A 110966-nucleotide genomic window follows, 5' to 3' on the forward strand; every position below is an offset into this window, starting at 1 on the left:
ACGAGATCGAGCGCGTGCGTGCCGCCGTCGGTCAGCATGATCTGCGCGGGCTCCGCATGAACGCCGTGCTGCGCGAGCCGCCATGCGAGCTGCTGGCGCAACGCGGGCAGCCCGAGCGGTGTCGCGTAGTCGGTCAGTGCGTCGGGTTCGTCGCGCGACACCGCACGCAGCGCACGTCGCAGGCTCTCGTCCGGCAGCCACGACGACGGCAGCCAGCCGCAACCGGGTTTCACCGAGCCGGGCGCCGCCTCGAGCGCCTGGCGCGACAGCCACAGCGGATCGAGTTCGCGATCGAGGCGCGGGCCGAGTTCGGCGAGCGCGAGCGGCGGCGCGTGGCCCGACACGTAGAAGCCAGAGCCGCGCCGTGCGACGAGCACGCCTTCGCTCGCGAGCCGCTCGTACGCATCGACGACGGTCGATTTCGACACGTGCAGCGCGTCGGCCATCATCCGGATCGACGGCACGCGCGCGCCGGGCATCAGCGCGCGACTCGCGATCCGCGCGCGCAGCGTGTCCATCACGGTTTCCACGCGCGTGCGCGACGGCGCGGGCGGAGCAGGGTCTTGCAGGGAACGGCTCATGGCGGGGGGAACTGTACGGCCGGTTGTCCAGTACAGTTTGTCAGAATTGTATTGGGCTGTAGCTTACGCGCTTTTCGCGGGCGGCGGATCATCGGTCATCCACCTTGTTCCGACCAGGATTTCCCGTGCAAAAGACGACCGACGGATGGCTCAGCGGCCTGCTGGGCGTGATCATCTTCAGTGGCTCGCTGCCCGCGACGCGCATCGCGGTGCAGGGGCTCGACCCGCTGTTCCTCACGTTCGCGCGCGCGACGATCGCCGGCGTGCTCGGCCTGATCCTGCTCGTCGCGCTGAAGCAGAAGCGGCCGACGCGTGTCGAGACCGCGTCGCTCATCGTCGTCGCGCTCGGGGTCGTGGTCGGTTTTCCGCTGCTGACCGCGCTCGCGCTCAAGCACGTGACGTCCGCGCATGCGATCGTGTTCGTCGGGCTGCTGCCGCTCGCGACCGCGCTGTTCGGCGTCTGGCGCGGCGGCGAACGGCCGCGGCTGCCGTTCTGGGTCTTCTCGCTGGTCGGCAGCGGCGCGGTGGCCGCGTTCGCGCTGCGCAACGGCGGTCGAGCGTCGGTGGCGGGCGATGCGCTGATGCTGGCCGCGATCGTCGCGTGCGGGCTCGGCTATGCGGAAGGCGCGCGACTGTCGCGCCAGCTCGGCGGCTGGCAGGTGATCTCGTGGGCGCTCGTGCTGTCGCTGCCGGTGATGCTGCCGCTCACGTGGTTCACGTGGCCCGCGACGTTCGACGGCGTCGACGCCGCCGCGCTGTGGGGGCTCGCATACGTGTCGCTGTTCAGCATGCTGATCGGCTTCGTGTTCTGGTATCGCGGCCTCGCGCTCGGCGGGATCGCGGGCGTCGGCCAGTTGCAGCTGCTGCAGCCGTTCTTCGGTTTCCTGCTCGCGGCCGGGCTGCTGCACGAGACGGTGCCGCCGTCGATGCTCGTCGTGACGGTCGTGGTCGTCGGCTGCGTGGCCGGGGCGAAGTATTTCTCGAAGATGGCGCCGGTGCGGCGCGCGGGCTGATTCACGCGCGGAGCGGTCGCGCGACGACGTGACGGGTGCCGCCCGTGCGCCGTCGCGCGTGCGCCGTTTACCCCATCACCACGTTCGCGAGCCGGAACTGGTACGCGGTCGCGGTCGTGCCGCCACCGCCGCCCGTCATCACGATGTCGGCGCTCTTGATGCCGAGCAGCGACAGTTCGGTGTTGATGTCGGACAGCACGGCCGAATTCATCACCGCGCCCTGTTCGATCTGCGACGCGGTGCCGATCCACAGCGTCGGCTTGAACTCGAACACGGCCTTCTGGCCCGGCACGATCCCCGTCTTGTGCGCGAGCAACCGGTTGTCCTTGAAGACCGACGCGGTGATCGCTCCCTGGCTCAGGTCGTTGCGCAGCTGGATCTCGCGCGACGTCGGGGCGGGGCCGGCGAGCGCGAGCACGTTGCCCGACGTCGAGCGCGACACGTTGAAGACCTGTCCATTGTCCGCGCGCTTTTGCGGCATGTAGTTGCCGTCGGCATCGCTCGCGGAGACGGTCGTCAACAACGGGAACACGAACGGATGGTTGTCGCCGCGCCCGCAGTTGGTGATGACCTTCCACGCGATCGCGAGCTCGTCGAAGTCCGTCGACACGTTCTTCTGGAAGATCACGATCTGGCTGTTGTTGACGTCGTTCGACAGGTTGACGAAGTTGAGATTGATGTCCATGAGTCACCTTGATTCGATTCGGATAACTGATTGAACGGGCGCCGGCCGTGCATCGCCGGCGCACGGACCGTTACGCCATCACCACGTTTTCCAGCCGGAACGTGAACGGCGTCGAGCGCGGGCCGGGGCCGCCGCCGGTCATCACGATGTCGGCGCTCGCGATGCCGAGCAGCGACAGTTCCGTGTTGATGTCGGAGATCACCGCGGAATTCATCAGCGCGCCCTGTTCGATCTGCGACGCGACACCGATCCAGATCGTCGGCTTGAACTGGAACACCGCCTTCTGGCCCGGCGCGACGGAGGTCTTGCGCGCGAGCGCGTTGCCGTCCTTGTAGATCGTCGCGTTGATCGCACCGGCCGGCAGGTCGTTGCGCACCTGCACCTCGGAGCTCGCGCCCGGGTCGCCGCCGAGCTGCAGCACGTCGCCCGAGCTGGAGCGCACGACCTGGAACACCTGGCCGTTCGCCGCGACCTGCTGCGGCATGTAGTTGCCCCAGCTGTCGCTCGCGCTCACGCTCATCGTCATCGGGAACTTGAACGGATGGTTGTCGCCCTGGCCGCAATTGCGGATCACCTTCCACGCGATCGCGAGTTCGTCGAAGTCGGTCGCCACGTTCTTCTGGAAGATCACGACGCTCGAGTTGTTGGCGTCGTTCGAGCGGTTGATCAGGTTCAGTTGGATATCCACGTCGTTGCTCCTTGAGTTTGAAAAAACGGCAGTCGGTCTGCCGCACACCTTTCCCGCCGGCCCGGCCGCGAAGCCGTGCCGTCAAGCCGGTTCAAGCCGTGTCGGGCGGCACTACGCGCGCACGATGTGTTCGAGCGCGAACGCGAACGGCTGCGCGTCGGTGCCGGTGCCGCCGCCCGTCATCACGATGTCGGCCGCGGCTACGCCCGCCAGCGGCAGCATCGTGTTCGCGCTCGACATCACCGCCGCGTGCAGTGCGCGGCTTTCCTGTATCTGCGACGCCACGCCGATCCACAGCGTCGGCGTGAAGCGGAACACCGCCTTCTGCCCGGGCGCGACCGCTTCCTTCACCGCGATCAGCCGGCCCGCGCTGAACGCGTTGACGTTCACGGCGCCGCGCCGCAGCCGATTGACGACTTCGATGTCGCCGCCCGGCGCGTCGGCCGGGTCGGGCACGAGCCGGCCGCGTCCGGTCGGCTGCGCGTCGATCACGAAGCGCACGCCGGCGGGCGCCGTGACGCGCGGCGAGAAGTTGCCGTGCTCGTCGCCGAGCGCGACGTCGATGTCGGTCGAGTAGTCGAACGGATGGAAGCAGTCGTGTCCGCAATAACGGATCACCTTCCACGCGATCGCGAACGTATCCAGATCGGGGATCACGTCGCGCTGGAACAGCACGACCTCGCTGTTGCCGCAGTCGTTCGAGCGGTTCACGAAGCGGAGCTTGATGTTCATGATGCTTGCTCCTCATCCGGCGTGCCGCGTTCGTCGCGCAGCGTGCGGTCGGCCCACTGCGCGAGCGCGGGCGCGACGCCGTTCGCGAGCGACGCGACGTGCAGCGCATGCGCACGCGCCTGCGCCTGCAGGTCGCCGGCGAAGCGCCCGAGCGCCATCGCGGCATCGGCCGGGCCGCGCGTGCGGCCGAGATCGTCGAGGTATTGCGCGGCCGCGTCGGCCATCGCGCCCGCGTGCTGGAGGTGGCTCTGCGTGAAGCGCGTCGCGAGATCCGCGTTCAGGGCCGCCAGCTCCTTGACCGCGGCGGCCGAACTGCCGAGCCCGAACCGTTCGAGCTGGCCGCGCCACAATGCGTCGGTCGCGGCCTGGCATGCATCCGTGTAGCGATGGCCGGCGAGCAGCGCGGTGTGCGCGAACGCGCGCCACGCGGGGCTGGCGGACGTGCCGCCGGTGCCGGTCGTCTGCGCGGCGAGCTTGCCGAACAGCTGGAGCGCGTCGGCGTGCGCGCGTTCCCATTGGGCGATGAACGTGGAGAACATGGCGATTCCTCGTGAAGAAGGGGCGATGACGGCGCGACGGCAGCCGCTACGCGGATTACCGACGCGCGGCGCCGAGGCGCTGCACCATTTGCATCACGGCGGCCATCTGCGGCGCGTCGCGGCGGTAGAAGCCGGGTTGGAGCGGATCGGTGCTCGTATAGCCCCAGAAATCCCAGCAGCCGAGCGGATTGACGGCCGATTTCTCGACCTGCGGATACAGCACGATCAGCCGGTTCGTGTCGGCGATCTCGTTGTAGCCGACGCCGCGAATCATCCGCTCGCCGACGGTCGCGACGTTCTGCACGCAGCCGTGGAACACCACGTGCACCGCGCAGGTCGCGCGTTCGCAATCGGCCGGCACGTACGCGTAGCCCGTATCGCCGAGCGACGCGCGGCGCTGCGGATCGAACGCGCGCTGGTCGAACGCCAGCAGCTTGCCGCCAGCCTGCGCGGCGGGCGCGTTGAGCGGCTTGTCGGGCGTGCCGTAGATCCAGCGTACGATGTCGTGCGCCTGTTGAAAGCCGCAGTTGTCGATATACGGGCTCGCGTTCGCACTGCATGTGTTGTCCTCGGGGCGGTTCGTGATGAACGCATGCCCGGCGTCCTGCGATTGGCGATACTGAAGGTTCGCGGCCGGAACCTGCGCGAGTGTGTAGAAGCGCGCGGTCTGGTCGACGACGCGCGTGAACACCACCGTATCCTTCGCCCCACTGAACACGTAGATGCGTTGGCCGCGCAGGTTGGCCGGATCGTCGATCTCGTCGCGCTGCGCGAACGTGCGCGCGGCGCGCCATGCGTCGGCCGCGGAGGGCGCGGGGCCGATCGGCTGCATGCACAGCGTGGTCGCGGCCACCGCCGGCGGGATCAGCGCGTTCGCGCCCGCGCAATAGAACGGCCCGCCCGCGACGATGCCCGCGCCGATCAGCCGGCTCGAGAACGCGACGTCGAACTGCGCGGCCATGAAGCCGCCGGACGACAGCCCCGACACCGACGTGCGCTGCAGGTCGGCGCCGTATGCGGGCAACGGATCGGCGGGGGCGGCGAGCGCGGCGTGCGGCGCGAGCGCAGCCAGGGCGGCAACGGCAACGGTGGCGGTGACGGCGGCGCAAGCGGCGCCCAGCGCGCGGCGCACTACGTGCGAGCGGGTGGTGCGGGGCAGCGTCGTGCGGCCGGGCGAGCGGGTGACGTTCATGCGGGGCTCCTGTCGTGACGAGTGGTGAATGGCAAGGGTTGTAACGGTACGGATGCAGCAAGACTTCAGCGACGGTTTCAGCTTACGGGCAGCCGACGCGCTGCGAAATGGCGCGAACGACACGCACGACGACCCGTGACGTTCGGCCGGTGCGGCGTCACGGCGCTCACGACAGAAACAGCGCGCGCTCGGCCTGGCGGCGCTTCGTGAGGCCAGCGAGCGGCTTGCCACCGGCCTTGTTCCAGACGAGGAACTGGTCGGCCGCCCGCGCGCTCGCGCCGGCGTTCAGGTAGCGCAGCAAGGTCGACGAGCGCAGCCGTCCGGCGCCGAGGTTGAAGACGAACGACATCAGCGCATCGAACTGCTGCTGCGTGACCGGCACGCGCAACAGCTTGCGCAGGTTCAGCTCGGCGCCGCGCAGGTCATGCCGCAGCAGCGCCTCCGCTTCGGCCGGCGTCAGCGGGCGCGTGAAGCGCTCGTTCGGCAGGATCAGGTGCCCGTAGCCGATCGTCGGCTTGCCGACCGCGTCGAGATAGCGTGCGAGCCGCAGCCCCTCGAACTGCTTGATCAGCGCGATGCCTTGCTCGCCGGTGCGTTCAGGCTGGTTCGCCATCGTCGTTCTCCTTGCTGCCCGGCCGTGCGCGCGGCACCAGGCGATGCGTGTATTCGTCGATCACGCGCATGATCGCTTCGGGCGGCGGCAGCGCCGCGAACTGCATTTCGATGTCGATGTGCTCGGTGTCGCGCTGCCGCGCACTGCCCGGCGCGGCGTCCTTCTTCTCCGAGCGCGGCGCGAACGTCACGTAGAAGCGGCCGCGCTGGTCGTCGTTGCCCGAGATGCCGCCGGCCGGCAGCGCCTCGGTGAAGTCGCCGCGCACGGTCAGGTGCACGACCATCCGGTCGAGCGCGAGCCCGCGCGGCGTGGCGAGCGCGACGAGCGGCACCGGCATCGTGTGCTCCGCGTCGAGTGCGACCGTGACCTCGCGCGGCGCGAGCAGGCCGTCGTCGCGCAGATCGAAGAACTGGTCGAGCACGGCGGTGTACTGGTGCGCGAGCAACTGGTTCGCGGCGGCGGCCGCGTGCTGCATCCCGCGTGCGATCTCGTCGAGCGCGATGCCGCGCGGCGGCGGGCGTTCGTCGTCGGCCGGGGCGCCGGGCGGTGGCGTGGGCGGCGCGGGTGGCGTAGGCGGCGTCGGCGTAGCGGGTGGTGTCGGCGGAGCGGGCGACACAGGCGCAGCGGGCGGCAAGCCGCCGGTCGATGCGCCGGCCGCGGCGGCCGGGGCGTCATTTACGCCCGACGCGGCGCCGGCCGGCCAGCCGGCGGCATCGGGCGTCGCGTGGCGCGCCGGATCGACACCTGCCGCCGCCGGCGCTGCGTCGCCCGTGCCGGCGACCGCGTCCGGGCCCGCGCCGGCGACCGCGCCGCTACGGCCTGCCACCGCCCCGGCCGCCGGCGGGACCGGCCCGTCCGGTTCCTGCCGGGCGGTGCCGCCACCCGGACGCGCATCCGCGTCGTCGTGCCCGCCGCCGCCCGCGCGACGCGACCGTCTGAAGAGCCTGAACATGGCCGGTCCGCGCGCTTACGCGTGCGCCGGCTGCTGGGCGCCCGCATCGGCTCCGGCCGGCGCGGCCGCCTTGCCGCCGGCACCCGACGCATCCCCGACCAGCTTGCCGTCGGTCGGCGTCGCCGGCAGCGGCTTCACGTCCTTCGCGTTGCCTTCGGTGACGACCGGCTTGGTCGCGGCCTCGGTCAGGAAGTCGATCACGCGCATCAGCGCTTCGGGCGGCGACTGGCGCTTCACCTGTGTATGGATCGAGTATTTCGCGCGCGTGTCGGTGCTGCGCGTCTGCTCCGCCTTGTGCGACACGCGCCCGGACACGCTGACGCTGATCGGCCCCCAGCCGAACTTCGCCTGGAATTCGCCGCCGGCTTCGGTCGACGACGACGACTTCTCCGACTGCGTGATCTCCATCTCGAAGTCGATCGTGCCTTCCTCGATCGCGATGATCGGATGGACGATCGCCGCGAGCAGCGGGATGCGCATCGTCTTCTGCACGACGCCTTTCGACACGCCGCTTTCGTCCACCAGCGTCTCGTCGTAGTCGAACTGGACGGCCACGGCCTTGCCTCCCTGGATGCAGACCTGCATCAGGAAATCCGCGTAGCTCTTTGCGGCCTGCGTCTGCGCGCTGATCATCGCCTTTAACGGGCCGGCGATCATTTGGTCCATGGGTAAAGCGTTAATCACCGAGCCAATGAAATTCGCGTCCATGAATAAACTCCTCTTCGTGTTGAAGACAACGGAAATTCGCTGTCGTTATTCACATTAGGAAATTGAAGACGTTTACCAAATATGACGTCCGTCACGTCCGGCGGCCCGGGCCGGCCCGCGGCGGGCATCGATACGCGCGGCGGGGCGCGGCGTGGACGAATTAGGCCATTCGTCACGGAGCGACGGGCCTAGTGCGCGGTGCGTAAAACAGCGGTAAAAAAAACGCCGGGTAGGGAAGCAAAAAATCCTAAACCGAGCATCCCGATTTCGAGGAAACCGCGCAATGAACGTTCTGATGATCGATAGCCCGCCGTTATTCGTCGCGGGCGTGGCGGACGTACTGTGTAAACGCGATGTCGACTGGCATGTGTGGTCGGCCCGCCGTCCCGAGGACGTCTTGCGCTTGCGCGACGCGTTGCTGCCCGGGACGGTCGAGGCGATCACGATCGAATGCGGCGAGCACGCCGCGCGGCCGAGCTGGCCGAGCGTACTGAACGAGACGTTCGCCGGCGCGCCGTGGCTGTGTGTGGTGGCCGCCGTGTGCCGCCGCACGATTGCCGATGCGCTGCTGGCGGGGGCGGCCGGCATCATCGACCGGCACGCGAGCGCGGACGAATTCGCGGATGCGCTCGGCCGCGTCGCGGCCGGCGCGATCTACGTGCCGCCGAACGACGGCGGCGCGACGCAGGCGCCCCCGGGCGGCGTGCCGGCCGGCGACGATCGCGCATTCGAGCGCCTCACGCCGCGCCAGCGCGAGGTGCTGCGGCTGCTGGCCGAAGGAAAGTCGAACAAGCAGATCTGCCGTGTACTGAATGTCGCGGAGGGCACGATCAAGAACCATCTGTACGCGTTGTTCCGCCAGATCGGCGTGAGCAACCGGACGGAGGCGGCGTTGTGGCTCGCGCGCCACGTGCCGTCCGAGCCGGCCGGTTTCACGTTCGCGCCGGCGTGCCATTCGCCCGGTTGATGCGTGAGACGGGCGCACCGATCGGGCCGGCACGCGAGCGTGCCGCGGGCGAAGGCGGGTTTCGCGCTGCGGCGGCAACGGTGCGCCCGCGCCGCGTCGCGCTACTGCCGGGGCGCGTCGGGCGGAAGCGGATCGTCCGCGGCCGACGGCGCGGGGTGGGCCGCGAGCATCGCGCGCGTGAATTCGGCGAGGCGCGCGCGGACGGCCTCGGCGGATGCCGCGCCGTCGAGCGACTGCTGCAGATCGAGCAGGTTGGCCGCCAGTTCGCCCTGCCACTGCGCGCGTTCGCTGGCGGCGCGCGCGCGATTCGCGGCGAGCGCCGCGCCGACGTCGGTCGAGCGGTCGCCCTGCACCAGCGTCTCGAGCGTCTCGACGAGCCTTTGCAGCACGCGATGCACGGCCGTCGCCGAGAAGCCGCCGAGCATCGCGAGCGCCGGCCGCCCGAAGTTGTGCATGCTGCCCTGCGCGAACAGCTGGGCCGGCAGCATCTGGACGATGATCAGGCCGGCGATCACGCCGAGAATCAGCCGCGCGCCATACGATGCGTCGTATTTCGGATCGTAGGTCGAGGCGGCGACGTAGTGGTGCGCCTGGAACAGCGTCGCGAACGACGCGCCGAGCCCCGCGCAGCACAGCAGGAAGGTGGTGTTCCACAGCAGCTGCACGCCGTTGGATTGCAGGAAGCCGCGCTCGATGTTCTCGCCCGACACATGCGGCGACAGGCTCGTCAGCACGACCGCGAGCAGGAAACCGAGCGCCGACCCGGTCAGCAGCCGGATCAGCGGCACCGGGCCGAGCCACGCGAACGGGTGCGCCTGGCGCCGGTGCATGTCGAGCAGCGTGACGGCCTGTGGCGTCGCGGGCGCGACGAGCGTCGCGAGCTTGCGGTGGATCGCCGCGAGCGCGTGCTGCTGCGCGGGCGCCAGCGGCGTGGTGGTCGACGCGCCCGGCGCCGGGTTGGCCGCCGGGTTGGACGAAGCGGCGGCCGCGATCAGCGCCGCGAGCCGCGCGACGAGTTCGGGCTCGATCGGCAGCCCGTGATGGAGCGCATAACGCGCCATCGCCTCGCATTCGTCGCACAGCTGCGCGGCGAGATCGTCCGGCGCGCGTGGCGGCTCCGGCAGCGCCGGCCGCGCGCGCCAGCGCCCGAAGCGGGGGGCGCCCATGTCACGGTGCGCCGTCCGCGTCCGGCACGTCCACGTCGAACGCGTGGATTGCGACGCGTTCGCGTTCCGCGCTCGACAGGTGGCGCACGCACGGCGCTTCGGCGACCCGCTGCCAGTGCGTCTGCGTGCGGTCGACCGCGAACACGACGACTTCCTTGTGGCGGCGGCCGTCGTTGTGCGCGATGTATTGCAGCGAGTCGGGCACGTCGAACGCGTCATCGGTCGGATTCACGCCGTACGACAGCACGAAGTCGAGCACGAGCGCGCCGTCGTCGAGATGCGGCGGCTTGACGTCGTTGCCGGGATACTCGCGCCATTCGAGGAAGTCGAGGCAGATGTCGATGCCGAACGGCGGCGCTTCGCCGAGCCGATTGTCGAAGCTGTCCGACAGGCGCGGGCCCTGATACGGCGACGACGGCGGCGCGTCGGCCGTCGCGCTTTGCGGCGACACGTCGCTCGTCTTCAGCACCTCGACCAGCGTGCCGTCGCCGAGCTGGAACGTGTGGGCGAGCGGCGTCTCGAGCGCATCGACCGAGTCGCCGTAGTCGATCCACGACGTATGCCGCTTCGGCCAGATCGCCGCGCGGCGCGTTCCGTCGTCGTCGCCGTCACCATCGCCCCCTTCGCCGCGCGCGAGCGGCGGCAGGAAATTGGTCGTCGCGAACGTGAAATTCAGCGACACGTACGGCCCGACGAACGCGCCGTCATCGGGCACGTCGGCCGCCGTCTCGTGCTTGACGAGCATCGCGACGGTACCGGGCAGGAACACGATCGGCCCGTACTGATCCACCGGAAAGCGATCGGCGACCGCGCCGATCGCGCGCCGCACGGGATCGAGCTGCAAGTCGACGATCGCATGGAGTTCGTCGACGTCGTTCAGCGCGTCCCAGGGCACGTTCCAGTAGAACTCGGGCGCGGTGACGAACGTGACGCGGCGTGCATCGTCGTCTTTCGCGTCGCGCCGCACGGCTTCGAACGCGCTCGACAGCGCACCGTTCAGGTGATTGAACAAGATCCCCTGCACGCGCGCTGCATACGCATCGAGCGCTTCGTCGGGCGCACGCAGGGGTTTGCAGTCGCATGAATAGCGCACGGAAACGATTCGGACTGGCTGTTTCATGATGGCTTCCTCTTCCTTGATGGTGGCGGCGCGGCGCTTCAGGCCGCACCGCCGCGGCTTCAAACGGACGTGATGTCGGTGATCCAGAACCACGGGTTCGCGTACGGCCCGTCGATGACCTTGGCGACGGTCTGTCCGGGCCCCGGATCGAGCGTGCCGGGCACCCAGGCTTCGTAGTGGATCGGTGAGAAGTACAGGCGGCCGAACACGTAGTCGAACGCGATGCGTGCGCGATTGCCGCCGCGGAACAGCGCATTCGTGCCGGCCGTGTATTCGACGTAGCCGGTCGTTTGCGCGCCGCCGCCGCGACCGTTCGAATTCGCCTTGAACGTGGCCGCATAGCGTTCGTACAGCTTCGCGCGCTCGGTGAGCCCGGCGAAGGGGTCCGTCGCCGTGCCGTAGATGAGGGTCGGCAGGTAGCGCGGCACGTTCTGGTGGATCTGCCGCATCGCGCCGAGCACGTCGCCGCCGATGTGGCGCCCGGGCGTGCCGCGATCGACGACGCGCGCAGACGTGGCGATTTCGGACATCAGCGCCCGCAACTCGGGCGGCGCGTCGAGCCGCGCGAACGGAATCACGTACATCGGCAGTGCGCAGCCGGTCTGCTGCTTGCCCGCGCGTGGCGTATCGCCGGCATTCGCGATCAGGCCCAGTACGAACGTTTCCCAGCGCAGCGACGCGTTGAAGTCGAGTCCAGACATGAGTGGCTCCTTCGCCGGCATCAGGCCGGCTCGCCGAGCGGGAAACCCTTCGCCGCCCAGTTGTTGAAGCAGGCCGTGCGATCGTCGTTCGGCGCGTAGGTCGCGAGCGTGCCGTCGAGCAGGCCGGCGATCGCATGCTCGGTGCGCGCGAAGCGCAGCGCCTCGGACAACGCGATCACGAGCCGTGTGAGATCGGGCTTGAACGGTGCGGGCTTCGATGCGTCCGCCGGCTTGAGTTTCGACAGCGTCCACACGGCCTGATGGAGGTTGCTCGGATTGATCGTCGGCAATGGATCGGTCGCGTAGCCGAGCCAGCCGTACGAACCGTCGCCGCCGAGCGCTGCCGCGCCGGCCGGCGTGCCGCCCGGAAACGGCCGGATGTCGAATACGAAGGTGCCGCCCTGGCTGACGAAGCCGAGCGTGTACAGCGACGCGTCGACGGCGGGGCCGTTCTTCGCGGCTTGCCACGCGAGGTTCAACAACAGCGACACGCGCGGCGCGCCGGTGTCGTCGCCGATCACGACGTCGACGGCTTGCCGCGTCGCGCGCGTGCCGTTCTGGCGGATCGCGTCGCGCAGCGCCGTGAGGTCGTCCTGGTAGTCACGGCCGGTGGTGAGTCGAAGTTGCACGATGTTCGCTCCTGCAGATAACCCGGCGTTGCTCGGCCGTCGAGACGGCGCGCGGGTCGAAGCGAATGCGCTGCCGTGCGGCCACTGTGCGTGGTGCGCGGCGGGCGAACAATGCGGCAGAAGTCATTGGCCGGGGTGTGACCGAACACCCGGGAAGCGGGTGTCGGAGTCGGTCGGCGCAGGTGGCGAAGGGGAGAAGGTTCGAAGGTGCGAAGGGGCGAGGCGACCGCGTGTGGAAGATCGGCGACTTCGGCGGCGTGCTTCATGTGTTGCCGGGCGGCATGAGCGCCGCGCGCCGAAAAGCACAACGGCCAGATTTGCCGGTAGCGGCAAACCTGGCCGTTGGCGTGACTGCCGCCGAACGCGTGTTACTCGAACGTTTCGAGCGCGAGCAGTTCGTCGATCGTCTGCCGGCGGCGGATCAGCCGCGGCGTGCCGCGATCGACGAGCACCTCCGGCGCGAGCGGCCGGCTGTTGTAGTTCGAGGACATCGACGCGCCGTAGGCGCCCGCATCGTGCAGGAACAGCAGGTCACCGATCTGCGGCTGCGCGAGCTTGCGGTGCGTGACCACGCCGCCCGCGTCCTGCGTGAACACGTCGCCGGACTCGCACAGCGGCCCCGCGATCGCGATGTCGACGAGCGGCCGGCCGGCCGGCAGCGCGCCGTCCTGCGTGTGGACGGACACCGCGTGGTAGCTGCCGTACATCGACGGACGCATCAGGTCGTTGAAGCCCGCGTCGATCAGCACGAAGTCGTGCTTCGGACGGCGGTTCACGGCCTGTACTTCGGTGACGAGCGTGCCGGCCTCGGCAACGAGGAAGCGGCCCGGTTCGATCTCGATGCGCACCGCGTGGCCGAGATGCCGTTCGATCCGCTTGCGCGCGGCATCCCACTGGCTGAAGTAGTGACCGACGTCGACGCGCGGCTCGCCGTCGCGATACGGAATCGACAGCCCGCCGCCGGCGGAGATCGCTTCGATGTCGTGGCCGAGCGACGTGACGAGGTCGACCATCGCATCGCACACCTGCGACAGGTGGCCGTAGTCGACGCCCGAGCCGATATGCATGTGGATGCCGACCAGCTTGAGCCCGTACTGGCGCACGATCTCGATCGCGCGCGGCACGTCGTCGATCCAGATCCCGTGCTTGCTCTGCGGGCCACCGGTGTTGGTCTTGTTGCTGTGGCCGTGGCCGAAGCCGGGATTCACGCGCAGCCACACGCGATGGCCGGGAGCATGCTCGCCGACGCGCGCGAGCATGTCGAGCGAGCCGGCGTTCACGGTCACGCCGTGCTTCAGCACGGCCGCGAGCGTCGGACGGTCGATCAGGTCGGCCGTGAACACGACGCCTTCCGGCTCGCCCGCCGGACTGAACCCGGCCGCGAGGCTGCGTTCGATCTCGCCGAGCGACACGGCGTCGACGCACGCGCCTTCCTCGCGCATCAGCTTCAGGATATGCAGGTTCGAGTTCGCCTTCTGCGCATAGCGGATCACGTCGAACTGGCGCAGTTGGGCGATGCGGTCGCGGATGACGTCGGCGTCGTACACCCACAGCGGGGTGCCGTATTGCTGCGCGAGCGTCGCGAGCTGGCGGGAATCGAGGGACATGGCGGATGAATCGGATCGAATGAACGGACAGCTTGAATGATGCGCCTGAATGTCTATACAGTAAAATGCATGTTTGTCGACATTCGATTCATTTTTGATATAGGCGGCCATGCTCACACACCGGCACATCGAGGTCTTCCGCGCGCTGATGGTCACCGGCAGCACGACGCGCGCGGCCGAGATGCTCTATACGTCGCAGCCCACGATCAGCCGCGAGCTCGCGCGGATGGAGCAGGTGGTCGGCTTCGCGCTGTTCGAGCGCTCGCATGGCCGGCTGCGGCCGACGATGGCCGCGCTCACGCTGTTCGACGACGTGCGGCTCGCGTATGTGGGGCTCGAGCGCGTCGCGGCGACGGCCGCGCGGCTGCGCGAGTTTCGCGACGGTCAATTGTCGGTGATCGCGCTGCCGGCGTTTTCGCACGCGATCCTGCCCGGCGCATGCCGGCGCTTTCACGACGCGCATGCGGGCGTCAGCGTGTCGGTCGCGACGCAGGAGTCGCCGGTGCTCGAAGAGTGGCTGACCGCGCAGCGCTACGATGTCGGGCTGACCGAGCACGACGTCGCGCCGGCCGGCACCGTGCTCACGCCGCTGCTCGAAGTCGACGAGGTGTGCGTGCTGCCGGACGGCCATCCGCTGCTCGCGCAGCGCGCGATCGATCTCGCGGATCTCGCCGATCGCCCGTTCGTGAGCCTGTCGCTGAACGACCCGTACCGGATCCTGATCGACGAGGCGTTCGCGCAGCTCGGTGTCGCGCCGCGTTCGGTGGTCGAGACGCCGTCGGCCGTGTCGGTGTGCGCGTTCGTGCGGCAGGGGCTGGGCGCCGCGATCGTCAATCCGCTGACCGCGCTCGATTTCGTCGGGCGCGACCTGCACGTGCGGCCGCTCACGCGCTCGTTTCCCTACCGCGTCAGCGTGATCGTGCCCGAGCACCGGCCGAAGAGCCTGCTCGTCGACGCATTCGCCGAAGCGCTGCGTGGCGAAGCGCAGGCGATTCGCGAGCGGCTCGCCGCGCTGCCCGGCTGACGACGGCCGTATGATGGGCGTTTCGCTGCGCGCAGCCTGCTTCTCTTCGTCATCTTCACGGAAACGGAACCCGTCATGACCGACGCTTCATCTTCCCCCGGACAACCGACGCTCACCGGCGAGCGCATCGCGCTGCGGCCGCTCGAAGCATCCGACCGGCAGGCTTTGCTCGATGCGGCGGCGGACGGCGAGCTGTGGAACCTGAAGGTCACGGTCGTGCCGGGCGAGGAGACGGTCGACGCCTATCTCGACACGGCGCTGCAAGGCCGCGCGGCCGGCACCGTGATGCCGTTCGTGATCGTCGAGCGTGCGTCGGGCCGCGTGATCGGCAGCACGCGTTTCTGGAAGATCGACCGCAAGAACCGCAAGCTCGAGATCGGTCATACGTGGCTGAGCGCATCGGCGCAGCGCACGCGCGCGAATACCGAAGCGAAATGGCTGCTGCTCGCGTATGCGTTCGACACGCTGCACTGTGTGCGCGTGCAGTTCACGACCGACGAGCTGAACGAGAAGTCACGCGCGGCGATTCTGCGGCTCGGTGCGAAGCAGGAAGGGATCGTGCGTCACGAGCGGATCATGCCCGATGGCCGCAAGCGCAATTCGGTGCGCTTCAGCATCATCGACGACGAATGGCCGGAGGTGAGCGAGCGGTTGCGGGCGAAGCTCGCGACCTGACGCGAGGCGGGTGCCGCGTGCGTCGCGCCGCCGCAAAGGAGGCGGCGACGCGACGAGGGGGGAAGCGGCGTGCCGCGCGCGGTGCGCGGCGGGCAGCGCGTTACTGCGCCGATGCGAGGTGATGACGCTGCGCGAGCTTCTGCGCGGCCGCGTAGTGCGCCTGCAGGATCGGCAGCGCCTGGCGCGCGACTTCCTTCAGCTTCGTGTCGCGGCCCGACGCGATTTCGGCCTGGAATGCCGAGATCGTCTTCTGCTGGCCGGCGAGCGCGACCTGCTCGATATACGCCTTGTCGAATTCCGCGCCGCGCAGGGTCTTGATGCTGTCCAGCACGGCCGTGTCGGGATCGTTGGCCGGCACGTCGACGCCGCGCGGGCTGGCCGCGCGCATCGCCTGGATGATCTTCTCATCGTCGGTCGACACGCGTTGCGCGAACGCCTTCACCTGGCTGTCCGACGTGCGCGAATCGGCGATGCGTGCGGCGTCGTGCTGGGTCGACACGGTTTTCGTGCCGTCGTTGATGAAGGCCTGGTCGGCTTCGTGGATGCGCGTCTGCGTGGCGGCGGCCGGTGCGGACGGCGCCGGTTGCGCGGTTTGCGCGGTCGCCGTCACGGCGACGAGAAGCAGGCCAGCGGCAGACAATGCAAGGCGCGAGACTTGGGGGAAGCGGTTCATGGGACCTCCTTACGATCGGGGCTCTGATTAACGGACGGATCGCGTGATCCGCAGCTGTGCGAGAGACCGGGCGCGCCCGGGCCGGGCTCGATCGCCGCTCTGCCGCGGCGGCGTTCGAAGTGTTTCCCGGCCCGACTGATTCTAGGAGAGCGCTCAGGTAGCAGGTGCAACCGCGCTGTGGTTTGTGTAACGGTTGGTAAGACGAAACGATGGATGCGCGCGCGGCCAGGTAGGGCGTACCTGTTACGTGCATCGTGGCGGCAATTTTTGCGTGCGCAGCGTGCATTCGATCGCTGCAATGCGCGCGCATGTCATCGACGTTTCATCGTTTCGCGGGCGGGTTGTTTCGCGATTCGTCGAATCGAGCGCGCGATTCGTACGGCGTCCTCACACGCGATCGAGCAATGCGTCGAGACGCGGCAGCAACGGCGTCGCGCAATGCGCCTGCAGCGCGTCGGGCGCCGTGTAACCCCATGCGACACCTTGGAATGCGATACGCGCGCGGCGCGCCGCTTCGGCATCGCGGATCTCGTCGCCGACATACAGCACGTCGTCGGGCTGCATGCCCGCTTCGCGCACGAGCGCGCGCAGCCGGCGCGCCTTGCCGAACAGCGGAATGCCGCACGCGAACGTGTCGACGCAACGGCTCGCGTGCGGGCCGAGCCGGTCGCGCACGATGTCCTCGGTGTTCGACGTCGCGATCGCGATGCGGATGCCGCGTGCGGCGAGCGCGTCGAAGGTCGCGTCGACGCCGGGGAACAGCTTTACGTGCGCGATGCGCGGCCGCATCAGCCGGCGCATGTCGAGCGTCACACGCGGCACTTTCCACATCGGCACCTCGAGCGCGCGGATGATCTCGCGCGCCGACATGCCGCGCAGCGCGGGGCGCAGCTCGGGCGTCGCGTCGCGAAAGCCGTGCAGGCGCGATGCCTCCGTGAGCGCCGCGAGAAAGCAGTCGAGCGAATCGGCGAGGGTGCCGTCGAAGTCGAACGCGATGAGTCGATAAGGCATGAAGCGATGCCGCGAGTTGATCGAGCCGGTGACGATATCACCGAATCGAGCCGCGTGGCCCGCGCGAGCGGTTGGGTCCGCGGCGAAGCGGGATGGTCGGGCAGCTTCCTTGCATCGGACGGAATGCCGCCCGCGAAACGCGGTGCATGACATAACGGGCATGAAAGCCCGGTATGCTGTCGACGCTATCGTTTCCCCCCGTTTCCTTCGTCCGGACTTCCCTGAAATGAAAATCGCCCGTGCCCGTTCTGCGATGTGGATGCTCGGTGTGTTCGTCGCGCTGACGTCCGCGACGCCCGCGGCCGCCGCCGCGGAGAAGCGCTGCGGATGGCTCGAGAATCCGACGCCGGCCAACTGGTGGCTCGTCGACAAGGACAACAGCTGGACGCTGTCGACCCAGGGCAGCCCGCCGGTGCCGGGCCTCGACGAGATGCCGGACATGTCGACACGCGGCTGGGTCGTCACCAATGCGGGGATGCACGGTTACGGCTGCGCGTGCCTCGACCTGGAAATCGACCCGCGCACCCGCGAGGTGACGCGGATCGTGGCGGCCCGGCCGCTGCCGCTGAAGCGGTGCAAGGCCGATCGGGCGTTGCCGGCGCCTTGAAGAGGCGGGGACGGCGGCGGGATTGGTGCTACGCGTAGTGGTAGCGGCAGGACACGATGCTGATTTGAAGATCGTCCGCTTCGTAGACGAGGCGGTTCGTATCGTCGATGCGGCGGGACCAGAACCCGGACAGATTGGCCTTCAGCGGTTCGGGTTTGCCGATGCCTTCAAACGGTGTCCGTTGGGCTTCGCGAATGAGCTGGTTGATGCGCTTGAGCGTCTTGCGGTCTTGCCCTTGCCAATAAACGCAGTCGTCCCACGCGTCGGAAGTAAAGAGCACGCGGCGTACGCTCATTCATCGTCCCCCGCCAGCTTGTGCTCTTTCGTCTTGCCCTTGCGCAGTTGCGCGATCGAGCGTTCGAGGTGGGCAACGTTGGCCGGTGAGCGGAGCAGATGAACCGTCTCCATCAGGCTGTCATAGTATTCCTGCGACATGATGACCGCGTTCGGCGCATCGCGACGCGTGATGAGCGTCACGTCCGCGTCGTCGACGACCTGGTCGATGACCGTCTTCAGATTGCTGCGGGCATCCGAAAAGTGAATCGTGCGCATGATTCGCCATACTTGTACTTTGAACTGTACAAGTATGGCATGGGCGTCCATTGTACGGAATGTTGTACATGTCGAGGCGGCATCGCTTGTCGCCCACCCCGCACCGCGCTATCGTTGCTGCTCCCCCAGCCGACCGGAGAGCCGACGTGCCCGCAGCCACCCCCGCCCCGCTGAGATTTTCCACCGACAAGCGCGAGCTCGACATCGACGCGATCTTCGATTTCCTGCATCGCGATGCGTACTGGTCGCAGGGCATTCCGCGCGATGTCGTCGAGCGCGCGATCGACGGCTCGCTGTGCTTCGGCGCGTATGTGGGCGACCGGCTCGTCGGATTCGCGCGGCTCGTGACCGACCACGCGACGTTCGCCTACCTGTGCGACGTATTCGTCTTGCCGGCCGAGCGCGGCAACGGCTATGGCCGCGCGCTGATCGACCACGTATTTGCGCAGCCGATGGTGCAGGGCCTGCGCCGCATCATGCTCGTGACGACCGACGCGCACGAACTGTACCGGCCGGTCGGTTTCGGGCCGTCCGCGAATCCCGAACGGCTGATGGAAATCCGCCGCCCCGATATCTACGCGAAACGCTGACGCGCGGCGAGCGCATACAATACGCGCTTTCGTTTTTGCCGAAGGGAAGCAGATCATGACCGAACAGGAAGCCGAACAGCTCGCCACGCATCGTCACTACAAGGGCGGGCTGTATCGCTACATCGGCGTCGCCCGTCATTCCGAAACCGAGGAGTCGGTGGTCGTGTACGAGCATCTGTGGCCGCATGCGCGCGGCTTGTGGGTGCGGCCGGAAGCGATGTTCAACGAGAACCTGCCGGACGGCACGCCGCGTTTTCGCAAGCTGCGCGACTGAACTGAGCACGCCCGCCGATCGCACGACGAGCGGTGCCGGCGCCCGGCCTAGCCGGCGGCGCCCGGCGTGTCGCGCGGCGCGGACTCCCGGTGCATCGCCAGCGCGAAGAAGCGCCGGATTTCGTCCATCAACTCCGCACGCGCCGATGCGAAATCGAAGGCGCGCCGGTTGTCGTGCGCGAAGCGCCGGCGCCACTCGTCCGCCGCATGCCGTGCTTCGCGTGCGCGCAGGTCGTCGAGTTCGGGCGTGCGCAGTGCGTGGTCGGCAATCAGCGTCACGCCGTCGCGGCTGACTTCCAGCAGGCCACCCGCGACGAGCAGCCGGCGGTGCTCGCCGCCCGGTGCGGCAACGAGCGTCACGACGCCGGGCCGCAGCCGCGTGAGCAGCGGCGCGTGATGCGGGTAGATGCCCAGCTCGCCGCTTTCCCCGGGCACGACGACGAAATGTGCGTCGCCCGAATACAGCACGTCTTCCACGCTGAGGATGTCGAGCTTCATCGACGTCGGCATGCGTGCCTCCTTCAGACCGCCGCCGCGCCGGCGACGATCTCGCACAGCTCGGTGGTGATCTGCGCCTGGCGCGTCTTCTGATACAGGTGCCGCAGCTTGCGCAGCACGCGATCGGCGTTCTCCGTCGCGGTCTGCATGCTGAACATCCGCGCGCACTGCTCGCATGCGTAATTCTCGACGACGGCCTGGTAGAGCGTCGCCTCGACGTAGCGCAGCAGCAAGGTATCCACGGCCGGTTTCGGCGCGGGCTCGTACAGATAGTCGGATGTCGCGGTGTCGCCGGGCGGCGTGCCGGTGTCGAGGCCGGTGAGCGGCAGCACCGCGTCGATGCGCGGCGAATACGCGAGCGGGCTCGTCAACCGGTTGTACGCGATGTGCAGTTCGTCCAGTTCGCCGTTGACGAATGCGGTGAGCGGCACGAGCAGCGCGCCGAGCAGCTGCTCGAAGTGCGGCGCGGCGGCGAGGCCGCTCGCGCGGGCGGTGATGGTCGCGCCATGGCGCATCAGCGGCGCAATGCCGCGTGCGCCGATCACGCTGAGTTCGCACGCGACGCCGGCGCGGTTCCAGCGTTCGAGCGCATCCACGCATTCGACCAGCAGCCGCGTATTGAGCGGGCCGCACAGCCCGCGATCGGTGCTGACGACGATCAGGCCGACGCGGCGCACGGGCGTGCGTCTCGCCATCAGCGCGGAGACGTGGCCGGACCGGTCGCGCAGCACGCGCTCGGCCATCTCCCGGATGCGCGCCGCATAGGGCCGGAAATCGCGCGCCCGCCGCTGCGCGACCGCCATCTTGGTGCGGGCCATCATTTCCATCGCCTTCGTGATCTTGCGCGTGGACGAGGTACTGCTGATCTTCGAGCGGATTTCGCGGATGTGCATGTGAGGCGGGGAGGCAGGTCGCCCGGTGTCGCCGGTGCGCTGTGGCGACGCGATGTCGGCCGCGAGGCCGGCAGCGAGGTCGGCGGATATCGCGCCGCGGCCATCGAACTGTCATCGCGCGATTTCATGCTATCGGGATTTCACCTGAAACGATTGACGACGATCAAGCGATCGCTTCCGGTTACGGACCAGAATGGTTTCGCCGATCGTCGCACCGGGCGTTCGATGACCGATTGCCGTCCGCATCGGAAGATCGTTGCGGACGCATCGAAGGGCGCAAACGTCATGCATACGACACGGCCGCGCGCGTGACGTGCGATTCGCCGCGGGTGTAGCGCGGACGATCGTCGCGCAGCCCGCGTACGGCTTTTTCCCTTCATGTTCCCAGTAGCCAGGAATTCGATGAATTCAGTGAATTCGAGCGATACCGATACCGTCCCGCCTTCCGCGACGTCCGCCAGCGCGCCGGCGTTGCCGATCTTCTGGCCGATGGCCGCCGCCGCCGCGATGGTCCGGCTCGGCTCGGCACTCACCGCGCGCAACCTGCGTTTCGTCGCGGAAGAGGAGAAACTGCATTGCGAACCGCATCCGGCGCTGGCGTCGCCGAACCGCGCGCTGCTGGAACTGCGCACGATGACGTTCCGCGATTATTCGGTCGCGCCGGCGCACGGGCTGCCGACGATCGTCGAAGCGCCGTATGCGGGACACCGGGCGATGATCGCCGACTATCAGCCGGGGCAGAGCCTGATGCAGACGCTGCGCGAGCACGGCGTGACGCGCGTGTACCTGACCGACTGGCGCTCGGCGACCGAAGACATGCGGGACCTCGAGATCGACCAGTACCTGGCCGAGCTGAACGTCTGCGTCGACGAACTCGGCGGGCGCGTGAATCTCGTCGGTCTGTGCCAGGGCGGGTGGATGTCCGCGATGTATGCGGCGCGCTTTCCGCACAAGGTCGCGAGCCTCGTGCTCGCGGGCGCGCCGATCGACACGGATGCGGGCGACGGTCCGATCAAGCAGATGGCGCACACCTATCCGACGTCGTTCTACGAGGAACTGGTGACGATGGGCGGCGGCCTGATGCGCGGGCGCTTCATGCTGCGCGGCTGGAAGAACATGCATCCCGACCAGCACTATCTCGCCGAGCACGTCGACCTGTACGAACACCTCGACGATGCGGACTACCTGCGCAAGCGCGAAGCATTCGCGAACTGGTACGAAAGTCCGATCGACCTGCCGGGGCGCTGGTATCTGCAGGCGATCGTGCAGATCTTCAAGGAGAACCGGCTCGCGAAGGGCACGTTCGTCGCGCTCGGGCGGATGCTCGACCTGAAGGCGATCACGTGCCCCGTTTATCTGCTTGCCGGCGCGGCCGACGACATCACGACGCAGGAGCAGGTGTTCGCCGCGCAGGACCTGGTGGGGACGCCCGCCTCGCAGGTGACGCGCCAACTCGTGCCGGGCGGACATATCGGGCTGTTCATGGGATCGCGCACGCTGAAGGACGTGTGGCCGGGCATTGCCCGCTGGATTGCCGCGAAGCGGTAGCGGTTGCAGCGGAGGCCCACCGCGCGGTGGGCATGCGCGGCGGCGCCGCGATGGGTCGATGGGTCGATGGGTCGATGCGTCGGCGCGTCGATACGGCAACGGTGCCGGCGCGCATGCATGCGGCGGGCGAGCGGTCGCGCCGCCGCGGCAGATCAGCCGCCGAGCAGTGCGTCCGCGAGCGCTGTCGGCGCGTGCCCGACCGTGACTTCCGGCGTGCCATGCCACGCCGCCAGCCGTTTCACGGCCTTCGCGACGTCGGCCGCGAGCCCCGTGCCGAACCGCACGCCCGGCTCGACATGCACCGTCTTCAACTCGAACGTGCCGAGCGCGCGATGCGCTTTCGCGTCGACGCGCCCGATCAGTCGGCCGCGATGCAGCACCGGCAGGCAGAAGTAGCCGTAGCGCCGCTTGTGCGCGGGCGTATAGCACTCGATCGTGTAGTCGAACCCGAACAGCGTCGAGGCGCGCCGCCGGTCCCATACCACCGGATCGAACGGCGACAGCAGCGTCGTGACCGTCGAGCGCAGCGTGTCTGCCGCGGCGGCCGGCAGCAGCGCGTCGAGCGAGCGATGCACGTAGGCCGGCTCCTTCCAGTCGGCGACCTCCACCGGGATCAGCTCGCCCGCGTCCGCGAGCCGCTCGAGTTCCGCGCGGTACGAACGGCGCGGCAGCCGGTAGTAATCGGCAACCCAGTCCGCGCGCACGATCCCGAGTGCGCGGCACGTGTAGTCGAGCAGCGCGGGCAGCACCGCGTCGCGCGGCGGCAGGTCGCGCGCATCGTCCCAGTCGGGCAGCACGCGCTCGCGCACGTCGTAGATGCGCTGGAAATTGCGGCGCTCGGACACCATCAGGTGGCCGGTCGTGAACAGCACTTCCAGGTGTTTTTTCTCGGGCTTGCGGTCCCACCATCCGTTGCCTTTCACCCCGTCTTCCCGGATGAAATCGGCGGACCGCACGGGGCCTTCGTCGCGTATGCACGCGAGCAGCCGCTCGATCTCGGCGCGGTTCTGCGCGTGCCAGTCGGCCGCGTATTTCCAGCCCATCCCCGACGGATCGAGCATCTTGTAGCGCATCAGCCCGAATTGCTCGACCGGCAGGAAGCACGCTTCGTGCGACCAGTATTCGAACAGGCGCGCCTCGGCGAGATGCTCGTCGAGCCACTGCGGGGCGAAGTCGCCGAGACGGCTGAACAGCACGAGATACGGACTGCGCGCGACGACATGAATCGTATCGATCTGTAACTGCGCCATTCGGCGGATCGTGTCGAGCACGTCGGCCTTGGTGGCCTTGCGGCGGGGCGGGGTCAGCAGGCCCTGCGCGGCGAGATGCAGCGCGCGGGCGGCGGCGGGCGAAAGCGTGAGCATCGGAGCGGCGGCTGAAGGTGGCGGTCGGGCACCACTTTAGCGCGAAAGCGGCGCACGTGTGCGACGCTTTCGCGCGACACGTCTGACAATGCTTGACAGATGCGCGGCGCGACTTTCCCTATAGTGCAGTCATGGCGCGACGAAATGTGCGCGCAACGATTCGGCTTCCGACGCACATATGTCCATGGCACGCAGGAAGCAGATCCGGGATTCTCAACCCCCAACGAGAGACCCGGAGCCCTGAGCGGACATCCATGCGGCTGTGCACCGGCCCCGTGTGGATGTCCGCTGATTTTTTTGTTGTTTCGCTTTTCCGCCGCCAGCCTTTTCCCGCCAGCCAGCCCGTTCATTGCCGCTTGCCGCGCGCGACCTCGTCGCCGGCGCCGGGCGGCAGCCGCCGCGTGATCGGAATCGATGCGAACGAACACAGCCCGACCACGACGAACGCGGGCCAGAAATCCGACCACACCATCGTCTGATGCCCCTGCAGCCAGTGCGACAGGTGCAGCACGAGGCCGGCGACCGTCACGCCGAGCCCGAGCGACATCTGCTGCACGACACTGCCGAGGCTCGTCGCGCGGCCTGCATCGGCCTGCGAAATATCCGCGTAGATCATCGAATTCAGGCTCGTGAACTGCAGCGCGGGGAAGATCCCGCCGACCAGCACGATCATCCAGATCGCCCAGGTCGCCATGCCCGGATGGAACACGCCGTAGGCGGCGATCGCGAGCCCGGCGAACGCGGCGTTGTAGATCAGCACCGTGCGAAAGCCGAAGCGGCGCAACGTATGGGTGGCCGTCGAGCGGCTCACCGCGCCGCCGAGTGCCGATGCGCAGGTGATCAGCCCGGAGTGGAACGCGCTCATGCCGAGGCCTTCCTGCAGCGCGAGCGGCAGCAGGAACGGCACGGCGCCGAGGCCGATGCGGAACAGCGACCCGCCGACCACGCTCGCGTGGTAAGTCGGGATCTTCAGGAAACTGAGGTCGAGCACGGGGCGCGCCTTGCGGCGCGCGTACGGCACGTAGAGCGCGAGCATCGCCGCGCCGGCCGCGCACATCAGGAGCGCGTTGCCGCGCGACGTGAGCGCGCCGTCGATCAGCGTGAGCCCCATCAGCAGCAGCGCGGCGCCGCTCGCCGACAGCAGGAAGCCGAACCAGTCGAGCGGGCCGGGATCGGCCTCGTGCGTGTTCGCGATGTGCTTGCTCGCGAGGTAGATCCCGTAGATGCCGATCGGCACGTTGATGAAGAAGATCATCCGCCAGTGCAGGTAGGTCGTGATGAAGCCGCCGACGAGCGGCCCGACCGTCGGCCCGAACAGCGCGGGAATCGCGAGGTAGTTCATCGCGCGCACGAGATCGGAGCGCGGCACCGCGCGGAAGATGATGATCCGGCCGACCGGCACCATCATCGCGCCGCCGACGCCCTGCACGAAGCGCGCGAACGTGAGCACGCCGAGGGAATTGGAGGCCGCGCACATCAGCGAGCCGGCGACGAAGATGCCGATCGCGGTGCGGAACACGGAGCGCGCGCTGAAGCGGTCGGCAAGCCATCCGCAGATCGGGATGAAGACGCCGAGGCCGACCACGTAGGCCGTGATCGCAATGTTCAGTGTGACGGGATTGTGCCCGAAGTCCCTCGCCATCGCGGGCAGGGCGGTGACGATGATGTTCGCGTCGACGCTTTCCATGAACAACGCACAGGCAACGATGAGCGGTGCTAGAAAGACGGGCGACATGGGCAGGGCGCGCGGTAAAGACGCCATTATGCCCACAATGTGGTCGTTGCGTCACGCGAGACAACGCTCGTTCCGCATGTTGCAACAGTCGTTCCTGTTAGCGCGCGTGGAAGAAGAGACGACCGCGCTGCCGGTGCGGTCCATGACGTGACACATGACGCGCGCCCCCGGAGGCGGCCGCGAAACTTGCGTGCGATGCGCGTTTCGTGCGACAGTCGGAACTCATCTGCGGATGACAACGACGCGCATCGATCGACGGCCATCGAGACGAGCGCACGCGCGAACGAGACCCCTGCCGAACCATTCATCATCGAAAGGAGGGGACACGTCATGACGTCACGTCGCGCCGCATCGACCGCATCGCATCCTGCCTCGCATCCGTCCGTGCCCGCGCCGCGTCTGCGCTGGGCCGCCGTGCTCGCCGTCGCTTACCTCGCGGTCGCCGGCTGCGCCGCGCAGGCCGACAGTGCGAACCAGGCCGCGATGCAGGCGGCCAGCCAGTCCGCCGCGCCCGCCACGGCGCCGGCTTCCGGCACGCTGCTGCCGCCGCCGAGCCAGCTCTACGGCGACCTGTTCGTCGCGGTGCAGACGGCGCAACTCTATCCCGACCAGAAGACCTTCGTCGACGCGACGCCCAACGCCGATCCGGCGACGATCGTACAGTTGTATCAGCAACAGAAGTCGCAGCCGGGCTTCTCGCTGAAGGCGTTCGTCGACCAGCACTTCACGCCGCCGCCGGAAGGCGGGGTCACGCCGCCCGCGAACCAGACGCTGCGCCAGCACATCGACTGGCTGTGGCCGCAGCTCACGCGCACCAGCACGACGGTGCCGCCGTACAGTTCGCTGATCGCGCTGCCGAAGCCGTATGTGGTGCCGGGCGGCCGCTTCCGCGAAGGCTACTACTGGGATACCTATTTCACGATGCTCGGGCTGCAGGTGTCGGGGCGCGAGGATCTCGTCGACGACATGCTCGACAACTTCGCATACCTGATCGACACGATCGGCCACATCCCGAACGGCAACCGCACGTACTACGCGAGCCGCTCGCAGCCGCCGTTCTTCGCGTACATGGTCACGCTCGCCGCGCAGGCCGAGGGCGACAAGGTCTACCAGAAATACCTGCCGGCGCTGCGCAAGGAGCATGCGTACTGGATGCAGGGCGAAACGACGACGCCGCGCGGGCAGGCCGCGCGCAACGTGGTCGCGATGCCGGACGGTGCGGTGCTGAACCGCTACTGGGACGCGAGCGACACGCCGCGCGACGAGTCGTATCTCGAGGACGTGACGACCGCGAAGGCCGTGCCGGATCGCCCCGCGAACGAGGTGTACCGCGACCTGCGCGCGGGTGCCGAAAGCGGCTGGGACTACAGCTCGCGCTGGTTCGGCGACGGCCGGACGCTCGCGACGATCCGCACGACGGCGATCGTGCCGGTCGACCTGAACAGCCTGATGTTCCATCTCGAGACGACGATCGTGAAAGGCTGCGCGGTCACGCGCGACTTCGCGTGCGTCGCGGATTTCTCCGGACGGGCGGCGCGGCGCGCGGCCGCGATCAACCACTATCTGTGGAACCGTCGCGGCTATTACGGCGACTACGACTGGCAGTTGCGCAAGCCGCGCGACGGCGTGACGGCGGCCGCGCTGTATCCGCTGTTCGCGGGCGTCGCGTGGCCCGAGCGTGCGAAGGCGACCGCGCGCGAGGTGCGCAAGACGCTGCTGCAGCCGGGCGGCCTCGCGACGACGACCGCGAACACGGGCCAGCAATGGGACGCGCCGAACGGCTGGGCGCCGCTGCAGTGGATCGCGATCGACGGGCTGCGCCGCTACGGCGAGCCGGCGCTCGCGAAGGACATCGGCACGCGCTTTCTGACCGACGTGAAGCATGTGTATGCAACCGAAGGCAAGCTCGTCGAGAAGTACGTGGTCGAAGGGGCTGGCGCGGGCGGCGGCGGGGGTGGCGAATATCCGCTGCAGGACGGCTTCGGCTGGACCAACGGCGTCACGCTGAAGCTGCTCGGGCTGTATGGCGAGTGACAGGCCGCGTGCATTGCATGCACGCACCTGAACGAGCACGGGCCGGATCGCCGCGCGCGCGGCAGTCCGGCCCGTTTCGCATGCGCGGATGTCAGAACGTGATCGTCGTGCGCACGCCGACCACCGTTTCGTCGCCGATGCGCGCGCCGGCCGCGTTCGGGTCCGGAATGCCGCCGCCCGGCCGGAAGAAGTGCTGCAGGTCGGCCTGTACCTGCCACCACGGCGCGACCTGGTACTGGTAGGTCGCCTCGATCACCGTTTCCGCGCGCCGCACCGGATAGCCGGGCGTCGTGAACCTGCCGGTGTCGCCGTCGAGCGCACGCGCATGCGAGCCGATCTTCGCGTAGCCGACCGCGATGCCGGCCGTATCGTCGTCGCGGCCCTTGAACGGCGCCTTGAGCGTCACGCCCGCATTCGCCGCGAAATCGACGACGTTGCGATCGCCCGGCGCACCCATCACGCGCGCGAACACGCCGACCGAGCGCGGGCTGTCCGCCGACGGCCGCCATACCATCTGATCCGCGACCGCATAGAAACCGTAGTTACCGCGATGCGTGGCGGGGATCCCGTTGCTGGCCGGATCCGCGAGCGACAGCCCGTCGGTGCCGACGCGCGGATCGTTCGCGTGCTGCGACTGATACCAGAAGCCGAGCTTGTACGTGCCGGGCAGGCCGGCCGGTTGCGGTGCCTTCGGGTCGGCGGGCGGCGCGTTCAGCGCGTACTGGAGTTCGCCGATCACGAACGCGCCGCTGCGCAGGTTGAAGTTGGTGCCGTGCGCGTTCAGCACCTGCGCGTCGCCGTCGCTGCGGCCGGCCGGATTGCCGTCGAACACGCCGACCATCGCGGTCCACGCGTCGGCCGGCTTCACGCGCAGCCGCACGCCGAGCGACGACAGCGGATAGGCAGCGCCGCCGGCCGGCAGGTCGGTCGCCGGCAGCACGGGCCAACCGAACGTCGCGTTCATGAACGTCGCCGCGTACTGGCTGACCATGAATTCCTGGTCGACGCTTTGCTGGCCGATCTTCACGTCGGCCTTGCCGGCGAGGAACGCCTGCTGGTACCAGAGTTCCCACAGCCGCGTGGTCGAATTCGCCTCGATGCCAGTCGCGGTCTGCAGCGTCTGCAAATAACGCTGCGTGAGGTTGGTGCCGTGGATCTGCAACCCGGACACGTTGAACGTGCCGCCCGGCAGGCCGATCGCCTTCTCCGTATCGACGTTGAAGCCGAATTGCGTGAGGCCCTGATAGGCACCGCCGCGCTGCGTGCCGCCCGCGGCGTTGTACAGGTACTCGCTGGTTTCCTGCAGGTTCAGCGTGACGCCGTGATCGCCGAGCACGTCGCGCAGGCCGCCCATGTTGCCGAGCAGGTTCGACCGTTCCCAGAAACCGGTGGGGGCGGGCGCGGCAGCATCGGCGGCCGGTGCGGGGGCGGCGGCAGTGTCGCTGGCTCCGGCGGCCGGTTCGGCCGCGATGGCCGGTGACGACGATTGCGCGAACGCAGGCGCGGCCGCGAGCGACAGCAACAGCGCGGCGAGCGCGTCGAGGCGCGCTGTGCGCGGCGCGGATGCGAAGCGATTTTTCATGCGGGCTCCATGATTCGAGTGATTGGTTTGGCTGAAGCAGTGAAAACGTCAAGCGATGGCGCAGGTGCGGGCGGCGGCGCGCGGGCATGCTGCGCGTTGCGCGCGCGACCCGTTACGGCAGCCAGCCGCCGATCCGCCATACGTGCGTGAAGCCGAGGCGCGATGCGGTCGCACAGAGCAGCGCGACGAGCGCGACGGCGGCCGCCATTGCGCCGGCCAGCACGCAGTCGAGCGGGCGCGGTGCCGCCGGCAGGTGCGCGAGCGCGCTGCCGCGCCAGTTGCCGAACGTGTGGGCGAGCGGTGCAAGGGCCGAAGCGAACGAGCGGTCGGACACGACACGCGCGAGTTGCCTGAGTCTGACCATGAGCGATTGAAACAACATGACGTGCCTCCGTCCGGTCCGGCGCTTGCCGGACGACGTGATCGAGCACGGGTGCATGACGCGACCGGCGCTCGGCGATTGGAACGTAACGGAGCGTGCGACACGGACGATCCGGCGATGCCGGCCCGGGAGGAAGCGCGCTAACCCGACGATGGCGAGCTAGCGGCGAAAGACATGCGCCTGGCTGCTATCTCGCGATGGCTTGGCCGGCCTGGACCGGCATCGAACTGCAACTGGAGCATGCGTCCACGAAGGGACTCCCTTGATGAATTGGGGCGGATTGTAGTCGCGAGTTTTGCTGCGGTGCAAGCAAAAAAGGCGGCGACGCTGCGCATTTCGCACCGCGTGCGCCGCCCCACCGGGGCCGGTCGATGCCCGCTGCGACCGCCCGCCGGCGGCGCGCGGCGACTGTTGCTCGCACGCATCGGCGGCGCATGCGCTCCGCGGCGCTGAAAGGTTGCGGCGCGTCATTTGGGGCGCGAATCTTTCAGTCCGCATGAACCCGAAAAAATATTCCGTCAAGCCTGTTCCAAAGGGTTGACTTCCGTTTCGGCCGGTCCATAGAATCCGCCATCTTCACTCTTGGGGCCGCCGCCTTGGACGCCTGCAGTAGTCGATCTTCGAACGAAGTTTCCGCCTGAGCGACCGACGTCCGCGCCTCATCGAAGCCGCCGTTTGTCCCACAGGCAAACGGTGCGCGCAGCAGTATTTCGCAGTAACCCCCTCGTGCACCCTGATTCGCGCCGGTTAGCGTGATGCGTTTGCGCACGCGCCATCCGGTTTCGCCGCCGCCCGGCGCGCGGCCGCGTTCGCGCATGCGTTTCGCATGCACCCGAATGGCGGCCCGCGCGCCGGGCGGCGGCCAACCGTGTTCTCCGGAACACCGCACAGGAGCCGCCATGAACGACAGTGACAGTTGTCCCTTATGCCCGTTGCACCAACAGACCCTTTTGAACCCGGGTCGCAGGGACATGCCGGCCGACTAGCCTGACACGTCGTTCAGGCCCCGGACTGGCCCCGCACCCACCACGCGGCCGGCATGCATGCCGTTGCCGCCAGGAGCCAGACCATGAACTTCGGCCTTCTGCTGTCGAATCTTCCGCAAGTCACGCGATCGCATCCGCACTACGACGCGATGCCGATGCTCGACGCCCGTCCGCGGGTGTTTTCCCGGTTGTTCAACCGGTTGAAATCGCTGCTTCGCTGAACTGAAACACCGAGCGCGTCTCGGCATGCGCGCGCGGGCCCCGGGCCTGTTACGCGCGCGTATTCCAAGACCACACGCTTGACCGAAAAAAACCAGCCGTACGGAATTCATCATGTCCACGCCATCCAACGTCTCTCCACCGATCGCCGTCGAACGCAGTGCCGTGCTCGACGAAGCCCACCTGGGCGACATCCGCGGCGCGCTCGGCACCATCGCGCATCACGACACCGCCGCGCGCGGCACGTGGTGGGCGCGCCTGCGCACGCTGCTCGCGATCATCGGCCCCGGCCTCATCGTGATGGTCGGCGACAACGACGCGGGCGCCTTCGGCACCTATACGCAGGCCGGCCAGAACTACGGGACGACGCTGCTGTGGACGCTGCTGCTGCTCGTGCCGGTGCTGTACGTGAACCAGGAAATGGTGCTGCGCCTCGGCGCGGTCACGGGCGTCGGCCATGCGCGCCTGATCTTCGAGCGCTTCGGCAAGTTCTGGGGCGCGTTCAGCGTGATCGACCTGTTCCTGCTCAATGCGCTGACGATCGTCACCGAGTTCATCGGCATCACGTTCGTGCTGGCTTTCTTCGGGCTCCCGAAGATCGCGGGCGTGTGCGTGGCGGCCGCGCTGACGATGGCGGCCGTGAGTACCGGCGACTTCAGGCGCTTCGAGCGGTTCGCGATCGTGCTGTGCGTGCTGAGCCTGCTGCTCGTGCCGGTGCTCGTGTCGATCCACCCGCCGGTGGCGCAGATGTCGCGCGACTTCTTCGTGCCGAACTGGCCCGCGCACGCGAAGCTGTCCGACGTGATGCTGCTCGTGATCGGCATCGTCGGCACGACGGTCGCGCCGTGGCAGCTGTTCTTCCAGCAGAGCTACGTGATCGACAGGCGCATCACGCCGCGCTTCATGAAGTACGAGAAGGTCGATCTGTGGATCGGCATCGCGTTCGTGCTGATCGGCGCGGTCGCGATGATCGGCTTCAGCGCGGCGCTGTTCGGCGGCCATCCGGAAGCGGGCAACTTCAGCGACGCGGGCGGCATCATCGCCGGCCTCGAGAAGTATGCGGGCCGCACCAGCGCGACGCTGTTCGCGGTCGCGCTGCTCGACGCGTGCATCATCGGCGCGGCGGCGGTGTCGCTGTCGACCGCGTACGCGATCGGCGACGTGTTCAAGATCCGTCATTCGCTGCATCGCGGCGTGTCCGATGCGAAGGGCTTCTATCTCGTCTACTTCGGGATCGTCGCTGCCGCTGCCGCGCTCGTGCTGATCCCGGGCAGCCCGCTCGGCCTGCTGACCGAAGCGGTGCAGACGCTCGCGGGCGTGCTGCTGCCGAGCGCGACGGTGTTCCTGCTCGTGCTGTGCAACGATCGCCAGGTGCTCGGCCCGTGGGTCAACTCGACGAAGCTCAACATCTTCACGGGCGCGGTGATCTGGGTGCTCGTGCTGCTGTCGATCATCCTGACCGCGTCGGTGATGTATCCGGACATCAGCGGCGAAGCGATCATCGACGTGCTGGTCGGCGGCACCGTGCTCGCGATCACCGGCTATCTCGCGACGGTGCTGATCCGCCGCAACAAGCGCGTCGTCGAGCCGGGCATCGATCGCGCGCTGCGCGCCACCTGGCGCATGCCGCCGCTCGACACGCTCGAACCGCAGAACATGACGGTCGCGACGCGCGTCTGGATGGCCGTGCTGCGCGGCTATCTGGTGATCGCGGTCGGTCTCGTGATCGTCAAGGTCGTGCAGATGACGCTGCTGAAGTAACGCCGTTCGGCGTCATCTCCTGGTGTGCGCACATGCCGGCCCGCGAGGCCGGCATGTGCGTTTACGCGGGCAGAGCGCGCGCGTCAGATCAGCTCGAGCTTCGACGTCAGGTACGTGAGCTGGATCCGGTTCGCGACGCCGAAGCGCTTGCGCAGCTTGCGCAGGTGATAGTCGACATTGTGCGCGCTGGTGTCGAGGCGCCGGCCGATCTCCTTGTCCGACGCGCCTTCCGCGATGCCCAGCAGCAGTTCCTGCTCGAACGGCGTGAGCCCGTTCACGGCGCGTTCGCGCGACGTCGCGATCAGTTGCGGCGACGCGAACTTGTGCACCGACAGCCCGATCGACAGCGCCTGCTCGATCGTCGCCGGCGTGATCCATTCGCGCGTGCGGCGCGGCGCGGTGAAGCTCATGAACGCGTGCAGCCGCGTGCCGGGCACGGCCATCGAATACATGATGCCGCTGCACATGCCGTCGTCCTGCATCGTCTGCAGGAAACCGTCGAGCGCGGCCGGGCTCACGCACGGGCCGCCGTCGCGCGCGCGGTGTTCGCGGCGCAGCTGCTGCAGGTCCCACACGATCGGCATGTTGCACACGCGCGCGTCGAGCGTGCGCGGATCGATGTCGTGATGGTTGTGCCGGACGTAGTCGCCGCGATAGGTGGGCGGCGTGAACGCCTCGTGCAGGTAGAGACTTTCGACACGCTCCCGCGAGAATTCGAGCGCGAAATACGCGAACGTCGAGAAGCCCGTCAGGTGCAGCAGGCTGATGACGATCCGGTTGCGTTCGGCGGTGCTCTGCGCGTGCGCGAGCGTATCGGCGACGCCGAGCTTCGGCGCGTGCGGCTGCGCGATGTCGTCGCGCTTGACGTCGTCGCACCAGACGACCTGCACCGGGCGCGCTCTCGACGCGTCGGCACAGGCGACCGTCCGCCGCGGCGGACGGGGCAAGGTTGGGGCGACCGCTTCTTCTTGCAATGCAATATCGGACATGAGCCATCCCTCGGAATCGACGCGCATCGCGCAGCGGCAGCCGTGTCGTGCACGGTGCCCGCGACGATGCGATCGAGCATCTTTATGATATGCGCCGATCGTCATCCAGACGAAACGCGGGGGCATTGTACAAAAATGCCTGTCTGCGCGTAATATGCCGTAATACTAATTCGGGCGAAAGGTTCATATTCGCACCGGTATAGAGTCGACCAGAAAATCATAAAGAAAAGACCAAATCGTGACGGGGCAGGTTCACATATTGGGAAAGGGTGGGCTCCTCATGACATATGCTGACGACGCGCCACGCGTCGAGTGGTTCTCGCAAGCCGATATCGCGGCCGCTGCCGCTTATTCGAAAGAAATTCATGCAATCGAGCGCGACGTTTTTACCGGCATTCAAATCGCGCCCGGTAAATCCGACCTCGCTTCCGTCGATTTCTCCCAATGCCATGCGCGATTGCGGCAAATCGGTTTCAGCACGCTCGGCTACGGCGCCTACGAGATGATCGGGCGGCGCATCCTGTGCGCGCATCTGCTGCGCGACCTCGCGCCCGCGACGTTCATGCAGCCGTATATCGAGGGCATGCTCTACGAGAGCGACCCGCGTTTCGCGCAGGTGCGCAGCAGCGGCTTCCCGGTCGCGTGGCGGCTCGACGAGATCGAGTCGGCCGCGCAGGGCAGCGGCGACCGCAAGGTGCTCGCGCTGGCCGGCCATCTGCGCGCGCATGCAATGAACAGCGGCGTGATCTTCAGCCTGTCGGCGCCGCGGCTCGACCTGCGCGTTGCCGTGAACGTGACGTCTGAAGCCCACGGCACCGAATGGATCGACGATCGCGTGATCGGCGGCGCGCTGTCGGTGAGCCTTGCCGTGCATCGCGTCGCGCTGCCGTTTCTCGAGGCGCGCATCGCGCGCATGCGCGGCTTCGCGCTCGGCGACGAGCAGCAGCAGGTGCTCGACCGGCTCGTGCACGGGCTGTCCGACCAGGAGATCGCGAGCGCGCTGCGCACGTCGCTGCACAAGGTCGGTCACCATATCCGCTCGCTCGAAAAACTCTTCAACGTGCAGAACCGCGCGCAGCTCGCGTATCTCGCCGCGCGCCGTCTGGAGTCCTGACCCTGTCTCCCCGCGCGGCGCCAGCCGCGCGATGGAAGCGGTTCCGGCGATGCGCGCGCGCAGGCGCCGCCGGGTTTCGTAGTCCGATCCGATCGTCACCGGAAAACGGCTGCGACGCTACGAGGCGCCTCCCTTTTTACGCGGTTGCGCGTCGCTACACTCGTCCCATTCAACGGTCCGCGCTACGCGGGGCATGACGGCCCGCGCCCGCCGGCGACAACGACAGGACGACGGCACGATGGCAGAACCGAAGGCGCTCCCTCGCGACTGGCAGCGGATCTTTTCCGCCGGCCGCAGCGTGTCCGGGCGACGTCTCGGGGCATCGCCGCGCGCCGACCTGTTTCTCGCCGCGTTCATCGTGTCGGTGGTCGCGCTGTTCATCCTGCCGCTGCCGCAAGCCGCGCTCGACGGGATGATCTCGCTGAACCTCGCCGCGAGCGTCGTGCTGCTGACGGTGTCGACCTACGTGCCGTCGGCGGTCAGCTTCTCGTCGTTTCCCGCGCTGCTGCTGTTCACCACGCTGTTCCGGCTCGCGCTGAACATCGCGTCGTGCAAGCTGATCCTGCTGCACGCGAACGCGGGCCACGTGATCGACGCGTTCGGCCGGCTCGTGGTCGGCAACAACGTCGTGGTGGGCGGCGTGGTGTTCCTGGTGATCGCCGTCGTGCAGTTCATCGTGATCGCGAAGGGTTCGGAGCGAGTCGCCGAAGTCGGCGCGCGCTTCTCGCTCGACGCGATGCCGGGCAAGCAGATGAGCATCGACGCGGACCTGCGCGCGGGCATCATCAGCGCCGACGAAGCGCGCGAGCGCCGCGAGAAGCTCGAACAGGAATCGCAGATGCACGGCGCGATGGACGGCGCGATGAAGTTCGTGAAGGGCGATGCGATCGCGGGCCTCGTGATCGCGTTCATCAACATCGTCGCGGGCATCGCGGTCGGCACGCTGATGCACGGGATGAATATCGGCGAGGCGCTGCAGCGCTACGCGATCCTGACGGTCGGCGACGGGATGGCGTCGCAGATCCCGTCGCTGCTGGTGTCGATCGCGGCGGGCATCGTGACGACGCGCGTCGCGACGCGCGACACGCGGCAGCGCCAGCTCGGCGAACAGCTGGGCGAGCAGCTCGGCGCGCATCCGCGCGCGCTGCTGATCGCGGCGCTGGTGCTGGCCGGGTTCCTCGTCGTGCCCGGTTTTCCGAAATGGTCGTTCGCGCTGATCGCGCTCGGCCTCGGCGCGTTCGCCTTCACGCAGCTCAAGCGCAAGACGACCGCGCCGAGCTTCAACCTGATTCACATCGCGGGTCGCATCGGCGCGACCGACGACGGCCAGCCCGCGAAGGTGTCGCATGCGGCAGGCGTCACGTCGCTGATCGCGGTGTCGCTGTCGGATGACCTGCGCACGACGCTGAACCTCGCGCAGCTGCAGACCGCGCTGTCGAGCGCGAAGGCGCGCGTCGACGCGGACATCGGCACGGTGTTTCCACGCATCACGCTGAACGACGACGAAGGGGCGGCGCCCGGCACGTACCGGATCTATCTGCAGGACGTGCTCGCCGCGCAGGGCGCGCTGAAGCCGGGCTGGCTGCTGTGGGACGGCGTCGCGCCGCTGCCGGAGCGCGCGGAGCGCCAGCCGGCCGAGGCCTTCGGCCCGTTCGCGACCGCGCTGTGGATCAAGCCCGACGGCGCGGCGCCGGACGGCAAGTGGCTGACGAGCGAAGGCGCGCTCGCCGCGCACGTCGAGCAGATCGTGCGCCAGCATGCGGACGAGCTGCTCGGCATCCAGGAAACGCAGGCGCTCGTGCACCTGGTGCGCCGCGAGCATCCGGAACTCGTCGGCGAACTGACGCGGCTCGTGCCGCTGCAGCGCGTGACCGAGGTGCTGCGCCGGCTGCTGGCCGAGCAGGTGCCGATCCGCAACCTGCGCGTGATTTTCGAAAGCCTGATCACATGGGCGCCGAACGAGCCGGACGACGTGATCGCGCTGGTCGAGCTGGTGCGCGTCGACCTGCGCCGGATGATCACCGATCGCCATGCGGGCGCGACGCGGCAGCTGCGCGTCGTGCTGTTCGAGCAGAACCTGCAGGAGCGGATCGAGAACGCGGTGATGCGCACGAAGCAGGGCAATTTCCTCGCGCTGTCGAGCGCGATCAAGCAGGACATCGGCGAACAGGTGCGCGCGATCGTGCAGGCCGCGACGGCGGCGCAGCCGGCAGGCGCAGGCGGTCACGGCAACCCGCCGGGCGCCGCGCGGCTCGCGGTGATGGTCGCGCTCGGCGCGCGCCGCTACGTGAAGACGATTTTGCAGCCGGTGCTGCCCGAACTCGCGGTGCTGTCGTACCAGGAGGTCGAGGAGGACGTGCAGCTGCATACGGTCGGCTGGGTGAAGAACCCGCCCGACGACGGCACGCTCGGCGCGGGCGCCGGCGTGCGTGCGCCGGGAGTCGTGCAATGACGAGCTCGACGATCCTCGACCTGACCCGGCAGGCGCTGATGCTGGTGCTGCTGCTGTCGCTGCCGATCGTGCTGATCGCCACCGTCACCGGCCTCGTCGTCGCGATCCTGCAGGCCGTCACGCAGGTGCAGGACGCCAACCTCGGCATCGCGGTGCGGCTGATCGCCGTGATGGTCGCGCTCGTGCTGCTGTCGGGCTGGCTCGGCAGCGAGGTGCTGCGCTTCGCGCAGCAGGCGCTGGAACGCATGTTCGTTTCTTCCACAGGAGTGTTTTGATGCGTCGACGCGTCGCCCCGATCCGGTTTCAACCGCGCCGCCTGCAACGGGCCGCGCTCGCCATGTGCGCGACCGCGCTGCTCGCCGCGTCGCTGTGCGTGACGGTCGCGCAGCCGGCGCGCGCGGCGGACCTGCGCTGGCGCAACAAGCCGTTTACGATCGTCGCGAACGGCAAGAAGATCGGCGACTTCATTCGCGAGCTCGCATCGTCGCAGGGCGTGACGGCCGTGGTCGACCCGAAGGTCGACGGCGTGATCAGCGGCCGCTTCTCGGGCACGCCGCAGCAGACGCTCGACACGATCTGCTCGACCTACGGGCTCACGTGGTACTACGACGGCTCGTTCCTGTACGTCGACCCGGCCGACCAGTCGCAGACGCAGATGATCCCGATCCCGCCGAACGCGGCCGGCGAGATCGGCCGCGCGCTGCAGGCGATGCAGATTCCCGACAAGCGCTACACGCTCGTGATCAACGATCGCGCGAACAGCGTGTACGTGGCCGGCCCGCGTCGTTACGTGGAGCTCGTGCGGCAGGCGGTCGGCTCGGTCGGCGATCCGTCGGCGAACGGCGCGCATGCGGACATCCGCGCGTTCCGGCTCCGGTACGGCTGGGCGTCCGACTTCACGATCAACCGCTCGGGCAAGGAAGTGACGGTGCCGGGCGTCGCGACGATCCTGCGCCGGCTGTTCGGCAAGGGCGGCGGCACGAGCGAACTGCCGTCGAGCACGCCGCTCGGGCAGGCCGCGCGCCAGGTGAAGCTCGGCTCGGGGCTGACGATCGCGGTGCCGCGGCTCGATTTTCCGGACATTGCCGGCGGCCCGCGCCAGGGCGGCTATGGCGGTGCCGACGGCGCTGCCGGCGGCGTCTCGCCGTTCTCGAACGGCGGCGGTGGCGACACGCTGCCGCAGATCGTCGCCGATCCGGCGATCAACGCGGTGATCGTGCGCGACCTGCCGGAGAACATGTACCGCTACCAGGCGCTGATCAACCAGCTCGACGAGCGGCCGCGCATCGTCGAGATCAACGTGACGATCATCGACATCAACGAGGATTCGCTCGACAGTCTCGGGATCGACTGGCGCCTGCACACGACGCACGGCGACGTGCAGATCGGCAACGGCGCGAATCCGCTGAACGGCAACACGCAGTACAACGGCGCCGGCAATCCGCCGCTGACGTTCGGCGTCGGCGCGTCGGAGACGGGGCAGACCGGCACCTTCATGCCGACCGGCATCGCGCTGACCGCGTCGATCGGCGGCTCGCTGCGCAACTACCTGCTCACGCGCGTGAACGCGCTCGCGCAGAAGGGGCAGGCGCAACTGCGCTCGAAGCCGAAGGTGCTCGCGCTCGACAACACCGAGGCCATTCTCGAGAACCTCACGCAGTTCTACGTGCAGGTGCAGGGCTACCAGGATTCGTCGCTGTACAGCGTGACGACCGGCACCAGCATCAAGGTGACGCCGATGATCGTCGACGAGGCGATCCGCAATGCGGCCGCCGTGTCCGGCAACCCGCAGAGCGTGATGATGTCGATCGACATCCAGGACGGCAACATCGTGCCGGGCCAGGCCGTGTCGAACGTGCCGGTGATCCAGCAGCGCAACATCGTCACCAAGACGATGATCGACGAAGGCAAGAGCCTGCTGATCGCGGGCTTCAACGACGACGAGGTGCGGCTGAACAAGAGCGGCGTGCCGTGGCTGTCGGACATCCCGCTGATCGGCAACCTGTTCAAGTACACCGACAAGTCGGGCAACCACATGGAGCGGTTCTACCTGCTGACGCCGCGCGTGGTGACGACCGCGTCGATGTACGCGCCGGACGGCTCGCCGGTGAACCCGGGCGCGGACGGGCCGGCCGGTTCGAACGGCACGTCGATGTATCGCCCGCCGGACAACGACATCGCGGTGCCGCTCACGCCCGCGCCGCTGCCCGGCACCAAGTTCGGCCCGCCCGCGCTGCCGCCGCCGAAGGATTCGGCGGCGCAGCCGGTGGCGACGACCGCAGGAGCGTCCACCCATGTCGACGACCATCATTGACCCGCACGGCGACGGCGCATTGTCCGGCGGCGCGGCGGGCGCCGCGGCCGGGGCGCCCGCGCTCGCGTCGCCGTGGAACCTGTGCTTCCTCAGCGGGCCGATGTACGGCCGCACGATGTCGCTCGCGCGCGGCGCGAACTGGGTCGGCACCGCGGCCGACTGCGAAGTGATCCTGCCCGATCGCGAGATCGGCGCGAAACAGGTATGCCTGCAGGTCGGCGCGCTCGCGGTGACGGTGCAGAACCACGGCGGCGACGGCGGCGCGCCGGTGCTGTTCAACGACGCGCCGCTCGGCGCGGGCCGCCGCTCGATGACGCCGCAGGACGTCGTGACGGTCGGCTCGATCAAGCTCGGCATCGCGCGTCACGCGCAGGCGAGCGTCGCGGTGCCCGACGAGGCCGACACGCCGGACGCCGCGCGCGAGGCCGCGTGGCTCGGCTGGCTCACCGGCGGGCTGCGCCGTCTCGGCAGCCGGCGGCTCGTGATCGCGGTGGTCGCGCTGTGGATCGGCGTGCTGCTCGGCGCGCTCGGTTACGGCTTCGTCGCATGGTCGGGGCGCCTGCCGTGGCAGCACGAGTCGGTGCTCGCGCGCACGCACCGGCTGCAGCAGCTGCTGCACGCGTATCCGGAGCTCGCCGTCGCGCCGCGCGACGACGGCGTGATCGTGTCGGGTTACGTGAGCGATCCGGCCGCGCGGGAACGCGTCGCGCAGATCGTCGCGGGCGTCGACAACGCGGCGCTCGGCAACCTCTACGTGGTAAGCGATCTCGTCGCGACCGCGCAGACGTATTTCAGCGACACGGCGCTGACGGTCACCTATCTCGGCCGCGGCCGGATCGAATTGACGGGGGCGGCCGAGCGCGCGCAGATCGAGCCGCGTATCCGCAACTACATGAAGGACGCGCGTCCGGCGCTCGAGGTGGTCGACCACGTGCGCGACGCCGATGCGGCCGCGCCGCGCACCGCGACGACACTCGGCGGCGTCGCGGGGATTCCGGAGATCACGACGGTGTTCGCGGGCGACGGGGACCAGCGCTACATCGAGACGGCCGACGGCAGCCGCTATTTCGAAGGCGCGCGGCTGAAGGAAGGGCCGACCGTGGTGTCGATCGGCCCCGACGAAGTGGTGTTCGAACGCAATGGCCAGCGCATCACGATGCCGCTCGGCGGTCCGTCCGCGAGCGCGCCCGAGCGGGCATCGGCGCCGCCCGTGCCGCCGCTCGCGAGCGGCGCGGCGGCCGGCGTCGCACAGCCGGTGCCCGGACCGGCGTTGTTGCCGGATGCGCCGGCGGTACCGGCGGTTGCTGCGGCCGGCGCATCGAAGGCGGCGGCGCGTTAGCGCCGCGACAGGACTTGCGCATCGCGCGTCGCGCGGTGCGCGCATTACGCGACACGCCGCGCGCATGCGGCGCGTCACGTCGCCGGTGGGGCATGGGGCCGCCGCCGGAACAGGGAAGCAGTTCAATGACGTACATGCAAAGGAGCGAAACATGAGTACCCCCCCGACTGGTGCCAACAACACGCAACAGGTCCAGCAGCAGGCGGACGACCTGACCAAGACGCAGCTCGAACTGACGAAGATCAACTTCCAGGTCCAGCAGTCGACCGCGACGTTCGAAACCAGCAACGCAGTGACCGCGCAGGAAGGGACGGCGAACGCCCAGGTTGCGCAACACCTGAGTTCCGCCGGCCGCGCATGACGCCGGTCGCCGGCCGTGCCGCGCGACGCCGGATGCCGGGGCCGCCCGTGACGGGCGCCCGGCGGGGCGTGTGCGCGTGGCGGCCGGCCCGTTCCCGGCGCTGCCGGTCAAGGAGGACACGATCATGTCGGTAACAGGCGTAGGCGCGGCACCCCCGGGCGCGGCCGCGCTCGCGGGTGCCGTGCAGCAGGCGGGCACGGCGTCCGATCCGGCGCAGGTGCGCCAGTTCGATGCGTTGATGCAGCCGGGTGCCGCGCCGGCCGCGGCGTCGCCGTCGGCGTCGGGCGTCGCGATGTCGCGCGCGCCGGCCGATGCGGCGCCGGCCGTGCAGATGACGCCCGCGACACCCGCGCAGGCGAACCATTCGTCGCTCGTCGAGCGGTTGCGCACCTACGGCAACGATCTCGACACGCGGTACGCGAACATCGACAAGCACCGCACCGAAATGCTGACGTCGATGGCGGACAACCGCAGCGATCCGCTGATGACGATGGTGAAGGCGATGGATTTCCAGTGGACGGCGACCACCACGATTTCGGAATACCAGTTGAGCCTGTCGGTCGCGCAGGCGGCGAACGGCTTCACGCACACGGTGCTGAAGACCCAGGAGTAGCGAAAGCCGGTGCGTGCGCCTGAACCGGCCGCGCGCCCTGAAGCGGACAAACGATGACGACGATCGATTCGACGCCGCGCCTGCATGCGTGGCGCAGCCGGGCGGCGCGTGCGCTGCTCGCGGGACTGCTCGCGCTGCTGGCGGGCTGCCAGAAGGAGCTTTACTCCGGCCTGTCGGAGCGCGATGCGAACCAGATGGTTGCCGTGCTCGGCGACGCAGGGATCAGCGCGGCGAAGGACAACGACGCGCGCGACACGTCGGATCGCAACGCATGGCAGGTGAGCGTCGCGGACGGCGACATGCAGTCGGCGCTCACCGTGCTGCAGGCGAACGGGCTGCCGAAGCCGAGCTACGCGAGCCTCGGCGAGCTGTTCCAGAAGCAGGGGCTCGTGTCGACGCCGGCCGAGGAGCGCGTGCGCTACCTGTATGGCGTGTCGCAGGACCTGTCGCGCACGCTGCAGGACATCGAGGGCGTGGTAGTCGCGCGCGTGCAGGTCGTGATTCCGGAGAACGATCCGCTTGCGGACAAGATCAAGCCGTCGTCGGCGGCCGTGTACATCCGCTACCGGCCCGGCGTGGACCTGCGCGCGATGGCGCCGATGGTGAAGGATCTCGTCGCGCACAGCATCGAAGGGCTGCAGTACGACAACGTGTCGCTGTTCCTGCAGCCGGCCGCCGCGCGCACGGCGCGCGTGGACGGGATCGGCAGCGCGGTGTCGGACATCCTGCGGCTGCGCTCGCCGCTCGGCTGGCTGGTGTTCGCGCTGATCCTGCTGACCTGCGCGGTGATCGCGCTGTCGGCCGCGCGGCGCGGGATGTTCGGCGCGCGGCTGGCCGGGCTGGTCGGCGGCGCACCGCGCGGCGGCAACGGTGCAGGCGGCGCGTCCGCGCAGTCGGGCGGCAGCCTGCGCACGCCGGACGGCGCGCGCGACGGCGCATGAACGAGCCGCATGTGCTGCCGCCGGGCGTTGCGCCCGATGCCGTGTCGCTGCCGTGGCTGCAATCTCTCGCGGCGCCGCCCGCTGCGCGGCGCGCGGCGTTTCATGCGCTCGTCTGCGAATTCAACCTGCGGCCCGACCGTTATCTGCACGTGACGCGCGTGCCGGCCGACTGGCCCGCGCGTTACCGCTCGCCCGACGCGTTCGGCCCGGCCGGTCGCAAGCTGCTTGCGCGCCGTCTGCTCGATGCGAACGGCGTGGCCGAACATCACGACTTCGACCTCGCGAATCCGTGCGCGCGGCTTGCGCTGCTGCCCGGCGCGGCGCTCGAACAGCTCGCATCGTATGCGGGCTTGCTGCTGCATCGCGGCTGGCTGCGCGATGCGCTGGCCGTGCGCCGCATTCGCGCGGAAGTCGCGGCGAAGCTCGGCGGCGATGCATTGGAGCTCGCGCTCGAGCGCGCGCCGGAATTCGGTGCGCTCTCGGACACGCTCGAGCCGTGGCGCGCCGATCCGGCCGCGCTGCCGGTGGTGATCCGTGCGCGCGGCGGGCGGCTGCTCGCGGATTTCATCGGCGTGGCGGGCGATGCGGTCGCGCGGCGCGCGCGCCTGAAATTCAACCGCGCGATCGACGACGAAGCGCCGTACTGGCTGAACCGCGCGCAGCGCGACCAGTTCGGCGAATTGCTGTTCCTGTTTCTGATTCCCGAGAGGCTTGCGTCATGGGACTGGCTTTTCTGATCACGAGCGACAACCTGCAGCTGCTGTCGGAGCGCAAGGTGCTCAAGGAGCGCGAATACGCGGCGCTGCTCGACGCGTCCGCGGTGATCGCGACCGCGCGCGACGAGGCCGCGCGCATCGTCGCCGATGCGCAGCGCGAATTCGACCGGCGCCAGGCGGCCGGCTACGACGAAGGGATGCGCCGCGCGCAGCGCGAGCATGCGGCGCAGGCCTATACGCAGGCGCTGGCCGCCGCGCGCACGATGGAGTCGATGAAGGATTCGATGGCCGACATCGTCGTGAAGGCCGTGCGCGCGATCGTCGGCGAGATGGCCACGCAGAAGCTGTACGAGGCCGCGCTCGCGCGGATCGCGCCGCTCGTGCGCGACGAGGCGTTCCTGATCGTGCGGGTCGCGCCGGGCCGCGAGGACGAGATGCGCGACGCGCTCGAGCGCGCGTTCGCCGGCCAGTCGAACCGGCAACGGATCCGCATCGTCGAGGATGCGCAGCTCGAACGCCACGCATGCACGGTCGAGACGCCGTCCGGGCGCATCGATGCGAGCCTCGACCTGCAGATCGACGCGCTGCGCCAGGCGATCCGCCGCGACGCGCTGAAGGGCTCGCCGCGATGAACGCGCCGCTCGACGATCCGCAACCGAACGGCCTCGAGAGCGACGACGATGCCGCGTCGTTCGATCGCGGCCGCCTCGTCGGCGATCTCGACGCGGGGCTCGCGTTCTTCTCGCCGGTGTCGGTGCAGGGCCGCGTCAATCACGCGGTCGGGCAGATCCTCAATGCGACGGGCATTCGCGCGCGGCTCGGCGAGATCTGCGAGCTGCGCACGCCGAACCAGCCGACGCTGCTCGCCGAAGTGGTCGGCTTCTCGCGGCAGACCACGCTGCTTACGCCGCTCGGCGACGTGGCCGGGCTGTCGCCGGAGACGAGCGTCGTGCCGTCCGGGCGCGAGCATGTGTTTCCGGTCGGCGAAGCGCTGTTCGGCCGCGTGCTCGACGGGCTCGGCCGGCCGCTCGACGATCGCGGGCCGGTGACGGGCGCCGCGTGGGTGTCGACGCAGCAGGACCCGCCGAACCCGCTCGCGCGCAAGCTGATCGACACGCCGTTTCCGACCGGCGTGCGCGTGATCGACGGCCTGATGACGCTCGGCATCGGCCAGCGCGTCGGCATCTTCGCGCCGTCCGGCGTCGGCAAGAGCACGCTGCTCGGGATGATCGCGCGCGGCGCGCAGGCCGACGTGAACGTGATCGCGCTGGTCGGCGAACGCGGCCGCGAAGTGCGCGAGTTCATCGAGCACAGCCTGTCGCCCGAGGTGCGCGCGCGCTCGATCGTCGTCGTGTCGACGTCCGATCGTCCGGCGATGGAGCGCGTGAAATCCGCGCTGGTCGCGACCGCGATCGCCGAGCACTTCCGCGATGCGGGCAAGCGCGTGCTGCTGCTGGTCGATTCGCTGACGCGTTTCGCTCGCGCGCAGCGCGAGGTCGGCCTCGCGAGCGGCGAGCCGCCGACGCGGCGCAGCTTCCCGCCGTCGACGTTCGCCGTGCTGCCGCGCCTGCTCGAACGCGCGGGGCAGGGCGCGACCGGCTCGATCACCGCGCTGTATACGGTGCTCGTTGAAGGCGATGAGGAATCCGATCCGATCGCCGAGGAAGTGCGCTCGATCCTCGACGGTCACATCGTGCTGTCGCGCAAGATCGCGCTCGCGAACCGCTATCCGGCGATCGACGTGCTCGCGAGCCTGTCGCGCGTGATGCCGCTCGTCGCGAGCCGCGCGCATCAGCAAGCGGCCGCGCGCGTGCGCGAGCTGATCGCGAAGTACCAGGAAATCGAGCTGCTCGTGCAGATCGGCGAGTACCGCGAAGGCAGCGACCGGCTCGGCGATCTCGCGCTGCGTGCGCGCGATGCGATCGGTGCGTTCTGCGCGCAGGCGTCGCACGAGGACGTGCGTTTCGACGCGCTGCTCGCGAAGCTGACGAAACTCGCGAACGACCATGTCTGAAGCCGACGACCGTCTCGTGCTCGCGACGCTCGCCCGCCTGAAGCGCGTGCGCGAGATGCGCAGCCAGATCGCGCGCGTGGCGGCCGCGCGCCAGCAGGGCATCGCTGCGCAGAGCCGGCGCGCGCTCGACGCCGCGCACGCGCAGCTTGCGCAGCAGGTCGCGGCGAAGGCCGCGATCCAGACGCGCCTCGCCGATGACGTGCGCGAGGCGCGCGCGTTGCAGAACGCGGCGGCCGATACGCGCACGTTCGACCGCCATATCGGTGTCGCGCACGCGTCGGTCAGCGAGGCCGCGCACCTGCACCGCGGTCACGAGGCCACGCTCGCCGACCTGCAGCGCGCCGCGCGCAAGGCGAAGGCCGCTGAGGACAAGCTGGACAAGGCCGGCGAGAAGGCCCTGCAGGCGCGCGCGGCGCGGGTCGAGCGCGACGCCGATGAAGTCGCGGATGCGCATGCGGTGCGGCGCTTCGCGACGGCCGGCGTGTGGGCGGGCGACGCGCAGGGGCATGCATCGGGGCAGCCTGACATGGCCGCCGCGTTCGATGCGGAAATGGTGTCGCGACCGGCGGGGGTAGACGCGATGGACGCGACGGACACGGCAAACACGGCAAACACGGCAAACACGCGCGCAGCGGCCGGCAACGCCGATCCGGGCGGCGCAACTGTCCCGGCCGCCACCATCGACGATCCGGCGCCGCCCGCCGCCGCGGAGCGCCGATGCTAGACCACGCCGCGAACTTCAACGACATCGCCGGCACGCTGCGTCCGCTGCTCTACGTGATGCCGCGCCTGCTGCCGATCATGTTCGTCGTGCCGGTGTTCAACGAGCAGATCGTCACGGGCCTCGTGCGCAACGGCATCGCGGTCGTGATCGCCGCGTTCGTCGCGCCGGTGATCGACCCGGCACAGGTCGCCGCGCTGCCGTTCCTGATGTGGTGCCTGCTCGTCGCGAAGGAGGCGGTGATCGGCATGCTGCTCGCGGGTGCGTTCAGCGCGGTGCTGTTCGCGATCCAGGGCGTCGGCTACCTGATCGATTTCCAGACCGGCAGCGGCAGCGCCGCGTTCTTCGATCCGATGGGCGGGCACGAGGGCGGACCGACGTCGGGGTTCCTGAATTTCGTCGCGATCGCGCTGTTCGTCACCGCGGGCGGCCTGCAGGTGCTCGTGCAACTGTTCGCGCAGTCGTACGCGTGGTGGCCGATCGGCTCGCTCGGCCCCGACTTCTCGTCGATGCTGCAGACCTTCGTCGTGCGGCAGACCGACACGATCTTCGAATGGATGGTGAAGCTCGCCGCGCCGGTGATCATCGTGCTGGTGCTGGTCGAGCTCGGCATCGGCCTCGTCGGGCGCGCGGTGCCGCAGCTGAACGTCTTCGTGTTCGCGCAGCCGCTGAAGAGCGCGCTCGCGGTGCTGATGATGGTGCTGTTCCTGCCGGTGGTATACGCGTCGCTGCGCGCGCTGCTGAGCCCCGACAGCGGGCTGATGGCGCTGCTGCGCGCGCTGTTCGCCGCGCACGGCGGCGCGTGACGGCCCCGCCGGACCGGAGCGACGATGGCCGAAAAGAACCAGCAGCCGACCGCGAAGCGCCTGCGCGAGGCGCGCCAGAAAGGCGATGTGCCGAAGAGCGCGGAGACGATCTCGTCCGCGTTCTTCGTCGGCGTGTGCGTCGCGCTCGCGGTCGGGCTCGGCACGTTGTTCGCGCGGCTGCAGGCGCTGTTCCGGCTCGTGTTCGATGCGGCGGGCGCCAGCGATCCTTTCGCGCGGCTCGCGGTGCTGATCGACGGCGCCGCGCGCGACTGGGCGCTGCTGTCCGCGCAGATCGTCGCGGCCGGGCTGCTGGCCGGCCTGCTGGCCGGCTTCGTGCAGGTGGGCGGCGTGATGGCGTGGAGCCGGCTCGTGCCGCAGCTGTCGCGGCTCAATCCCGCCGAGGGGCTGAAGAACATGGTGTCGATGCGCAACCTCGTGAACCTCGCGAAGATGCTGCTGAAGACCGTGCTGCTGGTCGCGACGCTCGGCTGGCTGATCGTCGAGTCGCTCGACCCGGCGGTGCAGTCCGGCTTCACGCGGCCGATGTCGATTCTCGCGCTGATCGTGAAGCTGCTGATGCTGCTGTTCGGCTGGGCCGCGCTGATCTATATCGTGATGGCGCTGATCGACATCGTGCATCAGCGGCGCGAGTTCAATCAGAAGATGAAGATGTCGATCGAGGAAGTGCGGCGCGAGCACAAGGAAGACGAAGGCGACCCGCACATCGAGGCGAAGCGCCGGCAGCTCGCGCGCGAAGCGCAGTTCTCGTCGCTGCCCGACCGGATCGGCTTCGCGTCGGTGGTCGTCTATTCGTCGAGCGTCGCGGTCGCGCTCTATTACGGCGGCGTCGGCACACTGCCATGGGTGCTCGCGCGCGGCGAGGGCGAGGCGGCCGAACGGATCGTACGGCTCGCGCGCGACGCGCTGCGTCCGACGCTTGCGAACGCCGGCCTCGCGCAGGCGCTGTACGAGAGCACGCCAGAAAAGGGCACGATCCAGCAACGGCATTTCCGCGAAGTCGCGCAGTTGCTGAAGTGGGCGACCGGCGCGGCCTGACGTGCTCGAACTGTCGGGGCCGGAACATCGAAAGGCGCGCGGTTCAGCGATGCGTCGTGATGGGGCCCTGTTTCCGCTTCACCGGGCCGGTCGCACGCAGTGCTTGACGCCGGTTTTTTTCCGGGGTCGTCCGAGATTCACCCATGAATTATTGCTGATTTATTTCTTCGTAATATGGCTCGACCGTCAGCCGGACGGCGGGCTGCGAGGTTGCGCCGCCGCTGACGGAACAGGTCAACAGAGGCAGACAAATCAATGTGCGGAATCGACGGCTTTCTGAATAGCGTCGCCTTCGATGAGGAGACAGCGCGCGGCACGCTCGCGCGAATGACGGCGAGCCTCGCGCATCGCGGCCCCGACGGGCAGGGCCTCTGGGTCGACCCGGAAGCCGGTATCGCGCTCGGCCACCGGCGGCTTGCGATCGTCGATCTGTCGGTCCACGGCCGGCAGCCGATGGCATCCGCGTGCGGCCGCTACGTCATGGTCTTCAACGGCGAAATCTATAACCATCGCGAGTTGCGCGCGGAGCTCGGGCGCGCGGGTCGCGCACCGGCGTGGCGCGGCCACTCCGACAGCGAGGTGCTGATCGCGGCGATCGCCGCGTGGGGCGTCGAGGCGGCGCTGCGGCGCACGACCGGCATGTTCGCGTTCGCGCTGTGGAATCGTGCGTCGCGGGTGCTGACGCTCGCGCGCGACCGGATCGGCGAGAAGCCGCTCTACTACGGTCGGATCGGCGACGCACTGGTGTTCGCGTCGGAGCTGAAGGCGCTGCGCGGCTACCCGGGCTTCGACGGCACGATCGATCGCGACGCGCTGTGCCTGTACCTGCGCCAGTCGAGCGTGCCCGCGCCGCATACGATCTATCGCGGCATCAGCAAGCTGCCGCCGGGCACCTTCATCCAGTTCGAGCATGCGCGCGACACGCCGCGCCTGCGCGCGTACTGGACGCTCGAGCAGGCGATCGAAGCCGGCCGCGAGCGGCCATTCGAGGGCAGCGCCGACGAGGCCGTCGATCAGCTCGACACGATCCTGCGCCAGGCCGTCGCGCGGCAGATGGAAGCCGACGTACCGCTCGGCGCGTTCCTGTCGGGCGGCATCGATTCGTCGGCGATCGTCGCGCTGATGCAGGCGCAGTCGGCGAAGCCGGTCGACACGTTCACGATCGGCTTTCACGAGGCCGGCTACGACGAGGCCGGCTATGCGAAGGCGGTCGCGCGCCACCTCGGCACGCGGCATACCGAGCTCTACGTGACGGCCGACCATGCGCTCGGCGTCGTGCCGAAACTGCCGACGATCTATGACGAGCCGTTCTCCGATGCGTCGCAGATTCCGACCTTCCTCGTGTCGGAGCTGACGCGCCGGCACGTGAAGGTGAGCCTGTCCGGCGACGGCGGCGACGAGCTGTTCGGCGGCTATACGCGCTACTTCCTGACGCCGCGCCTGTGGCGCAAGCTGCATCGCGTGCCGGCGGCGGTGCGCGCGCGGATCGCCGCCGCGCTGCATGCGCTGCGTCCCGATCATGCGGACCAGCTCGCGGCGGTCGCGCAGGGCGCATGGAGCGGCGTGGAAGCACGCGACTCGGCGACCCGCATCGGCGACCGGCTGCACAAGCTCGGCCACGTGATGACGGCCGAGAGCCGCATCGCGCTGTACCGGCTGCTGATGTCGTCGGTGCATCATCCGGAGCGCATCGCGCTGGCCGGAAAGGAACCGCCGACCCCGCTCGATACGGTGTCCGCATGGCCCGCGAACCTGAGCTTCGCCGAGCAGGCGATGGCGATCGACACGCTCACGTACCTGCCGACCGACATCCTCGCGAAGGTCGACCGCGCGGCGATGGCGGTGAGCCTCGAGACGCGCATGCCGTTCCTCGATCATCACGTCGTCGAATTCGCATGGCGCGTGCCCGCGTCGGTGCGTTTGCCGGAAGGGCAGTCGAAGGCGCTGCTGCGCCGGCTGCTGGACCGGTACGTGCCGTCGGCGCTGATCGACCGGCCGAAGCAGGGCTTCTGCGCGCCCGTCGATCACTGGCTGCGCGGCGCGCTGCGCGACTGGGCCGACGCGTTGCTGCAGCCGTCGCGGCTGCGTGACGAGGGCTTCTTCGACGCGGCGGCGGTCGACCGGCTGTGGCGCCAGCACCAGTCGGGCCGGATGAACTGGCAGCATCAGCTGTGGACGGTGCTGATGTTCCAGGCGTGGCTGGAGGCGCAGCGCGCTGCGTGAAGCGGGGCGGTGCCGAAGTTTCGCGCACGCTTGGAGGCACAGCGCGCTGCATGAAGCGGGATGACGCGGCGCGGTTCGGAAGTTCCGGGCACGGCTGGAGGCACAGCGCGCCGCATGAAGCAGGGCGACGCGGCACGCCGCGTCATCCGATGCACGTCATGCCGGCGTCGCGTCGACGCTCACTGATCGAGACAGCGCACGCACAGCCGCTTCGCCTGGCTCGCCGGCAAGCCGCGGCACATCATCACGACCGGGCGCGCATGGCACGACGGCGCGTCGGCGGAGGCCGCGGGCGACGCGAGCCTGCGCGCGCGTTCGGGCGGCGTGGTCGCGGCCGCGTCCATGCGCCGTTGTCGCGCGGGCGGCGGCGTATCGCTCACCACCGGAATCGGCTCGACGCCGCCTTCGCGCGCATTGCGCCGCGCGCTCGCGACGACGCGGCTCACGTAGCCGCTCGAGAACCCGGTCGTGAAGTTGCCGCTGTAGTAGCACGACAGCGCCGCGCGCAACGCGGCCTGCGCGGGACGGCCGGTATTCGACGAGCGCGCGAAGCATTCGGTCAGGATCGCGCCGCCCGCCCGCAGGTTGCGGCACGGTTCGAACATCGTCGTGTCGTCGAGGCCGTATTTCGCGAAGTTTCGTTCGTTCACCTGAGCTAGGCCGACACTGTAGCTGAAGCCGCGCGCGGCCAGCTCGCTCGTGGTCGCGCGCGCTTCGTCGAGCGACGCGGGCTGGCGCGTCAGGTGGCCGCCGACCACGCCGATCGCATACGGGTTGAAACCGGATTCGGTGCGCACCAGCGCGGCGAGCGTGTCGGGATCGACGTTCGGCGCGCACGCGCGCGCGAGCTGCGCGAAGCCGGCGGCGCTGCCGGCCGCGTGCGCGCTGCGCGGCTGCAGGCCCGCGCCGGCGAGCGTCAACGCCAGCGCGATCAGCACGGCCGGCGCGATCACTGCGCGCAGGTTCGGCACGACGCTGCGCAACGCGCGCGCGTTCATCCCGCCCCCGATACGCGGTACGACAGCACGAGCCCGTGCACGAGCAGCGACCAGCCGTCGAGCGCGACGAACAGCAGCAGCTTGAACGGCACCGAGATCGTCGTCGGCGAGATCATCTGCATCCCGAGCGCGAGCAGGATGTTTGCGACCAGCAGGTCGACGACGATGAACACGATGTAGATCACGAAGCCGATCTGGAATGCCTTGGTCAGCTCGGCGAGCGTGAAGCTCGGCACCAGCACGAGCAGGTCGTCGTCCTTGATGCCGTCCGCGCGGTTCTTCGGCCAGACCGAGGTTGCCGTGCGCACGAAGAATTCGCGATCGCGCTGCCGCGTGTGCGACACCAGGAAATCCTTGACCGGCGGCAGCGCGGCATCGGCGAGCGCGCCGATATCGGCGGTCGACAGCTGCCCCGACGCGTCGAAGTGGCGTGCCTGCAGCGCGTCGCGGATCGACATCCCGACCGGCGCCATGATGAACAGCGACAGGATCAGCGCGATGCCGTTCAGCACGAGGTTCGGCGGCACCTGCTGGATTCCGAGCGCGGAGCGCAGCAGGCCAAGCACGACCACGAGCTTCGTATAGCTCGTCACCATCAGCGCGGCGAACGGCGCGATGCCGAGCGCGGCGATCACCGCGATCAGCGCGACCGGATTCGGCAGGCTGCCCATCGTTCAGCGCTCGCGCGGCGCGGGCTGCGTCAGCGTGACGACGCGCACGCCGAGCTTCTGGCCGACCGCGATCAGGTGGCCGGTGCCGATCAGCATCCCGTTCGCGACGAGATGGATCACGCTCTGGTTGATGCCTTGCTGCAGCTCGATCACCGCGCCCGGCTGCAGTGCGCCGAGTTCGCCGAGCGGGATCGACGTGGGCGGCAATTCGAAACGCAGGTCGACCGCGAGGCCGTCGAGCGAGCGCGGCGCATCGTCGGGCGGCGCATCGTGCGCGCTCGTGGGCGGGGTTTCGGTGCGGGTCGGTTCCAATGGCATCTCCCTGATTCGTTCGACGGTCAGCCGGTTGCCCGACGGCCGTCCGGTGATCTCCCACGCCGGCGCGGCCGGCACCCGCGCGACGCACAGCAGGTTCTGCTCGTGCGCGCGCCAGCGTTCGATCGCGATGATGTCGCCACCGACGACGTCGGCCAGTTCGGCCATCGTCAGCTCGGTCCGGCCGATCTCGAATACCAGCGGCACCGGCAGGCCCGCATACGCGGCGCGGGTGTCGGGCCGCGCGGCCGCCGGCGTCGGTGTCGCGAAGAACACCGCGAGCGCGTCCGGCGCATCGAACAGCAGCGCGCCGTGGCAGCGCCAGGCGCCGTCGGCGCGACGCAGCTCGAAGCGCAGCGCGGCCGGCGCGGTGCGCCACGCGGGCACGCTCGCCGGCGGCGGCAGCAATTCCACGCGCTGCCGCGTCGCGGCCTGCAACACGGCCGAGAGCGGCGCGGCAAGGTCGGCGAGCAGCGCCGCGCGGATCACGGCCGGCACGGCCGGGTCGGCCGCGTCGCCGAGCCATGCGCTTTCCGCGACCGGATCGATCCACAGCGTGCCGGCGGCCGGGCCGATGACGAAGCGGTAGGCATGCGCGTCGGCGGCCGGTTCGGCATCGGCGCGCCAGCGCACCTCGTACGCGTGTTCGCCGAGCGTGACCGGGACCGCGGCCGTCGCGCCGTACGCATGCGACAGCCCGCGCGCGGCGGCGGCGGACAGGCGCGGCAGCCAGGGCGACGCGTCGAGCGCGACCGCGGCCGGCGGGGGCGGGATGGCGGCCGGGGTGGCGGCGGCGGGCGGAGCCCGATTCGCGGCGTCGCCGGCGTCGGCATTCGTCAGGGACAGCGCAGGCACGGCGGGATCAGGGCGGATTCGGCGTTGGTTCGACGGGTTGTTGTGGCCGGCGGCGCAGGGGGCGCGCGGCTGCTGCGTCGATTGTAGGGACGCCGCCGGCCGCGTGCCGCGCCGGAATCCGTAGTCGTGTCCAGCGCGGGGCCGCGCGGGTGGCGGCGAGCTACGAAGCCTTTTGTCGGGGGGCGTGGCGGGGCGGTGGTGGGTCGGCGCGGTGTCGCGGCGGCGTGGCGTGCGATAGCGCAGCCGCTAATCGACGGCACGCGCGCTTGCATGCGACTGCCGCAAACGCGGCCGCCGCCCGATGGCGGCGGTCGTGTCGCGGCGGGGAAGGCGTGCCCGGCCACGAGACGCTCCGGGTCGCGCGTGCAGCGCCGTGGAGGAGCCTTGTCGGCGCGCCGCGCTGCGGCGGCGCGCGGGTGAGCCGCTACGCGTTACGCGTAGTCGGCGGCCAGCGCCTGCTGGGGTGCGGCGCGCAGGATCGGCGCCACATCGTGGCGTTCGACGTGCGTCATGGCCGCGCCGAACAGCACCAGCCGATAGCCGACCGCATAGATCGGGATGATCCGCAGGTTCTTGTCGTGATCGAGCTGCAGCTTCGAACGGATGCGCGAGATATGGGTGTCGAGCGTGCGCGACGACACGCCGAGCTCGCGGCCCCAGACCGCTTCCTGGATCGCTTGCCGCGGCACGATCTTGTTCATGTTGTCGAGCAGGAATTCGACGACATCGAATTCACGCGGCGTGACGTCGACGACTTTGTTGTCGATTTCGATCGTGCGGCGCACGAAGTTGATTTTTATGTTGTCGATGTACAGGTATTTGCAATCCATGTTGGCCCTCGCATGTCCGTAAAGGAGTGTTTGCGGGTCATGTACCGCAACTTCCGGGCCAGGGACGGGCTGACAGGAATCGACGGGTGGTCGGGGCGGGGTGGGCGGTGCGCCAGCCTTGAATCTAAAAGAATTTTTAACGTGGGGCGTGTGGTGTGCTTCGGAAGGGTCGGAGCAACATTGAAGGATTGTTACGTAGCATCCGGCGGGAACGTTACGGGCGTTACGGACGTTACGGGCGGCGTAACGTGCGGAACGCGCGGTTCGCCCAGCGCGAACGGGGTTTCGGGCGGATGACGAACCCTACATCGAACCCTATCCGGGTTAGCCGTTTTTATAAGTGAATTAATGGTTTGCAGAAGATTTTTGCCGACTTGGAACCCTACATTGGAAGCCGCAGGCTCGGCAATAAAAAACCGGCCGCGCAACGTTCCCGTCACGCGGCCGGCCCGGCGTCTCTTCGTTCCGCTCGTCAAGCCTTCGCCGTATCGCCCGAATCGAACGGCAGCACGTAATGCCGCTTGCCGGTCGCCGCGAAGATCGCGTTGGCGACCGCCGGCCCGACCGGAGCGACACCCGGCTCACCGACGCCCGTCGGCGCCTCGCCCGACGGCACGATATGCACCTCGACCTTCGGCATCTCGGCCATCCGCAGCACGTGATAGCCGTCGAAGTTGCGCTGCTCGACATGGCCGTCCTTCAGCGTGATTGCGCTGTGCAGCGCCGCGCCGAGCCCGAAGCCGATGCCGCCTTCCATCTGCGCGGCGACGATGTCGGGATTGATCGCGATTCCGCAGTCAACCGCGCACACCACGCGCTCGACCTTCACCTTGCCGTCGGCGTCGACCGACACTTCCGCGACCTGCGCGACGTAGCTCTTGAACGCCTCGGCCACCGCGATCCCGCGCCCGCGGCCCTTCGGCAGCGGTTTCGCCGGATCCCAGCCGGCCTTCTGCGCGGCCAGCTCGAGCACCGCGCGCATCCGCGGCTCCTTCGCGAGCAGGTCGCGGCGGAACAGGTACGGATCCTTGCCCGCCGCGTGCGCGGCTTCGTCGATGAACGCCTCGACCGCGTAGGCCGTGTGCGAGCTGCCGACCACGCGCCACCACAGCACGGGCAGGCCGACCTTGGTGGTGGTCAGTTCGACCGACACGTTCGGCACTGCGTACGGCAGGTTCGCCGCACCCTCGACCGACGTCGCGTCGATTCCGTCCTTGACCATGAACGCCTCGAACGGCGTGCCGGCGAGGATCGACTGGCCGACGATCCGGTGGCGCCAGCCGACCAGCCGGCCGTCCGCGGTCAGCCCCGCGTCGAGCTTGTGGAAGTACATCGGGCGATAGAAGCCGCCCTGGATGTCGTCCTCGCGCGTCCACTGCAGCTTGACCGGCTTGCCGTCCGCGCCGAGCGCCTTCGCGATCGACACGGCCTCGACCACGTAGTCCGACCACGCGTTCGCGCGCCGGCCGAAGCTGCCGCCCGCGTACAGCGTGTGGATCTGCACCTGCTCGGGCTTCAGGCCCGCGACCCTGGCGGCGTTGCCCTGGTCGACCGTCTGGAACTGGTCGCCGGCCCAGATCTCGCAGCTGTTGGCGCTCAGCTTGACGACCGCGTCGAGCGGCTCCATCGGCGCGTGCGCGAGATACGGAAATTCGTAGGTCGCGCTGACCTTGCGCGCGGCGCCCGCGATCGCCGCGTCGGCATCGCCGTCCTTGCGGGCCGACGCGCCGGGCTGCGCGGCGAGCTGCCGGTACTCGCGCATGAGCTGGTCCGAGCTGCGCTTTTCGGCGTTGGTTTCGTCCCAGTCGACCTTCAGCGCGTCGCGGCCCTGCTTCGCGGCCCAGAAACCGTTCGCGACGACCGCGACGCCGCCCGGCACCTGCACGACCGACACCACGCCCGGCACGGCCTTCGCGGCCGTCGCGTCGAACGACTTGACCGTCGCGCCGAAGCGCGGCGGGCGCTGCAGCAGCGCGACGCGCATGCCGGGGAAGGTCGTGTCGAGCGTGAAATGCGCGGTGCCGTTCGACTTGGCCGACCCGTCGACGCGCGCAATGCGATGGCCGATCAGCTTGAAGTCGGCCGGCTGCTTCAGCGTGACCTTGTCGGGCACCGGCAGTTTCGACGCGTCGGCGACGAGCGTGCCGTAGGCGGCCGTCTTGCCGCTCTTCGCATGCGTGACGACGCCGTTGGCGGTGGTCAGTTCGCCGGCCGGCACCTTCCAGCGCGCCGCCGCGGCCGACACGAGCATCGCGCGGGCCTTGCCGCCCGCTTCGCGCAATTGCTGCCACGAGTTCGACATGGCCGAGCTGCCGCCCGTGCCCTGCATCGTGCCGAACGCGAGGTTCGCATAGCGCTTCGCATCGGCCGGTGCGCTTTCGACGCGCACGCTCGACCAGTCCGCGTCGAGTTCCTCGGCGACGATCGTCGCGATGCCCGTGTACGCGCCCTGGCCCATTTCGACATGTTTTGCGATGACCGTGACCTTGCCGTCGGGCGTGATGCGCAGGAATGCATTCGGCGCGAAGTCGGCGGCGGCCGCCGTCGCGGCGAGCGCGCGGCGGCCGAGGCCGGCCCATTCGAAGCCGATCGTCAGGCTGACGGCGGCCGCGGCACCCGCGGCCTTCAGGAACGTGCGGCGCGACGGTCGCACCGAGCCGGCGTTGTCGAGTTCGATCGTCATGGTCAGGCTCCCAGCGTCGCGGCCGCGTCGTGGATCGCGGCCCGGATCCGGGCGTAGGTCGCACAGCGGCAGATGTTGCCGTTCATCGCGGCGTCGATGTCCGCGTCGGTCGGCTTCGGGTTCTGTTCGAGCAGGGCGGTTGCCGACATGATCTGGCCGGACTGGCAATAGCCGCACTGCGGCACCTGCAGCTTCACCCAGGCGGCCTGCACGGCCTGCGCGGGTTTGCTCTCGAGGCCTTCGATCGTCGTGATGTGCTTGCCCGCGATGCCGGCGAGCGGCAGCACGCACGAGCGCACGGCCTGGCCTTCGAGATGGACGGTGCACGCGCCGCACTGCGCCATGCCGCAGCCGAACTTCGTGCCGGTCAGCCCCGCGTGCTCGCGGATTGCCCAGAGGACGGGCATCGACGGATCGGCGTCGAGCGTGACACTCTTGCCGTTCAGGACAAACGTGGTGGGCATTTTTTGTCTCCGTGGGGAAAACCCGGCATGCGCCGGATCAGGTGGCAGTGTGCGCGAACGGCCGATTTTTACGTCTACCCAATCCTGCAAATTTATTGAACAATCCTGCAAATCCCCGGCGCGGCGGCGAGCGATTCGCTATGCTCCCGCGATTCAGGGAAATGAGGCGAGGAATCCGTCATGGACATGACCGATATCGCGGCGTCGCGCGAATCCGGGCGGCGCGAACTGGCGTCGCTGATCGGCCGTTTCGCGCCGACGGACGGCTCCCACTCCACGGCCGTGCCGGCGCTGATGCTGCATCGGCATGCGCATCCGGTCGATCTCGGCTGCGGCGTGTCGCGTGCCGCGCTCGTGATCGCCGCGCAGGGCGCGAAGCGCGTGATCGTGGCCGGCCAGGCCTACGAATACGACACGCGCAATTGCCTGATTACGTCGATCGACTTGCCGATCCTCTCGCGCGTCACGCAGGCGTCGCCCGACGCGCCTTACCTGTGCCTGTCGCTCACGCTCGATCTGCAGCGCATCGTCGAACTCGCGGCCGAGATGCGGCTGCCCGAGCCCGATGCGGGCCCGGAAGGCGAGGGCATCGCGCTCGCCGAGTTGACGCCGCCGCTGCTCGATGCCGCGCTGCGGCTGTTGCGGCTGCTCGATACGCCGGCCGACATTCCGGTGATCGCGCCGCTGATCGAAAAGGAACTGCTGTACCGGCTGATGACGAGCGGGCAGGGCACGCGGCTGCGGCACATGGCCGTCGCGAGCAGCCAGACGCACCGGATCGCGCGTGCGATCGAATGGATCCGCGATCACTACGCGGAGCCGATGCGCGTCGACACGCTCGCACAGGCGGTCAACATGAGCGTGTCGTCGCTGCACCATCACTTCAAGCACGTGACCACGCTGAGTCCGCTGCAGTACCAGAAGCAGCTGCGGCTGCACGAGGCGCGGCGTTTGCTGTTGCGGCAGGGCGGCGACGTCGGGTCGGTGGCGGCGACCGTCGGCTATGAAAGCGCGTCGCAGTTCAGCCGCGAATACAGCCGGCTGTTCGGCGCGCCGCCGATGCGCGATGTCGTGCATCTGCGCAAGAAGGAATTGCTCGGCACCTGACGGCAGTGCCGGTCGTGTCGACCGCATCCGGCCTGGCTTCGTCGCGCGATGCGCGGCTCGCCGGAACGGGATGACACGCAATCGATGTGCCATGGCCGCCGCACGCAGGCGCAACGGGACAGCGGAGCGTGCCGCCGCGCCGCGCACGAACTTCTGTTTCAAGCATGCATCCCGGGAACGGGCGAACCGATACGGAAAATGCCGGCAGGATGCGAACCGACGGGCCGAAACGCGCAATGACGCCGCTCCGCCCCGCACATTCTGCATGGATCGCGCGTTTCACGACCATGTTTCGCGCGATGAGATTAGCAGTCGAACTCGATTCGAAAATGTTTCTCGCGCGCAGCGCGTGTTCTCATCCCATCCGTTGGAGCACGATGGTTGCCGGTACTGGATGTCGGTGAATCGAAGGAAAACAGTAAAAATCGATAAAGTGTGTTCAAGGCCGCATGGCGCACCTGCCGTCGTTTTTTCCGATATGCGGCGTGAAAGCCATGTCGGCTTGCGTCGTATTTACCGGTTTTTGCCGCGCGTTCGCATCGCCGGCCGATGCTCGATATCGTCGGTATTTTCACGGATGAATCAATTGCGTTTCGCGGCGGCGGGTGCGCACGTCCGGAACGATAGCGATGTCGGCCGCGCGGGTCCCGCAGAACCGGTTGTCGCGCGTTTCGATTCACGATTTTTTCGCGTACGGGAAGGCTGCCGAACGGGCTGCGGCAGGCGGTTTGCCGGGGCCGAAATGTACATCGGCCGGGATATGCGACGGTGCAGTTCTCAAGTATGAAACATCCGTTCGACACCCCCTTGCGCGAGGCTCCGCGGGCCGCGTTCGTCCGCCTTTTCCGGCATTGCTTCGCGCCATTCGATGATCGGCGCGTGCTGCCGAGCGCTATCGCGATACATTCCTGAAACAAAAAATTCGATTCCCGGCGATATTGCGGGCGCCGCGAACGATACGCGACGCGCAACCATCGGTGGAATCACGCATGGCATGCCGTTTGCGATATTGGACGCACCGGCGAGCGGTCGACCTGATGCAACAAAGATGGGGGGGCGGCCCGTTCGTCAATAAGCAGTCGGGGAAATAGCGATGAAGACCAGAAGCAACAACTTGATGCGCGCATTCCTTGCGCACCCGTGGGGTAGTCGGACAGCTCGGAACAGGACTCGCGATGCAGTGCCAGCTTCGCGGGTTCGTTGCCGGTTTCCCGGTATCCGCGCGTTGCGCGTGCTGGACCGCCTGTCGTTTCTCACGACAACCGGCCGACAGCCGTGCTCCCCTTCATTCAGCTCGTCCGGATGGGCCATGCTGTCCGTGCCGGACAGCTCGACGCCGAATCGTTTCCGCTCGTGCCGACCCGTATCCGCTGCGCCGGGCCGATGCCGGCGGTGGCTGGACTAGCTCGCATACCCGTCGGCCGGATTGCCCGGAAGATCTTTGATCGGTAGCCCAGGGAGAAGCGATGCCGCCTGACTGTAATGCAGGCCCGTTATCGCCGCGATAACGCGCATGTTTTCGATGGCACTGCATTCACGGTAGATAACTGTACTCACGCATTTTCGATCGCTGAAGCGGATGCCATGTGCCGGTATGCCGTGTAAGCAAATTTCGAAAACGACTGATCCCGAATGGCGAATGCCTGTTTCCGGGTGCGTGCGTCGATTCGTTTTCCGATTGATAAATGATCGATAACTCATATCGAGAATAAATATAAAAATTTCGGAAAACTAAAAAAATACGAAACCAGGATTCGGATCGCCGAAAAATTGCGCGGCCATCGGATTCGAGATGAATAAATTCTTTGTAATTAGATAGTGATCCTTATGTTATGGGGATTGCTCAGGGCTGGAAAGTTGAAGGCGTGCAGCTTTCCTCGCTTGTTCCGTCCACGCCGTTATGGAGTCGACCATGAAGAAGCTTCTGATTGCAGTCGCAGTTCTGGCGGTTTCGGGTGCAGCATTCGCCGGCAGCGGCACGGTATCGACCAGCAATTCGTCGAGCGGCGGCTCGACGATTGCCGGGGTTGCCGGATTCGGCCATTTCACCGCGACCGATTCGGGTGCCGCACTCGGCGCAGCAGGTGCCACGGCTGGCGGCGGCAGCAGCGGTTCGATCTCGTACACGAGCCACGTCCAAACGTCGACGGTGGGCGGCTTCGGCTTCGGCGGCGCGCAAGCGGGCGGCAACAGCGGTGCGAATGCCGGCTCGATCGGCTGGACGTATCACCACTGAGCCGCGGCGCGCAGCGTTCGTCATTGGCTGGTGGCACGGACGCCGGGTTTCGTTTCGCGAGGGCGAGCCCGGCGACCTCGCCACCAAACTTTCTCACGGCAAGGAATTGCTATGAAAGCCAAAGTCATTTTAGCGACAGCGCTCACCGTCCTTTCGTCGGCCGTATTGGCCGCCGGTCCGTCCACGACCAACCAGACGCAATCCGTTGCAGCGGGTGTGTCCGGTTCGGTGCTGGTCGGCTCAGGCAGCTATACGAGCAATTCGAATTCGGTCGCGGGCGCAAGCGCAGGAAGTACCGTGACACCCGCTGGTTCCACCGGCACGGCATCGGCCTTCCACAACTCGACTTCGACGGCCAGCGGCTGGGGCTCGAACGGGGGCGCGTTCGCGGCAGGCGGCGGTATCGGTGCCGCAGGTTCGTACGGTGGAAACAGCAGCACGAACGAGAACGCGAATGCGCTGTCGGGAGGGGTGACCGCCACGATCGTCCTCGGCGCGAACCACTACACGGCCAGCGGCGGGAACGACCAGGGTATCGCCAACGCGGGTGCTGCCGGGTTGACGGGCAGCGGTGGGTCGGGCGCGATCGCGGGTTCGAATCACTACAACGCGTCGACCGTGTGGAGTACCGGTCCGGCCGGTTCGCCGTCTGCATCGGGCGGAAGCCAGGGGAGTTCGAGCGCGACCGGGAGCAGTCACTAGTCGGGTGCGGGGGACCAGTTTCCCAGCGACGCTGGTCTCTTTTCCGCACTGTTGTTCAAGTAAGGAGTTGGCATGAAGCAGAACCTGATTGCCGCCGCTCTGATGCTCGCGTCTCTGACGGCATATTGCGCTGACCGCGCTGCCGAGGACGTGCAATCAAATTTGCAGACGTCGAACCCTGCAACCAATCCGTCAGAACAACACACGCTTTCGTCGGGCAGTGCCATCGGCGCACCGGATTCCCTGGCGTGGCCGGGAATGTCGGGCGGTTCGTGGTCCCAGCTGGGTAGCGGCTGGAAGCAGTTCGGGGAAGCGGGCAAAGCTGAAGGCATTCGGGGGAATTAGTGCGGTTGCCTGGGTCGGAGGTCAAACCTCGTCCGGAGAGTGAAATGAACAGCAACAAGATCAGGGCGGCATGTGCCGCAATGTTCGCGATGGCCGCGATCGGTGCCCAGGCGCAGACTGCCGACTCGACTTCAAGTTCGCAGTCCTCGACGTCGTCGACGGCGATCAGCCAGGGCGGCGGCTCGAGCATGAACACGAACGTCACCAGTTCGCGCGGCGGCAACGCCAGCAGTGCCAGCACGAGCGGCGTGCGCGGCAGCGGCAATTCGAGCGTGAACGTGAACGTTACGATGCCATCCAGCACGAGCGGCGGCTCGAACGTGACGCCGCAGAGCGTGAGTTCGCTCCAGTCGGCCGGCTCACCCGGCACCAACCCCTACAACACCCAGGCGTCGGAAAACGTCAACTATTCGGGCACCCAGACGATCAAGACGAACCCGTCGATCCAGGCGCCCGGCCTCACGACCACGCTGTCCGATACCTGCATGGGCTCGGTGAGCGTCGGCGTGTCGTTCCCGGGCTTCGGCGCGACGGGCGGCACGACCCTGGTCGACCAGGCGTGCGTGCGTCGTCTCGATGCGCGGGAATTCCGCGCGATGGGGTTGACCGACGTCGCGCTCGCGCTGCTCTGCCAGAGCGATGCGAACCGGCGCGCGGTGGAAGCGACCGGGCATCTGTGCCCGGGGACGACCACGCCGCTCGCGCGCTCGAATGTGGCGCCGTCCGCCGAAGCGACCGTTGCCGACGACGTGAAGTATCGCGATCCGCTCGTGCGAAACCGCATGGGCCTGCCGCCGCTCGATGCCGCCGCGCCCGTGCTGACGCGCCCGGTGGCGACGACCGCGGTCCAGGCGGCGCCGATTCCGGTTCCGGTGCCCGCGCCGTCGATGGTCGCGCCGGCCGTCAGCGCGGTGCCTGCCGGGACGCAGGCGGCCGCCGTGAAGGCATCAGCGGCTGCCGTCGTGCCTGCCGTCGTCACCGCACCGGTTGCCGCGGCAGCACCGGCGGTGAGTGCTGCGCCTGCCGTTGCACCGGCTGCGATGAGCGCGGTGCCGGGTGCCGCCATCGTTGCCGCGGGGGGCTTCGCGGACAAGGCGCCGGAATCTGCGCCAGCGGTTGCGGACAAGGCGCCGGTACCCGCGCTGGCGGCCGCTGACATGGCGCCGGAACCCGCGTCGACGGTCGCCGACAAGGCACCGGAACCGGCACCGATTGCAACCGACACCGCAGCGCAAGCCCCGGCAGCGCTTGCCGTCGACGCGAAGGTGCCGGACACCGCGCAAGCCGCACCGGCCCCGGCCTACGCTGCAGCGCCCGAGCCCGCGGTCGATGCGAAGGCTGCCGAGCCGGCAACGCAGGCGGCAGCCGAAGCGCCCGCACCGGAGGCCGCGTCGCGCGCCACGGCGGCAGCCGCTGCCGACACGCCAGCCGTCGACGCAAAGGCGACCGGCTTGGTCGAATCCGCCGCCGCGCCCGCGCCGTCCGCCGACATGCCGGCCGCGCCGGATCCAGCCCCGGCCGCGGCCGACCAGCAGGTCGCCCCGGCCGCGCCGGCGATGCCGGCTCCGACCGTCATCTCGACGAGCACATCGTCGTAAGCACGCGGGCGACGCTTCCGCGCGACCGGCAAGCCGGGCCGCACGGGAACGCCGGGATCCGCTGTGCGACGCACGGTGCAAGTTGGACGGGTGTTGATCCCTCCCCGAGGTCAACACCTCTTTTTGCCTGACGAGGGTACGAGGAGGCCTCAATCATGAGGATCTTTTGGGTCGCGCTGCTGCTGGTCGACACACAAGCCGCCGCACAGTCGGTTTTCCAGAACCCCGCGGTCTTTGTCATCCTGAGCGAGCAGACCCTCGCGAACGCCGCGAGCGTCCAGCAGGCGCTGACGACGCTCGGCCGCGCGGACAACACGGCATGCGTGCCGATGATGATGGTCGGCGATCCGCAGATGGTCTACATGATGCCGGAGGAGGGACACGCCCCGTCGTGGCAATCGCCGGTGTACGGCCGCGGCGCGCCGTTCGAAGCGCAGAACGGGCCGACCGCGACCGGCAAGACGGTCGGCGCGATGCAGCACGCGCAGGACATGCAGACACAGCCGTGGAGCGACAGCAGTGCGATCACGCAGAAGATCGCCGGCGAGTCGAACCTGTCCGCGTCGGCGCGGGTCAGCGACTGGCGGCGCAAAGGATTGAACACGATCGAGACGGCGCCCGCGACGCAAGTGACGGTGAACGGCAAGACCTACCGCACGTATCGCGAGGAACTCAACCAGGCCGCGCGGCCCGTCGTCGAACCGCAGATCTACACGCAGCGTGTCGTGTTCTGCCGATGACGAAACTTTCCGGAGCGGACATGCCGGTAGCGCCGCGTGCGAGCAGGGAGGCTCGCCGCGTACCGCTTCGCGCCGCCCGCTCCGTCAGACAACCCTATGCGGCGAGGCCATCATGAACCATTGCTGCCAGATCAGACTGTCAGGCCCGCACGAGGACGAACGGGCCGCATACGCACCGCCGTTCGTTGCGGCCCGGCGTCACCTAACCGTGCTGTCGCGCCCGCTCGTCTATCTGTCGCAGCGTCCCGATGCGGGGCTCGTCGACTGTCTCGCGTCGCGCGGCTGGGAGGTGTGGCGCGCTAAATCCGTTGCGGACGCATTCAATCTCGTGAAGGCGAACCGCCTGCATGCGGGCATCGTCGATTTCGGCGGATTCGCGTCGCCCGACGTCGCGTCGTTCGAGGCGCTGCTGCGCGATCCGCGGATCGGCTGGGTCGCGCTCGCCGACGGCGAGCGGCTGCGCGATGGCACCATCGCGCGCCTGATTCGCCAGTGCTGCTTCGACTACGTGCGCAATGCGACGGCCTACACGACGATCGGATATCTCGTCGGCCATGCGTACGGGATGCTGAAACTGGCGGAAAGCGATCCGGCCGTCGATGCCGCGCCGCCCGACGGCGTGATGATCGGCGCGTGCGCCGCGATGCGCCGCCTGTTCGCGACGATCCGCAAGGTCGCGAACACCGAAGCCACCGTGTTCATCGCCGGCGAATCCGGCACCGGCAAGGAGTTGACCGCATCGGCGATCCACCAGCATTCGTCGCGCGCCGACGCGCCGTTCGTCGCCGTGAATTGCGCGGCGATTCCGTCGACGCTGCTGCAGGCCGAACTGTTCGGTCATGAGCGGGGCGCCTTCACCGGCGCGCATCAGCGCAATATCGGCCGCATCGAGGCCGCGCACGGCGGCACGCTGTTTCTCGACGAAATCGGCGACATGCCGTTCGAGAGCCAGGCGAGCCTGCTGCGGTTCCTGCAGGAGGGCAAGATCGAGCGGCTCGGTGGGCGCGCGTCGATTCCGGTCGACGTGCGGATCGTGTCCGCGACTCACGTCGATCTGGAGTCCGCGATGCAGGCGGGGCGGTTCCGCCCGGACCTGTACTACCGGCTGTGCGTACTGCGCATCGACGAGCCGCCGCTGCGCGCGCGCGGCCGCGACATCATGCTGCTCGCCGATCATGTGTTGCGGCGCTATCGCGGCGAAAGTTCGCACCGGATTCGCGGCTTCATGCCGTGCGCGATCGAGGCGATCCACAACTATGCGTGGCCCGGCAACGTGCGCGAGCTGATCAACCGGATCCGTTTCGCGGTCGTGATGACGAACGGCCCGCTGATCTCGGCCGCCGATCTCGAACTGAACCAGTACACGTCGCACCGGCCGCCGACACTCGCGGAATCGCGCCGTCAGGCCGAGCGGCGCACGATCGAGGAAACGCTGTTGCGGCATCGGCATCAGCATGCCGACGTCGCGGCGGAACTCGGCATCTCGCGCGCGACGCTGTACCGGCTGATGACCGCGCTCGGCCTGCACGGCTGACGCCGGTTGCGGCCGCGCGGCACGCGGCCCGACGTCGCGCGGCCCGCGGCCCGCGGCGTCAGGCCGGCCGTTCGAAGCCCGATTCGACCCAGCGTGCGGCGCTGGCCTTGTTGAGCTTGAACCCGGCGGACACCTTCGCATCGGCCAGCAGTTCGCCGTACGGGTCGAACGCCTTCAGTTGCGCATACGGCTCGAATTCGTCCGGCACGATGTCGAGCGTGACCGACACATCCTGCCCGTCGCCGTCCTGCACCGTCACTTCCTTGTGCAGCATCGCGCGGCGCTGCTGCTCGTGACGCATCAGCACCTCGGTCGCGGTCTTCACCAGCGTGCGGAACGCGTTCGCATCCATCGGCTTCGGGTTCTTCTTGTCGCGACCCATGGTCCACGGGCCGACGAGCGCGGGCTCGGCTTCGCCGTCCTTGATCATCTCGACGGCCCAGCCGTCGTCGTCTTCGTTCTTGATGATGCGGGCCGTCCAGCCGTTGTCGCGCCAGAGGCCGTCTTCGTGGATGGTGGTGTCGTCGGATTGCAGATCGGATTCGGTCATGGAGGAAGCGGGGAGTACGGGCCGCCGGCGAACGGGCGGGGCGCGCGGCCGGCAACGGCGCGCTGCCCTGGCCGGTCGCCCGGAATGGCATGCAAAGGCCGCAATTTTACCCCGCGGGCCGTCGGTGCGGCCCGTGCGACCCGTCACGTTGGCTGTCAGGACGAGGGCGATGCCAGCCAAACGGTCGGGCCGGCGCCAAAAATCAAACTTGTACTACGTTCCCGCGGGCCGCTCTATTCACCGTCCGATATCCCGTCCAAGCGTCGCCTCATAGAATAACGATCGGGATAAAAATATCTCGCTCGTAAATTCAACGCCACGCCGGTCGTACGCGCATTCCGCGCCGCGCGCCCGGTGAACCTTCTGGAACCGCGCATGGGGAAATTCAATATTCGCACCATCTTTGCATACGACTGGCCGTTGACGCTCGCCGGCATGGAGCACATTGCCGGCGACGTGTGCGCAATCGATCTCGTCGGTGTCTGCCGGACGCCGGACGAACTCGTCGCGACCCTCGACACGCTCGATTGCGACATCGCGCTGGTCGATTATTCGGTCCGCGGCGATGCGCAGATGAACGGCTTCGCACTGTGCGAGTGGCTGCGGCGCATGCGTCCGAACGTCGGGATCGTTGCGTTGGTCGGGAACGAGAACCCGGTGATCTTCCGTTCGATTCTCTCGCAAGTCGGCGCGAGCCTCGTGAGCAAGTTCGACGAGGTGGGCCATATCGTCACCGCGATTCACTCGAGCTATAGCGGCGGTCACTATCTGTCGCCGCTTGTGCGCCGCGCGCTCGATGCGTTGGCCGGACACGAGGCGCCGCCGGTGAAGCTTTCGACGCGCGAGATCGAGGTGATTCGCCTTTATCTGGCCGGCATGCCGATCAAGGCGATCGCGCAGCGGCTGAACAAGGGCAAGCAAACGGTCAGCGCGCAGAAGATCAGCGCGATGAAGAAACTCGGCGCGAGCAACGACATCGAGCTGGTTCAGCGAGCGGCCGCGCTGGGGCTCGACGGCGGCAAGGTTGCGGGCTGCCTGGACGGCGCGGAGCAGGCGGGGAGCCGAGAACAGGAATCACGAGCGCTATCTCGGTAGCAGTGACATTCCGGAATCTTTCTTAGGGCCGCGTCGACTGGAATAAGCGTTTGGTCGTCCTTCATATTGGACAGGTGCGACGCGTGATTGGCCAGCGCGTCGGCGCTTCGTCTTGCTGACGTCTGCGAAGGACCGATGCAGGGAATTGACGGGGCGCCGACTTGCATGCCTTCCACGATCGTCGGTCGGGGCGAAAGGAAGCGCGCGCCGATACCGCTCCGGCGCTATGTGCGGCATGGGGTTGCGCGTAAATGAAAGCGATCGGCGGCCGACGCAGACCGGTTCGGGAGACTGGCGACGAGGTTCATCAAGAAGAATGGTCAAGATATAAGAAGGAATGCAGATGAGTGATTCATTTCCAGATGCTCGTCCAGTAGCGGCCGCTCGAACGGCGGAGAGCTGCCCTGAATCCATAGCCCGAGACGGGCCGGCGCCGCGACCCGAACCGCCGCCGATCGTCGTCGGCCGCGTCGAAGGCGTGACGATGTTTGCGAAGAACACGCCGCTCATCTGTCTCAAGCAGATGCCATTGCCCGGTATCGTGATCTTCGTGCATGGGGTGAATTCCGAAGGCGAATGGTTCGAGGCGTCGGAGGAAGGGCTGTGCAAAGGCCTGAATCGCAGGCTCGGGCGTCTGGACGATCAGATGATGTATCACGGTATCGATGCCGGACAGCTGACGCCCGCGAAGTACACGGAGAGTGTGACGCCGGATGGGTTCTTGAACCCTGATTTGCTGGCAGACAATTACATCAAGCCCGATCCGTCGTTCTCACCCGTCATTCATTTCCGCTGGGGCTATCGCGCGACCGCTGCGGAATTGAAGGAGTACGGCGACAAGATCTTCCTGAACGAGAAGGACTATTGGGGCGGCGGGCCGTTCACCAATGGCTGCGCCAGTCTGCCCGATCTTTGGCACGGCGGTCTGGATGATCGAACGATGGGCTGGATGACCGTGCAAGGCATCAATCCGACCAATCGGCCGCTGTACCGCGCGCCGCCTCGAGCGTATGGCGTACTCGCGGCGCTGCGCTTGGCCAGACTGATCGAGTCGATCCGAAGCATGCAGGCCGATGTCCCGATTACCGTCGTATGCCACAGCCAAGGAAATATCGTGGGCCTCACGGCGGCGTTCTTCGGCGACGCATTCCCCGATGTCGAAGATCCGTGGGGGCGCACGGGCCACTGCGTGGCGGACGCCTACGTGCTGGCGAACGCACCGTACAGTCTCGCCAATGCTGACGGCCCGAACAAGTCCGACACCTTCATGGATTCATGGTCGCAACGCTCGACGAAAGACGGCAGCGGCCGGCGTGGACGACAAACCTACGCCGCGCGCACGAAGACATTCGGCCAATTCCTGTCGATCATCAGCGCTCGAAAAGCATACGAACAGCCTGCCGACAAAATCGATGAGGACATGGAAAACGAGCGGGTCTCGCCGACCAGCAAGCGGTCTTATGCGGCGCAAGAGGATCGCGCGAGGCACGGGCTGAATGAATCGACGTATGGCCGCGTCACCGCATATTGCTGTCCGCACGATCAGGTGATTTCGGCGGTGACGGTGCAAGGGATCGGCTGGCGCGGCATCAGCAAGCACGAACTCGACGATATCGGGGCAGCCGGCATCCTGACGCAACGGGTCTTTGCTTCCGGTTTCCCGGTTGGCGTGCAGAAACCGTACCGATACTGGGAAAACGATTGGCGGCATGGCAAACAAGGAACGAAGCCGGGGTTCTGGTATCCGCCGTCGCCGCCGGCCAAATTCAATCTCGTCGGCGCGGTCAAAGGAAATGAGTCGGTTCTGGGCGTGGCAGCGACGCTCGTGACTGCGCCACTCATGTTCGTCGTGACCGGCATCAGTTCGGCATTGAACATGCTCCGCGTGAACGCCGATCCGCCGAAGGGCTGGACAGTGGTGGCGGATGCCCCGGCGCTTGACGAGCCATTCCCGCCGAAGGCCTTGCGATTCGGCAAGTCAGTCGAGACCAAGGACGGCGACGCGATCAGCGACTTCAACGAAGGCAACGATCCGCCGGCTGCTTGGCGCGACGCGAGCAAGACCGATGCCGAAAAGCGAGCCGACGACCCCTACGACCAGTACAAGGCGAAGAACCAGGACAGTGTCGCCCGAGGTACTGCCGCAACCGAAGCCGGGCAGCGTTACGAGGACCGCGCATTGATGCGAATGGAGGCACGTAGGACATTGAACGCGGAGTGGCTAGACCGAGACGGCCACGTGATCGGCGAGGATGGCAAGAGCGCGATTCCGGAAGGCTACAAGGATTGGCGCGACAAGCAGATCGTCGATTGGCTCGATCGCGGTGCGACCAACAGCCCGACGAATCACTCAACGACGATGACCAACCCCGAGCATGCTGAAAAGGCGCTTGCGTATGACGTCGCGGTGGGCTTGTGCTACGTAACGGAGAAGCAACTCAAAGCGTTGCGTATAGAGGCGGATTGGAGGATGGGGGATGGAATCCCCTTGGAAAATCCGAACAAGAAGTACGTCGACTATTTTGCGTCTGGAACTCTCGATAGAACACCTCTCCCCGAATGGGTACACACCGAGAAAAGCGAAGGCAAGATGCCGCTCGCGATCGTGGATGAGCGGGAAGGTCAGCTTTATTTGAAGGTCGGAGGTGCCGTATGAGGGCACTGATTACTACGCGACCACGACGTATCGCCGTTGCCATTTCGGTTTGGTTAATCACCACTGTTCTCATGGCCTCGCTGATGGCTCATGTAGAACAACCCGACCCGGCACATTTGGAAGTAGGGGATTGGATGAAACGATACTTTGTTGTACCTGGACTGGCTGCGCTCACGGTGTTTCTCTTCACTACGGCCACGATGCGCTCCGCACACGCCGCCCCTGTTAGAGAGCCTGCGGCGAATTCAACACCAGCAGCCGAAGATCCGGCGAAGCCATTCACCGCTCAGGTTGTCGGGCTGATGTGGTTGAATCCGTTGCAACGGATGGACTACCCCACCGAATGGCAATTGTTATGGGCGCAAGGGCTTACCAAACCGAACAAGAATGACGACATGGTGCGCACGAAGCCCGAAAAATTTTCGTCACTTCGCTCCATCGGAGCATTGGTTTACGGCAACGAGGGCGAGGAAACGTTCAAGGGCTTCTACGCGAAGTACATTGATAAGTTCATTCTCCTCCTGCGCTCGCGCTACTTTAGCAACTCAGGTTACTTCTACACGGTAAAGCCAGAAAACCAAGGCCATTGGCGCGAACTCGCCGGCATACGCGTCGAAGCTGCCGTTCCGCCCCGACTCGATCCGGCCTTTGCCAAGTCGCGCATGGTCGACCGGATGATGAACTTCTTCGAAATTGGCCCGCCGTCACCCAAGACGCTTTGGAGCCGCGACACGCCTCCCGACGTGCAAATCACCCAAGGCGGCGCAAACGCCGGCTTCACGTCGCTGAACAACGCGCTGGACTACTTGCAGAAAAACCCCGACAAGACCGTATGGGTGATGAACTGGGACGCCCCGAACTTCCCGCCCACGGATGCGCAGATCAACGAGAACCTCGTCGTGCTGTTCCTCGCCGGCCCGAACTTCAACACCGAGCGCGAACCGCTCGCATGGATCGGCAAGGCCGCAACCGGCAACACGCACGATTTTTCGCCGAAGGTCGGCACGACGCGAACGGTGCAGGCATGGAAAGCCACGATCGACGAAGCAGCACGCAACGCCGGTGTCGCGGTCACGGACCTGAATTACATCGTCCACGACGCAGGTGTACCCAGCGACGCAGCGTCGTTACGCGTTGTCTCGCTCGCGCGGACGTTGACGGAAACCCTTCCGGAATACGACCACACGAATCAGACGTTCAACACGGCCGCCCTGCTCGGCGACATGGGAACCGGCAGCGCATTGACCGACGTCGCACTCGCGATCGGCCGGATCAACCACTTCGGCGGTAACGCCTTGGTCGCAGGCACGACCGATCCTGAGCACCCCGTCGCCGTCGTCGTCAGACCACCGTCAAAGCTCACGCCGATCGATCCGGACCAAGACTGGTTCCGCGCACGCGGCGGCAACAACGCGTACCTCCCCTGGTGGGGTCGTCGACACGACACCGACTACGGCATGCAAGGCTATTCGTGGTGACGCAAACTACGCGGCGGCGCAATCGTTGGCGACCGGGTTCGCTCGGCCGCTCCGCCGCGCCACCCGCAATTCGGCACCGGCGATCAGAACGATGGTGAACGGCGAACGGCGAACGGCGTACCCCACACGACACGCATTCGCCGGTTCCGCCACGCTCGCCCCCTCAAGGCGCAAACCGCGTGAACACATAGTCGTGATTCTTCACGCGCGCCTGATGACACGCGAAGCAGGTCTGGTGCTGACCGATATCGGCCGGCACGCCGTTGATGAAGCGCCCGAAGCCCCAGCCGCCCGTCGATGCATAGCGACGCGAATCCTTCACCATCACCTGCACGGTCGTCGCCTGGCCGGGCACCGTCGCGGACGCGAACTCGTCGGACTGCTTGCGCTTGTACGCGAGCTTCACGAGGATCGCGCCGTCCGGAAACGGCAGCGTCGCCTGTTCGAGCGCGCGGATCGCGACCGGGTTGCCGAGCACCACGCGCAATTCGTCGAGCGGTGCCGCTTCCTCGGCCGGCGCGACCATTTCCCACTTCCGGTAGCCGGGCGGGATCGTCACGCCGTAGATCGGCGACGCAGCCGGCTTCGGCTGTTCGGCAAGCGCAGCCGGGCCGCTCACCGACAACGCGCCGGCCAGCAGCACGCCCGCGACGCATGCACGGCGCACGCCGCGCGGCACGACATTAGCGTGTACCCGCATCACAGATGCTCCACTTGCAGGATCGCATCCGCGAACGCCTGCGGCGCTTCCTGCGGCAGGTTGTGGCCGATGCCACCGGTGATCGTCCGGTGCTGGTACTTGCCGGTGAACTTCTTCGCATACGCGGCCGGCTGCGGATGCGGCGCGCCGTTCGCATCACCTTCCATCGTGATCGTCGGCACGGTGATCGCCGGGCCGGCCGCGAGCCGCCGCTCGATGTCGTCGTATTGCGCTTCACCCTGCGCGAGCCCGAGGCGCCAGCGATAGTTGTGGATCACGACGGCTACGTGGTCGGGGTTCTGGAACGACGCGGCGCTGCGCGCGAAGGTCTCGTCGGAGAACTGCCACTTCGGCGACGCGAGCTGCCAGATCAGCTTGTTGAACGCATCACGATTCTCCGCGTAGCCGAGCGCGCCGCGCTCGGTCGTGAAGTAGAACTGATACCACCACTGGAGTTCCGCTTGCGGCGGCAGCGGCTTGCGGTTCGCCTCCTGGCTGCCGATCAGGTAGCCGCTCACCGACACCAGCGCCTTCACGCGCTGCGGCCACAGTGCCGCGATGATGTCGGCCGTGCGCGCACCCCAGTCGTAGCCGCCGAACACCGCGCGGTCGATCTTGAGCGCATCCATCAGCGCGACGATGTCGACGGCCGTCACCGCCTGCTGGCCGTTGCGCACCGTGTCGGCCGAGCGGAACGTCGTCGATCCGTAGCCGCGCAGGTACGGCACGATCACGCGATAGCCGGCCGCCGTGAGCAGCGGTGCAACGTCCGCGTAGCTGTAGATATCGTACGGCCAGCCGTGCAGCAGAAACACGACCGGGCCGTTCTTCGGCCCGAGATCCGCATACCCGACGTTCAGCACGCCCGCGTCGATCTGGTGGATCTTGCCGAGCGACGCCGCGCCGGCCGCGCGCTTCGGCGTCGACGCATCGGGCGCCGACTGCGCGCGCGCCAGCGAGCCGAACCCGAGGTCGGCCAGGCTCAGGCTGGCGAGTGTCGTGCCCAGAATCAGGCGGCGGCGGGTGTTGACGGTATCAGGCATGACGCGTTCTCCATTGTCGATCGGTAAGAAAGGGGCCCGCGGCACGTGCGGGCGATGCGGTATCGCCATTCACGGCGGCGGCGCATCGCACCGCGCCGCCGTGTGAATCGCTTCACCGGTTTTATATCCGAACCGCCCGGACGCTTTGTATCCCAACGTATCTGTGTCCGGGTACGACATACAGCGATTCAAAATCGTGGCGGAAACGGGTGTTCGCGGTCGGCCGCGCGCGACGCGCGCGACACGAGCCGGCATCACTACCGGCCCGCGTTTTCCCGTCGAGCCACGCTTACGCGCGACGCAACGGCCGGAACCCGGCGCGCACTTCGCGGGCGAACAGTTCCGGCTCCTCCCAAGCCGCGAAGTGCCCGCCCTTGTCGACTTCGTTGAAGTAGATCAGGTTGTGATAGCTGCGCTCGGCCCAGCTGCGCGGCGCCTGGTAGATCTCGCCGGGGAACACCGTGATCGCCGCCGGCAGCGAGATGTCCACCGCGTTGAAGTTGTTCGAGTGATCCTCCCAGTAGATCTGCGCGGCCGACGTCGCCGTGTTGGTCAGCCAGTACAACGAAATGTCGTCGAGGATCTCGTCGCGCGGGATCGACCGTTCCGGCACGCCGCCGCTGTAGGTCCACTGCGAGATCTTGTCGTACATCCACGCGGCCTGACCCGACGGCGAATCGGCGAGCGCGTAGCCGACCGTCTGCGGCCGCGTGACCATCATCGCCGAGTAGCCGCAGTTGTCACGATAGAACGTCGCAAGCTTCTCGTACGCAGCCTTCTCCTTCGGCGCCAGCGATGCCGGTGCCGGCGCGTCGGTCTGGAGCAGTGTCGCGATGTCCGGCGGCACCGTCGCCGGCATGTTCACGTGAATCCCGGCCAGGCCCTGCACGCGCTGCATCGCCATCCGGTGCGAGATCACCGAGCCGCAGTCGCCGCCCTGCGACACGAAGCGCGTATAGCCGAGGCGCGCCATCAGCTCGCCCCAGGCACGCGCAATGTGGTCGGAGCCCCAGCCCGTCTTCGCCGGACGCCCCGAGAAACCGAAGCCCGGCAGCGACGGCACGACGACGTGGAACGCATCGTCGGCACTCGCACCGTGCGCGGTCGGGTCGGTCAGCGGGCCGATCGCCTTCAGCAGCTCGAAGATCGAACCGGGCCAGCCGTGCGTCATGATCATCGGCATCGCGTTCGCGTGCCGCGAGCGCACGTGGATGAAGTGAATGTCGAGCCCGTCGATCTCGGTGATGAACATCGGAAAGCCGTTCAGGCGCGCCTCGCCCTTGCGCCAGTCGTATTCGGTGCCCCAGTAACGCAGCAGCGCCTGCATGCGCGCGAGCCGCACGCCCTGCGATTCGTCGGCGACGGTCTCGCGGCCCGGCCAGCGCGTCGCGGCAAGGCGGCGGCGCAGGTCGGCCAGTGCGTCGTCGGGGATATGGGCGGTGAACGGGCGTATGCCGTTGCCGCCGGTGGCCGCACGCAGCGCGGCGGTGGGCAGCATCGCGGATACCCCGGCGGCCACGGAAGTGGCCAGCAGGTGGCGACGCGTCGGGGAAAACGGTGTGGAAGACATCGTTCGGCATCTCCTTTCGTGAAGTGGAAAGTGAACATGCCGCGCGTCGGAGCGCGCCTTCGCTTTCATTCGGGCGCGCGCCGGTCACGCGGCGTTGCCCATTTGAAAGGTCTGATGTATCCGGGATTTGTCTGACTTGTACGGGTTTGTAGCGGAAACGCGGACGTCGCCGTCAGGGCGCGACCCAACGGCCTTCGTAGCCGTCGTCGTTCACGTCGAACACCGCGCGGCGATGGCCGCTGCGCGCGAGTTCGAGCCAGTCGATGCGCGTCACGGTGACGTGGAGCAGGCAGAAGTTCCGGTAGCCGTCGTCGGTGGCCGATGTGCCTGTGGTTGCGCCTGCCGCGACGTGCGCCTCTTCGGGCGACCCGATCGGCGTGCCCGGGCGCAGCGGTGCGCGATACAGCAGCAGCGTATGCGGACGGCTCGATTGCCACACCGCGCGACGTTGCGCTTCGTCGTCGCAGATCGATGCCACGCCTTCCGCGCGAATCTGCACGAGTGAATCGAGATCGTTCGCGACGATGGCGATACGCGCGTCACGGCGCAATTCCGCGACCTTCTCCGAACGCGCATCGGTATGGAACGACAGCAGGCGATCGGCGCGGCTCACTTGCCGCAACACGATGGTGCGCACCTTCGGCGCACCATCGAGGCCGAGCGTCGCGGCCTGCAGCATCGTGAACGGCGAACGCTGCGCGCCGACGCCGGACTCGAGGCAGGACCAAAGGCGGTCGTACGTTTCCGTCAGCGATTCGGAACGGGTGTCGGTGTCGGACATGATGACGCGGCGATCCTGCGCGATTCGATCGCGACAGCTTAACCGTTTCGGCGGCGGGCTTTCCTTGTAGGGCCGCCGCCGCGCGGTTCAGTTGTAGCCGAGGACGGCCGGTGCGGCGTCGCGCGTGTCGGTCGACTCCGCGCCGAAGCGGCCGAGTACGTCGGCCACGTACTGCGGCCCCGCGCTGATCTGCGACGACTTGTGCGCGACGGGACGGATATCGGCCATGCCCGGCGCTTCGTCCATCCATGCGGTGTGGTTGATGATCATGTTCATGTGTGTCTCCTCACGCGGCCAGCGCCGCACCATACGCGCGCACGAGGCGCGCCACGCCTTCCCGGATCGCGTCGACATCGGGCGCGGCGAACGACAGCCGCAGCGATGCCGCGTCGACGTTGTCCGCGAAGAACGCCTTGCCCGGCACGAAGACGACCTTGTTCGCGATCGCCTGTTGCAGCAGCACGTCCGACGACACCGCGCTGATGCGCGCCCACACGAACATCCCGCCTTCGGGACGATGGAACGCGATCGCATCGCCGAGACCGTCGCGCAGCGCGTCGCACATCGCGTCGCACTTGCTCTGGTAGGCCGCCGTGATGCGCGGCAGATGGCGTTCGAGTGCGCCGTCGGCGAGATACTCGGCGGCGGTGGCTTGCGTCCACGGCGTGCTGCACAGGTCGACCGTCTGCTTCGCGATCACGCAGCGCCGCGCGATTTCGGCCGGTGCGATCGTCCAGCCCACGCGCAGCCCCGGCGCGACGATTTTCGACAGGCTCGCGAAATGCACGATCCAGTCGCGCGCGCCTTCGACGTCGTTCGCGAGTGCAAGCATCGACGGCACCGGTTCGCCCGCGAAACGCAGGTCGCCGTAGGGATCGTCCTCGACGATCAGGAAACGGTATTGCACCGCGAGGCGCAGCAACTTCAGCCGGCGTTCGCGCGTGAGCGTCGCGCCGGTCGGGTTCGCGAAGGTCGGGACCGTGTAGAGCAGCTTCGGCTGCGCGATCGCGCCGGACGCGAGTTGCGACGCGAGGCGGTCGACGTCGAGGCCTTCGCCGTCGACGGGGATCGTGACGATGCGCGCCTGTTGCAGACGCATCGCCGACAGCGTCGCCGGGTACGCCGGCTGTTCGGTCAGCACGACGTCGCCGGGGCCGACCATCACGCGCAATAGCAGATCGAGGCCCTGCTGCGAGCCGGTCGTGACGAGCAGTTCGGCGGGCGTGCACGTCACGTTGCGGCGCGCCATCAACGCGATCAGTTGCTGCTTCAGTTCGGCGAGGCCGTCGGTCGGGCCGTATTGCAGGCAGCGGACCGGCTGGGCATATGCGCGTTCGGCGGCGGCGTTCAGGCCGTCGACGTCGAACAGCTCGCTGGCCGGGTAACCGCCGGCGAACGAAATCATCCCCGGCTCGGAGAGGTATTTGAACAGCTCGCGGATCGGCGAACCGGCAGGATTCTGGAATGAAGGCGTGAACGCGTACATGTCGTCGTGAGCTGGATGGCAGCGACGGCCGGGATAGCCGACGGGTGCCGCCCGCCAAGGCGCTTCAGGCGCCAACGGCGGGAATTCGAGCCACGATTGTCGATAGTCATTAACGCTGCGGCAAACGATATCTATGCACTAGGTCTTGCGGTTTGGTCATCAAATGGGCGGCGCTCGCCGTGTTGCTCGGTGGCCCGCATCAACTCCCTTTCCCGCGCTCTCCAGGCAATTCCGAGCGCCCGATCACTTCTCTTCCATTGTCGGCCGTGCCCGTATCCGAGAAGCCGGCGGCTTCAATCACCGATCCCCGAGGCACAAATTGCCATCCGCGATTTTGTATCCCCTGGGATACAAAAATTGATGAAACAGGCACCGATGTAGCCCAATGGCTACAAGATTGCTCAAAGCGATCGATATCGGCAACCGATACCCATATGCATCATGTCCTGCGGTTTGATCATCGATTGAGGGACGTGATGCGGCCGTGCCGCGCGGATAAATAGAGTACGTTCGACGGTTTTCGACCGGTACGTGCTGGCGCTTCACGGCGGTTCGCGGCCGTGGCAGTTGTCACAGGTGACTACAGGTGTGCCGCTACATGCGTTGATGGCCGCACGGAAGCGACGCCGCACCTAGCCCCAAGATGCGCGCGCCCCCGAGGCATCTTCCGTCATCGAGCCCTCGCCGCGAAACTCCCCCATCAGCGGCACACAATATCGACCGCCAGAATCTCATACCCCGGATCGGCGTTCTCGCTCGCCACCTTTTTCGCTTCTTCATACGAAAGAAAGGACATCGCTTCTTCGATCTCCGGTGCCATGCCGATGTCGCCGTCCTCGCCGGTACAGAGGAACTGAAGCCCGGTCTTCACGACATAGATGGTCGTCATGTCTCCCTCCATGGTGTGCATGGGGAACTTCCAGTCTAGCCTCCACGCTCCCTTATTCAACTCCGGCAACGTCGCCCGGCAGCCGCCCCCCGCCCCGCCCCGATTACCTAGGTAATTGACACGTATGGACCTAGGTAATTGGCGTCCCTACGATGTTTTCGACGCGAACCGAACCACACCTACGAAGAGGACACGACCATGACCACCCAGGACGTCGATACCAGCACGCTACGACGCGTGATCGCCGCAGCCTCGATCGGCAATTTCGTCGAGTGGTTCGATTTCGCCGCATACGGCTTTCTCGCCACCATCCTGACGCGCGAATTCTTTCCGAGCGGCGATCCCACGGTCGGTCTCCTGAAGACCTTCGCCGTCTTCGCGGTGGCCTTCGCATTCCGCCCGCTGGGCGGCCTGGTCTTCGGCGTCATCGGCGACCGGATCGGCCGCAAGCGCACGCTTGCGCTGACGATCCTGATGATGGCCGGCTCGACCACATTGATCGGCCTGCTCCCGACCTACGCGAGCATCGGTTATTGGGCGCCGTTGCTGCTCACGATCATCCGCTGCGTCCAGGGGTTTTCGGCAGGCGGCGAATACGCCGGCGCATGCGCGTACGTGATGGAACACGCACCGCGCCGCCGCCGCGCATTCTTCGGCAGCTTCGTGCCGGTGTCGACCTTCTCGTCGTTCGCCTGCGCGGCCGTGGTCGCCTATCTGCTCGAATCGTCGCTGTCGTCGCAGGCAATGGTCGAATGGGGCTGGCGCGTGCCGTTCCTGATCGCGGCACCCGTCGGCCTCATCGGCGTGTACCTGCGCGTGAACCTGAATGAAACGCCCGCGTTCCAGGCACTCGAAGGCAAGCACGACATCGCGCATGCGCCGCTGATGGAAACGCTGCGTTCGCAGTCGCTGAATATCCTGAAGCTCGGCGCGTTCGTGTCCGTGACGGCGCTGTCGTTCTACACGTTCACGACCTATTTCGCGACCTACCTCCAAGTGGCCGGGCACCTGTCTCGCGGCACGTCGCTCCTGGTGACGGTGCTCGCCCTCTTCTTCGCTGCGGCCCTGTGCCCGGTCGCCGGCTTCTTCTCCGATCTCGTCGGCCGCCGCGCGACGATCGCCACGACCGGCCTCTTCATCATCGTGTCGGTGTATCCGGCGTTCTCGCTGGGCGGCTCGGGCGTGCTGTCGCAATCGCTGGCCGGCGTCGCGCTGCTGGCCATCGGCGCGGTGTTCTCGGGCGTCGTGACCGCACCGCTGATGTCGGAAGTGTTCGCGACGAAAACGCGCTATACCGCATCGGCGATCACGTACAACCTCGCGTACACGATCTTCGGCGGCACGGCGCCGCTCGTCGCCACGTGGCTGATCTCGGCGACGGGGACCAACCTGTCGCCCGCTTATTACCTGATCGCCGTGTCGATCCTGGCGATGATCGGCGGCCTGTCCCTGCCGGAAACGTCGAAGACGGCGCTCGAAGACGCAGGTCCGGCAACCGCGAGAACCGGCCAGTCCGCCAAGCGCGGCGTCGAAGGCGCGGTTTGAGTACACGCCCCGCTCGTGCAAACGGGGCCGACTAAACCAACGCATGGAGAAACACCATGACGAGCCTTCACGACGCCAGCATCATCATCGACGGCCTGAACATCTCCCGCTTCGAGCGATCGGTGTTCGAAGACATGCGCAAGGGCGGCGTCACGGCCGTCAACTGCACGGTCTCCGTGTGGGAAGACTTCCAGAAGACGATCGACAACATCGCGGAGATGAAGCAGCAGATCCGCGAATACAGTGAAATCCTCACGCTGGTGCGCACGACGGACGACATCCTGCGCGCGAAGAAGGAGAACAAGACCGGCATCATCCTCGGCTTCCAGAACTCATATGCGTTCGAGGACAACCTCGGCTACATCGAAGTGTTCAAGGAACTCGGCGTGAATGTGGTGCAGCTCTGCTACAACACGCAGAACCTCGTCGGCACGGGTTCCTACGAACCGGATGGCGGGTTGTCCGGCTACGGCCGCGAAGTGATCCAGGAGATGAACCGCGTCGGCATCATGGTGGATCTCTCGCACGTCGGCGCGAAAACCTCGTCCGACGCGATCGCCTGTTCGAAGAAGCCGGTCACCTATTCGCACTGCTGCCCGTCCGCGCTGAAGGAACATCCGCGCAACAAGACGGACGAGCAACTGCGCGAGATCGCGGAAGCGAACGGCTTCGTGGGCGTCACGATGTTCATGCCGTTCCTGCGACGCGGCGCCGACGCGACCATCGACGATTACCTCGAAGCGATCGAATACGTGATCGACGTGATCGGCGAGGACAAGGTCGGAATCGGCACGGACTTCACGCAGGGCTACAGCACCGAGTTCTTCGACTGGATCACGCACGACAAGGGCCGCTATCGCCGCCTGACGGACTTCGGCAAGGTCGTCAATCCGGAAGGCATCCGCACGATCGGCGAATTCCCGAACCTGACGGCCGCGATGCAACGCGCCGGCTGGAGCGAGTCGCGCATCAGGAAGGTGATGGGCGAGAACTGGCTGCGGGTGTTCGGCGAAGTCTGGAACGGTTGAATCACACGACACGAACGCACCACGCACCACGCACCCGCCATGCAGCCACAATTGCCGATCGACATCGATCCGGACACCGGTGTCTGGACCACCGACGCGCTGCCGATGCTGTACCTGCCGCGCCATTTCTTCACGAACAATCATGTCGCCGTGGAAGAGGCGCTCGGCCGCGAAGCCTACGCGTCGATTCTCTACAAGGCCGGCTACAAGTCAGCCTATCACTGGTGCGACAAGGAGGCGAAGCAGCACGGCATCGCCGGCATGGCCGTGTTCGAACATTATCTGAAGCGGCTGTCGCAGCGCGGCTGGGGCGTGTTCAGCATTGCCGAAGCCGATCCGGCGACGTCGCACGCGCGCATCCATCTGCATCACTCGTCCTTCGTGCTGGCCCAGCCCGACAAGCACGGCAAGCTCTGCTACATGTTCGCGGGCTGGTTCGCCGGCGCAATGGACTGGGTCAACGACACCGCGCCCGACACGGCGAGCAAGGGCCCGCGTGCGCATTCGGCCGAAGTCCGGTGCGCGGGCGAAGGGCACGACTGCTGCGTCTTTCACGTCGGTTGAATGCCCTGCAAGCGCTACGGCTACAATCCGACAGGAGCGAACCAGCCTGGGTCCGAACACGGCTCGGACCCGCCGACCCGATGCCGAACATGACCGACACGATGCCAAGCCTCGACTACGAAGATCTCTTCAGGCATCTGCCCGTCGCCGCGATCGTGGCGAAAGAGCGCATCATGATCGACTGCAACGAGAAGGCGCTGCAACTGTTCAGGGCGACCCGCGACGACATCATCGACCAATCGTTCGCGAAGCTGTATCCGCAGCAGAAGGACTTCGCGACGACCGGCCGTCGCCTCGCGCCGCTGCTCGCGAAGCGTGCGGGGTTCAGCGACGATCGCATCATGCGCCGCATCGACGGCAGCCATTTCTGGGTCACCGTGTGCGGCTTCGGCTACAACCCGAAGCGGCCTTTCGAGCTGGCCATCTGGACCTTCACCGACCTGTCGGGCGACGCGAAGCATCCCGACGTCGCCAGCACGTTGACCGATCGCGAGCGCGACGTCGCGGCATTCCTGGTTCACGGGCTCACCAGCAAGGAAATCGGCAAGGAGCTGAACATCAGCCCGCGCACGGTCGATATTCATCGCGCGAGCTTGTTGAGGAAGTACGAGGTGCGCACGACGCACGATCTGATCGCCTGCTTGCTGGCCTGAGCCGCTCGCGCCGGAACCACGCCTCCGGCCTCCCGCTCCGATAAAAAAAGGTTCATCGCAGGAAACCGTGTCGCCTTGCATACAGGTCTCGCCCGCACAAAATGCCAAGATCGTTGCCGACTTGCGTCAGTGGCTGGAACGAACTCTACACCGTCACCGTACTAAACGCGGGGAGCAGGTCGCCACACCAAACGAATGAACGCGACGAAGCCACGCGCTGTACGTCGACGCCTGACGAAAGCACAACTTCTCCCGCTACCGACTCGGGATGTGCAGCGCTTGTCGCTCAAGCATCACCGGGCACTAGCTACGCTCCTAACGCGTCGTACCGGCGTCGATTCGATAGCGACGTCATTGAATGTGGTGTATCTCGCCTTCTTTCCTCGAGATCCAGACGACGTCGATCTGTCTCGCTATCGTGAAGCAGGAGATGTTCTGAACGCCATCGTCGCTCGCATGCAAAGGACGAAGTGTGGGCGACCGAGCGAGCATGAGCGGATCGCGCTTGAGCGGGTTGTGATCGAGCACGATGCACAAATGGCGGCCTTAGGGAAATCCCGATTGGTCGACGCATGATCGCGGCTGACACACGTCATTAAGCTCGGCAGCGCCTCTCCGATCGCCGTTGCTGAATAGCGCGACCTCACTTTCAGACTCGCTCAAGCCGGTAGCCATGGGCATAGATGGACGAAGGCCGATAGTCATCAGCGTCCGGGCCATTGGCCCTACGTGGCCGGTTGTAGAACCGCAGTCCTTCACCTTTTCATATGTACCAGCGCGGCATTGCAGCATGTATCAACGGCGAAATCGATTGAGCTTGTGCTCGACGAGGGAGCTATTGTGAACTGTCAAGGATTGCAAAGTACCCGTCGATTTCATTGCACCTATCTTACGTAGTGCTATACCTTATCAAAGAGAGGGTGCCGCGAATTACCCTCTTTCATTTTAGAAAAAACAACTTCTTAATTCGAATTGGGGGCGGACAATTTCTGTCTTACTGCCATGGCGTTAGATCTGTCGCACCGGCGATGAAGTTGATGTCGGTCGACGATTCGTCGATCGAGAATAATAATTACGGGAGTCCACATGCAAAATGGCTGGGGCCGATACTATCCAGGGGTCTAATACCCCGACGTTCGATCAAATTGTCGTTCGTATTTTCATGCAACCGTCTGGTGCAAGACAAATTTCACTTCCATTATGATGGTTGAATGAACCATTGAGGGTCCAATATATGAAAACGTTGATTTCGCTTTTTGCAATTTCAATTCTGGCAAGCACCACAGCCTGTACGCAAATGCCGTCAAGCAGCGGTAATCAAATAGATAAATTTTCACCGAGCTATGTCAGGCAACACATTGTTGTAGGAAAAACCACGAAGGCCGATGTGGTTGCGCTATATGGAGATTCAAATTCCAAGCAAACGAAAGATGATGGCAGGGAAACTTGGTATTACAATGAAAGTACCGCATCGACTCCAAATGTAATGGAACGCATGGGAGGGATGCTTAGTGGAATTACTTCCGGTTTATCTCAAATGGGTTTATCTACGGCGCAAAATACAGTGGGCGCTGTTAGTGATCAAGTTAATGGCGCAAATAGAAGGGTTAACGGTGCCAAAACGATCGCGACTTCCGCTCAGGATGGGAAGGCAGCGAAAGAAAATGGATATGCGCGTCAGTTGTTCATTGACTTTAGCAATAAAGGCATTGTTACTCATTGGTGGAATTAAAATCCGTTAACGATGGTCTAAAAATCTCCACCGAACAAAGGGCGACAGAGGAAATCTGATGAGGCCGCCGATTGTTGACGATAGCCAGATGCCGACCGACCGGTTTTATGCCTCATCTGTGGTGTAGATGTTGTAGCTGGGTCGGAAGACATCGGATCATCAAATGCAACGCCATCGGAACCAGCACTCCGTCGCCCACAATTCCGACGAATGGAACCGCGAAATTGAAAGGATTGGCCGCGTACAACGCGACCAAAGCGACGGCGGGAAGCAACCATCTTGGGCGGTCGGGATGACGCAGTGCGTATGCAATCGCTTTATACATTGGGGATCCCGCAAGAATAGTCTTTGAGCTAGCTCGCCGCTTATAAGTGGACGGGCATCGTGCAGTACAACAGATTACTAATATGAGACTGCACGAGCAGCATCAGATAGGCAAGCCTTCGATCCGTGATGTTGCATTGATTTACAAGCCTTGCCGACCGGCTGTCGTTTCACCATGCTCTACTGGCCATTCAAGCGTCGTCATACGTCTCGTGATAGCCTGCCGCCGCTGCTGATGACGACGCGCTCGCGGCCGACGCGGTCACGCGTGAGATCACCGGGTCTGCGTTCAGCGTGATTGGCGCAGCGATATCGCGCGTTTGGGCGTATGCGATGGGGATTCAACTCATCGGCTACAGTGCAGGCGGTGCTGGAGAAAGTTCTAATCTCTAGACACGTGTTCGTGTTTCGGGGCAAGCGAAGTGACTTGCTGAGGTGCCTATATTTGGTTCATCGCAGGAAACCGTGGAGGGTTTTCGAGCGATTGCATAATCTGACACCTGATTTTGAGGAAGTCGGAGGAAGAATTGCTCGATCGCAAGGCACTGCAAGCACTGGGCTGCTGGACAGCTATCGGCTAGATCGAGTGGAGTGGCCGCAAGGCGATAGCCGCACGCTGTCGCTCTACCTGAAGCCGGTCAGCAAGGTCATGTACTGCGAGCAATCGGGGGCGCGTTGCCACCAGATTCATGAAACGACCGTACGGCGGGTACGTGATCTGCCGTTGTTCGAGTACCGGGTGGTGCTGCACGTGCCCGGACGCCGGGTCTGGTGCGAACGCTGCGGTGGGCCGACGCTGGAGAAGCTTGACTGGCCGGGCCGCTACCAGCGGGTGACAGAGCACGGTGGCCGCTTGCTCTGCGATGAACCCAAAAAAAGCCCGGCAAAGCCGGGCCAATCAGATTGAGACACAAGGAGAATCCCGCCCACCACACACCGGGCGGTCACGCCGCGCTACACGACGTTCTTTTCGACGATCGGCCGGTTTTCGAGCACACGCTCCCAGCCGAGCGACGACAGGTCGAGCGATTCGTATCGCCCGCCCAGAATCAGTTCACTCACTCCACGCCCGGTCGCGGGCCCTTGCTGCAGCCCGTGCCCGCTATACCCGTTCGCGAACACGACGTTGTCGAGCTCGGGGTGATACCCGATGATCGCGTTGTGATCGAACACGTTGTACTCGTAGTACCCGGACCAGCAGTTCTCCACACGCAGCGCTTCGAACTCCGGCACGCGATTCGCGAGCGTCGGCCAGATCACCTCGTCGAACAGGTCGTGATCGACCTCGTCGAGCGGCAGGTCGTCGGGGTCGCGATCGGGGCTCGGCGACGTCCCGCAGATGTACGTGCGTCCTTCCGGCCGGAAATACACACCGGTCGGATCGATCAGCAGCGGGCAATCGGTGAGCTTCGCCGGCGACGACACGTTGAAGATGCTGCGACGCCGCGCGTACACGGGAATGTCGATGCCCATCATCGACGACAGCGTGCGCGTCCACGCACCGGCCGCGTTGACGAGCGTGTCGCATGCGTAGCGCTCGCCGTCGTTCGTCACCACGTGCGTGATCTTGCGACCATCGCGCACGACGCCGGTCACATCGGCCGGCACATACCGCGCGCCGAGCGCCTGCGCCTTCTTGCGCAGCGCCTGCACGAGCCCGTAACCGTCGAACCACCCTTCGCCGCTCGCGCCATAGGCGCCCGACACGAGATCGTCGACGTTCAGCCAGGGAAACTTCGCGCGCAGCGCGTCGCGATCCATCAACCGGATATCGGCGCCGAGCTTCGTCTGCAGCGCATGGTTCTCGCGCAGCGTCGCATCGCCTGCCGGCGTCGCGAGAAACAGGTAGCCGCCTTCATGCAGATCGATCGACGGGCGCGTGCCGTCGACTTCGAGCCGCTCGCCGATCGTGCGCAGGAAGTCGATCCCGAACAGCGACATCTCGATCGACAGCGGCGTCGAGAACTGCTGGCGAATCGACGCGGCCGACAGCGCCGACGACGATTTCGCATAGGTGGGATCGCGTTCGATGACGGTGACGGACACCGTCGGATCGGTAGCGCGCAGGAAATAGGCGATCGAGCTGCCGATCACACCACCGCCGACGATGACGACTTGAGAACTCACGACTGACTCCAGTTGCACGTGAAAGGCGCGGCCGGCCGGCCGCGCCCGAAGGTTGTTCGTGCCGCGTCGCGCGCGGCGCCGTGCGCGGCAGACCGTGCCCCCGGCGAGTCGCCCCGACATGCGCCGCGATCGGATCCGATCGCTGGGGCTATTTCAGCACGTCCGGGCTCGCCGCGAAAGTCCGCGCGCGTTCGGGTAATTCAGGTACTCAGTCCGCCGTTTGCGTGGTGACGGGCTGCCACGCGGCGTTCTTCACTTCATACAGCGTCGAGCTCGGGTTCTTCAGGTCGCCCGTGCTCGTGAACGCGATCGTGCCGGTGATGCCGTCGTAGCGCGTGCCCTTCAGCGCGCCGTTGAAATCGGCCGGCTTCGTCGAGTTCGCCTTCTGCATCGCGTTGATCGCGATCCACGTCGCGTCGTACGCGAACGGCGCATACGCGAGCATGTCGACGCCGTACTTCTGCTTGAATTTCGTTTCGAACTGCTTGCCCTTCGCGAGACGCGACAGCGGTTGTCCGTATTCCCACACCGACGCGCCTTCGGCCGCATTGCCCGCGAGCCTGATGAAGTTCGCGTTCATCACGCCGCCGCCGGCCAGGAACTGCGCGCGGATGCCGAGCTGGCGCATGCGCTTGACCAGCATCGCGGACTGCGCGTCGAGGCCGCCGAAGAACACCAGGTCGGCATTCGTGCTCTTGATCTTCGTGAGCTGCGCGCTGAAGTCGACGGCCTTGTCGTTCGTGAATTCGCGCGCGACGATCGTGCCGCCGTTCGCCTTCGCGGCCTTCTCGAATTCGTCGGCTTCGCCTTGGCCGAACGCGGTGCGGTCGTCGATGATCGCGATGCGCTTCGCCTTGGTCACGCTCGCCGCATACGCACCGGCATTGCCGGCGTTCTGCGCGTCGGTCGCGATCACACGGTACACGGTGCCGAGCCCGGCGCGCGTGATGTCGGGATTGGTCGCCGACGGCGTGATCATCGGAATGCCGGCCTTCGCGTAGATCTTCGACGCGGGCAGCGTCGTGCCCGAGTTGAAGTGGCCGATGACGACGGCCACCTGCGCGTCGGTCAGCTGCTGCGCGGCCTGCACGCCGATGCGAGGATCGCTCTGGTCGTCCTGCGACGCGACGACGAATTTCACCGGCTTGCCGCCGATCGTCGGGTGCGCGGCGTTCGCCTCGTCGACGGCCATTCGCACGCCGTTCTCGATGTCCTTGCCATACGCGGCGCCGCCGCCGGTCAGCGGCACGGCGACGCCGACCTTGACGACGGTTTCCTGCGCATGGGCCGCGCCCGTCTGGAACGCGAGAATCGCAGCGGTCAATGCAATGCCGGAAAGCGAACGAATGCGGAACGTCATCGGCCAATCCTTCTTCTGTGGGTCGGGATGCGACGCGCGACCATCGCGCGCCGGCGACCTCCCGCGTGCCGGTGATTTTTTCTGTCGCCGGGGCATCGCTCATGGCGCATCGCCTGCCGGTCGATCACCGCGGTTCCGTCTCCGGGGAACCTGTCAGCGCGAAAGAGGTGAACCGATTGTGGGTAGCCAATACGCGTGCAGCAAACGAAATATCGGAACTATGTTGTGAGGAATTGTCATCAAGTGCCCGTGCCACCGATCCGCGGCCCGCGCGACGGCGGCCTGGAAGCGAACGCATCGAGCGGGATGCGCGCACGTACCGTTGCCCCAAGGCCGCGCCGGGTCATGCCGATGGAGAATCATCGCCATGCCACACGGCGGCAACGCAGCGCACCTCGCGCGATTCGATCAATGGCGCCCGGTGCCGCTCAATGCCGGTCGGTGCCCGTCTGCTTGCGCTCCGCATCGGCCGCCTCGCCGGCCTGCTCCTGACGCTTGCCGGCCTGCTGCTCCGCCACGCCTTCCGCTTCCGTCTCGCGGTCGCCCGTCACCTTGCCGAGCGCTTCCTTGACCGAACCCTTCACCTGTTTGAGCTTGCCTTCGATGCGATTCCTGTCCATGGTCGTCTCCTGCGATGAGTTGGGGAGAGAGACGACGGCACGGCAGCCCGCGCCGCACCGCCGAGTGGACAGGATCGCAGCCGCGCGCGGCGCGCGGCAGATGCGGATGCACCAGCCTGCATGGTGCATTCGCACCGATGGCCCGACGGCAGGCGTCAGTTCTAGCCGTTCTTGTCGGCAGCTTTCTCGCCTCGCGCACCGTTCGCATCGGACGTGCCGACAATCCCGCGCTCGCGCGCCCACACGATCGCCTCGCCGCGGCTATGCACGTCGAGCTTCGCGTAGATCGTCGCGACGTGATTGCGGACCGTGTTCGGCGCAAGCCCGAGACGGCCGGCGATCTCCTTGTCGGCGAGGCCGTGACACAGCAGGTCGAACACGTCGCGCTCGCGCGCGGTGAGGTCCGACAGCTGCGCGCCCGCGTCCGGCGCATTCGCGCGCCGCACGTTCGCCAGTTTTTCGATCAGCGTGCGGCTGAACCACGACGCATCCTGCATCGCGGTCTCGATCGCATAGACGAGTTCCATCTCGGTGCGCTTGCGATCGCTGATGTCGAGCAGCGCGATCAGCAGGCAATCCTGCCCGTGAATCGCGACCGGCTCGGCCGACACGACGCAATCGCGCACGTCGCCGTCGCGCGTACGGATCTGCACATCTGCGTTGCGCACGTTGCCGTCGCGCGCGAGCTGCGTGTCGATGCACTGCCGTGCGCCGCGTTCGGCCCACAGGCCGATCTCGTCCGCGGACTTGCCGAGCAGGTCGTCGCGCGCATGGCCGGCCATCCCGACGAACGCATCGTTCACGTCGAGCAGCACGAAACCGTCGGCCGTGACGATCGCGGTCGCGACCGGCGCCATCCGGAACGCCTTCGCGAAGCGCTCCTCGCTCTGCCGCAGCGCGAGCTCGGCCTGCTTGCGCGGCTCGAGATCCATGAACGTGAACAGCATGCACGGCTCGCCGTTCATGTCGATCGGCTGCCCGGCGACCACCACCGCCTTCGTGCCGCCGTCCGCGCGCTTGAGCACGGCCTCCATCTGCGGGATCGTCGCGCCCTCGCCCAGCCGCTCGATCGCGAGTTCGCGCCGCTCGGCCTGTTCGAGCACGTCGAGTTCGTAGACGGAGCGGCCGAGCACGTCGTCGCGCGCATGGCCCGTCATCTCGAGGAAGCCTTGATTGACCTTCACGTAGCGCAGGTCGTCGAGCCGGCAGATCACGGCCGGCGCCGGGTTCGCGTTGAACGTGCGCTCGAAGCGGTCCTCGGCGCTCGCCCATTCGGTCGCATCGTGCAGCACGAGCGCGAGACAGTCGGGCTCGCCGGCCGCGTTCGTCAGCACGAGGCTGCGGATCCGGTGAACCCAGCTCACGTTCTCGTCGGCCGCCGATTCGACTTCGACCGTCACGTCGCTGAACTCTTCGCCCGCGATCACGCGGTCCATCGGATAGTGGCCGTCGCGCACCGGACGGTTGTTCCGGTAGCGCAGCCGGAAGCGCTCGCGATACTCGGTGACGTCCGCGCCGAGCGCGTCGAGCTCGGTCACGCCGTGCATCGCGAGCGCGGCCTCGTTCGCCCATACGATGCGCTGGTCGGGTTCGATGAGGATCACGCCCTCGGTGAGCCCCGCGATGATCTGATGCAGCTGGCGCCGGTCGGTATGCGACTTGAGCACCTGTTCGTTGACTCGTTCGTCCATTGATCGGTGGTCCACGTGGTCGATATTGTTGCCGGGCGGGTCGCCGCCGCGCCGATAAGCCCCGACATGTGCGGCCGGCGCGCGCCGCGATGATCGCGTGCGGTCGACGCGGTCGAGAGGCACGGATGCACCCTGCGCAATAGTACATTCGCATGCCGCGCCGCCTGCGTGCGCCGTCCCGCCAAGCGGCGCGCGGCGCGCCTCCCGCGTCTGTCGTCCCGCATCGCGCGTGTCACGACGCATTTCCCGTTCCCGCTTCCCCGTTCCGTCCCCGTGCAAACGCACTAGCCGATCCGGTGAATTTGCGCGATGCCCGCATGCGTTCGCGCCGGTACGCTGGTACTGCATCGGCGCTCACGCGCTGCCCTTCCATACCGCAGAGGAGGACCAACTGATGAAGCTGCATCAGACACCCGATCCGACGCGGCCCGAGCCGGCTCCGGACAATCCGCCCGAACCGTCGCCCGGCACCGATCCGCCGGTGCCGCTGCCGCCCGACGTGCCGCGTCCGGACATGCCGCCGCGCGAGCCCGGCTACGACACGCCGATCGCGCGATGACGCGCGGCGCGCCTGCACCGACTCGCCCATCCATCACGTCAATCGAAGGAGCACATCCCATGAACAAGACCTCGAACCTGTCGGCGTTGCTCGCCGTCAGCGCGGCGTTCCTGCTTTGCGCCGCCCCGCTCACGAACGCACAGGCGGCGTCGTCCGACGACGGCGTGAAGACGGAATCGAACCAGCCCGTGACCGACACGTGGATCACGACCAAGGTGAAGAGCGAACTCGCGACCACCGAGGGCGTGAAGAGTACGCACATCAGCGTGAAGACGGTCGACGGCGTCGTCACGCTGACGGGCGTGCTGCCGTCGCGGGTCGCGGTGAAGAAGGCCGTCGCCGCGACGCGCTCGATCAAGGGCGTGAAGCACGTCGACGCAGCCGGCCTGAAGGCGAAGGCCTGAGCTATCACGCGGCCGCGTGCCGCACTTTTTTCTCCCCTTATGACAGGAGCGCATCATGAACGAGGACAAGATCAAGGGTCAATGGAAGCAGCTGACCGGCAAGATGAAGGCGAAGTGGGGCAAGCTGACCGACGATGACCTGCAGGTCGCCGAAGGCAACCGCGACTATCTGGCCGGCAGGATCCAGGAGCGTTACGGGATTGCGCGCGACGAAGCCGAGAAGCAGTTGAAGGAATTCGATCGCGAGCTGTAACGCGCCGGTCGTCTCACCCCGCCGCGACGCATCCCGCGTCGCGGCCATGAAGAGGACAACGACATGGGCAAGTATCTGATCGCCTGGCTGCTCGGCGTACCGATCGGCGTGCTGCTGCTGTTCTATCTGGTGACGCACCTGTTCTGACGATCGCGGCGCCCATTCAACGCAAACGGGCCGGTGGCTATGCTCAGCCACCGGCCCGTTTTTTTCGTGCGGCGTCGCGCTTACTTCGCCGCGTTCGCCGTCATCTTGAAGATGCCCTGCGCGTTGCCCGCATCGAAACGCAGGTCCGTCACCCAGCGGCGCGCCGCCTGGTCGAACGTGCGACGGCGCGTGATGAACTCGTAGAACGAGCCCGGCACGTTGCGCTTCACCGTGCCGCCGTCGCGCGTGCGGAACTCGCGCTCGACGATGTCCGCGCGATACGCGGTCTGGAACACACGGCCCGAACGCGAGCGCTCGACTTCCGGCTTCATCGGCCGCCCCTTCGCCTTCTCGTCGTCGGACAGCTTGAACACGTCGGCCACGCGATCGGTCGCATGGTTGAACGCGTTGCCTTCGGTCGCGATCCACGCCATCTCGGCCGATTCGAGCAGCAGCGTTTCGTAGTCGAGTTCGTTCGGCAGGTCGTGCTGGCGCGCGAACGCACCGACGATCTCGGGCAGCAGCGCATGCGCAGCGTCGAGCGACAGCCAGCCTTCGCGCTCGATCTCCCACAGGAGCGCGACGGCCGCCGGCGACAGCGGATCGCGCGACGAACTCACGACGTTCGTCACGGCCTGCTGGAATTCCTTCGAGAAGCGCTCCGGATGCAGTTCGCTGACGAAGAACTGCGCGATCTCGTCCGGCGCGTCTTCGTGCGCATACGCGCGGCCGGTCATGCCGAGCTTGTCGAGCGGATAGCGGCCGTTCAGGCGGAAGCCGAGCGGACGCAGGATGCGCGTGAACGCGGCTTCGCCCGGCGGCAGCGCGCCCGTGTGCGGCCAGCGCACCGTGCGCAGCGCGCCGTGGTCGAAGTAGACCGAGCCGCCGTTTTCGATGGCATCGGCCGTATATGCGCGGCCGTTCGCCGAACGTTCGAGCAGCCCTTCGAACAGCGCCATGTTCATCGCCTGCGCGATTTCCGCGCGCGTGACGACGTCGGTTTCCCATTCGTCGAGGATGGCCGGCATGTTCAGGGTCGCGAACAGGGCGTCGGTCTTCGCCTGTCCCAGCAGCTTCGTCAGCAAGCTCTCGATATTCGGATTGCGCATCAGGATTCTCGTGTTCGGGGGACCGCCGGCAAACGTGCCGGCAACTCGATTGGCTGGCCGCCCAGCGGGCGCCTGGCCTTGCGTGGGATGCATTATTCAAAGGGTTGCAGCGGGGCGTAAAGCGAGATTAAATTGACACGTGATGAGTTTTTGGAATTATTCGCGGTCCCCACACGCGTCCGACGGCCCGCCGCGGGCCGGTCCGTTCGTCAGACAAAACGAGCATCATGCGCAAATTCAAGATCCCCAACATGGGTGCGCTCGTGGCTTTCGAAGCCGCGGCGCGCCACGAGAGCTTCACGCACGCGGCCAAGGAGCTGTTCCTGACCGAAAGCGCGGTATCGCGGCAGATCGCGACGCTCGAGGCGAGCCTCGGCGTGCGACTGTTCGCGCGCGTGAAGCAGCGCGTCGTCCTGACGCGCGCCGGCAAGCTGTACGGCACGCAGGTGCGGCGCGCGCTGGAGGCGCTCGACCGCGACACGCTGTCGATCATCGCGCACGGCAGCGGCGGCGGCTACCTGGAACTCGCGGTGCTGCCGACCTTCGCGTCGCACTGGCTGATCCCGCGCATCAAGAGCTTCTACGACCGCACGCCGGACGTGCGCGTGAACATGGGCAGCCGCACCGACCTGTTCTCGTTCGAGGACACCCACTTCGAAGCCGCGATCCACTACGGCAAGCCGACCTGGCCCGGCACGTCGTCCGACTACCTGTTCGGCGAGGAAGTCGTGCCGATCTGCTCGCCGGCGCTGCTCGACGGGCCGGTCGAACGCGTGGAGGACCTGCTCGCGTATCCGCTGCTGCACTCCACCACGCGTCCCGGCGCGTGGGCGCAGTGGTTCGAGACGCACGGCGTCGAGGACATCCGCACGATGCAGGGCGTGCGCTACGAGCTGCACACGATGCTGATCAGCGCGGCCGCGGCCGGGCTCGGCGTCGCGCTGGTGCCGAAGTTCTTCGTCGAGGAACAGTTGCAGCAGCTCGGCCTCGTCGTGCCGTGCGACGCAGCGACGGTCGGCGATTCGGCGTACTACCTCGTGTATCCGACGGAGTTCAGCCACAGCAAGCCGCTGGAATCGTTTCGGGCGTGGCTGCTGGAACAGGCGAGCGCGTATGCGGCGCCGGGGCGGGACAGGGAGGACGATGACATGGATGCGGAGGACGACGAAGACGTCGAGTGATCGCGTCGCGTCACCGGAGGTCCGGTGCGCGCCGAGCCGGGCAACCCCGACCCGGCGCTCCGGGCAGCCGACCTCGCTTCGGCAGCGCGGCGGACCTTCTCTCTTTTCTTCACTGCGTCTGTTTTCTCTCAGGTTCCGGGCAATTTTTTCTTCGCCGCGCCGGGTCATTATCCGCTCAATACGGCCGAAGTGAAACGTTTGCGTATGCACCGAGCGGCTTATACCCGCCATTCGGACACAATCCTTCAAATTGTTTACGCGTGATGCGATGGCATTCGGCAAATCTTGCAATCGGCTCGGCGTTCCTTTTTAATGGAACTGGTTCCATTCCGCGTTTCGGCCATGCCGACGCGTGACGTCCCGTCGTCCGCGCGTCATCATGCCGATTCAGGATCGAGGATCGTTCAGCTCAGGATTCCGCATCGCCCGTCCTTACCGGACACCCCCGTCAAACGAGACCGTCATGCCCGATTCCGCTTCCCTGCAGCAGCTGTTTCCCGCCTATCAGGACATCCCCGCCGAGTTCCGGCTCGCAGCCCCCATCCACCAGCGCGTGTCGCTGGTCGACGGCGAGCTGCGTCCGTGGGACGGCACGACCAAGACCGTGCTGTCGCCCGTGTGCGTGCGCCAGCCGGACGGCAGCGTCGCGCAGATGGAGATCGGCAGCTATCCGGTGATGGGCGAGACGGAAAGCGACGCGGCGCTCGACGCCGCGGTGCGCGCGTACGACTCGGGCCGCGGCGAGTGGCCGACGATGAAGGTCGAGCAGCGCATCGCCTGCATGCAGGACTTCATCAAGCGGATGGTCGCGCAGCGCGAGCTGGTCGTGAACCTGATCATGTGGGAGATCGGCAAGAGCCTCGCCGATTCGCAGAAGGAGTTCGACCGCACGGTCACGTACATGACGCAGACGATCGACGCGCTGAAGGAGCTCGACAACGCGAACTCGCGCTTCGTGATCGCGGAAGGCACGATCGGCCAGATCCGCCGCACGCCGCTCGGTGTCGTGCTGTGCATGGGGCCGTACAACTATCCGCTGAACGAGACCTTCGCGACGCTGATCCCCGCGCTGCTGATGGGCAACACCGTGGTGTTCAAGCCGCCTCAGTACGGCACGCTGCTGTTCGAGCCGCTCCTCGAAGCGTTCCGCGACGCGTTCCCGAAAGGCGTGATCAACACGATCTACGCGCCGGGCGCGGTGGTCGTGCCGCACATGCTCGCGTCGGGCAAGATCAACGTGCTCGCGCTGATCGGTTCGAGCAAGGTCGCCGATCACCTGAAGAAGCAGCACCCGAAGTCGCACCGGCTGCGCGCGATCCTCGGCCTCGACGCGAAGAACGCGGCGATCGTGCTGCCCGACGCCGATCTCGACCTCACCGTGAAGGAGTGCCTGCTCGGCGCGCTGTCGTTCAACGGCCAGCGCTGTACCGCGCTGAAGATGCTGCTCGTGCACCGCTCGATCGTCGACGAATTCCTGAAACGCTTCACCGCCGCGCTCGAACAGCTGAAGATCGGCATGCCGTGGGAGAAAGGCGTGAGCATCACGCCGCTGCCGGGCATGCATCGCACCGCGTACATGACCGACGCGATCGACGACGCGAAGGCCAAGGGCGCGCAGGTCGTCAACCACTCGGGCGGCGAGTTCAGCAAGACGCTGTTCTACCCGGCCGTCGTGTATCCGGTGTCCGAAGGGATGAAGCTGTATCGCGAGGAGCAGTTCGGGCCGATCATTCCGGTCGCGCCGTTCGACGACGTGGAAACCGCGCTCGATTACGTGACGACCTCGGAGCACGGCCAGCAGGTCAGCATCTTCGGTTCCGATCCGGCGCAGATCGGCGCGCTCGTCGATCCGCTCGTGAACCAGGTGTGCCGCGTGAACATCAACTGCCAGTGCCAGCGCGGGCCGGACGTGTTCCCGTTCGCCGGGCGCAAGGATTCGGCGGAAGGCACGCTGTCGGTGAGCGACGCGCTGCGCGCGTTCTCGATCCGCTCGATGGTCGCGGCGAAGCAGACCGACGGCAGCAAGCAGCTGCTCGATTCGATCGTGTCGGATCACTACTCGAAGTTCATCAACACCGGCTTCATCTTCTGAAGCGCTGAAGCCGGGACGGCGCGTCCGGCGAGCCGCGAAAAAAACGTCTCGGATATGAAACATCCGGCGCATGCGGCGCGCGCCTTCAACGCGCGGCGGGTGGCGGCGGGTGGCGTCGCGGCTCGCCGCACGAGACCGTCCCGAGGCCGCGGGGACGCCGCCGACGCCCATGCTCCGCGACCTTGCAGCGCTTCGTCGATCGACACACTCGACCGTTTTCAGCCCGGCGTTACGTTACATCGCTGAAGCATTTCGTCCGTCCGGCCCCTGTCGCGCGGCCGACCGCGATCGCGCGCGGCGGATGGGCGCCCTGCCCGCTTTTCCGTGCAAGCCAGTCCCGGCGGGACGCGATGACCGTTGCCGCGCCCCGCGTCAACAGTGCTCAACAATCGAATCGAGGGCTGGTACGGAACCTGCATTCGCCTTGCAGTGACAGCCGCGCCGACGATCGGCGCGAACACGAACCCGGATCGGGACGTCCCCCGGATACGCCCGAACGATCCACGCAAGCTGCGAGGCACATCATGGATGCGCTGCCCAATTCGTCCGATACGTCGTTCCAGATCTTCCTCGCGAAACTGCTCGAACAGCCGCAGCCCGAATGGACGGAAAAGCAGCAGATGGAACTCGAGATGGCGCGCACGCTGTCGACCCGGATGGTCAGCTACGCGGAAGCCATGCGCGGCGGCAGCGCGGATCTCGCGCACTGCCTCGTACTGCTGCGCTACGCGAAGGTCCTCGACTTCATGCTGACGTCGCTCGCCGCGCACCGCGACATTCATCCGCAGACGCTGCGCACGCTGTTCCGGCTCGCGAACCTGAAGGTCGACGACGCGTATCCGGTGTGAGCGGGCCTCGGGCAGCCCGACGCGCCGCGTGCGCGGCTAGCGCGCCGCCCGCCCCGCCATCCACTTGCGGTACCGCCGCGTCTGACACTGCGCGGCGAGTTGCTGTGACACCAGCGCGCGCAGCGGCGACACGCCCGGATGCGTACGCCGCCCGACGCTCAACCGGGCGAGCTGGAACTTCACGACGGCCATGTTCGCCAGCGCGCCCAGCGCCTTGTTCTTCCATCGGATCGGCTGCAGCGCCGGCGCGCTGTCCTTGCCGGCCTGCCAGTCGCGCGGCAGGTTCGGCTCGATCGACAGCGCGGTCGCGATGCCGACCATCGCCACGCCGCTCGCGACCACCTGCTCGGCCACCGCGCGACGCCGGATCCCGCCCGTGACCATCAGCGGCATCGCCGCGACGGCCGTGATGTCCCGTGCGAATTCGAGGAAATACGCTTCGCGGGCCAGCGTGCGTCCGTCGCGCGCCTCGCCCTGCATCGCCGGCACTTCGTAGCTGCCGCCTGACAGTTCGACGAGATCGACGCCCAGCGGATTCAGCAGTTCGACGACGCGCTTCGCATCGTCCGCACTGAAGCCGCCGCGCTGGAAATCGGCCGAATTCAGCTTGACCGACACGACGAACGCCGGCGATACCGTCGCACGCACCGCGCGCACGATGTCGAGCAGCAGCCGCGCACGGTGCTCGATGCTGCCGCCCCACGCGTCCTGCCGGCGGTTCGTCAGCGGCGACAGGAACTGGCTCAGCAGGTAACCGTGCGCCGCGTGGATCTGCACGCCGGTGAAGCCGCTTTGCTCGGCAAGCTGCGCGGCGCGCACGAAGCGCTGCTGCACGTCGGCGATGTCGGCTTCCGTCATCTCCTTCGGCACCGGAAACTGCTTCGACAGCGCGCCGAGCGCGAGCGGCACGGCCGACGGCGCGAGCGTCGTCTGGCCGAGCGCCGCCTGCATCTGGCGCCCCGGATGGTTGATCTGCATCCACACGTGCGCGCCGCCGGAGCACGCGACCTGCGCCCATCGGCGGAAGCGGTCGAGATGCGCGTCGCTGTCGAGCACGACGCCGTTCGGCCCCGTCATCGCGCGGCCGTCCACCATCACGTTGCCGGTCAGGATCAGGCCCGCCCGGCCGTCGGCCCACGCCTGGTACAGGCGCAGCAACGCGTCGGACGGCGCGTGATCCGCATCGGCCATGTTCTCTTCCATCGCGGCCTTGGCGAGCCGGTTCGGGATCACCGCGCCATTGGGCAGCGTGAGGGGCGCAAACAGGTTCATGGTGGTGGACATCCTCGATTGACGATGCCCAACCATAACTTTAAAGTCAGCTTCAAGGTCAAGCCCCTCTGGAGCACGAGCATGAAAATCGGCGAGCTGGCGCGCACCAGCGGCATCGCGGCGTCGCGCATCCGGTTCTACGAAGCGAGCGGCCTGCTCGAACCGGCGCGCCGGCAGGCGAACGGCTATCGCGAATACGGGCCGGAAGCGCTGACGCGGCTCGCGATCATCGACCGCGCGCAGCGCGCGGGCTTTGCGCTCGACGAGATTCGCGCGGTGCTGCCGCCCGATCTCGGCGCATGGCCGCGCGACGAACTGCTGGCGGCGTTGCGGCACAAGGTCGACGAAATCGCGCTGCTCGAGCAGCGGCTCGCGCAGAACCGGCGCAACCTGCAGACGCTGATCGACGAGATCGCGAACAAGCCCGCCGGCGAGGATTGCGCGGGCGCCGCACAACGCATGCTCGACAAGCTGTGCAAGGAGGAAGCCGAGTCGGTGCCGGCGCCTGCGCCGATGGCGCACGCTCGGCCGATGCGCAAGCGCGCGTAGGCGCGGCGAGCGCACGCGTGCGCCGGGTCTTGCGGTGTGGTTCACGCGGGGCGGCCCGCGCGCACGGGTGCGCGGATTTGCTTACGTCGCAGGTAATCGACGCGCGCCGCGTGCGCATGGATCATGGCTTCACCGATCAACGACGAACGATCGACGATCGACGCATCGCATCGACACCCCGGAGCCTGCCATGACCGCCTACGCCATCGCCCACCTGCACGACGTTCACATGTGCGACGACATCGTCGAATACCTCGAACGCATCGACGGCACGCTCGCGCCGTTCGACGGCCGTTTCGTCATTCACGGCGCGCGGCCCGACGTGCGCGAAGGCGAGTGGCGCGGCGACCTGATCGCGATCGCGTTTCCCGATCTCGATACGGCGCGCGCGTGGTACGAATCGGACGCGTACCGGCAGATCCAGCCGCTGCGCGCGCGGCACGCGAGCGGCCCATTGATCCTGATCGACGGCGTGGACGAGCGGCACAAGGCGACCGACATCCTGCGCTGATCGACGTGCGCGAGCCCGCCTCGCTTACTTCGCGTTGCGCTCCATCGGCTCGCCGACGACGAACCCGCCGCCCTGGAAGCGTTGCGCGGGATCGTCGTACTCGGCGCTCGGCGCCGTCACCGGGAACAGCCCGGCGAACTGCTCGGAACTGTCCTGCGGCCGGAAGCCGAGGAAGCCGGCCTTCGTGTTGTCCCACCACTTCACCGGGTTGTCCGACACGCCGTAGACGATCGCGTGCCCGACGCGGTTCGTCAGCAGCGAGCAGCGCACGAGCTCGATGAAGTCGCGATAGCTGAGGAACGTCACGAGCATGCGCGGGTTCTTCGGCACTTCGAACGACGAGCCGATCCGCAGGCACACCGTCTCGATCCCGAAGCGGTCGAAGTAGTAGCGCGACAGCGACTCGCCGAAGCACTTCGTCACGCCATACAGGCTGTCCGGACGCTGCGGCGAATCGGCATCGAGCACTTCCGTGACCGGATGGAACCCGATCGCATGATTCGAGCTCGCGAACACGACGCGCTTCACGCCGTGCTTGCGCGCGGCTTCGTACAGGTTGTACGTGCCGGTGATGTTCGCATCGACGAGATCGTCGAACGGCGCGTCGACCGAAATGCCGCCGAGGTGGACGATCGCGTCGACGCCGTCGACGAGTTCCATCACAGCCGGCCGGTCGGCCAGGTCGACGACCCGGGTTTCTTCGTGCGGGGCGGCGTCGCCCAGCGCGGCGATGTCGCTCACGCGCACGACGTCGGCCCAGTTCGCCAGCGCGCCGCGCACCTGACGGCCGAGATTGCCGGCCGCGCCGGTCAGCAGCAGGCGCCCGAACGGCTTGCGTGCGCCGGTGGATGTGGCGTTCATCGAATCTCCTTGAATCTGTTCTGAGGTGTCCTGGACGTTGCCCGAAACCGACGGAGCCGGCAAACGATCGGAAAACGTTTTCCAACTATACGCGGGGAAAAAGCCGAACGTCAATGGTTGAACCTGTTCGCATCCATCCGCACTTTCCCGATATCGTCCGGCGGCCGGACGCCGGCTTTTTCTGCCACAATCCGGGGCAATCGAACGAAAACGTTACCCTTCCGATGAAAAAAGTTTCCCCGACGATCCGCGACGTGGCCGCGGAAGCCGGCGTGTCGGTCGCGACGGTCTCCAAGTACGTGAACGGCACGCAGCGCTTTTCGCCGACCGTCGAAGCGCGGCTCAAGGAAGCGATCGAACGGCTCGGCTACCGTTCGAACCCGCTCGCGCGCTCGATGATCACCGGGCGCACGCGCACCATCGGCCTCGTGATCCTCGACATCAGCAACCCGCACTTCACGAACGTCGTCAAGGGCGCGAACCGCGTCGCGCTCCAGCACGACTACACGCTGCTGCTCGTCGATACCGAGGAGAACCAGGCGCGCGAACGCTCGCTGATCGAGGCGCTCGCGCAGCGCGTCGACGGGCTGATCGTCAGCACGCGGATGCCCGACGACCAGGCCGGCTGGATGCTCGACCTGCACAAGCCGCTCGTGCTGCTGCGGCGCAGCCCCGGCCTGCCGATTCCGAGCGTCGGCATCGACAACCGGCTCGCCACCTACATGCTTGCGCGTCACCTGCTCAATCTCGGCCATACGCGCATCGCGTACCTCGGCTTCGGGCCCGCGCGCGTGAACGACGAACGGATCCAGGGCGCGCGCGACTGTCTCGCGGAAGCGGGGCTCACGCTCGACGTGCACGACGCGCACGCGCCGACCGCCGAAGCCGGCGAGCGCGCATGCTCGCGCGTGATGCTCGGGCCGCAGCGTCCGCAGGCCGTGATCTGCTACAACGACCTGATCGCGCTCGGCTTCATGAAGGAAGCGGCGTCGCTCGGGTTCCGGCTGCCGCAGGACGTGTCGGTTGCCGGCGTCGACAACGTGCCGTACGGCGCATACGCGGCGCCCGCGCTGACCACCATCGACATCCAGAGCGAAAACATGGGCGAGCTCGCGATGCAGAAGCTGGTCGACGCGCTCGCCGGGCGTACCGAGGCGAGCTATTCGACGTTCGAGCCGCGGCTGATCATGCGCGCGTCGACGGCCGCGGTGGGTTGAAGCGCGTATCGCGTTCGATATCCGCTGTATCGCTGCTTCGTCGCTTCGTCGCTTCGTCGCTTCGTCGCTTCGTCGCTTCGTCGCTTCGTCGCTTCGTCGCTTCGTCGCTTCGCAAACAAAAACGCGCCGCCTCCGGGCGGCGCGTTCGTTTGCCGTCACGCGATCACGCGTCGAGCTTCGCGGGCTTCATCTTCGGCGTGAGCATGTGCATGATCGCCAGCGCGAGCAGGTAGGCCAGCGCGCCGATCGCGAACAGCACCCAGTAGTGGCCCGTGCGTTGCAGCACCTGGCCGATCACTTCCGAGAACAGCACGCCGCCGATCGAGCCGGCCATCCCGCCGATGCCGACCACCGACGCGACCGCGCGGCGCGGGAACAGGTCGGACGCCGTCGTGAACAGGTTCGCCGACCAGCCCTGGTGCGCGGCGGCCGCGAGACCGACGATCAGCACCGCGATCCACAGGCTCTGCACCTGCGACACGAACGCGATCGGCAGCACGCAGCACGCGCAGAACAGCATCGCCGTCTTGCGCGCGCCGTTCACGCTCCAGCCCGCGCGCAGCAGCGCCGACGACAGCCAGCCGCCGCCGATGCTGCCGACCGTCGTCAGCGCATAGATGCACACGAGCGGCAGGCCGATATGCTGCATGTCCATCCCGCGCGACTCGTTGAGCCACTTCGGCAGCCAGAACAGGTAGAACCACCACACCGGGTCGGTCAGGAACTTGCCGATCAGGAACGCCCACGTCTCGCGCTTGCGGATCAGTTCGCCCCAGCGCGGCGCGCCGGCATCCGCGTTCGCCGCGTCGAGCGCTTCGGCTTCGTCGCGCGGCTCGTCGTATTCCGCGGCGAGTGCGCGCGTGTCGGCCGTGCGATACATCAGCAGCCACACCGCGAGCCACACGATGCCGATCGCGCCGATGATCACGAACGCCGCGCGCCACCCGTAGGCCACCGCGATCGCCGGGATGATCGCCGGCGCGAACACCGCGCCGATGTTCGCGCCCGAGTTGAAGATGCCGGTGGCGAGCGCGCGCTCGCGGCGCGGAAACCACTCGGCCGTCGTCTTGATCGCGGCCGGGAAGTTGCCGCCCTCGCCGATCCCGAGCAACGCGCGCACCGCCGCGAAGCCCGTCACGGAGCCGACCGCCGCGTGCAGCATCGCCGCGATGCTCCACACCAGCATCGCGACCGCATACGAGATGCGCGTGCCGAGCCAGTCGACGATGCGCCCGAAGCCGAGCAGGCCGATCGCATAGAACGCGGAAAACGCCATCACGATGCGGCCGTACTGCACCTGGGTCCAGCCGATGTCGTGCTGCAGCATCGGCGCGAGCAGGCCGAGGATCTGTCGATCCATGTAGTTGATGACGGTCGCGAAGAACAGCAGCGCACAAACGGTCCAGCGGTAGCGGCTGGCCGCGGTGCGCACGGCACCGACGACGGCGGATTGCATGAATGTCTCCGATACGCGGTCGCGCCCGTCGCGCCGCTGGATTGTGCTGTCCGTGACCGGCGACGGGCGCCGGGGCGGGCGGCGGCCACGCCCCTTGCGTGGCACGGCCGCTCGTCCGTCGAGTTCTGGAAAACGTTTTTCAAAGGATAGGGCGTGGCCCGGTGCCGTGTCAGTCGGGGATTTCGATGAGTCATCTCAAAATTGGCCGCGCAAAAAGAGATGACTGTTTCGCAGAGTGGCATTAACCGTTTTTCCGGGATTCTCCCGCGTGCGAAACGGGGCCACGACGCGGGATGGCGCGTCGATACACATGTCCGATTCCAGCCAGAATCGACGGCGCGGATGGTTTACAGTCGTCGCATGCGCCTCGATCCCGACACCTGCTACGACGCCCTGCTCGCGCGGAACCGCCGCTTCGACGGCTGGTTCTTCGTCGGCGTGTCGACGACCGGCGTGTATTGCCGCCCCGTTTGCCCGGTGAAACCGCCGAAGGCGCAGAACTGCAGTTATTACGCGACCGCCGCGGCCGCCGAGAAAGCCGGCTTTCGCCCGTGCATGCGCTGCCGGCCCGAGCTCGCGCCCGGCCACGGGCTGCTCGACCTGTCCGGCAATCTCGCCGACGCGGCCGCCACGCTGATCGAGGACGGTTTCCTGAACGAGCATTCCGTCGACGCGCTCGCGCGGCGGGTCGGCGTGACCGAGCGCCATCTGCGCCGGATCTTCGCCGCGCAGTTCGGCGTGTCGCCGGTTGAGTTCGCGCAGACGCACCGGCTCTTGATGGCCAAGCGTCTCCTGACCGATACCGCGCTGCCGGTGGCGGTCGTTGCCTCGACCGCCGGATTCGGCAGCGTGCGACGCTTCAACGATTTGTTCCGCCAACGCTACGGCCTCAATCCGCTGCGCTTGCGCAAGGGCGCCGGCCCATCCGCCGATGGCGACATGACCTTTCCGCTGCCGTACCGGCCGCCGTTCGCGTGGCCCGAGCTGATGCAATTTCTCGCGCAGCGGCGGATCGGCGGCGTCGAGCGGATCGACGCGCACGGCTATGCGCGCGTCGTCGCGCTGCCGAACGGCAACGGCGACACGCATCTGACGGGCTGGCTGTCCGTCACGCACGTGCCGCAGCGGTTTGCGCTCGCGGTGACCGTATCGCCCGAGCTGACGCCCGTCGTACCGGCCGTGCTCGCGCGCGTGCGGCGGCTGTTCGATCTCGACAGCCGCCCCGACGTGATCGACGCGCATCTCGGCGCACTCGCGAGCGGCTCGCCCGGCCTGCGCGTGCCCGGCGCGTTCGACGGGCTCGAGATCGCGATCCGTGCGATCGCGGGCGAACGACTTGCGGCGACGCCGGCTGGTGGGGTGCTGGCACGTGTGGCCGAACGCTTCGGCACGCGGGTGGACCACGCGCCGCCGGGGCTCACGCATGCATTGCCTTCGGCAGTAACGCTGGCGAGTGTGCCGCCGGCGGCGCTCGAAGCAACCGGCGTGACGCGTGATGCGGCGCAGGCGATCGTGGCGCTGGCACGTGCGGTCGCCGACGGCACGCTCGCGCTCGAACCGATGGCGCCGCTCGATGCGACGCTCCGCGCGTTGCGCGCGCTGCCCGGCTTCGACGAATGCGCGGTGCAGTACGTCGCGATGCGTGCGATGGCCTGGCCGAACGCGTTTCCCGCCGACGACGCGTGGCTTGCTCCGCGCGCCGCCGCCGAGCGTTTGCACATCGCATCATCCGCGCCGCACGCGGCGCACTGGGCGCCGTGGCGCGCGTATGCCGCACTGCATGTGTGGCGCCTTCATGGAGAAGCTTCGCGATGACGCACGCTCATCTGATTCCGAGCCCGCTGGGCGACATCGCCATCCGTATCGAGGACGATGCGCTGACGGGCCTTTTTTTCGTCGGCCAGAAATACTATCCGCCGCTGGCGATCGCGCCGGACGCGGACGTACGCGGCGCGTCGCCGCTCGCGCGCAAGGTCGCCGAGGAAGTCGCCGAATACTTCACCGGCACGCGCGAGACCTTCTCGGTGCCGATTGATCTGCGCGGCACCGCGTTTCAGCGCAGCGTGTGGAAGGAACTGCTCGCGATTCCGTTCGGCGAGCTGGTTTCGTACGGCGACATCACCGAACGCGTCGGGCTGCCGATGAGCGCGGCGCGTGCCGTCGGTGGCGCGGTTGGCCGCAATCCTGTGTCGATCATGGTGCCGTGCCATCGCGTGATCGGCGCGTCGGGCAGCCTGACCGGTTATGCAGGCGGCATCGAACGCAAACGCGCGTTGTTGTCGCTCGAAGGCGCCGGGTTCGCGCGCGGGGAACGTCATCCGATGCAGCAGTCGCTGGCGTTCTGAACGAAGATCCGCGGCGCGCGTTGCCGCGTCATGCGCTCAATGCCGGCCGGCGCGCTTCACGCTTCGCATACACGCCGGGCGTCACGTTGAACTTCGCCTGAAACAGCGCGATGAACGACGACGTCGAGTCGTAGCCCAGTTGTGCGGCCACCGCGCCGATCGGCTCGCCCGCATCGAGCAGCGGCAGCGCCGCGAGCAGCCGCATGGCCTGCCGCCACTCGGTGAACGACAGCCCCGTGTCCTGCCGGAACAGACGCGACAGCGTGCGCCGTGTCGCACCGACCTGACGGCCCCATTCGTCCAGACTGCGCGTGTCGCCCGGATGCGCATGCAAGGCACGCGCGATTTTGAGCAGACGCGAATCGTGCGGCAGCGGCACCGTCAGCGGCGCGGGCCGCATCCGCGCGATCCGGTCGGCGATCAGGCACACGAGCGCACCGTCCGGCCCCGACTCGTCGTAGTTCACCGGTAACTCGCCGGTCGCGATCACCAGCTCGCGCAACAGCGGCGTCATGCAGAGGATCATGCAATCGTCGGCAGCATCGTCGCGCGCGATCGCATCGTCGAGATACAGGCTGTGGAACGCGACGCAATCGCGCGTCGACACCGCGTGCGGCACGTGCGGCGGAATCCACATCGCATAGTGCGGCGGCAGCAGATGCCGGCCCGACGGTGTCGATACCTCCAGCACGCCGCTCGTCGCATACATCAGCTGGGCCCACGGGTGACTATGCGCGTCGACGCTCGCGTTGCCGGGAATCCCGAACGCGCGCACGAACAGCGGCCTCGGCAGGCGCGCCATCGACGGCACCGCATACGGATCACCCGATTGTCCCGCCAGCGACATAAGACGTCCTCCGAAGGTCATTGCATGCACGATCGCGATGCTACCGTAACGACTCTTCTTTCTCACGGCTTCCGTTCATGAGCGCGCATACCCGCACCACCCGCAAGACCGTCACCGCGATCCGCGCGACGAAAGGCATCGGCAGCCTCGTCTCGCTCACCGCCTATTCCGCGCCGATGGCGAAGCTCGTCGACGAAGTGGCCGACGTGATCATCGTCGGCGACTCCGTCGGCATGGTGCTGTACGGCATGCCCGATACGCTGCGCGTCACGCTCGACATGATGAGCGCGCACGGCGCGGCAGTCGTGCGTGGCACCGCGCAGGCGTGCGTCGTCGTCGATCTGCCGTTTTCGACGTATCAGGAATCGCCCGCGCAAGCGTATCGCTCCGCCGCGCGGCTGCTCGCCGAAACCGGCGCGCAAGGCGTCAAGCTCGAAGGCGGCAGCGAGATGGCCGACACGATCCGCTTCCTGACGGAGCGCGGCATTCCGGTGATGGCGCACGTCGGCCTCATGCCGCAGCAGGCCAATGCGACCGGCGGCTTCCGCGCGCAGGGGATGGACCCGCGCTCGGCCGCGCAGGTGTTCGACGCCGCGTGCGCGGCCGAGCGGGCCGGCGCGTTCAGCGTCGTCGTCGAGGGCACCGCGGAAGCGCTCGCGCGCCATCTGACCGAAACACTGTCGATCCCGACCATCGGCATCGGCGCATCGCCCGCGTGCGACGGGCAGGTACTCGTGACCGAGGACATGATCGGCGCATTCGACGCGTACACGCCGCGCTTCGTGAAGCGCTACGCCGATGCGAACGCGGTGATGCGCGACGCGATCCGCCAGTACGCGCACGACGTGCGGCAGCGCGTGTTTCCCGAGCCGGCGCACTGCTTCGGGTACGGCAAGCCGCTGCAACTCGCGGCAGACGCCGCGGCGTGACGGCTGCGCTTACGCACGATTACGCACGATTACGCACGATTACGCACGATTACGCACGCTTGCGCATCGCATGCGCGACCCGCGCGTTCGCCTCGAACTTCGCACGATGCGTCGAGAAGAACGTCCGCACGTTGCGCACGTTCGATGCGCCGGTGAACAGCCGCCGCGCGAACGCGTCGTATTCGGCGACGTCGGCCAGGTCGGCCACCACCACGAAATCCGGCCCCGGCGACACGCGGTAGCACTGCGTGACCGCCGGCTCCGCGCACACGTAGGCTTCGAACGCGTCGTAGTCTTCGGCCGTCTGCCGGTCGAGGCTGATCTCGATCAGCGCCGTGACCGCCGTGCCGATCGCGACCGGATCGAGCACCGCGACCTGGCGGCGGATCACGCCCGCCTCCGTCAGCCGCCGCACGCGACGCATGCAGGTCGGCGGCGACGACAGCGCGCGCTCGGCGAGTTGCAGGTTCGACACCGATGCGTCGTCCTGCAGGATCGCGAGAATGCGCAGGTCGAGATCGTCGAGCGTGATGCCGGCCATGGACGGCTCCTTCCGGTCAGGGTGTGAAATTTAATTCCAACATGATAGACGATCGCCTGTCTGTTTCATCTACCGATGTATTTTGAAATTTAATTCCATTCGTGCACCTCTACCATCGCTGTCACGGGTCCAGACAGGACATTTACGGAGCGCGCTATGTGTGGAATTGTCGGGGCGGTTGCCCAGCGGGACATCCTGCCGAACCTCGTCGACGGGCTGAAGCGGCTCGAATACCGCGGCTACGACTCGTGCGGCGTCGTGGTCTATCGCGATCGCGCGCTGGCCCGCGCGCGCAGCGTCGACCGCGTCGCCAACCTGCAGCGCGAGATCGCCGGGCATGCGCTGTCGGGCTACACCGGCATTGCGCATACGCGCTGGGCGACGCATGGCGCGCCCGTCACGCTCAATGCGCATCCGCACTTCTCGCCGAGCGACGACAACGCGCGCATCGCGCTGTCGCACAACGGGATCATCGAGAACTGCGATCAGCTGCGCGCGGAACTGCAGGCGCATGGTTATGTGTTCGCGAGCCAGACCGACAGCGAGGCAATCGCGCACCTGATCGATCACCTGTACGACGGCGACCTGTTCGACGCGGTGCGCCGCGCGGTCGCGCGACTACGCGGCAGCTACGCGATCGCGGTGATGTGCCGCGACGAGCCGCACCGGATCGTCGGTGCGCGCGACGGGATGCCGCTCGTCGTCGGTGTCGGGGATGGCGAGAATTTCCTGGCGTCGGATGCGATCGCGTTGTCGGGCATCACCGATCGGATCGCTTACCTCGAGAACGGTGACGTTGCCGATATCCAGCTGCATCGCTACTGGATCGTCGATGCGGCCGGCCAACGCGTCGAGCGTGCGGTGCAGCGGGTGGCCGCGCATAGCGGCGCGGCCGATCTCGGATCGTATCGCTATTACATGCAGAAGGAGATCTTCGAGCAGCCGCAGGCGGTGGCCGATACGCTGCTCGATGTCGGGTCGATCATGCCGGAGCTGTTCGGCGACGGCGCGTGGCGCGCGTTCAACGACGTCGATTCGGTGTTGCTGCTCGCGTGCGGCGGCAGCTATCACGCAGCGCTGACCGCGAAGTACTGGATCGAGAGCATCGCGAAGCTGCCGGCTAGTGTCGAGATCGCGAGCGAGTTCCGGTATCGCGACAGCGTGCCGAATCCGCGCACGCTGGTCGTCGCGGTGTCGCAGAGCGGCGAGACGGCTGACGTGCTCGGGGCCGTGCACGTCGCGAGGCAGCGCGGGATGCTGCACACGCTCGCGATCTGCAACGTCGCGACGAGCGCGCTGATGCGCGAATGCGCGCTGCAGTTCGTCACGCGTGCGGGGATCGAGATCGGGGTGGCGTCGACGAAGGCTTTTACGACGCAGCTCGTGGCGTTGTTCTTGCTGACGTTGTCACTGGCGCAGGTGCGCGGGCGGTTGAGCGACGACGAGGAGAAGGCGAATCTGCGCGCGCTGCGGCATCTGCCCGATGCGATGTCGAAGGTGCTCGCGCTGGAGCCGCAGATCATGGGCTGGTCGGAGTTGCTCGCGCGACGCGACAACATGCTGTTTCTCGGACGCGGAATGCATTATCCGATCGCGCTCGAAGGCGCGCTGAAGATGAAGGAGATTTCGTATATCCACGCGGAGGCTTATCCCGCCGGGGAGTTGAAGCATGGGCCGCTGGCGTTGGTCAGTAATGAAATGCCCGTGATTGCGGTGGCGCCGAATGACGTGCTGCTCGAAAAGCTCAGGTCGAACATGCATGAGGTCAGCGCGCGGAACGGCAGGCTTTTCGTGTTCGCGGACGTGGACTGCGGGTTGGTGCCGAGTGAGGGGATCGAGGTGATTCGGCTCAATGAGTACTACGGGCCGTTGTCGCCGATCCTGCATACGGTGCCGATGCAATTGCTGGCTTATCACGCGGCGTTGGCACGGGGGACGGATATTGATAAGCCGAGGAATCTGGCCAAGTCGGTGACGGTGGAGTGAGGGCATATCGTGGAGGGCCGGGCTGTGCCGAGTTCCATTAGTCTCGGTTACGGGCCTTGTTGTGGTTTGGGTTACGGGACGCTTACCTGCCGGCTGCGCCTTACCTGACGAGCGCAAACCAGCATCAAAGCCAAAAGGGGCGCTGGAGCTTTTTTCAGTGCCCCTTTTTTCGGGTGGCCATCTGCTCCTCGAAATCGGGGCGTTTTGGAGTCGACATTTTCTCGGTGTGGACAGGTTCAAGAGGACCGATGTCGAGCTTCGGAACTCATATCACAACGGGCGCACTCGAAAGATCATCGAGCCACGGACCGTGAATCGGAAAGTGTTTTTTCAGCAGCTCCGTAACTTGCTCGATACCTCGCAGAACACCTGACCGATAGTCGCCCTGCTGGAAATGAGCCTCCATGGCTTCGCAAATCGCCTCCCATTCGCGTTGGTCCACTCTGGCGTGTATGCCTCGGTCCACGACAATTTCGACGTCCCGGTCCGCAAGGAGCAGATAGATGAGAATGCCGTTGTTGTGCTCCGTGTCCCAAACCCGGAGGTCCGAGAAAACCTCGATGGCACGGTCCCTCGCAGAGGTGCCCTTCAGCAACGCGCCGATATGCAGCGCCCCTTCCACAGCAAACCTGACCTGACCCACGTGCACGCGATGACTGGCACGTACAGCCTCTTCGATCGAGATCAGCGTCCGCCGTGAAAATGCCTTGTCGACCCGCCAGCGGGTCGCGAAAAGATGTCGGAAGAGACGTTTCAGGTCCATGCTCACCACCGTCCCGATGCGCCACCGCCGCCGAAGCCCCCACCGCCGCCGCGAAAGATGTCGCGATTCGAATCACGGCCGAAACGCCCGCCGCGACCATCGATGAAGCGCCCGTCAGCGGCTCTCATACCGCCCCCCAGCAACGTGAAGAGCAGCGCCATCATTCCCGCCGCGATGGCGACAAAAAGCGCCTGCGATAAGATCCACGCGATTGCCCCGACGACACCGCCGGTCACGACGGCGCCGGGCAGTCGCCCGAACATGGCGCGCAGCAGGCCACCGGCCATGACCGTCAGGAGGAAGAGAACGGGAAGCAACCGTCCGGCGCCGTCGCTTGCCCGAGGTAATCGCCGCGGTGGCGGCAACGCCTCGCCGCTGGCGACGCGTATCATGCCGTCGACGCCGGCGGTGATGCCACCGTAGAAGTCCCCGTTTCGGAACCGCGGAACGATCGCCTCGTTGATGATGCGATTGCTCGCTGCATCGGTGAGCACGCCTTCGAGGCCGTACCCGACCTCGATTCGAAGCGCTCGGTCGTTTTTCGCGACAATCAGGAGCGCGCCGTCGTCCACATTCTTGCGGCCGAGCTTCCATTGCTCGACGACTCGCATCGAATACTGTTCGATGGTTTCGGGCTCCGTGGTCGGAACGATGAGAACTGAAAACTGCGTTCCTCGTTTCGCCTCAAACTCTCTCAACGTCTTCTCGAGGCTGGCCGACTGGTCGCTGGTCAAGGTTCCGGTTTCATCGGTGACTCTCGACGTCAACGGCGGGACGGGGACGTCCGCGAGCGCACCGGCTCCGCCCAGGAGAAACGAGGTTAGAACGACGGCCAGCGCCAGTCGGAGCACGTTCAATTGGATGTCCCGCCTGCAGAGGCCGGCGGCGAGCCGAAGTCGACCCGCGGCGGTCTGGAAATTTCAGCTTCGTTGCTTACGGAGAAGTTGGGGCGCTCCAGATAGCCGAAGGCCTTTGCAGTCAAATTGTTCGGGAACGAACGTATCGTCGTGTTGTACGTCTGAACGGAGCGAATGTATCGGTTTCGGGCTACCGCGATACGATTTTCCGTACCCTCGAGCTGCGCCTGCAGGTCCCGGAAATTCGCGTCCGACTTCAATTGCGGATAGTTTTCCGAAACCACGAGCAGCCGTGATAGAGACGACGTGAGCTGTCCTTGCGCGGCTTCGAATTTTGCGAGCGCCTGCGGGTCAGCAATGAGTTCCGGTGTGGCGCGAATCTCACCCACTTTCGCCCGCGCCTCCGTCACACGGACCAGCACTTCCTTTTCCTGGTCCGCGTACCCCTTCACTGTGTTGACGAGGTTGGGAACCAGGTCGGCACGCCGTTGATACTGATTGAGAACTTCCGACCAGCTGGCCCTCACCTGCTCGTCCTGGCTCTGGATGGCGTTATAGCCGCACCCTGAGAGAGACAGCAAGCTCAGCGCCGATGCGCCTGTCAGAAGTGCGCGGGCCAGACGGCGCCGTGCGGACATTGCCATAGAACTTTTCGACATGGACGCGCCTCTGCCTTGTATTCCCGGCATTCCGCCGCTCACCGGTGCACTGCCTATCGTAAGTAGCTCGGCGGTCGCAGGGTTGATGCACGTCAATGCTGAATTGTCGAGCGCGCCCGGAGCGATGCACCGTCTCGGGCGCGTGTCGGCTCCACGGCCGCGCTACATATGAAGAATACGGCGCGTGATTCGTTGAGCCACGTCAAGCCATCGAAGGAGCGTCAGCATAGAGTGGTTTCAGGGTTCGACCGGCTCTGAAGAACCATGCTCCTGGAGAACAAGATGGCATTCCCGCACAAACTCGCAATCGCAATTGCGACGCTCGGCATGGTCAGTGCCGTTGCAATCGCCGGCACGCCGGCGGCCGCCGACAATGCAGCTCACGATGCCCATCATCCGAATAAGGCAGCCGCAAAAGCGCCGAGCAAGTCAAACCGCGAGGCGGACGACCAGATGCAGGCCATGCGCGCCATGCACGAAAAGATGATGAACGCGAGGACGCCTCAAGAACGCGCCGCCCTGATGGACGAGCAAATGAAAGTCATGCAAAACGGCATGAGCATGATGGAGATGATGGGTGCTCGCTCGTCCGGTATGCCGATGTCGGCGCGGCGCGGGAGTATGGAAATGCGCATGGATATGATGCAAATG

Annotated in this window: 110 protein-coding genes and 2 pseudogenes (1 of these 112 running past the window's edge); 60 read left to right on the plus strand and 52 right to left on the minus strand. The window is 67.0% G+C overall.

Features of this window, described 5'->3' with window-relative positions:
- Positions 1-581 (minus strand): GntR family transcriptional regulator (locus DID98_RS21765; RefSeq protein WP_124571413.1); only part of this gene is annotated, 581 nt, incomplete at its 3' end.
- A gap of 125 nt (positions 582-706) precedes the next feature.
- Here DID98_RS21765 and DID98_RS21770 point away from each other — a divergent pair.
- Complete coding sequence (locus DID98_RS21770) at positions 707-1594, plus strand: DMT family transporter (protein WP_124485338.1); 888 nt, start codon at positions 707-709, stop codon at positions 1592-1594.
- A gap of 67 nt (positions 1595-1661) precedes the next feature.
- On the opposite strand, the gene DID98_RS21775 is transcribed toward DID98_RS21770, so the two are convergent.
- The 8 genes from DID98_RS21775 to DID98_RS21810 all read right to left on the minus strand — a co-directional run bounded on the left by DID98_RS21775 (position 1662) and on the right by DID98_RS21810 (position 7703).
- Positions 1662-2279 (minus strand): hypothetical protein, encoded by a 618-nt coding sequence (locus tag DID98_RS21775; RefSeq protein WP_044848965.1) that lies wholly within the window; start codon positions 2277-2279, stop codon positions 1662-1664.
- A gap of 70 nt (positions 2280-2349) precedes the next feature.
- Positions 2350-2967, minus strand: coding sequence for a hypothetical protein (locus DID98_RS21780; protein ID WP_044848966.1), 618 nt, complete (start codon positions 2965-2967; stop codon positions 2350-2352).
- A gap of 111 nt (positions 2968-3078) precedes the next feature.
- On the minus strand, positions 3079-3699 hold the full coding sequence (locus DID98_RS21785; RefSeq protein WP_124522395.1) for a hypothetical protein: 621 nt from the start codon (positions 3697-3699) through the stop codon (positions 3079-3081).
- On the minus strand, positions 3696-4238 hold the full coding sequence (locus DID98_RS21790) for a hypothetical protein (RefSeq protein WP_044848968.1): 543 nt from the start codon (positions 4236-4238) through the stop codon (positions 3696-3698). The genes DID98_RS21785 and DID98_RS21790 overlap by 4 nt, the downstream gene beginning before the upstream one ends.
- Before the next feature lie 55 nt (positions 4239-4293).
- On the minus strand, positions 4294-5430 hold the full coding sequence (locus DID98_RS21795; protein ID WP_124522393.1) for a poly(3-hydroxybutyrate) depolymerase: 1137 nt from the start codon (positions 5428-5430) through the stop codon (positions 4294-4296).
- A gap of 166 nt (positions 5431-5596) precedes the next feature.
- On the minus strand, positions 5597-6043 hold the full coding sequence (locus DID98_RS21800) for a lysozyme (protein ID WP_124522391.1): 447 nt from the start codon (positions 6041-6043) through the stop codon (positions 5597-5599).
- Positions 6027-6995: a DUF2589 domain-containing protein gene (locus DID98_RS36340; protein ID WP_260426315.1), complete on the minus strand. Its 969-nt coding sequence runs from the start codon at positions 6993-6995 to the stop codon at positions 6027-6029. Before DID98_RS36340 ends, DID98_RS21800 begins: the two co-directional genes overlap by 17 nt.
- Positions 6996-7010: 15 nt before the next feature.
- Positions 7011-7703: a DUF2589 domain-containing protein gene (locus DID98_RS21810; RefSeq protein ID WP_124485342.1), complete on the minus strand. Its 693-nt coding sequence runs from the start codon at positions 7701-7703 to the stop codon at positions 7011-7013.
- Positions 7704-7986: 283 nt separating this feature from the next.
- On the opposite strand from DID98_RS21810, the gene DID98_RS21815 reads away from it, so the two are divergent.
- Complete coding sequence (locus DID98_RS21815) at positions 7987-8670, plus strand: response regulator transcription factor (protein ID WP_124522389.1); 684 nt, start codon at positions 7987-7989, stop codon at positions 8668-8670.
- A 101-nt stretch (positions 8671-8771) separates the two neighbouring features.
- On the opposite strand, the gene DID98_RS21820 is transcribed toward DID98_RS21815, so the two are convergent.
- The 5 genes from DID98_RS21820 to lysA all read right to left on the minus strand — a co-directional run bounded on the left by DID98_RS21820 (position 8772) and on the right by lysA (position 13893).
- Positions 8772-9836 (minus strand): hypothetical protein, encoded by a 1065-nt coding sequence (locus DID98_RS21820; RefSeq protein WP_124522387.1) that lies wholly within the window; start codon positions 9834-9836, stop codon positions 8772-8774.
- Between the two features lies 1 nt (position 9837).
- Positions 9838-10956, minus strand: a complete 1119-nt coding sequence (locus DID98_RS21825; RefSeq protein ID WP_124522385.1) for a hypothetical protein — start codon at positions 10954-10956, stop codon at positions 9838-9840.
- A 59-nt stretch (positions 10957-11015) separates the two neighbouring features.
- Positions 11016-11657: a hypothetical protein gene (locus tag DID98_RS21830; protein WP_124522383.1), complete on the minus strand. Its 642-nt coding sequence runs from the start codon at positions 11655-11657 to the stop codon at positions 11016-11018.
- Positions 11658-11677: 20 nt separating this feature from the next.
- Positions 11678-12286, minus strand: coding sequence for a ribosome-inactivating family protein (locus DID98_RS21835; RefSeq protein ID WP_124522381.1), 609 nt, complete (start codon positions 12284-12286; stop codon positions 11678-11680).
- 368 nt (positions 12287-12654) lie between these two features.
- Positions 12655-13893 carry a diaminopimelate decarboxylase gene (gene lysA / locus DID98_RS21840; protein ID WP_124485349.1) on the minus strand — a complete coding sequence of 413 codons (1239 nt, stop codon included), beginning with the start codon at positions 13891-13893 and terminating at the stop codon, positions 12655-12657.
- Positions 13894-14002: 109 nt separating this feature from the next.
- Between lysA and DID98_RS21845 the strand changes: the two genes are divergently transcribed.
- Positions 14003-14917 carry a LysR family transcriptional regulator gene (locus DID98_RS21845; RefSeq protein ID WP_124523022.1) on the plus strand — a complete coding sequence of 305 codons (915 nt, stop codon included), beginning with the start codon at positions 14003-14005 and terminating at the stop codon, positions 14915-14917.
- 75 nt (positions 14918-14992) lie between these two features.
- Positions 14993-15592 carry a GNAT family N-acetyltransferase gene (locus DID98_RS21850; protein ID WP_124522379.1) on the plus strand — a complete coding sequence of 200 codons (600 nt, stop codon included), beginning with the start codon at positions 14993-14995 and terminating at the stop codon, positions 15590-15592.
- A 100-nt stretch (positions 15593-15692) separates the two neighbouring features.
- Here DID98_RS21850 and DID98_RS21855 read toward each other — a convergent pair whose 3' ends face one another.
- Together DID98_RS21855 and DID98_RS21860 are read right to left on the minus strand one after the other, a co-directional pair.
- Positions 15693-16265 (minus strand): DUF4142 domain-containing protein, encoded by a 573-nt coding sequence (locus DID98_RS21855; RefSeq protein WP_124485352.1) that lies wholly within the window; start codon positions 16263-16265, stop codon positions 15693-15695.
- A 387-nt stretch (positions 16266-16652) separates the two neighbouring features.
- Entirely contained in the window at positions 16653-17276 is a 624-nt protein-coding gene (locus DID98_RS21860) for an HAD hydrolase-like protein (protein ID WP_124485353.1), read from the minus strand.
- Between the two features lie 226 nt (positions 17277-17502).
- Here DID98_RS21860 and DID98_RS21865 point away from each other — a divergent pair, with 226 nt between their 5' ends.
- Positions 17503-17883 (plus strand): DUF4087 domain-containing protein, encoded by a 381-nt coding sequence (locus tag DID98_RS21865; RefSeq protein WP_207671168.1) that lies wholly within the window; start codon positions 17503-17505, stop codon positions 17881-17883.
- Between the two features lie 28 nt (positions 17884-17911).
- On the opposite strand, the gene DID98_RS21870 is transcribed toward DID98_RS21865, so the two are convergent.
- On the minus strand, positions 17912-18178 hold the full coding sequence (locus DID98_RS21870; protein WP_060348282.1) for a Txe/YoeB family addiction module toxin: 267 nt from the start codon (positions 18176-18178) through the stop codon (positions 17912-17914).
- Positions 18175-18435 carry a type II toxin-antitoxin system Phd/YefM family antitoxin gene (locus DID98_RS21875; RefSeq protein WP_124485354.1) on the minus strand — a complete coding sequence of 87 codons (261 nt, stop codon included), beginning with the start codon at positions 18433-18435 and terminating at the stop codon, positions 18175-18177. Before DID98_RS21875 ends, DID98_RS21870 begins: the two co-directional genes overlap by 4 nt.
- A gap of 146 nt (positions 18436-18581) precedes the next feature.
- Between DID98_RS21875 and DID98_RS21880 the strand changes: the two genes are divergently transcribed.
- Together DID98_RS21880 and DID98_RS21885 are read left to right on the plus strand one after the other, a co-directional pair.
- Complete coding sequence (locus DID98_RS21880; protein ID WP_044847594.1) at positions 18582-19025, plus strand: GNAT family N-acetyltransferase; 444 nt, start codon at positions 18582-18584, stop codon at positions 19023-19025.
- Positions 19026-19080: 55 nt separating this feature from the next.
- Positions 19081-19299, plus strand: a complete 219-nt coding sequence (locus tag DID98_RS21885) for a DUF1653 domain-containing protein (protein ID WP_006751720.1) — start codon at positions 19081-19083, stop codon at positions 19297-19299.
- Between the two features lie 47 nt (positions 19300-19346).
- Here the strand turns inward: DID98_RS21885 and atpC are convergent, their stop codons facing one another.
- Both atpC and atpG read right to left on the minus strand, forming a co-directional pair.
- Positions 19347-19808 (minus strand): ATP synthase F1 subunit epsilon, encoded by a 462-nt coding sequence (gene atpC / locus DID98_RS21890; protein WP_044847595.1) that lies wholly within the window; start codon positions 19806-19808, stop codon positions 19347-19349.
- Positions 19809-19819: 11 nt separating this feature from the next.
- On the minus strand, positions 19820-20689 hold the full coding sequence (gene atpG / locus DID98_RS21895; RefSeq protein ID WP_124523024.1) for an ATP synthase F1 subunit gamma: 870 nt from the start codon (positions 20687-20689) through the stop codon (positions 19820-19822).
- Positions 20690-21178: 489 nt separating this feature from the next.
- Here atpG and DID98_RS21900 point away from each other — a divergent pair, with 489 nt between their 5' ends.
- Positions 21179-22237: an alpha/beta fold hydrolase gene (locus DID98_RS21900; RefSeq protein ID WP_185500300.1), complete on the plus strand. Its 1059-nt coding sequence runs from the start codon at positions 21179-21181 to the stop codon at positions 22235-22237.
- Between the two features lie 152 nt (positions 22238-22389).
- Here DID98_RS21900 and DID98_RS21905 read toward each other — a convergent pair whose 3' ends face one another.
- Positions 22390-23601 (minus strand): winged helix-turn-helix domain-containing protein, encoded by a 1212-nt coding sequence (locus tag DID98_RS21905; protein ID WP_124523026.1) that lies wholly within the window; start codon positions 23599-23601, stop codon positions 22390-22392.
- Positions 23602-23947: 346 nt separating this feature from the next.
- Positions 23948-25336: an MFS transporter gene (locus DID98_RS21910; protein WP_124485360.1), complete on the minus strand. Its 1389-nt coding sequence runs from the start codon at positions 25334-25336 to the stop codon at positions 23948-23950.
- On the opposite strand from DID98_RS21910, the gene DID98_RS35900 reads away from it, so the two are divergent.
- Both DID98_RS35900 and treA read left to right on the plus strand, forming a co-directional pair.
- Positions 25287-25487: a hypothetical protein gene (locus DID98_RS35900; RefSeq protein ID WP_185500302.1), complete on the plus strand. Its 201-nt coding sequence runs from the start codon at positions 25287-25289 to the stop codon at positions 25485-25487. The genes DID98_RS21910 and DID98_RS35900 overlap by 50 nt on opposite strands.
- A gap of 179 nt (positions 25488-25666) precedes the next feature.
- Complete coding sequence (gene treA / locus DID98_RS21915; protein ID WP_124523027.1) at positions 25667-27370, plus strand: alpha,alpha-trehalase TreA; 1704 nt, start codon at positions 25667-25669, stop codon at positions 27368-27370.
- Positions 27371-27461: 91 nt separating this feature from the next.
- Here treA and DID98_RS21920 read toward each other — a convergent pair whose 3' ends face one another.
- Entirely contained in the window at positions 27462-28952 is a 1491-nt protein-coding gene (locus tag DID98_RS21920; RefSeq protein ID WP_124522365.1) for a carbohydrate porin, read from the minus strand.
- A 112-nt stretch (positions 28953-29064) separates the two neighbouring features.
- Positions 29065-29334, minus strand: a complete 270-nt coding sequence (locus DID98_RS21925) for a hypothetical protein (RefSeq protein ID WP_124522363.1) — start codon at positions 29332-29334, stop codon at positions 29065-29067.
- A 1069-nt stretch (positions 29335-30403) separates the two neighbouring features.
- Between DID98_RS21925 and DID98_RS35905 the strand changes: the two genes are divergently transcribed.
- Together DID98_RS35905 and DID98_RS21930 are read left to right on the plus strand one after the other, a co-directional pair.
- Positions 30404-30541 carry a hypothetical protein gene (locus tag DID98_RS35905; protein ID WP_185500299.1) on the plus strand — a complete coding sequence of 46 codons (138 nt, stop codon included), beginning with the start codon at positions 30404-30406 and terminating at the stop codon, positions 30539-30541.
- Positions 30542-30653: 112 nt separating this feature from the next.
- Positions 30654-32300: an NRAMP family divalent metal transporter gene (locus DID98_RS21930; protein ID WP_124571414.1), complete on the plus strand. Its 1647-nt coding sequence runs from the start codon at positions 30654-30656 to the stop codon at positions 32298-32300.
- Positions 32301-32383: 83 nt separating this feature from the next.
- On the opposite strand, the gene DID98_RS21935 is transcribed toward DID98_RS21930, so the two are convergent.
- On the minus strand, positions 32384-33289 hold the full coding sequence (locus DID98_RS21935) for a LuxR family transcriptional regulator (protein ID WP_124523028.1): 906 nt from the start codon (positions 33287-33289) through the stop codon (positions 32384-32386).
- A gap of 280 nt (positions 33290-33569) precedes the next feature.
- Between DID98_RS21935 and DID98_RS21940 the strand changes: the two genes are divergently transcribed.
- From DID98_RS21940 to asnB, 15 genes are all read left to right on the plus strand, one after another.
- Entirely contained in the window at positions 33570-34403 is an 834-nt protein-coding gene (locus tag DID98_RS21940; RefSeq protein ID WP_044847604.1) for an autoinducer binding domain-containing protein, read from the plus strand.
- Between the two features lie 238 nt (positions 34404-34641).
- Positions 34642-36855, plus strand: a complete 2214-nt coding sequence (sctV, locus tag DID98_RS21945) for a type III secretion system export apparatus subunit SctV (RefSeq protein WP_124522359.1) — start codon at positions 34642-34644, stop codon at positions 36853-36855.
- Positions 36852-37130 carry a type III secretion system export apparatus subunit SctS gene (gene sctS / locus DID98_RS21950; RefSeq protein ID WP_124485367.1) on the plus strand — a complete coding sequence of 93 codons (279 nt, stop codon included), beginning with the start codon at positions 36852-36854 and terminating at the stop codon, positions 37128-37130. The genes sctV and sctS overlap by 4 nt, the downstream gene beginning before the upstream one ends.
- A complete protein-coding gene (sctC, locus tag DID98_RS21955; protein WP_124522357.1) occupies positions 37130-39169 on the plus strand; it encodes a type III secretion system outer membrane ring subunit SctC in 2040 nt (679 codons plus the stop codon). The genes sctS and sctC overlap by 1 nt, the downstream gene beginning before the upstream one ends.
- Positions 39150-40508, plus strand: coding sequence for a type III secretion system inner membrane ring subunit SctD (gene sctD, locus DID98_RS21960; protein WP_124522355.1), 1359 nt, complete (start codon positions 39150-39152; stop codon positions 40506-40508). Before sctC ends, sctD begins: the two co-directional genes overlap by 20 nt.
- A gap of 151 nt (positions 40509-40659) precedes the next feature.
- Positions 40660-40869 carry a hypothetical protein gene (locus DID98_RS21965; RefSeq protein WP_044847609.1) on the plus strand — a complete coding sequence of 70 codons (210 nt, stop codon included), beginning with the start codon at positions 40660-40662 and terminating at the stop codon, positions 40867-40869.
- Between the two features lie 124 nt (positions 40870-40993).
- Positions 40994-41482, plus strand: a complete 489-nt coding sequence (locus tag DID98_RS21970) for a hypothetical protein (protein ID WP_124485407.1) — start codon at positions 40994-40996, stop codon at positions 41480-41482.
- Positions 41483-41535: 53 nt separating this feature from the next.
- The gene (gene sctJ / locus DID98_RS21975) at positions 41536-42423 is read left to right on the plus strand and encodes a type III secretion system inner membrane ring lipoprotein SctJ (protein ID WP_044847610.1); all 888 of its coding nucleotides are present in this window, start codon (positions 41536-41538) and stop codon (positions 42421-42423) included.
- A complete protein-coding gene (locus DID98_RS21980) occupies positions 42420-43160 on the plus strand; it encodes a SctK family type III secretion system sorting platform protein (protein ID WP_124571415.1) in 741 nt (246 codons plus the stop codon). The genes sctJ and DID98_RS21980 overlap by 4 nt, the downstream gene beginning before the upstream one ends.
- On the plus strand, positions 43142-43771 hold the full coding sequence (sctL, locus tag DID98_RS21985) for a type III secretion system stator protein SctL (RefSeq protein ID WP_124522353.1): 630 nt from the start codon (positions 43142-43144) through the stop codon (positions 43769-43771). The genes DID98_RS21980 and sctL overlap by 19 nt, the downstream gene beginning before the upstream one ends.
- Positions 43768-45153 (plus strand): type III secretion system ATPase SctN, encoded by a 1386-nt coding sequence (gene sctN, locus DID98_RS21990; RefSeq protein ID WP_124522351.1) that lies wholly within the window; start codon positions 43768-43770, stop codon positions 45151-45153. Before sctL ends, sctN begins: the two co-directional genes overlap by 4 nt.
- Positions 45146-45877 carry a hypothetical protein gene (locus DID98_RS21995; protein WP_124522349.1) on the plus strand — a complete coding sequence of 244 codons (732 nt, stop codon included), beginning with the start codon at positions 45146-45148 and terminating at the stop codon, positions 45875-45877. The genes sctN and DID98_RS21995 overlap by 8 nt, the downstream gene beginning before the upstream one ends.
- Positions 45871-46680 (plus strand): type III secretion system export apparatus subunit SctT, encoded by an 810-nt coding sequence (sctT, locus tag DID98_RS22000; protein ID WP_124522347.1) that lies wholly within the window; start codon positions 45871-45873, stop codon positions 46678-46680. The genes DID98_RS21995 and sctT overlap by 7 nt, the downstream gene beginning before the upstream one ends.
- Positions 46681-46704: 24 nt before the next feature.
- Positions 46705-47736, plus strand: a complete 1032-nt coding sequence (locus tag DID98_RS22005) for an EscU/YscU/HrcU family type III secretion system export apparatus switch protein (protein WP_124522345.1) — start codon at positions 46705-46707, stop codon at positions 47734-47736.
- 255 nt (positions 47737-47991) lie between these two features.
- A complete protein-coding gene (gene asnB, locus DID98_RS22010) occupies positions 47992-49959 on the plus strand; it encodes an asparagine synthase (glutamine-hydrolyzing) (protein WP_124522343.1) in 1968 nt (655 codons plus the stop codon).
- A 179-nt stretch (positions 49960-50138) separates the two neighbouring features.
- On the opposite strand, the gene DID98_RS22015 is transcribed toward asnB, so the two are convergent.
- The 6 genes from DID98_RS22015 to DID98_RS22040 form a co-directional block, all read right to left on the minus strand.
- Positions 50139-50957 carry a lytic transglycosylase domain-containing protein gene (locus DID98_RS22015; protein ID WP_124485377.1) on the minus strand — a complete coding sequence of 273 codons (819 nt, stop codon included), beginning with the start codon at positions 50955-50957 and terminating at the stop codon, positions 50139-50141.
- A complete protein-coding gene (gene sctR / locus DID98_RS22020) occupies positions 50954-51628 on the minus strand; it encodes a type III secretion system export apparatus subunit SctR (RefSeq protein ID WP_124485378.1) in 675 nt (224 codons plus the stop codon). Before sctR ends, DID98_RS22015 begins: the two co-directional genes overlap by 4 nt.
- Before the next feature lie 3 nt (positions 51629-51631).
- Positions 51632-52798, minus strand: a complete 1167-nt coding sequence (gene sctQ / locus DID98_RS22025; RefSeq protein WP_124522341.1) for a type III secretion system cytoplasmic ring protein SctQ — start codon at positions 52796-52798, stop codon at positions 51632-51634.
- 431 nt (positions 52799-53229) lie between these two features.
- The gene (locus DID98_RS22030) at positions 53230-53628 is read right to left on the minus strand and encodes a winged helix-turn-helix domain-containing protein (protein ID WP_044846633.1); all 399 of its coding nucleotides are present in this window, start codon (positions 53626-53628) and stop codon (positions 53230-53232) included.
- 472 nt (positions 53629-54100) lie between these two features.
- Positions 54101-56311, minus strand: a complete 2211-nt coding sequence (locus DID98_RS22035; protein ID WP_124522339.1) for a xanthine dehydrogenase family protein molybdopterin-binding subunit — start codon at positions 56309-56311, stop codon at positions 54101-54103.
- Positions 56312-56313: 2 nt separating this feature from the next.
- Entirely contained in the window at positions 56314-56775 is a 462-nt protein-coding gene (locus DID98_RS22040) for a (2Fe-2S)-binding protein (protein WP_044846636.1), read from the minus strand.
- Positions 56776-56955: 180 nt separating this feature from the next.
- Here DID98_RS22040 and DID98_RS22045 point away from each other — a divergent pair, with 180 nt between their 5' ends.
- The 8 genes from DID98_RS22045 (at position 56956) to DID98_RS22085 (ending at position 65037) form a co-directional block, all read left to right on the plus strand.
- The gene (locus tag DID98_RS22045; protein ID WP_044846637.1) at positions 56956-57882 is read left to right on the plus strand and encodes an AraC family transcriptional regulator; all 927 of its coding nucleotides are present in this window, start codon (positions 56956-56958) and stop codon (positions 57880-57882) included.
- Positions 57883-57973: 91 nt separating this feature from the next.
- Positions 57974-58669 carry a hypothetical protein gene (locus DID98_RS22050; RefSeq protein ID WP_124522337.1) on the plus strand — a complete coding sequence of 232 codons (696 nt, stop codon included), beginning with the start codon at positions 57974-57976 and terminating at the stop codon, positions 58667-58669.
- A gap of 1125 nt (positions 58670-59794) precedes the next feature.
- The gene (locus DID98_RS22060; protein WP_124485384.1) at positions 59795-60118 is read left to right on the plus strand and encodes a hypothetical protein; all 324 of its coding nucleotides are present in this window, start codon (positions 59795-59797) and stop codon (positions 60116-60118) included.
- A gap of 111 nt (positions 60119-60229) precedes the next feature.
- Entirely contained in the window at positions 60230-60820 is a 591-nt protein-coding gene (locus DID98_RS22065; RefSeq protein WP_124485385.1) for a hypothetical protein, read from the plus strand.
- A gap of 72 nt (positions 60821-60892) precedes the next feature.
- Positions 60893-61165 (plus strand): hypothetical protein, encoded by a 273-nt coding sequence (locus DID98_RS22070; RefSeq protein ID WP_124522334.1) that lies wholly within the window; start codon positions 60893-60895, stop codon positions 61163-61165.
- 44 nt (positions 61166-61209) lie between these two features.
- Entirely contained in the window at positions 61210-62763 is a 1554-nt protein-coding gene (locus DID98_RS22075) for a chemotaxis protein CheA (protein ID WP_124522332.1), read from the plus strand.
- A gap of 155 nt (positions 62764-62918) precedes the next feature.
- Positions 62919-63503 (plus strand): hypothetical protein, encoded by a 585-nt coding sequence (locus tag DID98_RS22080; protein WP_124522330.1) that lies wholly within the window; start codon positions 62919-62921, stop codon positions 63501-63503.
- 112 nt (positions 63504-63615) lie between these two features.
- Positions 63616-65037, plus strand: a complete 1422-nt coding sequence (locus DID98_RS22085) for a sigma-54 dependent transcriptional regulator (RefSeq protein ID WP_124522328.1) — start codon at positions 63616-63618, stop codon at positions 65035-65037.
- 58 nt (positions 65038-65095) lie between these two features.
- Here DID98_RS22085 and DID98_RS22090 read toward each other — a convergent pair whose 3' ends face one another.
- On the minus strand, positions 65096-65587 hold the full coding sequence (locus DID98_RS22090; RefSeq protein WP_044846642.1) for a hypothetical protein: 492 nt from the start codon (positions 65585-65587) through the stop codon (positions 65096-65098).
- 375 nt (positions 65588-65962) lie between these two features.
- Here DID98_RS22090 and DID98_RS22095 point away from each other — a divergent pair, with 375 nt between their 5' ends.
- The 3 genes from DID98_RS22095 (at position 65963) to DID98_RS22105 (ending at position 70816) form a co-directional block, all read left to right on the plus strand.
- Complete coding sequence (locus DID98_RS22095) at positions 65963-66682, plus strand: response regulator transcription factor (RefSeq protein ID WP_124522326.1); 720 nt, start codon at positions 65963-65965, stop codon at positions 66680-66682.
- Positions 66683-67025: 343 nt separating this feature from the next.
- Positions 67026-69338: a hypothetical protein gene (locus DID98_RS22100; RefSeq protein ID WP_124571416.1), complete on the plus strand. Its 2313-nt coding sequence runs from the start codon at positions 67026-67028 to the stop codon at positions 69336-69338.
- Complete coding sequence (locus DID98_RS22105; protein ID WP_260428102.1) at positions 69335-70816, plus strand: virulence factor; 1482 nt, start codon at positions 69335-69337, stop codon at positions 70814-70816. The genes DID98_RS22100 and DID98_RS22105 overlap by 4 nt, the downstream gene beginning before the upstream one ends.
- Positions 70817-70979: 163 nt before the next feature.
- On the opposite strand, the gene DID98_RS22110 is transcribed toward DID98_RS22105, so the two are convergent.
- The 7 genes from DID98_RS22110 to DID98_RS22145 all read right to left on the minus strand — a co-directional run bounded on the left by DID98_RS22110 (position 70980) and on the right by DID98_RS22145 (position 77285).
- Entirely contained in the window at positions 70980-71516 is a 537-nt protein-coding gene (locus DID98_RS22110) for a cytochrome P460 family protein (RefSeq protein WP_124571417.1), read from the minus strand.
- Positions 71516-72559, minus strand: coding sequence for an alpha/beta fold hydrolase (locus DID98_RS22115; RefSeq protein WP_124571418.1), 1044 nt, complete (start codon positions 72557-72559; stop codon positions 71516-71518). The genes DID98_RS22110 and DID98_RS22115 overlap by 1 nt, the downstream gene beginning before the upstream one ends.
- A gap of 289 nt (positions 72560-72848) precedes the next feature.
- Positions 72849-74129, minus strand: coding sequence for an epoxide hydrolase family protein (locus DID98_RS22125; RefSeq protein ID WP_124571420.1), 1281 nt, complete (start codon positions 74127-74129; stop codon positions 72849-72851).
- Between the two features lie 172 nt (positions 74130-74301).
- A complete protein-coding gene (locus DID98_RS22130; protein ID WP_124571421.1) occupies positions 74302-74910 on the minus strand; it encodes a pyridoxamine 5'-phosphate oxidase family protein in 609 nt (202 codons plus the stop codon).
- Positions 74911-74997: 87 nt separating this feature from the next.
- The gene (locus DID98_RS22135; protein WP_044849029.1) at positions 74998-75186 is read right to left on the minus strand and encodes a hypothetical protein; all 189 of its coding nucleotides are present in this window, start codon (positions 75184-75186) and stop codon (positions 74998-75000) included.
- A 10-nt stretch (positions 75187-75196) separates the two neighbouring features.
- On the minus strand, positions 75197-76396 hold the full coding sequence (locus DID98_RS22140) for a PLP-dependent aminotransferase family protein (protein ID WP_124571422.1): 1200 nt from the start codon (positions 76394-76396) through the stop codon (positions 75197-75199).
- A 700-nt stretch (positions 76397-77096) separates the two neighbouring features.
- Positions 77097-77285, minus strand: coding sequence for a hypothetical protein (locus tag DID98_RS22145; protein WP_059819600.1), 189 nt, complete (start codon positions 77283-77285; stop codon positions 77097-77099).
- Positions 77286-77483: 198 nt separating this feature from the next.
- Here DID98_RS22145 and DID98_RS22150 point away from each other — a divergent pair, with 198 nt between their 5' ends.
- From DID98_RS22150 to DID98_RS22185, 7 genes and pseudogenes are all read left to right on the plus strand, one after another.
- Positions 77484-78830 carry an MFS transporter gene (locus DID98_RS22150; protein WP_044849019.1) on the plus strand — a complete coding sequence of 449 codons (1347 nt, stop codon included), beginning with the start codon at positions 77484-77486 and terminating at the stop codon, positions 78828-78830.
- 56 nt (positions 78831-78886) lie between these two features.
- Positions 78887-79858 (plus strand): dipeptidase, encoded by a 972-nt coding sequence (locus DID98_RS22155; protein WP_124489282.1) that lies wholly within the window; start codon positions 78887-78889, stop codon positions 79856-79858.
- Between the two features lie 39 nt (positions 79859-79897).
- Positions 79898-80122, plus strand: a pseudogene (locus tag DID98_RS36650) (DUF5943 domain-containing protein); the annotation flags it as partial.
- A 380-nt stretch (positions 80123-80502) separates the two neighbouring features.
- Positions 80503-81075 (plus strand): PAS and helix-turn-helix domain-containing protein, encoded by a 573-nt coding sequence (locus DID98_RS22165; protein WP_124489280.1) that lies wholly within the window; start codon positions 80503-80505, stop codon positions 81073-81075.
- A gap of 279 nt (positions 81076-81354) precedes the next feature.
- On the plus strand, positions 81355-81651 hold the full coding sequence (locus DID98_RS22170; protein WP_124523363.1) for a hypothetical protein: 297 nt from the start codon (positions 81355-81357) through the stop codon (positions 81649-81651).
- A gap of 658 nt (positions 81652-82309) precedes the next feature.
- Positions 82310-82807, plus strand: coding sequence for a hypothetical protein (locus tag DID98_RS22175; protein WP_124523361.1), 498 nt, complete (start codon positions 82310-82312; stop codon positions 82805-82807).
- Between the two features lie 851 nt (positions 82808-83658).
- Positions 83659-83969: pseudogene (locus DID98_RS22185) on the plus strand (ISL3 family transposase); the annotation flags it as partial.
- 116 nt (positions 83970-84085) lie between these two features.
- Here the strand turns inward: DID98_RS22185 and DID98_RS22190 are convergent.
- The 4 genes from DID98_RS22190 to DID98_RS22210 form a co-directional block, all read right to left on the minus strand.
- Positions 84086-85258 carry an FAD-binding oxidoreductase gene (locus DID98_RS22190; protein WP_124489279.1) on the minus strand — a complete coding sequence of 391 codons (1173 nt, stop codon included), beginning with the start codon at positions 85256-85258 and terminating at the stop codon, positions 84086-84088.
- 208 nt (positions 85259-85466) lie between these two features.
- The gene (locus DID98_RS22195; RefSeq protein WP_124571424.1) at positions 85467-86618 is read right to left on the minus strand and encodes a branched-chain amino acid ABC transporter substrate-binding protein; all 1152 of its coding nucleotides are present in this window, start codon (positions 86616-86618) and stop codon (positions 85467-85469) included.
- Positions 86619-87046: 428 nt separating this feature from the next.
- The gene (locus DID98_RS22205; protein WP_044849023.1) at positions 87047-87238 is read right to left on the minus strand and encodes a CsbD family protein; all 192 of its coding nucleotides are present in this window, start codon (positions 87236-87238) and stop codon (positions 87047-87049) included.
- A 161-nt stretch (positions 87239-87399) separates the two neighbouring features.
- On the minus strand, positions 87400-88929 hold the full coding sequence (locus DID98_RS22210) for a helix-turn-helix transcriptional regulator (RefSeq protein WP_124489276.1): 1530 nt from the start codon (positions 88927-88929) through the stop codon (positions 87400-87402).
- Positions 88930-89323: 394 nt separating this feature from the next.
- Here DID98_RS22210 and DID98_RS35910 point away from each other — a divergent pair, with 394 nt between their 5' ends.
- Genes DID98_RS35910 through DID98_RS22220 form a run of 3 tightly spaced genes read left to right on the plus strand, consistent with a single transcriptional unit; the run spans position 89324 to position 90145 of the window.
- Positions 89324-89488, plus strand: a complete 165-nt coding sequence (locus DID98_RS35910) for a hypothetical protein (RefSeq protein WP_167357956.1) — start codon at positions 89324-89326, stop codon at positions 89486-89488.
- A 59-nt stretch (positions 89489-89547) separates the two neighbouring features.
- Positions 89548-89892, plus strand: coding sequence for a BON domain-containing protein (locus DID98_RS22215; protein ID WP_124571425.1), 345 nt, complete (start codon positions 89548-89550; stop codon positions 89890-89892).
- 55 nt (positions 89893-89947) lie between these two features.
- On the plus strand, positions 89948-90145 hold the full coding sequence (locus DID98_RS22220; RefSeq protein ID WP_124489274.1) for a CsbD family protein: 198 nt from the start codon (positions 89948-89950) through the stop codon (positions 90143-90145).
- Between the two features lie 227 nt (positions 90146-90372).
- Here DID98_RS22220 and DID98_RS22225 read toward each other — a convergent pair whose 3' ends face one another.
- A complete protein-coding gene (locus DID98_RS22225; RefSeq protein ID WP_124489273.1) occupies positions 90373-91401 on the minus strand; it encodes a DUF1338 domain-containing protein in 1029 nt (342 codons plus the stop codon).
- Between the two features lie 227 nt (positions 91402-91628).
- Here DID98_RS22225 and DID98_RS22230 point away from each other — a divergent pair, with 227 nt between their 5' ends.
- The 4 genes from DID98_RS22230 (at position 91629) to DID98_RS22245 (ending at position 95522) form a co-directional block, all read left to right on the plus strand.
- Positions 91629-92582, plus strand: a complete 954-nt coding sequence (locus DID98_RS22230) for a LysR family transcriptional regulator (protein WP_044848360.1) — start codon at positions 91629-91631, stop codon at positions 92580-92582.
- A 24-nt stretch (positions 92583-92606) separates the two neighbouring features.
- The gene (locus DID98_RS22235) at positions 92607-92846 is read left to right on the plus strand and encodes a hypothetical protein (protein WP_124571426.1); all 240 of its coding nucleotides are present in this window, start codon (positions 92607-92609) and stop codon (positions 92844-92846) included.
- 199 nt (positions 92847-93045) lie between these two features.
- Entirely contained in the window at positions 93046-94674 is a 1629-nt protein-coding gene (locus DID98_RS22240; protein WP_124571427.1) for an NADP-dependent glyceraldehyde-3-phosphate dehydrogenase, read from the plus strand.
- Between the two features lie 524 nt (positions 94675-95198).
- Positions 95199-95522: a DNA-binding protein gene (locus DID98_RS22245; protein ID WP_124489271.1), complete on the plus strand. Its 324-nt coding sequence runs from the start codon at positions 95199-95201 to the stop codon at positions 95520-95522.
- A 36-nt stretch (positions 95523-95558) separates the two neighbouring features.
- Here the strand turns inward: DID98_RS22245 and DID98_RS22250 are convergent, their stop codons facing one another.
- Positions 95559-96794, minus strand: a complete 1236-nt coding sequence (locus DID98_RS22250) for an NADH:flavin oxidoreductase/NADH oxidase family protein (protein ID WP_124571428.1) — start codon at positions 96792-96794, stop codon at positions 95559-95561.
- A gap of 81 nt (positions 96795-96875) precedes the next feature.
- On the opposite strand from DID98_RS22250, the gene DID98_RS22255 reads away from it, so the two are divergent.
- Positions 96876-97343, plus strand: a complete 468-nt coding sequence (locus tag DID98_RS22255; protein WP_124571429.1) for a MerR family transcriptional regulator — start codon at positions 96876-96878, stop codon at positions 97341-97343.
- 190 nt (positions 97344-97533) lie between these two features.
- Entirely contained in the window at positions 97534-97854 is a 321-nt protein-coding gene (locus tag DID98_RS22260) for a DUF1330 domain-containing protein (protein WP_124489268.1), read from the plus strand.
- Between the two features lie 24 nt (positions 97855-97878).
- On the opposite strand, the gene DID98_RS22265 is transcribed toward DID98_RS22260, so the two are convergent.
- Positions 97879-98715, minus strand: a complete 837-nt coding sequence (locus tag DID98_RS22265) for an NAD(P)-dependent oxidoreductase (protein WP_044848354.1) — start codon at positions 98713-98715, stop codon at positions 97879-97881.
- 113 nt (positions 98716-98828) lie between these two features.
- Here DID98_RS22265 and DID98_RS22270 point away from each other — a divergent pair, with 113 nt between their 5' ends.
- Positions 98829-99932 carry a LacI family DNA-binding transcriptional regulator gene (locus DID98_RS22270; RefSeq protein WP_124571430.1) on the plus strand — a complete coding sequence of 368 codons (1104 nt, stop codon included), beginning with the start codon at positions 98829-98831 and terminating at the stop codon, positions 99930-99932.
- A gap of 163 nt (positions 99933-100095) precedes the next feature.
- Here the strand turns inward: DID98_RS22270 and DID98_RS22275 are convergent, their stop codons facing one another.
- Complete coding sequence (locus DID98_RS22275; protein ID WP_124571431.1) at positions 100096-101388, minus strand: MFS transporter; 1293 nt, start codon at positions 101386-101388, stop codon at positions 100096-100098.
- Positions 101389-101730: 342 nt separating this feature from the next.
- Between DID98_RS22275 and DID98_RS22280 the strand changes: the two genes are divergently transcribed.
- Positions 101731-103203, plus strand: a complete 1473-nt coding sequence (locus DID98_RS22280; RefSeq protein ID WP_124571432.1) for a DNA-3-methyladenine glycosylase 2 family protein — start codon at positions 101731-101733, stop codon at positions 103201-103203.
- Positions 103200-103733, plus strand: a complete 534-nt coding sequence (locus DID98_RS22285) for a methylated-DNA--[protein]-cysteine S-methyltransferase (RefSeq protein WP_124571433.1) — start codon at positions 103200-103202, stop codon at positions 103731-103733. The genes DID98_RS22280 and DID98_RS22285 overlap by 4 nt, the downstream gene beginning before the upstream one ends.
- Positions 103734-103761: 28 nt before the next feature.
- Here DID98_RS22285 and DID98_RS22290 read toward each other — a convergent pair whose 3' ends face one another.
- A complete protein-coding gene (locus DID98_RS22290; RefSeq protein ID WP_124571434.1) occupies positions 103762-104580 on the minus strand; it encodes a helix-turn-helix domain-containing protein in 819 nt (272 codons plus the stop codon).
- Between the two features lie 77 nt (positions 104581-104657).
- Between DID98_RS22290 and panB the strand changes: the two genes are divergently transcribed.
- Entirely contained in the window at positions 104658-105509 is an 852-nt protein-coding gene (panB, locus tag DID98_RS22295; RefSeq protein ID WP_124571435.1) for a 3-methyl-2-oxobutanoate hydroxymethyltransferase, read from the plus strand.
- A 49-nt stretch (positions 105510-105558) separates the two neighbouring features.
- On the opposite strand, the gene DID98_RS22300 is transcribed toward panB, so the two are convergent.
- Positions 105559-106050, minus strand: coding sequence for an Lrp/AsnC family transcriptional regulator (locus DID98_RS22300; protein WP_006761025.1), 492 nt, complete (start codon positions 106048-106050; stop codon positions 105559-105561).
- Positions 106051-106206: 156 nt separating this feature from the next.
- On the opposite strand from DID98_RS22300, the gene glmS reads away from it, so the two are divergent.
- On the plus strand, positions 106207-108036 hold the full coding sequence (gene glmS / locus DID98_RS22305) for a glutamine--fructose-6-phosphate transaminase (isomerizing) (protein ID WP_124571436.1): 1830 nt from the start codon (positions 106207-106209) through the stop codon (positions 108034-108036).
- A gap of 265 nt (positions 108037-108301) precedes the next feature.
- Here glmS and DID98_RS22310 read toward each other — a convergent pair whose 3' ends face one another.
- From DID98_RS22310 to DID98_RS22320, 3 genes are read right to left on the minus strand one after another with little or no spacing between them, the layout of a single operon-like run.
- Positions 108302-108799 (minus strand): TPM domain-containing protein, encoded by a 498-nt coding sequence (locus tag DID98_RS22310; RefSeq protein WP_124523338.1) that lies wholly within the window; start codon positions 108797-108799, stop codon positions 108302-108304.
- Between the two features lie 2 nt (positions 108800-108801).
- Positions 108802-109656, minus strand: a complete 855-nt coding sequence (locus tag DID98_RS22315; RefSeq protein ID WP_124523336.1) for a YgcG family protein — start codon at positions 109654-109656, stop codon at positions 108802-108804.
- Positions 109653-110294: a LemA family protein gene (locus DID98_RS22320; protein WP_260428105.1), complete on the minus strand. Its 642-nt coding sequence runs from the start codon at positions 110292-110294 to the stop codon at positions 109653-109655. The genes DID98_RS22315 and DID98_RS22320 overlap by 4 nt, the downstream gene beginning before the upstream one ends.
- Before the next feature lie 303 nt (positions 110295-110597).
- Here DID98_RS22320 and DID98_RS22325 point away from each other — a divergent pair, with 303 nt between their 5' ends.
- A protein-coding gene (locus tag DID98_RS22325; protein WP_124571438.1) for a hypothetical protein crosses the window boundary here: on the plus strand, positions 110598-110966 show its 5' portion. It continues 57 nt past the right edge of the window; only the first 369 of its 426 coding nucleotides appear in the window; its start codon is at positions 110598-110600; the stop codon falls past the right edge of the window.

The sequence above is a fragment of the Burkholderia sp. Bp8984 genome (assembly GCF_003853755.1).
Taxonomy (GTDB): domain Bacteria; phylum Pseudomonadota; class Gammaproteobacteria; order Burkholderiales; family Burkholderiaceae; genus Burkholderia.

What these genes read in the sequence shown, in the direction of transcription:
- DID98_RS22135 (WP_044849029.1), bottom strand. Translation starts at nt 75,186, where the DNA reads ATGAACATGATCATCAACCACACCGCATGGATGGACGAAGCGCCGGGC.
- DID98_RS22255 (WP_124571429.1), top strand. Translation starts at nt 96,876, where the DNA reads ATGAAAATCGGCGAGCTGGCGCGCACCAGCGGCATCGCGGCGTCGCGC.
- DID98_RS21930 (WP_124571414.1), top strand. Translation starts at nt 30,654, where the DNA reads ATGTCCACGCCATCCAACGTCTCTCCACCGATCGCCGTCGAACGCAGT.
- DID98_RS35905 (WP_185500299.1), top strand. Translation starts at nt 30,404, where the DNA reads ATGAACTTCGGCCTTCTGCTGTCGAATCTTCCGCAAGTCACGCGATCG.
- DID98_RS22205 (WP_044849023.1), bottom strand. Translation starts at nt 87,238, where the DNA reads ATGGACAGGAATCGCATCGAAGGCAAGCTCAAACAGGTGAAGGGTTCG.
- DID98_RS22195 (WP_124571424.1), bottom strand. Translation starts at nt 86,618, where the DNA reads ATGACGTTCCGCATTCGTTCGCTTTCCGGCATTGCATTGACCGCTGCG.
- DID98_RS22215 (WP_124571425.1), top strand. Translation starts at nt 89,548, where the DNA reads ATGAACAAGACCTCGAACCTGTCGGCGTTGCTCGCCGTCAGCGCGGCG.
- DID98_RS22050 (WP_124522337.1), top strand. Translation starts at nt 57,974, where the DNA reads ATGGCCGCCGCACGCAGGCGCAACGGGACAGCGGAGCGTGCCGCCGCG.
- DID98_RS21875 (WP_124485354.1), bottom strand. Translation starts at nt 18,435, where the DNA reads ATGCGCACGATTCACTTTTCGGATGCCCGCAGCAATCTGAAGACGGTC.
- lysA (WP_124485349.1), bottom strand. Translation starts at nt 13,893, where the DNA reads ATGTCCCTCGATTCCCGCCAGCTCGCGACGCTCGCGCAGCAATACGGC.
- DID98_RS22105 (WP_260428102.1), top strand. Translation starts at nt 69,335, where the DNA reads ATGAGGGCACTGATTACTACGCGACCACGACGTATCGCCGTTGCCATT.
- DID98_RS21995 (WP_124522349.1), top strand. Translation starts at nt 45,146, where the DNA reads ATGTCTGAAGCCGACGACCGTCTCGTGCTCGCGACGCTCGCCCGCCTG.
- DID98_RS22140 (WP_124571422.1), bottom strand. Translation starts at nt 76,396, where the DNA reads ATGTACGCGTTCACGCCTTCATTCCAGAATCCTGCCGGTTCGCCGATC.
- DID98_RS22090 (WP_044846642.1), bottom strand. Translation starts at nt 65,587, where the DNA reads ATGACCGAATCCGATCTGCAATCCGACGACACCACCATCCACGAAGAC.
- DID98_RS22155 (WP_124489282.1), top strand. Translation starts at nt 78,887, where the DNA reads ATGACGAGCCTTCACGACGCCAGCATCATCATCGACGGCCTGAACATC.
- DID98_RS21790 (WP_044848968.1), bottom strand. Translation starts at nt 4,238, where the DNA reads ATGTTCTCCACGTTCATCGCCCAATGGGAACGCGCGCACGCCGACGCG.
- DID98_RS21920 (WP_124522365.1), bottom strand. Translation starts at nt 28,952, where the DNA reads ATGAAAAATCGCTTCGCATCCGCGCCGCGCACAGCGCGCCTCGACGCG.
- sctC (WP_124522357.1), top strand. Translation starts at nt 37,130, where the DNA reads ATGCGTCGACGCGTCGCCCCGATCCGGTTTCAACCGCGCCGCCTGCAA.
- DID98_RS21910 (WP_124485360.1), bottom strand. Translation starts at nt 25,336, where the DNA reads ATGTCGCCCGTCTTTCTAGCACCGCTCATCGTTGCCTGTGCGTTGTTC.
- DID98_RS22165 (WP_124489280.1), top strand. Translation starts at nt 80,503, where the DNA reads ATGCCGAACATGACCGACACGATGCCAAGCCTCGACTACGAAGATCTC.
- DID98_RS22130 (WP_124571421.1), bottom strand. Translation starts at nt 74,910, where the DNA reads ATGTCCGACACCGACACCCGTTCCGAATCGCTGACGGAAACGTACGAC.
- DID98_RS35910 (WP_167357956.1), top strand. Translation starts at nt 89,324, where the DNA reads ATGAAGCTGCATCAGACACCCGATCCGACGCGGCCCGAGCCGGCTCCG.
- DID98_RS22125 (WP_124571420.1), bottom strand. Translation starts at nt 74,129, where the DNA reads ATGTCTTCCACACCGTTTTCCCCGACGCGTCGCCACCTGCTGGCCACT.
- DID98_RS22310 (WP_124523338.1), bottom strand. Translation starts at nt 108,799, where the DNA reads ATGGACCTGAAACGTCTCTTCCGACATCTTTTCGCGACCCGCTGGCGG.
- sctD (WP_124522355.1), top strand. Translation starts at nt 39,150, where the DNA reads ATGTCGACGACCATCATTGACCCGCACGGCGACGGCGCATTGTCCGGC.
- sctJ (WP_044847610.1), top strand. Translation starts at nt 41,536, where the DNA reads ATGACGACGATCGATTCGACGCCGCGCCTGCATGCGTGGCGCAGCCGG.
- DID98_RS22095 (WP_124522326.1), top strand. Translation starts at nt 65,963, where the DNA reads ATGGGGAAATTCAATATTCGCACCATCTTTGCATACGACTGGCCGTTG.
- DID98_RS21800 (WP_124522391.1), bottom strand. Translation starts at nt 6,043, where the DNA reads ATGGCGAACCAGCCTGAACGCACCGGCGAGCAAGGCATCGCGCTGATC.
- DID98_RS22265 (WP_044848354.1), bottom strand. Translation starts at nt 98,715, where the DNA reads ATGAACGCCACATCCACCGGCGCACGCAAGCCGTTCGGGCGCCTGCTG.
- DID98_RS21935 (WP_124523028.1), bottom strand. Translation starts at nt 33,289, where the DNA reads ATGTCCGATATTGCATTGCAAGAAGAAGCGGTCGCCCCAACCTTGCCC.
- DID98_RS22115 (WP_124571418.1), bottom strand. Translation starts at nt 72,559, where the DNA reads ATGCCTGATACCGTCAACACCCGCCGCCGCCTGATTCTGGGCACGACA.
- DID98_RS21905 (WP_124523026.1), bottom strand. Translation starts at nt 23,601, where the DNA reads ATGCTCACGCTTTCGCCCGCCGCCGCCCGCGCGCTGCATCTCGCCGCG.
- DID98_RS22030 (WP_044846633.1), bottom strand. Translation starts at nt 53,628, where the DNA reads ATGGATTGCAAATACCTGTACATCGACAACATAAAAATCAACTTCGTG.
- DID98_RS22250 (WP_124571428.1), bottom strand. Translation starts at nt 96,794, where the DNA reads ATGAACCTGTTTGCGCCCCTCACGCTGCCCAATGGCGCGGTGATCCCG.
- sctT (WP_124522347.1), top strand. Translation starts at nt 45,871, where the DNA reads ATGCTAGACCACGCCGCGAACTTCAACGACATCGCCGGCACGCTGCGT.
- DID98_RS22245 (WP_124489271.1), top strand. Translation starts at nt 95,199, where the DNA reads ATGGATGCGCTGCCCAATTCGTCCGATACGTCGTTCCAGATCTTCCTC.
- DID98_RS22285 (WP_124571433.1), top strand. Translation starts at nt 103,200, where the DNA reads ATGACGCACGCTCATCTGATTCCGAGCCCGCTGGGCGACATCGCCATC.
- DID98_RS22270 (WP_124571430.1), top strand. Translation starts at nt 98,829, where the DNA reads ATGGTTGAACCTGTTCGCATCCATCCGCACTTTCCCGATATCGTCCGG.
- DID98_RS21940 (WP_044847604.1), top strand. Translation starts at nt 33,570, where the DNA reads ATGACATATGCTGACGACGCGCCACGCGTCGAGTGGTTCTCGCAAGCC.
- sctV (WP_124522359.1), top strand. Translation starts at nt 34,642, where the DNA reads ATGGCAGAACCGAAGGCGCTCCCTCGCGACTGGCAGCGGATCTTTTCC.
- DID98_RS22100 (WP_124571416.1), top strand. Translation starts at nt 67,026, where the DNA reads ATGAGTGATTCATTTCCAGATGCTCGTCCAGTAGCGGCCGCTCGAACG.
- DID98_RS21830 (WP_124522383.1), bottom strand. Translation starts at nt 11,657, where the DNA reads ATGTCTGGACTCGACTTCAACGCGTCGCTGCGCTGGGAAACGTTCGTA.
- DID98_RS22035 (WP_124522339.1), bottom strand. Translation starts at nt 56,311, where the DNA reads ATGACGATCGAACTCGACAACGCCGGCTCGGTGCGACCGTCGCGCCGC.
- DID98_RS21885 (WP_006751720.1), top strand. Translation starts at nt 19,081, where the DNA reads ATGACCGAACAGGAAGCCGAACAGCTCGCCACGCATCGTCACTACAAG.
- DID98_RS21870 (WP_060348282.1), bottom strand. Translation starts at nt 18,178, where the DNA reads ATGAGCGTACGCCGCGTGCTCTTTACTTCCGACGCGTGGGACGACTGC.
- DID98_RS21970 (WP_124485407.1), top strand. Translation starts at nt 40,994, where the DNA reads ATGTCGGTAACAGGCGTAGGCGCGGCACCCCCGGGCGCGGCCGCGCTC.
- asnB (WP_124522343.1), top strand. Translation starts at nt 47,992, where the DNA reads ATGTGCGGAATCGACGGCTTTCTGAATAGCGTCGCCTTCGATGAGGAG.
- DID98_RS21815 (WP_124522389.1), top strand. Translation starts at nt 7,987, where the DNA reads ATGAACGTTCTGATGATCGATAGCCCGCCGTTATTCGTCGCGGGCGTG.
- DID98_RS21900 (WP_185500300.1), top strand. Translation starts at nt 21,179, where the DNA reads ATGGCCGCCGCCGCCGCGATGGTCCGGCTCGGCTCGGCACTCACCGCG.
- treA (WP_124523027.1), top strand. Translation starts at nt 25,667, where the DNA reads ATGACGTCACGTCGCGCCGCATCGACCGCATCGCATCCTGCCTCGCAT.
- DID98_RS22210 (WP_124489276.1), bottom strand. Translation starts at nt 88,929, where the DNA reads ATGGACGAACGAGTCAACGAACAGGTGCTCAAGTCGCATACCGACCGG.
- DID98_RS22260 (WP_124489268.1), top strand. Translation starts at nt 97,534, where the DNA reads ATGACCGCCTACGCCATCGCCCACCTGCACGACGTTCACATGTGCGAC.
- DID98_RS21850 (WP_124522379.1), top strand. Translation starts at nt 14,993, where the DNA reads ATGACCGACGCTTCATCTTCCCCCGGACAACCGACGCTCACCGGCGAG.
- DID98_RS21810 (WP_124485342.1), bottom strand. Translation starts at nt 7,703, where the DNA reads ATGGACGCGAATTTCATTGGCTCGGTGATTAACGCTTTACCCATGGAC.
- DID98_RS22070 (WP_124522334.1), top strand. Translation starts at nt 60,893, where the DNA reads ATGAAGCAGAACCTGATTGCCGCCGCTCTGATGCTCGCGTCTCTGACG.
- sctL (WP_124522353.1), top strand. Translation starts at nt 43,142, where the DNA reads ATGGGACTGGCTTTTCTGATCACGAGCGACAACCTGCAGCTGCTGTCG.
- DID98_RS22275 (WP_124571431.1), bottom strand. Translation starts at nt 101,388, where the DNA reads ATGCAATCCGCCGTCGTCGGTGCCGTGCGCACCGCGGCCAGCCGCTAC.
- DID98_RS22045 (WP_044846637.1), top strand. Translation starts at nt 56,956, where the DNA reads ATGGACATGACCGATATCGCGGCGTCGCGCGAATCCGGGCGGCGCGAA.
- DID98_RS21865 (WP_207671168.1), top strand. Translation starts at nt 17,503, where the DNA reads ATGAAAATCGCCCGTGCCCGTTCTGCGATGTGGATGCTCGGTGTGTTC.
- DID98_RS22230 (WP_044848360.1), top strand. Translation starts at nt 91,629, where the DNA reads ATGCGCAAATTCAAGATCCCCAACATGGGTGCGCTCGTGGCTTTCGAA.
- DID98_RS22220 (WP_124489274.1), top strand. Translation starts at nt 89,948, where the DNA reads ATGAACGAGGACAAGATCAAGGGTCAATGGAAGCAGCTGACCGGCAAG.
- DID98_RS22060 (WP_124485384.1), top strand. Translation starts at nt 59,795, where the DNA reads ATGAAGAAGCTTCTGATTGCAGTCGCAGTTCTGGCGGTTTCGGGTGCA.
- panB (WP_124571435.1), top strand. Translation starts at nt 104,658, where the DNA reads ATGAGCGCGCATACCCGCACCACCCGCAAGACCGTCACCGCGATCCGC.
- sctS (WP_124485367.1), top strand. Translation starts at nt 36,852, where the DNA reads ATGACGAGCTCGACGATCCTCGACCTGACCCGGCAGGCGCTGATGCTG.
- DID98_RS21965 (WP_044847609.1), top strand. Translation starts at nt 40,660, where the DNA reads ATGAGTACCCCCCCGACTGGTGCCAACAACACGCAACAGGTCCAGCAG.
- DID98_RS21855 (WP_124485352.1), bottom strand. Translation starts at nt 16,265, where the DNA reads ATGAACCGCTTCCCCCAAGTCTCGCGCCTTGCATTGTCTGCCGCTGGC.
- DID98_RS22110 (WP_124571417.1), bottom strand. Translation starts at nt 71,516, where the DNA reads ATGCGGGTACACGCTAATGTCGTGCCGCGCGGCGTGCGCCGTGCATGC.
- DID98_RS22225 (WP_124489273.1), bottom strand. Translation starts at nt 91,401, where the DNA reads ATGCGCAATCCGAATATCGAGAGCTTGCTGACGAAGCTGCTGGGACAG.
- DID98_RS21775 (WP_044848965.1), bottom strand. Translation starts at nt 2,279, where the DNA reads ATGGACATCAATCTCAACTTCGTCAACCTGTCGAACGACGTCAACAAC.
- DID98_RS22150 (WP_044849019.1), top strand. Translation starts at nt 77,484, where the DNA reads ATGACCACCCAGGACGTCGATACCAGCACGCTACGACGCGTGATCGCC.
- DID98_RS22145 (WP_059819600.1), bottom strand. Translation starts at nt 77,285, where the DNA reads ATGACGACCATCTATGTCGTGAAGACCGGGCTTCAGTTCCTCTGTACC.
- DID98_RS22005 (WP_124522345.1), top strand. Translation starts at nt 46,705, where the DNA reads ATGGCCGAAAAGAACCAGCAGCCGACCGCGAAGCGCCTGCGCGAGGCG.
- atpC (WP_044847595.1), bottom strand. Translation starts at nt 19,808, where the DNA reads ATGCCGACGTCGATGAAGCTCGACATCCTCAGCGTGGAAGACGTGCTG.
- DID98_RS21980 (WP_124571415.1), top strand. Translation starts at nt 42,420, where the DNA reads ATGAACGAGCCGCATGTGCTGCCGCCGGGCGTTGCGCCCGATGCCGTG.
- DID98_RS21860 (WP_124485353.1), bottom strand. Translation starts at nt 17,276, where the DNA reads ATGCCTTATCGACTCATCGCGTTCGACTTCGACGGCACCCTCGCCGAT.
- DID98_RS21820 (WP_124522387.1), bottom strand. Translation starts at nt 9,836, where the DNA reads ATGGGCGCCCCCCGCTTCGGGCGCTGGCGCGCGCGGCCGGCGCTGCCG.
- DID98_RS22175 (WP_124523361.1), top strand. Translation starts at nt 82,310, where the DNA reads ATGAAAACGTTGATTTCGCTTTTTGCAATTTCAATTCTGGCAAGCACC.
- DID98_RS22085 (WP_124522328.1), top strand. Translation starts at nt 63,616, where the DNA reads ATGAACCATTGCTGCCAGATCAGACTGTCAGGCCCGCACGAGGACGAA.
- DID98_RS21825 (WP_124522385.1), bottom strand. Translation starts at nt 10,956, where the DNA reads ATGAAACAGCCAGTCCGAATCGTTTCCGTGCGCTATTCATGCGACTGC.
- DID98_RS21925 (WP_124522363.1), bottom strand. Translation starts at nt 29,334, where the DNA reads ATGTTGTTTCAATCGCTCATGGTCAGACTCAGGCAACTCGCGCGTGTC.
- sctN (WP_124522351.1), top strand. Translation starts at nt 43,768, where the DNA reads ATGAACGCGCCGCTCGACGATCCGCAACCGAACGGCCTCGAGAGCGAC.
- DID98_RS36340 (WP_260426315.1), bottom strand. Translation starts at nt 6,995, where the DNA reads ATGTTCAGGCTCTTCAGACGGTCGCGTCGCGCGGGCGGCGGCGGGCAC.
- DID98_RS22040 (WP_044846636.1), bottom strand. Translation starts at nt 56,775, where the DNA reads ATGCCCACCACGTTTGTCCTGAACGGCAAGAGTGTCACGCTCGACGCC.
- DID98_RS22075 (WP_124522332.1), top strand. Translation starts at nt 61,210, where the DNA reads ATGAACAGCAACAAGATCAGGGCGGCATGTGCCGCAATGTTCGCGATG.
- DID98_RS22280 (WP_124571432.1), top strand. Translation starts at nt 101,731, where the DNA reads ATGGTTTACAGTCGTCGCATGCGCCTCGATCCCGACACCTGCTACGAC.
- DID98_RS21795 (WP_124522393.1), bottom strand. Translation starts at nt 5,430, where the DNA reads ATGAACGTCACCCGCTCGCCCGGCCGCACGACGCTGCCCCGCACCACC.
- DID98_RS22015 (WP_124485377.1), bottom strand. Translation starts at nt 50,957, where the DNA reads ATGAACGCGCGCGCGTTGCGCAGCGTCGTGCCGAACCTGCGCGCAGTG.
- DID98_RS21785 (WP_124522395.1), bottom strand. Translation starts at nt 3,699, where the DNA reads ATGAACATCAAGCTCCGCTTCGTGAACCGCTCGAACGACTGCGGCAAC.
- DID98_RS22080 (WP_124522330.1), top strand. Translation starts at nt 62,919, where the DNA reads ATGAGGATCTTTTGGGTCGCGCTGCTGCTGGTCGACACACAAGCCGCC.
- DID98_RS22240 (WP_124571427.1), top strand. Translation starts at nt 93,046, where the DNA reads ATGCCCGATTCCGCTTCCCTGCAGCAGCTGTTTCCCGCCTATCAGGAC.
- DID98_RS35900 (WP_185500302.1), top strand. Translation starts at nt 25,287, where the DNA reads ATGAACAACGCACAGGCAACGATGAGCGGTGCTAGAAAGACGGGCGAC.
- DID98_RS21845 (WP_124523022.1), top strand. Translation starts at nt 14,003, where the DNA reads ATGCTCACACACCGGCACATCGAGGTCTTCCGCGCGCTGATGGTCACC.
- glmS (WP_124571436.1), top strand. Translation starts at nt 106,207, where the DNA reads ATGTGTGGAATTGTCGGGGCGGTTGCCCAGCGGGACATCCTGCCGAAC.
- DID98_RS22065 (WP_124485385.1), top strand. Translation starts at nt 60,230, where the DNA reads ATGAAAGCCAAAGTCATTTTAGCGACAGCGCTCACCGTCCTTTCGTCG.
- atpG (WP_124523024.1), bottom strand. Translation starts at nt 20,689, where the DNA reads ATGCACATCCGCGAAATCCGCTCGAAGATCAGCAGTACCTCGTCCACG.
- sctR (WP_124485378.1), bottom strand. Translation starts at nt 51,628, where the DNA reads ATGGGCAGCCTGCCGAATCCGGTCGCGCTGATCGCGGTGATCGCCGCG.
- DID98_RS22290 (WP_124571434.1), bottom strand. Translation starts at nt 104,580, where the DNA reads ATGTCGCTGGCGGGACAATCGGGTGATCCGTATGCGGTGCCGTCGATG.
- DID98_RS22320 (WP_260428105.1), bottom strand. Translation starts at nt 110,294, where the DNA reads ATGTCCGCACGGCGCCGTCTGGCCCGCGCACTTCTGACAGGCGCATCG.
- DID98_RS22300 (WP_006761025.1), bottom strand. Translation starts at nt 106,050, where the DNA reads ATGGCCGGCATCACGCTCGACGATCTCGACCTGCGCATTCTCGCGATC.